We start from the raw sequence: 113809 nt of genomic DNA, 5'->3' as shown, positions 1-113809 counted from the left end.
GTGCGCGAGCCGCCGGTGGGAGTCCAGCAGGGCGTCCCGGTCGTACGTGCTGGTGGTCACCAGGACCTCCTGCGCACCGGTCTCCTGAAGCAGCGTCTCCAGCCCGGCGGCGACCTGCTCCTCCGTCCCGGCGAGATGGCCGCCGAGACCGGCCTCGTAGAGTCCGCGCTCCTTGGCGGTCATCGCGCGGGCCCCGACCCGCTCGGCGGGAGGCAGCGGCGGGAAGGAGCCGTGGGTGCGGGAGTGCGCCGTCGACCAGGCCTCCGGCACCAGCAGCCGCCGGGCCGCCGCCGGTGTCTCCGCCACGGCCACGGTGCCGGAGACCACCACATAGGGCTCGCTCGCCCAGCGGGAGGGGCGGAAGCCGTCGCGGTAGCGGTCGATGCCGCGGCGCATCCGGTCCCGGTCGCGCAGGTCACCGATGACCATCGGCAGCCCGGCCCGTGCGGCGACGGCCGCGCCCTCGCCCATGGCCAGGACGAACGGCGGGACGGCCAGACCCTCGGCGGGACGCGCGTGCACACCGGTGGGGGAGGTGCCCTCGAACCAGCCGAGCAGCTCCGTCAGCTGCTCCTCGAAGCGGTCGGCCCGGTCCCGGTCCCGGCCCAGCGCCCGGCGCACCCCGTCGGTGAACCCCACCGAGCGGCCCAGGCCCATGTCGATCCGCCCCGGGTGCAGCGACTCCAGCACGCCGAACTGCTCGGCCACGACGAGCGGCTGGTGGTTGGGCAGCATCACCCCGCCGGTGCCCACCCGGATGGTGCGGGTCGCCCCGGCCACCGCGGCGGCCAGCACGGTCGGCGCCGAGCCGGCCACTCCGGGCACGCCGTGGTGCTCGGCCACCCAGAACCGGTGGTAGCCGAGCCGCTCCGCCTCCCGCGCCAGCCGCACGGTGTCGCGCAGCGCCTCGGCGGGCGGCCGCCCCTCGCGGATGCGGGAGCGGTCCAGGAGCGAGAAGCGGGTCCGGGCGGTCAAGGAGGTCACACGGAGTTCAACGCCGCACGGCCCACCGCATTCCCGCCCGCTCCCGCCCGGCGGTCCGGCCGGCCGGACCGCCGGGGCGCGGCGGGGTGCTCCTAGGGTGGGGGGTGTGACCGAGAGCAGCAAGCGTCCGCTGGCCGTGTTCGACCTGGACAACACCCTCGCCGGCACCGCGCACCGGCAGCGGTTCCTGGAGCGCCGGCCCCGCGACTGGGCCGGGTTCTTCGCCGCCGCGCCGCATGACCCGCCGCTCGCCGCGGGGGTCGCGCTGGTCCGTGAGAGCGCGGAGGAGTGCGAGGTCGTGTATCTGACCGGGCGGCCCGAGCGCTGCCGGTCCGACACGCTGGACTGGCTGGCCGCGCACGGTCTGCCCGAGGGGCGGGTGTACATGCGGCGCGACACCGACCGCAGGCCGGCCCGGCGCACCAAACTGGAGATCCTCGGCCGGCTCGCCCGTACGCGTGAGATACGGGTCCTGGTGGACGACGACGAACTGGTCTGCGAGGACGCCGAGCGGGCGGGATTCACCGTCGTACGGGCGCGCTGGGCGGCGCCGTCGGCGGAGCTGACGGCCGCGCAGGAGCGCGAGGGGCGGACCTGACCCCGCGGGCCGGAGCAGGGCCGCCGTCCCGGCCGGACGGCGGGCCTCAGGCCCCGTTCTCCAGACGGAAGCCGACCTTCAGGCCCACCTGCCAGTGGGCGATCCGGCCCTCCTCGATCTGGCCGCGCACCTGCGTCACCTCGAACCAGTCCAGGTTGCGCAGGGTCTGCGAGGCGCGGGAGATGCCGTTGCGCACGGCCTGGTCCACGCCGTCGGGCGAGCTGCCGACGATCTCCGTGACCCGGTAGGTGTGGTTCGACATGCGGGTGCTCCTCTCCGCGGGGCGACGGCGCCGTATGTGGTGCACGTCACTCCACGGTGCCCCAACCTGGGCCGCCGCGCGAGATGTCGGGACAACGGCACGGCGACCCTTGACCTCTGCATTGGTCCATACCAAAATCCAGACACCCGTACGAGCCATCCGCTCGTCCCCCCACGTCGGGCTCCCCCTGCCTGTGCGCGCACACCCTGGCCGCGCCACGCCCTGTCCGCCAGACAGCCAGACAGAAGGACCCCTCGTGAGACGTCGCCGCCTGCTCGCCCTTGCCTGTGTGTCCGCCTCCGTGCTCAGCGGCTGCGGCCTGGTGCCGCAGGACGGGGGCTCCGAACGGCACGCCGTCACCGTGTGGCTGATGAAGGACAGCGCCTCGCGGGAGTTCCTGGACCGCTTCACCGAGGAGTTCGAGCGCACCCACCCCGGCCTCGAACTCGACATCCGCATCCAGCAGTGGACCGGCATCGGCGAGAAGGTGCACGCCGCACTGGAGGCGGACGGCGCGGGTGCCGGACCCGATGTCATCGAGGTCGGCAACACCCAGGTCTCCCAGTATGCCGAGGGCGGCCGGCTGCTCGACCTGACGCTGGAGTCGATGCGGGACTGGGGCATCCGCGACTGGCTGCCCGGCCTCGCCGAACCGGGGGAGTACCTGTCCCAGCAGTTCGGCATCCCCTGGTACGCCGCCAGCCGCGTCGTCATCTACCGCAAGGACCTGTTCGCACAGGCCGGGATCACCGAACCGCCGGCCACCCGGGAGGAATGGCTGGAGATCACCGAGAAACTCGACTCGGGCGGCAACCAGGGCATCTATCTGGCCGGTCAGGACTGGTACACACTCGCCGGCTTCGTCTGGGACGAGGGCGGCGACCTGGCCGCCCAGCGCGGCGCCGCCTGGGAGGGCGCCCTGCACACCCCGGCCGCGCTGCGCGGCATGGAGTTCTACCGCAGCCTCCAGGCGCTGGGCGACGGTCCGGTCGACGCCGACGAGGAGACCCCGCCGCAGGCCGGGGTGTTCGCCGGAGGGCGGGTCGCGCAGCTCGTGGCGGTGCCGGGCCTGGCCCAGGCCATCATCGGGCAGAACCCCGGACTGAAGGACAGGCTCGGCTTCTTCCCCGTGCCCGGCAAGAGCGCCGACCGCCCGGGCGCCGTCTTCACGGGCGGCTCCGACCTGGTGATCCCGAGGAACACCGACGACCGGGAGGCCGCCGTCGCCGTCATCGAGGCGCTCACCGGCGAGAAGTGGAACACCGAGCTGGCCCGCACCATGAACTACGTGCCCAACAAGAAGTCGCTCGCGGGCGCGGTGGCGGGTGAGGAAGGGGCCGCGGCGATGGCGGCCGGGGCCGCGCAGGGCCGGGCGACCCCGGCCACCCCCGAGTGGGGCAGGGTCGAGGCGGACAACCCGATCAAGGCGTACATGACCGAGGTGCTCACCGGGGCCGACCCCCGGGCCGCGGCCCGCCGCGCCTCCGACCGCCTCACCCGGCTCCTCGACCCCGACGGGCGCTGAGCCCGGCGGGCGCCGAGCCCGGCGGGCCGGCGCTCGGCACCCTTCGGGCAGGCTCAGCGTGCCACGCTCAGCGAGAGCGCGAACCGGTCCTCGGTGTCGGTCCACCAGTGGGCCGGCCGCAGCCCCGCCGCGGACAGTTCGGCCGCCACCCCGTCCCTGCGGAACTTCGCCGACACCTCGGTGCGCAGCTCCTCGCCCGCCGCGAAGTCCACGGCCAGCTCCAGCGCCGGGATCTTCACCGTCTGCGCGCCGCGGGAGCGCAGCCGCATCTCGATCCACTCCCGCTGCGGGTCCCACCGCGCCACATGGTCGAACGCCGCGGGATCGAAGTCGGCGCCCAGCTCGCGGTTGATCACCGTCAGCACGTTCTTGTTGAACGCGGCCGTCACCCCGGCTGCGTCGTCGTACGCCCGGACCAGCACTCCCTCGTCCTTGACCAGGTCGGTGCCGAGCAGCAGGGCGTCGCCCGGAGCGAGCACGGACCGGACCGAGGCGAGGAACGCGGTGCGCTCGGCGGGCAGCAGGTTGCCGACGGTGCCGCCGAGGAACGCCACCAGCCTGGGGCCCGGCATGTCCGGCAGGGTCAGTGCGGCGGTGAAGTCGGCGATCAGCGCGTGCACGTCGAGGCCGGGCCGCTCGGCGACCAGGGCCCGCCCGGCCCGGGTCAGGGCGCTCTCGCTGACGTCGACCGGCACATAGCCGCGCAGGTGCGTCAGCTCGTCCAGCAGGTGCCGGGTCTTCTCCGAGGAGCCGGAGCCCAGTTCGACCAGGGTGCGGGCGCCGGTCGCCGCGGCGATGTCACCGGCGCGGGCGAGCAGGATCTCCCGCTCGGCGCGGGTCGGGTAGTACTCGGGCAGCCCGGTGATCTCGTCGAACAGTTCGCTGCCCCGCGCGTCGTAGAACCACTTCGGCGGCAGTGTCTTGGGGGTGCCGGTCAGGCCCGCCAGGACATCGGCGCGCAGGGCGGCGTCCGTGGTGTCCTCGGGCAGGGTGCGGGTGATGCGGAACGGGCTCACGGACGGTGCTCCTCGGCTGGTGCAGGGACGGGGACGAACGGGTCGGCGGGCGCGGGCGGGCCGGAGGACGCGGGGGGATCGCCCGCCGCGGGCGGGGCGCCGGGCGCGGCGTCCCGCAGCGGCGTGAGCCGTACGGCCGCGCGGCTCGCCACGAGCAGGGTGCGGTCGGGCACCTCCCGCCACTCGGGAGCGTCGTCGTACGGCTCGGAGGCGACGACGGTGCCGCCGTCCGGCCGGGCGAGGTACCACAGAGTGTCGCCCCAGGCGGTGGCGGCGACCGTCGCGCCGTCGGTGAGCAGCAGGTTGAGCCGGGAGGCGGGCGCCGCCGAGGCGACCTCCAGGACGGTGTCCGCCAGGGCCCGGCCCTCGGCGTGCCCGGCCCGCAGCCGGTTCAGCACCAGCGCCCACACGAACGCCGAGTCGTTGCGGGCCTCCAGCGTCAGCAGGTCCTCCGCGGGCAGCGAACGCACCGACCCGGACAGCGAGCCGGGCCACCCGGCCACCGCCCCGTTGTGACTGAACAGCCAGGTCCCCGCCGCGAACGGCGCCGCCGCGGCCTCCGCGTCCGGACCCGCCAGGGTGGCGTCACGCACCGCCGCGAGCAGCGCCCGGGTCCGTACCACCCGGGCCAGGTCGGCGAAGGACTGGTCGGCCCAGATCGGCCCGGCCCTGCGGTACCGGGCCGGCACCGGGTCCCCGGCGGCGTACCAGCCCACGCCGAAACCGTCGGCGTTGACCGTGCCGTACCGCTGCCGCCGGGGCGCCCAGGACTGGCGGTGGAGGCCGTGCGGGGGCGCCACCAGCAGCCGGCCCAGCGGCTCCTCGGGCCCCACGTAGGCGAGATGACGGCACATCAGGGGGCCTCCGAACGGGCCGTGCGGAAACCGGAGAAGATCTGCCGCCGGATCGGATGGTCCCAGTTGCGGAACGTGCCCCGGCAGGCGACCGCGTCCACCGCGAACGAACCGCCACGCAGCACCTTGTACCCGGGCCCGAAGAACACCTCCGAGTACTCCCGGTACGGGAACGCCCGGAACCCCGGGTACGGCAGGAAGTCGCTCGCCGTCCACTCCCACACGTCGCCGATCAGCTGCCGTACCCCGAGCGGCGACTCGCCCGCCGGAGAGCTGCCGGCCGGCCCGGGGCGCAGATGCCGCTGGCCCAGGTTGGCGTGCTCGGGCGCCGGATCGGCGTCACCCCACGGGTAGCGCATCGAGCGGTCCCCGGCCGGGTCGTAGCGGGCCGCCTTCTCCCACTCGGCCTCGGTGGGCAGCCGCCGCCCCGCCCAGCGGGCGTAGGCGTCCGCCTCGTACCAGGACACGTGCATCACCGGCTCGTGCGGCGGCACCGCCTCGATGACCCCGAACCGGCGCCGCAGCCACTGCCGGCCGTCCCGGCGCCAGAACAGGGGCGCGGTGACGGAGTGCCGGCGTATGTGCTCGAAGCCCTCCGGCGCCCACCAGCGCGGGTCGTCGTAGCCGCCGTCCTCGACGAACGCCAGGTACGCGCCGTTGGTCACCGGTGTGGTGTCGATGAAGAACGGCGGCACCTCGCGGCGGTGCGCGGGACGCTCGTTGTCCAGCGCCCACGGCTCGTCGGAGGTGCCCATGGTGAACGGGCCGCCCGGCACCAGGACCTCTGCCGGTCCGGTGAACAGCGGCACCGGATCGGGATCCGGGGCGGTCAGGGCCTGCGGGCCCCGGCGCAGCTGATGGGTGATCAGCATGGTCTCGTCGTGCTGCTGTTCGTGCTGCGCGATCATCCCGAACGCGAACCCGGCCTCCGTCAGCCGGGTGCCGTCGAACGCGGTGCTCTCCAGCACGTCCAGCGCCCGGCCGCGCACCTCGGCCGCGTAGCGGCGGGCCTCTCCGGGCGGCAGCAGCGGCAGCTTGGGGCGGTCGGCGCGCGGATGCTCGAAGGCGTCGTACAGGCTGTCGATCTCGGGGCGTATCGCCTCCTGCCCGGCGACGGCCCGCAGCAGCCACTGCTCCTCCTGGTTGCCGATGTGCGCCAGGTCCCACACCAGCGGCGACATCAGCGGCGAGTGCTGCGCGGTCAGGTCGGGGTCCGCCACACAGCTCGTCAGCAGCGTGGTGCGGTCGCGGGCGGTCACCAGCGTGGTCAGCGCCCGCTCGCGCAGGGCGCCGGCGTCGTGCGCGGTCTCGGTCATGAACGGAAGTCCTTCCCCTGCGGGCCGTGGGTCCCCCCGCTCGGGCGGAGCCGGGAATGCGGGAGGCCGGCGCCGTCCGGCCGGTCCAGCAGATCGTCGGCGGGGCAGCGGCCCCGGGCGGTGTAGCGCTCCAGGTACGCCGCGACGGCGGCGGTCACCTCGGTGGCGGCACCGAGCCGGGGCAGCGCCCCGAGGGCCGACTCGAAGCAGAGGACGGCGGCCTCGTGCAGCTCGGGGTCGGCGAGCCCGAGCCGGGCCGCGTCCCGCCACAGCGGGTTGTGCGGCGCGGGCAGCCCCACGGCGCGCTCCGCCAGCGGCTTCACCGTGCGGTAGGCGGTCTCGGCCGCCTCCGGGTCGTCGAACAGGGCCGCGGTCACCGCGAGCGGCACCATCCAGCCGTCGTCCCCGGGCTGCGCGTCGATCATGCGCAGCTCCAGATGGCCGCGGGGCCGGACCGGCGGGAACAGGGTGGTGAGGTGGTAGTCGAGATCGTCCCGGTCGGGTGCTCTGGGCGCCCGCGAGCGGGTCCACTCCCGGAAGGTCAGCCCTTCCGGGACGTCCCAGGGCCCGTCGTCGTCGCGTCGCACGCACATCACCGGGGCGTCCAGCACATGCCGGGCCCAGGTGCCGCGCGGGTCGGCGTCCAGCGGCGGACCGCCCGCGCGGGCGGTGCCGATCTGGGTCCAGCGCAGCTGCCGGGTGGAGAGCCAGCCGGTGGGCCGGCGGCCGGCCAGCGGCGAGTTGGCGAACGCGGCCACCAGGACGGCGCCCAGCTGGTGGGCCAGCCACCAGCGGCGCACATGGCCGAGCGGGCCGGGCTCCTCGTGGCCGGCGTCCAGGCAGACCTGGACCGAGGCCGAGGCACACATCATGGCGCGGCCGGCCGGGCCGGTGCGGTCGAGGCAGGCCTCCATGGCGTCGTAGCGCGGCCGGCGCAGAAAGCGCCGGGGCGAGTGCCAGGGGTCGTGGCCGAGGCCGACCAGGGCGAGTCCGTCGCCGCGCAGGACCGCGCGGACAGCCTCGAGGTCGGCGGAGACGGTACCGATGCACTCCATCAGCGAGTCGGCGGGCGGCGAGCTCAGCTCCAGCTGGCCGCCGGGCTCCACGGTGAGCGCCGATCTCAGAGGCACGGTCCGCAGTGCGGCGTAGGCCGCGTCGAGTCGTCGGGGAGTCATGGGGAGCTGCGGCTCGCGCAGCTCGTGGACGAGCCATTCCACTTCGACGCCGATGCGGCGGGGAGGGCCGGTCTTGAAGCAGATGCCGCGGACCAGGGCCTCGACCTCTGCTTCGGTGAGTGCGGTACGCGGCCGGCTGGGGCTGCCAGCCGCGGCAGTGGACGTATATGACATGTCGGGATCCTCCTGAGATTCCACCATGCCGCCGACCCGTGACCGGTCGGCCCCGGTCGGCACACTCGTCCCACCCAAGCCCCTGGTGCCTGTCGACACAAGGGCGCATACCGGGACGTTACGGTCCGGTCATCCCGCGCGTCCCGGGGGTTTCCGGGGGCTTCTCCGGACGGTTCCGCGTCCGGAAAACCCTTTGCACGGCATGACCAGCATCGCTCACGATGCGTGCATGAGCACCACGGGGGACGTCGCGGAGCGTGCGACCGCGGTGAACACGGGGGTGGGGGCGCCGTGAGCGCCCGACTGCGCGGCATCGCCCTGCAGACGGAGCAGATCGTCGCCGCCGGGGGGTATCGCGTGCCCGACGGCCGCGACGTCCCGCTCGCGGCGGCCGTCCAGGAGGCCCGGGACGCCACCCGGATCCACGGACCGGAGCCCGTCGCGATCCCCTCGCCCGCCCCGGCGGCGACGGAGTTCGAGGTCACCGGCGAGAGCAGTCTGCAGGCGGCCCGCCGCCTCGGCGGCGACGTGGCCGTACTGAACTTCGCCTCGGCGCACAATCCCGGCGGCGGTTTCCTGCGCGGGGCCCAGGCACAGGAGGAGGCCCTGTGCCGCGCCTCCGCGCTGTACACCTGCCTGCTGCGGGCCCGGGAGTTCTACGACCACCACCGCGCCCGCCGCGACCCCTTCTACACCGACCGGGTGATCCACTCGCCCGCCGTGCCCGTCTTCCGCGACGACCGCGGCGAGCTGCTGGGCCGGCCCTACCGGGCCGCCTTCCTCACCGCCGCCGCACCCAACGCGGGCGTGGTGCTGCGCACGGCACCCGACCGCGCCCCGGAGCTGCCGCGCGCACTGGCCGTACGCGCCGAGCGGGTGCTGGAGACGGCCGCCGCCCACGGCCACCGGCGGCTGGTCCTGGGAGCCTGGGGCTGCGGTGTGTTCCGCAACGACCCGGCCCAGGTCGCGGGCGCCTTCAGAGCCCTGCTGGGCCCCGCCGGCCGGTTCGCCTCGGCCTTCGACCGCGTGACCTTCGGCATTCTCGACCGCACGCCGGGCGGCACCGTCCGGCAGGCGTTCTCGCGGGCCTTCCCGGAGGCACGGCCCGATCCCGGTGCCGGTGCCGGGGCTCCGGCGCGGGGGAGCGGGCGGGGGTGAGCCGGCGCGTCCCGGGCGGTGGTGGTCCGTCGGGCGGGCCGTTCGTTCCGCAGTGATCGGGTGGTGATCGGGGGCTGTGGTCCTTGCTCGGGCCCGGGGTGCCGGTGCGCGTCGGTCTCTCGGCCGGCGGCAGGGTCCGGCAGGCGTTCGCGGGGGCGCTCCCGGCCGTCCTGTCGCAGTCCGGCGCCCCAGCTTCGGCGGGAGCGGCGCCGGGGGCCGCGCGGGCCGCCGGGGCGACGGGACGCCGGGGGGTGCTCGGGCGGATTCCCCGGGGGCGGTCCGGAATTCGCCCGCCCAGGGAAACCCGGGCTGGGGGGGCGGGATCCAGCCGTACTGCTCCCGCGGCCGATGGCGTACCAGGCGCGACGCGCATCCGGTCCCGGGTGAACGGTCCCCGGCGGTACCTCCCCTTGTGCGGCCACCCCCCGTTTTGTGCGGCCCCCCCCCGGGACCCGTCTCGACCGGTCCCGGGGCACGCTGCCGATCCACCCGGCACCCCGCTCGCCGTCGTGCCGCCGGCCGGAGGGCTGCTCCGCAGGCCGTGTGCCCACGGCCTTCCCGGCGGCGGCCGGCACCAGCCGGTCCTCGCCCCGGCCGCAGTTCTCCTCCCGGGGCACCCACGCCCAGGCGGTCGGTCCCGCCGGGTCGGGATCGCAGTTGTGGCCGGGGGTGGCGCTCGTCGGCGACGACGCGCCCGTACTGCAGGGGAGTACCCGCTCACGCCGCCGGGACGTCCGCCGCCGGCTCCCGGCCCTGCGGCGGCCACGCCTCGTGCCAGCGCAGCTCCGCCTCCAACTGCGCGGCCAGCCCGATCAGCAGCGGCTCGCTGCCCGCGGGCCCGAGCAGCTGCGCGCCGACCGGCAGGCCGCCGGTGACGAACCCGGCGGGCACGCCGACGCCGGGCCAGCCCAGCACGTTCCACGGCCAGGCGTACGGGCAGGCGGCGATCATCGCCCGGTCGGTGGCCAGACCGTTCAGCTCGGCCATCGCGCCGATCCGCGGCGGCGGCGCCGCGGTCGTCGGCGCCAGGATCACGTCGTACGTCTCGAAGAGAGCGCCGATCCTGCGGTGCAGCGCCGACTCGGCACGCCGGGCCGCCCGCAGCGGCGCGCCGCCGAGCAGCCGGCCCAGCCGGGCCGCCTCCCGGGTGCGCCGGTCCAGCAGCGCGGGGTGCGGTGCCTCGCCCACCCACTCGGCTATCCCGGCGGTGGCGCGGGGCAGGAAGGCCAGCCCGATCTGCCCGTAGCGCGGATCGGCCTCCTCCACGGTGTGGCCCAGATCCGCGACCCGGCCGGCGAGCTCGACGACCCGGGCGCGCACCTCCGGCCTGAGCCGGGCGGGCAGCCCGGTGAACGGCGGCTTCAGCGACAGCGCGATGCGCAGCCGGCCCGGGGTGCGGCTCACCGCCGCCGAGGCGTCGATCGCCGGCGGGCGGTGCGGATCCCGCTCGTGGTTGCCGCTCGCCGCGTCCAGCAGCAGGGCCGCGTCGGCGACCGTACGGGCCAGGGTGCCGTTGACCGTGATGCCGTGGAAGGACTCGCCGCGCGGCCAGGTGGAGATCCGGCCGCGCTGCGGCTTGATGCCGACCAGATGCGTCCAGGAGGCCGGTATGCGCACCGACCCGGCGCCGTCCGAGCCGAGTGCGGCGGGCACCAGTCCGGCCGCGACCGCGGCGGCCGACCCGCCGGACGAACCGCCCGGGGTGTGCTCGCTGCTCCACGGATTGCGGGTCGACCCGAACGCGGGCCCCTCGGTGAACGGCCACTGCCCGAACTCACAGGTGTTGGTCTTGCCGACGATCACCGCCCCCGCCGCGCGCAGCCGCCGTACCGCCTCGCCGTCCGCCGCGACCGGCGGATGCTCCCCGGCACAGCCGAAGGCGGTGGGCTCGCCCGCCACGTCCATGTCGTCCTTCACGGCCACGGGCACGCCCAGCAGCGGCTTGCGGGTTCCGGCCGCCAACTCCCGGTCGGCCGCCTCGGCCTCCGCGAGCGCGGCCTGGGCGCGCACGATCCGGAAGGCGTTGAGCGAGCCCTCGCCCTGCGTCGCCGCGATCCGCGCCAGCGCCTGCTCCACGAGCGAACGGGACGTCACCTCCCCCGCGGCGAGAGCGCGGGCGGACTCCGCCAGGCCTGCGGCACGGTCGAACGTCATGCGGACACCTCCGTCGGGCACGTTGTCTACCGAACGGTAACCTCCGGTGTGCCAGGACGGAACGCGCAGGGCGGAAACGGGACTTGGGTGTGCCGTGCAGGCGTTCCCCGGGGGCGGTCCCGGCCGGGTGGCGGCGGGTCCGAGCCCGATGTCCGGTCCGGGATGGCAGGCTGATACCCGGTCACCAGCCTTGCGAGATCCCCGAGATCAGGGAGCCGACGTCATGACCGACCAGCTCACCGTGTGCGTCCTGGGCACCGGCATCATGGGCGCCGCGATGGCCCGCAACACCGCCCGCGCCGGACACGAGGTCCGGGTGTGGAACCGCAGCCGCGGCAGGGCCGAGCCGCTCGCCGCGGACGGCGCGCACGTCGCCGGCACCCCGGCGGAGGCGGTACGGGACGCCGACGTGGTCCTCACCATGCTGTACGACGGCCCGGCCGTGCTGGACGTCATGCGCCGGGCCGCGCCCGGCCTGCGGCCCGGCACGGCCTGGGTGCAGTCCACCACCGCCGGCCTGGACGCGCTCGGCGACCTGGCCGCCTTCGCCCGCGAACACCGCCTCGTCCTCTTCGACGCACCGGTGCTCGGCACCCGGCAGCCCGCGGAGGCCGGACAGCTGCTGGTGCTGGCCGCCGGGCCGCCCGACGCACGGGACGCGGTGAAGCCCGTCCTCGACGCCGTGGGCTCCCGCACGGTGTGGACCGGCGAGGACGCCGCAGCGGGCAGCGCCACCCGGCTGAAGCTGGTCGCCAACAGCTGGGTCATCGCCGCCACCAACGCAGCCGGAGAGGTCCTGGCGCTCGCCGAGGCGCTGGGCGTGGACCCGGCCGGGTTCTTCGACGCCATCTCCGGCGGCCCGCTCGACATGGGCTACCTGCACACCAAGACCGCGCTGATCCGGGAGGGCCGGCTGACCCCGCCTCAGTTCGCCGTCGCCACCGCGGCCAAGGACGCCCGGCTGATCGTCCGGGCCGGCGAGCGGCACGGCATCCGCCTCGACCTGGCGGACGCAGGCGTCCGACGGCTGGAGCGCGCCGCCGCACAGGGGCACGGCGACGAGGACATGGCCGCGGCGTACTACGCCAGCTACGACGAGAAACCGGCCGGCTGAGCGATCCTGGACACGTCCCGACCTGACGACGACGCCTGCGTGCCCTGAACGACGACCCGTGGAGGCCCCGATGTCCAAGCCGCCGCTGCCCGCCGAGGCCGTGACCCTGCTCGGCCGCCCCAACCCGTGCGTGATGGCCACGGTCCGGTCCGACGGCACGCCCGTCTCCACCCCCACCTGGTACCTGTGGGACGACGGCCGTGCGCTGATCAGCCTCGACGAGGGCCGGGTCCGGCTGAAGCACCTGCGCGCCGACCCGCGCGTCACCCTCACCGTGCTGGCCGAGGACGACTGGTACACGCACGTCACCCTCATCGGCCGGGTGACCGGGATGCGCGACGACGAGGGGCTCGCGGACATCGACCGCATCTCCCGGCACTACACCGGCCGCCCTTATCCGAACCGGGTCCGGTCCCGGGTCAGCGCCTGGATCGAGGTCGAGCGCTGGCACGGCTGGGGCGCGCTGAAGGACAGCGACCAGGCGGGCGCCTGACCCCGCCCGGCCCCCGAGCCCCGCCGGCCCCGGCGCCGTCCTCCCCTAGTCCTTGCGCCCGGTCACGGCGACGGTGACACCGAGCCCGATCATGGCCAGGCCGCCGGCGCCACCGACCAGGGACATGCGCCGCGGCGAGGTGGCGAACCAGCCCCGGGCGGTCGCCGCGAGCAGCCCCCAGCCGCTGTCGCAGGCGAGAGCGACGGCGTTGAAGACCAGGCCGAGCAGCAGCATCTGCGCGGCGACCCCGCCCTGTGCACGGTCGGCGAACTGCGGCAGCACGGCGGCGAAGAACACCAGCGTCTTGGGGTTGCTGACCCCGACCGCGAACCCCTCCCAGAGGGTACGGAGCCCGCCGTGCCCTGCCCCGCCCCCGGTGAACACGGCGGCGGGGGAGCGGCGTTCACGCCACGCCCGGACACCGAGAAACACCAGGTAGGCGGCGCCCGCGAGCTTGAGCACCGTGAAGACGGCGGCCGAGCGTGCCACGACCGACCCGATGCCCAGGGCGACGGCGACGACCAGGACACAGCCGCCGAGCGTGTTGCCCACCACCGTGGTGAGCGCGGCGCGGCGGCCCTGGGCCAGCGCCCGGCCGATCACGAACAACACACTCGGGCCGGGGACCACGATGATCAGGAACGACAGGGCCGCGAAGGCCGCCAGACGGTCGGGGGACAGCATGCAGGCATGCAAACACGCGCTGGGACCGGCGTTCCAGCGATATTCCTCCGTGCCCCGGCGGGGTGGGAGGGACTAGTGTCGGTGGCACGGCATCGCGTGTCGGTCACCGTCCGGGTGAGGCATGGAGGTGCCGCGGAGATGCCCGTGGAGGCATTCACCCGTGTCAGTCGAGTTCAACCACACCATCGTCCTCTCCCGCGACCGGGAGCGGTCCGCCCGATTCATCGCCGATGTCCTGGGGCTGGAGGTCGGCCGTCCGGCCGGGATGTTCCTGCCCGTGACGACCGCCAACGGCGTCACCCTGGACTTCGCCACCGTCGACATCGACATCCCTGTACAGCACTACGCGTTCCTCGTCGCGGAGGACGAGTTCGACGCCGCCCTCGCCCGGCTCGTCGAGGCCCGGGTCCCGATCCAGGCCGACCCGCACGGCCGGCAGCCACGCCGGATCAACCGCAACGACGGCGGGCGCGGCGTCTACTTCACGGATCCCGCCGGACACGGCCTGGAGATCATCACCCGCCCGTACGGCAGCGACCCGTCCTCACCGCTCAACGGCGTCACCGAGGAAGTCGCCGGGGCCTGCTGAGGCGGGGCGGCGGGCCCGTCACCGGCGCCCGGGCCCGCCGCGGAGCGGCAGCGGTGTCGCCGGCGGCAGCACACCGGCGACCGCGCGCCCCGTACGGGGGCGGGTGACGGCGCCGAGCAGCCCCCCCGCGGCACGGCCGCGCCGCGGTAGTCGGCTTCCCGGTGGCCGACCACCCGGACAGCGTCCGGGCGCCCCGGTCGGCCCCGCACCGGGGCCGGAGGCGTCCGCCGAGGTGCCCCCGCTCCGCGCGGCTGCTGCGGGGCGGGGCGGCTGGGCTGCGCCGTGTGCGGGGCGAGGCACGAAGGGGCGTGTCGTCGGCCGTCCTGCCGTCGACCGCCTCGAGTACGGTCCGGTTCCGCGGCCGGGCGGCGGAAGGCGGTCACCCGGGTGCCGGGAGCGGCGGTGCCGCTGTCTCCGGTCGGCGGGGGGCGGCCCGCCTCGCCGGACGATGGGCGGCCATGCCGGCCCGGGCCCCTGCTCGACGCCGCACGGTTGGCGCATGGAGGGGCGGGATGCCGCAAGGGTGCTGCATGCGCGCCGGACCGGTGCCGTCGGCCGCCGGCGCCGGCCACCGGAGGCGTCACCCCGGGCCCGGCAAGGCCGCACGCGCGCACCCGGGCGCGCAGCAGGGCTGCCGGGAAGCCGATGTCGGAGCACCCGGTGGCGGACGTCGGTTTACGCGCCCCGTTCCGGGCTACGCGGCGGACACGGAGCATGCGGGCGTGCGCCCATCCGGCTCCGTACCGACGCAGCATCCGGAGGTGCCCATGACCCGGCGGATACGGGACGTGATGTCGCCCGCGACGGCGGCGGTCGAGCCCATGACCACGGTGACGCGGGCCGCACGGCTGATGCGCGAGCGGGACGTCGGGGACGTCCTGGTGGCCTACGACTCCGACCTGTTCGGTGTGCTCACCGACCGCGACATCGTCCTGCGGGCCGTCGCCGACGGCCGCGACCCCGACGACACGCCGGTCGGCTCGGTGTGCACACCGCCTCCCGTGGTGACCCTCGGTCCCGAGGACACCACCGACCGGGCGGTCGAGCTGATGCGGCAGCACGCCGTCCGCCGGATCCCCGTCGTCGAACACGGTGGCTGCCCCGTCGGCGTCGTCAGCCTCGGCGACCTCGCCGTGCTGGAGGACCCGGACTCACCCCTGGCGGACATCAGCAGGGCCGCCCCCGACCACTGAGAGAGGAACCGCATGCCCGGCCGTCTCCCGCGGGGGCCGGAGCCGCCCGTGCCCCGCTCCCGGTCCGGCGCGTTCGGCCGCCGCTTCCCGCGCACCGGCACCGAACCGGTCACCGCCCAGAGTCCGCTGCGGCTGCGCCTGCTGCTGTCGGCGGTGTTCCTGCCGTCGTTCATCGCGGGCGCGGCCTACTTCGGCGTGTGGGCCGCACACTCGGATCCCGGCGACAGCCCCGGCCGCAGCGCCCTGGTCGCCGTCGCCGCGATCTGCGCCGCCGTGGCCCTGCTGGCGGTGACCGACCTGGCGACGGTGATCAGTCGTCTGCGCCGGGAGCGCGGCACGGAACCACCCGGTCACCGACCCTCGGACCGCGCGGCGGGAGACCGGACGGGACCACGGGGCGAGACGAACGGGACGGGGGGCTGAGTGACGAAGACGGGGGCTGAGGGACGGAAGGGCCGGAGCGACGAAAGGGCCCGAGGGACGAAGGGACCCGAGGGACGAAGGGACGACGAGACGGAGGAACTCCCCATGTCTCCCCCGGCAGGAACCACCGCGGCCGACGCCCGCGAGGACCGCCGCGCCGCCACCCGCACCGCACGGCTGCGCACCCGCATCCCCGAGCCCGACGAGGAACCCGACCTGCTCGGCCAGTACCTGGCGCAGATCGGCGCCACCCCGCTGCTGACCGCCGACGACGAGGTACGGCTCGCCCGGCGCATCGAGGCCGGACTCGCCGCACAGCAGGAGCTCGAGCAGGCCGACACCGGAGAACCCGCCCCGTCGCCCGGCCGGCGCCGGGAACTGGCCGAGGCCGTACGCGACGGACAGGCCGCCAAGGACCACATGGTCCGCGCCAACCTGCGGCTGGTGGTGTCCATGGCCAAGCGGCACGCCCACCGCGGACTGCCCCTCCTGGACGTCATCCAGGAGGGGAACCTCGGCCTGATCCGGGCCGTGGAGAAGTTCGACCACACCAAGGGGTTCAAGTTCTCCACGTACGCCACCTGGTGGATCCGCCAGGCCATCGAACGGGGCCTGGCGACGCACGCGCGCACGGTCCGGCTGCCGCTGCACGTCGTGGAACAGCTGCAGAAGCTCGCCAAGGTCGAGCGCAGGCTGCGGCACGGCCTCGACCGGGAGCCCACCGTCGAGGAGGTCGCCGACGCCGGCGGCCTCGCCGCGGACAAGGTCGTCTGGCTGCGCCGGGTGGGACGGGACGCGGTCAGCCTCGACACCCCCGTCGACGCCACCGGCGAGACGGTGGTCGGCGACCTCATCGCCGACACCGAGGTGCTCCAGGCCCCCGAGGTCGCCGAGTACCAGGCGCTCGCCGCGGAGCTCCGGGAGGCCGTCGGCACGCTGGCGCCCCGCGAGGCGCTGATCCTCAGCCTCCGCTACGGCCTGCACGACGGCCGCCCGCGCACCCTGCAGCAGGTGGCCCGGCACGTCGGCCTGACCCGGGAGCGGGTGCGCCAGCTGGAGAAGGCCTCACTGGCCCACCTCCGCGCCCCGGAGACCCGCGACCGGCTGCTCGACTGGGCGAGCTGACCGGGCACACCGGTCAGCGGACCGGCGCCGGCAGGGATTCGGTGCGCAGCCGTGCACCCTGGCGCAGCAGCTCCCGCTGCACCAGCCGGTAGGGCAGTCCGCGCGGGCCGTGCCCGTGCCGCACCGTCAGCGCTGCGCACACCCCGGCCGCCTGCCCGGTCGCCATGGCGATCGGCATGACCCGGTACGACGAGTGCGCCACATGCGTGCCCGAGATACAGCGGCCGGCCACCAGCAGCCGCTCGGTGTCCCGGGGGATCAGACAGCGCAGCGGGATGTCGTAGAAGCTGCCCCGCGGCACCCGCTTGAGGACCGTGCCGGAACCGCGCGGATTGTGGATGTCCACCGGATAGGCACCGTGCGCCACCGCATCCGGGAAGGCGCGGGCGGCCAGGATGTCGTGCCCGGTGAGCTGGTAGTCGCCCAGCACCCGCCGGGTCTCCCGGACGCCGACCTGGATACCGCTCTGCACCACGTACGACGTCCCGAACCCCGGCACCCGGGAGCGCAGGAACCGGTCGATCCGGTCCAGCTGGCGGCGGGCGGTGTACTCCGCCCGGGTCAGGTCCCAGACGTCGGTGCCCAGCACCCGCGTGACCCGCGTGCTGTTGACGGCGACCTCCCGCGGATGCGGGGTCTCGAAGAACAGCATGTCCTCCCGCGGCAGCCGCAGCTCCCCGGCCGCCCGCGCCTCCTCGACCAGGTCCCACAGCCCGTGCACCCCGCGCCACTGGTCGGGGTGCTCGCGGACGTACTCGGAGAACCCGGGCCGGTCGAAGTCGGCGACCCGGAACATCAGCGTCATCGGCTGTACCAGACCGTCCTCCGGCCGCCCGATCTCGTACGGCGCCCCGCAGGCCGCCGCGACGTCCCCGTCCCCGGTGCCGTCCACCACCACCGCGGCGTCGATCACCACGGGACCCGACTTGGACTCGAACACCACCCGCCAGCCGTCGTCCAGCGGCAGCGCGGCGGAGGCGAAGGCGTGGAACAGCAGCCGGACCCCGGCCTCGTCCAGCAGGTCCAGCAGGACCAGCTTGAAGGCCTCCGGGTCGAAGGGCACCGTGTAGCCGGTCCCGGTACCGGGCGGGATGCAGCCGCCGCGGGCGGTGAGCCGCTCCAGCAGCTGCCACAGCACGCCCGCGACCACCGGCTCGCCCTCGCCGTGATCGGTGGGCAGCAGCCGGGACTCCGCGCCGGACTCGGTGAACGCGGCCTGCCTGTGCTCGTTGTGGAACGACATCAGGGGCATCACCAGCGCCACGGTCGCGTTCCCGCCGAGGAACCCGTACCGCTCCACCAGCACGACGTCCGCGCCGGTGGCCGCCGCCCCGAGTGCGGCGGCGAATCCGGCCGGGCCGCCGCCGACCACCAGCACGTCGCAGCGCCCCCCGTGCCGGGCCGACCGCGGCGGCAGGGTGACCGTGGCGGACTCACCGGGTTCCGTCAGGATCGGCATCGGGGCTCCCTCACGGGGTCATCCGGGCAGGTTCGGCGGTAGGGCGCCGGTCCCGCTCCGGCTCCGGCACGCCGCATGCGATCTCGTCCAGCAGCGAGCCGCAGCGCACGCAGGTCTCCCGCGCGGCCGTGGTCAGCTCCCGCATCCGGTCCCGCAGGTCCTCCCGCCGCTGCGGATACTCGTCCCACAGCCGGTCCGCCTCCGCCAGCAGCAGCCCCGCCTGCTCCCGGGCCACGCCGACCAGGGCCGGCGCACCCAGCCGCCGCGCGAAGTCGAAGACCTTGCCGGAGTACGGCAGCGGCAGCACCGGCACACCGGACAGCGCCGCGAAGATCACGAAGTGCAGCCGCATGCCGACGGCCAGGTCCAGATGGCGCATCAGGCCGAGCAGCTGGCCGGGGCTGTAGTCGCCGTGCAGGATCCGGCCCCGGTCCGGTGCGGTCATGTGGGACAGCACGGAGTGCGCGTGCCGGACGTCGTACCGCTCCATCGGCAGGAACACCACATGAGCGTCCAGCCGCCGCACCAGGAAGTCGGCCACGTCGGCGAGCAGCGCGTGGTAGTCGCCCTCGTCCAGCTTCTCCGCGGCCCGGCCCGGCTCCCGGACCGACATCCCCACCAGCCGGGTCCCGGTGGGCACGCCCTCGTCACGCATCATCCCTTCGGTGAACGGCTCCGGCCGCAGCAGCAGCGCCGGGTCGGCGGTGACGGTGACGTCCCGCTCCAGGCCGACCTCCTCCAGCACCAGCGCGGACTCCTCGTCCCGCACCACCACGTCCGCCATGTCCGCCAGCACGGTGCGCACCGCCTCCCGGTCCTCCGCCTCTCGCAGCGGGCCGGCGCCGACCGCGTACGCGAAGGTGGGGACGCCCCGGTCCTGTGCGGCGCGCACGAGCCGGAGATAGCGGCGCGCCTCGCCGTCGTAGAGGATGCCGCCGCCGCCCAGCACCAGCAGATCGAGCCGGCGCAGCACGCCCAGGACACGGCTGCGGCTGACGCCCTCCCAGTCCACCACCTCGTCGGCCTCGCGGTGATGGGCGCGGGTGTGCTCGGCGTTCCGGCTGAACACGACCAGGTGCGCGTCGGGGCGCCGGCCGCGCAGACAGCCCAGGACGCAGGCCAGGATCGCCTCGTCGCCGATGTTGAAACCACCGTACGAGCCGAGCACGCCGATGCGGGCACCCGGCCGTGCGGGCCTGGGCCGGGAAGGGGCCGTGGTCATCCGGGGACTCCCGTCGGGTTCGGGGTGGGCGGATGCCGGGTTGCCCCGCGCGTCGTCCGGAAACCCGGGTTGCTCCGTCCGGGGGACCGCAGGTGAGCCGCCGGACCGCGGAATCGCCGTCGGTTCCGGGCCGGCCGAATCGGAGGCGGCGGGGCGGGTACGCGGGTGCGGGGGAGCGCACACGGCACGAAGGAGGCGCGCCCACCATGCGGTTCCACGACCGCCGGCAGGCCGGACAGGCGCTGGCCGGAGAACTGCGGGCCCTGCGGGACGGCGGCGGGCTGCCGGAGCCGATCGTGGTCCTGGCCCTGCCCCGCGGTGGTGCCGCCGTGGCCCGGGAGGTCGCCCGGGAGCTCGACGCCCCGCTCGACGTGCTCGTCGTACGGAAGATCGGCGCGCCGTTCCACGAGGAGTACGGCATCGGCGCGATCGCCGGGGACGACGAACCCCTCTTCGACCATCGTGCCCTGGCCGGGCTGGGCCTCGACGAGGCCGACCTCGCGGCCACGGTGACCCGCGAGCGTGCCGAGGTCCGCCGCCGCGAGCAGCGCTACCGCCAGGGCCGCCCCGCCCCCGAGCTGCACGGGCGCACCGTGATCGTGGTCGACGACGGACTGGCGACCGGGTCGACCGCCCGGGCGGCGCTGCGTGCGCTGCGCCGCCGGCAGCCGGGGCGGCTGGTGCTGGCCGTGCCGGTCGGCGCCCCCGACTCGGTGGAGCTGATGCGGGCCGAGGCGGACGAGGTGCTCTGTCTGTACGCACCGGCCGCCTTCACCGCCGTGGGGCTCTGGTACGAGGAGTTCGACCAGCTCACCGACGACGATGTGCTGCGCGCCCTGCACACCGGCCGCACGGTGCCCGGAGGGCCGGGCGGATAGCCGCGCGGCGCGCGCGTCCCGCGCGGCTCCGCGGGACGCCGCCCGCTCAGACGACCTCGTCCGCGCGCAGCGCCTCGATGTCGGCGGGCGAGTGACCCAGTTCGGTGAGGATCGCGTCGGTGTGCTCGCCGACCGCCGGGACGGGGTCCATCCGCGCCGGGACGCCCATCAGGTCGGCCGGCGGCAGCAGCGCCTCCACGCGGGCCCCGCCGGGTACCGCCACCTCCCGCCAGCGGTCGCGGCCCGCCAGCACCGGATGGTCCAGGAACGCGGCGACGTCGTTGACCCCGGCGCAGGCCACGCCGATGTCCCGCAGGTCCGCCAGGAGCTCGGCGCTGCCGGAGCGGGCGCAGCGCTCGGCGACGATCGCGTCCAGCTCCGCCCGGTGCGCGACCCGGTCCGTTCCGGTGGCGAACCGCGGGTCGCCGGTCAGCTCGGGCCGCCGCAGGAACAGCTCGCACAGGGCGGCCCACTCGCGCTCGTTCTGGACGGAGAACAGCACCTCCCGGCCGTCGGCGGCCCGGAAGGCGCCGTAGGGCGCGATGGTGGCGTGCCGGGTGCCCAGCCGCGGGGGCTGGCTGCCGCCGTAGCGGGTGTAGTAGGCGGGCTGGCCCATCCACTCCGCCAGCGCCTCGAACAGGGACACCTCCACCGGGTGCGCCGTGCCGGTGGTGGCGCGGGTGTACAGCGCGGTGAGGATGCCGCTGTAGGCGTACATCCCGGCGGCGATGTCGGCGACGGAGATCCCGGCACGGGCGGTCTCCTCGGGCGTTCCGGTGAGCGAGACGAGACCCGTCTGGCACTGCACCAGCAGGTCGTACGCCTTGCGGTCGGCCCACGGACCGCTGGTGCCGTAGCCGGAGACGGTGCACGGGATCAGCCTCGGCAGCCGCCCGGCGAGTCCGGCGGCGCTGAGGCCCAGCCGGTCGGCGGCGCCGGGCGCGAGGTTCTGCACCAGCACGTCGGCACCGTCCAGCAGCCGGTGCAGGATCTCCCTGCCCCGGGGGTCCTTCAGATCGAGCGTGAGGGACTCCTTGGACCGGTTCAGCCACACGAAATAGCTGGACTGGCCGTGGACCGTGGTGTCGTAGCGGCGGGCGAAGTCCCCGCCGCCCGGGCGCTCCACCTTGATGACGCGGGCGCCGAGGTCCGCCAGCTGCCGGGTGGCGTACGGCGCCGCCACCGCCTGCTCCAGGCTGACCACCGTGACCCCCGTCAGGGGAAGACGCTGCACGCCGATGTCTCCTGCCGTCCGGCGGGCCCGTGCGGGCACGCCTGGTGAACCAGCTCTCTCCGGTCAGCTTTCTACGGGCCGTCCCCGCCTCCCGTCAACAGCTCCGCCCCTGCCGCTCACCTGCACCTTCGAACGAGGATCGGCGGTGTCGGCGGTGTCGGCGGGGGCCGTCCGGGTCACCGCACCGGCTGTGCCGGGGCGGGGCGGCTGCGGGAGACCACCCGGCTGCCGCGGCGTCGGCGACCCGCATCCGAGGGGCCGGAGTCCTGTGGACTCCGGCCCCGGTCGGCGGAACGCGGTGCTCAGGCCGCGGCGGCCTCACCCGCGCGGCGGTGCAGCAGGGCGACGATCTCGGTCAGCTGCGCGGCGACCTCGGTGTCGTCGGCGGGATGCGTCGAGCCGAAGCGGCCGGCCGAGCCCGGGATGGACAGCTTGACGTCCTCGACCACCGTGCCGCCGGCGATCCCCACGGACTTGCGGGTCTCGTCGTGCGCCCACACCCCGCCGTACTGGCCGAGGGCGGTACCGGCCACGGCGACCGGCTTGCCGCCGATGGCCCCGGCGCCGTACGGCCGGGACAGCCAGTCGATGGCGTTCTTCAGCACGGCCGGGATGGTGCCGTTGTACTCCGGCGTGAAGATCAGCAGGGCGTCGGCGGCACCGGCGGCCTCGCGCAGCCGGCCGGCGGCGGCCGGGAGGGTGCCCTCGGCGTCGATGTCCTCGTTGTAGAACGGGATCTCGGCGAGCCCCTCGAAGAGCTGCACCTCCGTGCCCTCCGGGGCGAGCTTGACGGCGGCCTCGGCGAGCTGGCGGTTGTGCGAGCCGGCGCGAACGCTGCCGACGAGGGCGAGGATGCGGACGGACATGGGAACTCCTGGGAATCGGGCCTGACGGCGAAGAATGATCCGGACCGGGGTCCGCTTATCTGTACCACCTTAACCGGACCGCGGTCCAGTTTCATTCCCCGATGCTCTACGCTGTCCTCATGTCCGCCGCACCACCGCCCGCCCCGGAGTCCCGGGAGGCCGCCGTCCCGCCGGAGCTGTTGCAGCTCGGCGCCGTCGGCGACCAGGACGAGACCTGTCTGCGCGCCGACGCCGCCCGCAACCGGGCCCGGCTGCTGGACGCCGCCGCCCGGCTGGTGGCGGAGCACGGAGCGGCCGGCGTCACCATGGAGGCGGTGGCCGCCGCGGCCTCGGTCGGCAAGGGCACGGTCTTCCGTCGTTTCGGCGACCGCACCGGCCTGCTGATGGCTCTGCTGGACCACTCCGAGAAGAAGTTCCAGGCCGCCTTCCTGAGCGGTCCGCCGCCGCTCGGCCCGGGCGCTGCGCCCGTCGACCGGCTGCGCGCCTTCGGCTGCGCCCTGCTGCGCCGCACCGGGGACGAACTCGAACTGCAGCTGGCCGCCGACCCCGGCCCGGAGCGCCGCTACGGCAGCCCGCCCCGCCAGTTCCTGCGCGGCCACGTGGCCCTGCTGCTGCGCCAGGCCCTCCCGGGCGAGGAGGCCGAACTCCTCTCGTACACGCTCATGGCGTATCTCGACCCGGCCCAGATCCACCACCTCACCCGGCAGCGCGGGATGCCTCTGGCCCGCCTGGAGGAGGGCTGGCTGGACCTGGTGGCCCGGCTGACCCGCACCCGATCCCCGCACTGACCGGCCGGGGCTCCGCTGCGGACCGGGCGGCGGTCCCGGCGACGGGCCCGTGCCGGCCGGGCGGGAGCCCGCGCGGGCCGGGCGGCCCCCGGTACTGCCCGGGCGGCCCCCGGTACTGCCCGGGCGGCCCCCGGTACTGCCCGGGCGGCCCCCGGTACTGCCCGGGCGGCCCCCGGTACTGCCCGGGCGGGATCCGCGCGCTGACCCGGGCGGGCCGTGACCCTCGGCCGCCGCCCCGCCTCGCGCCGCCCACGCCCGGGCCTGCCCGGCTTTCGTCCGATCCGGACGACAGTGCCCCACCGGACGCCGCGCCGCCGGCTTCTGCCAAGATGCCGTACGTCATGGTGCAGATACCAAGAACGCCCGCCTCCGTGCCCTCTCCCGCACCGCGCGCCGTCCCCACGAGCGCCGATGTGGCCCGCCTGGCCGGCGTCTCGCGCGCGACCGTCTCCTACGTCCTCAACAACGCCAGCGCCGTCCGGATCAGCGAGCCCACCCGCCGCCGGGTCCGCGAGGCGGCCGAGGAACTCGGCTACGTGCCGCACGCCGCCGCCCGCAGTCTGCGCGCCGGACACAGCCGCATGGTCGTGATGCCCGCGCCGACCTTCCCCGTCGGCCCGCTGTACCACCGGTTCCTCGGCGAACTGCAGGGGGCGCTCGGCCGGCTCGACTACACCGTCGTCCAGTACGGCACCGTGGGCCTGCCCGGCGACGAGGCCGCCCGCGTCTGGGCCGAACTGCGCCCGGTCGCCGTACTGGTGCCCGGGCCGGGTCTGGGACCGCAGGGGGTGCAGGTGCTCAAGCGCTCCGGCGCCCGCGCCGTGGTCACCCTGGGCACCGAGCCCGTGGAGGGCGCGCACGCCCTGCTCATGGACCATGAGGCCGTCGGCGACTGCGCGGGCCGTCACCTCTACGACCGCGGGCGCCGCCGGATCGGGGTCGTGGTCCCGCGGGAACCCGGCCTGGGACTGTTCTCGGCACCCCGCGTACGCGGCGTCCGCCGCGCCGTGCACGACTCCGACGCCACCGTGACCGAACTGCCCCTCGGCTACGACGAGCGGGACGCCGAGCGGCTCGCCGCCCGCTGGGACACCCTCGGCCTGGACGCGGTCTTCGCCTACAACGACGAGTACGCCATGCTGCTGTGCCGCGCCCTGCAGGACGCGGGCGTGGCCGTCCCCGGAGGGACGGCCGTGGTGGGCGCCGACGACCTGATGCTCGGGCGACTGCTCCGCCCGCGGCTGAGCACCGTGCACATCGAGCTGCCCTCGGCTCGCGATCTCGCCGAACTGGTCGACCGCGCGGTGCGCGACCCGGGTGCCGCGCCCGAGCGGCACAAGGTGCTGGGCGCGACGCTGGTGCACCGCGAGTCGAGCTGAGCTCCGGACGGCCGGTGCCGCCCGGAGCTCGGCCGACCACCGAGGCCGCCGGCTCCGGGAGGCGCACCGGCTTCCGGAGCCGCCCGGCCTACTGGGCGCCTTCGCGGCCCTCCTGGCCCTCCGCGGCCTGCTGCTCGGCGACCGCCTTGCGGACCTCGTCCATGTCCAGCTTCCGGGCCTGTCCGATGACGTCCGCCAGGGCGGCCTCGGGCAGGGCACCGGGCTGCGCGAACACGGCCACCTGGTCCCGGACGATCATCAGTGTCGGGATCGACTGGATACCGAAGGCCGCGGCCAGTTCCGGCTGCGCCTCGGTGTCCACCTTGCCGAAGACCAGGTCCGGGTTCTCCTCGGCCGCCTTCTCGTACACGGGAGCGAACTGCCGGCACGGCCCGCACCACTCCGCCCAGAAGTCGATCAGGACGAACTCGTTGTCCGTGACCGTCTGGTCGAAGTTCTCCTTGGTGAGCTCCATGGTGCTCATTGGCGTGTTCCCTCTTCCTGAACTCGGGGGCGGGAGCCGTCGGCGCAAACACGGCCGCGCGGCCGGGTATTCCGAGGACGTACCCGTGCTGTCCGGCGCGCGTACCCATGTGGCGAGCGCCGCACACCACCCACCAGACTGACCTCATGACGGAATCGGAATCCCGGACGGACTCCCCGACGGACCCCCTCGCGTACGACGTCGTGGTGGTCGGCGCCGGCCCGGTCGGCGAGAACGTCGCCGACCGCACCCGTGCGGCCGGTCTCACCACCGCGGTCGTGGAGAGCGAACTGGTCGGCGGTGAGTGCTCCTACTGGGCGTGCGTGCCCAGCAAGGCCCTGCTGCGCCCGGTCATCACCCGCGCGGACGCCCGCGGCGTCCCCGGTGTGCGTCAGGCGGTGCAGGGCCCCCTCGACGCGCCCGCCGTCCTCGCCCACCGGGACGAGTACGCCTCCCACTGGAAGGACGACGGCCAGGTCCGGTGGATCGAGGGCACCGGCGCCGACCTGTACCGCGGCCGGGGCAGACTCGCCGGCCCGCGCACGGTGGAGGTGACCGGGCCCGACGGTGAGCGGCGCGTGCTGACCGCCCGGCACGCCGTCGCCCTCTGCACCGGCAGCCGTGCCGCCCTGCCCGGCCTGCCGGGGCTCGCCGACGTACAGCCCTGGACCAGCCGCGAGGCGACCAGCGCCGGGGCCGTGCCCGGCCGGCTGATCGTGGTCGGCGGCGGCGTCGTCGCCGTCGAGATGGCCACCGCCTGGCAGGCCCTCGGCGCCCAGGTCACCCTCCTGGTCCGCGGCGAGGGCCTGCTGCCTCGCATGGAGCCGTTCGCCGGCGAGCTGGTCGCCGAGGCGCTCACCGAGGCCGGCGCCGACCTCCGCACCGGCACCTCGGTCACGTCCGTCCGCCGCGAGAACGGCACGGTCGTCGTCGTCACCGACACCGGCGACCGCTTCGAGGCCGACGAGATCCTCTTCGCCACCGGTCGTGCCCCGCGCACCGACGACGTCGGTCTGGAGACCGTCGGCCTGGAACCCGGCTCCTGGCTGCAGGTCGACGACAGCCTCCGGGTGGACGGCCACGACTGGCTCTACGCGGTCGGTGACGTCAACCACCGCGCACTCCTCACCCACCAGGGCAAGTACCAGGCCCGTATCGCCGGAGCCGCCATCGCCACCCGGGCCACCGGGCAGCCGCTCACCGCCGGGGCCTGGAGCCCGCACACCGCCGGCGCCGACCACGGAGCCGTCCCCCAGGTGGTCTTCAGCGACCCGGAGGCGGCCGCCGTGGGCCTGTCGCTGGCCGAGGCCGAACGGGCCGGCCACCGCGTCCGCGCCGTCGACGTGGACTTCTCCGCCGTGGCCGGCGCCTCCCTGTACAGCGACGGCTACAAGGGCCGGGCCCGCATGGTGGTCGACCTGGAGGACGAGATCCTGCGCGGCGTCACCTTCGTCGGCCCCGGCGTCGGCGAACTCGTCCACTCGGCGACGGTCGCGGTCGTCGGCCAGGTCCCGCTGAGCCGCCTGTGGCACGCGGTCCCCTCGTACCCGACGATCAGCGAGGTGTGGCTGCGGCTGCTCGAGGCGTACCGGGACAGCTGACCGGGCGCGACGCGGACGTCGGCAGGCCGGGCCCGGGACCGCGGCGACCCGCGCCACGCCACTCACCGGGATCCGGGCGCGCGAGGTGATCCTCGGCGAGATCGCCCGCCAGCGTGGCCGGCGGGCGTACCAGGGTGGTGGCACGGCAGCACGGGCCGGCACCCGGAGGGCCCCCCGACGCGGCCGGTGCCCGGCCCCGGGAGGAACCGGGCATCACCACGGGTCCATCGCCGTCCGGATCTCGAGCTCCGGGAAGTCACCCGCCAGCGCGCCCGCGATCCGCAGATGGCTCTGCGCCTCCTGCTGCCGCCCCTGCCTCTGCAGGGTGCGGCCCAGCATCAGCCGGGCGTACTGCTCCACCGGGTCGCGCTCGACGAGTACCCGCAGCTCCGCCTCCGCGCGACGCAGCTGGGCGGAGTGGTAGTAGGCGCGGGCCAGCAGCAGCCGCGGCCCGGTCTGCTCCGGCACCTCCTCGACCAGTCCGGCGAGGACGCTTGCCGCGGCGGCGTGGTCCCGGGCGTCGAAGAACATCTGCGCGCGCTCCCAGCGCTCCGCGGGTGTTCCGTGGCCGTAGTAGGCCGTGGTCGTGGCGCTCGTCGTGGTCATGGGAGACCTCCTTCGGTGGTCCCAACCGGCGCCGACGGTTGAACATTCCACGACATCACCCGGGTGCCGTGCCCGGCCCGGGCCGGATCAGGGTGTGAGGGCGGCGAGTTCGGCGTCGGCGCGCTCGGTCACCACCGCCAGCACCCGGCCGGCCGCCGCGAGGTCCTCCGCGGGGATGCCGGCGTAGATCCGGGCGGAGATCGCGGCCGTCTCGGCCGCCGTGCGCTCCTGCAGGTCGCGGCCGGATTCCGTGGCCGTCAGGTGGGACGCGTCGTCCGCGACCAGCCCGCGGGCGATCAGTTCCGCGACGACCTCCCGGATGTCCTCCGGGCCGGACTTGAGGGCGTCGGCGACCTGGGCGACGAGCGCGCCGCGCTCGACCGGGGCGTCGGCGACGGCGACCAGACGGAGGGCGACGAGCTGCTGGAACGTCGCGCCGTAGCGGCGCAGCACGGTCTCCAGGACGGCTCGGGAGGCGTAGTGGGCGAGGCCGATGGTGCGGCCGTCGGCGATGGGTGCGGAGGTGGTCATGACTGCTCCTTCACGTGCGCGGGCGGATCCAGGGGCGCGTCGAGCAGCGCGGTCAGATCGCGGGTGAACTCCCGCGTCCGCGGCCCGTCGAGACCGCCGAGCGGCTCCAGGAGCTGCTCCAGCAGACCGTGGACCACCTCGATCGCCCGGAGGGTGACCTCGGTGCCCTGCTCGGTGAGCGCCAGCTTCATGGCGCGGGGATCGCGGGGATCCCGGGTGCGCTCCACCAGGCCGGCGGCCTCCAGGGAGCGGGCGAGCTTCGAGACGTAGAGCGGTTCGAGCCCGGTGTGGTCCGCCAGGCGGCGCTGGCTGGGCTGCTCGCCGGTGTGCTGCATCCCGTACAGGGACGCCACCAGCGAGTACTGCGCGTGGGTCAGCCCTAGGGGGGCGACCGCGCGGTCCACCGCGACGCGCCACTTCATCGACAGCCGCCAGACCAGAAAGCCGGGGGTCGGCCCCCCTCGTACCGGACGTGTACTCATGCCCATAGAGTACATGGTTATTATGTCCATGGCTATTATTTTCCTCGTGTACGCGGAGTGCAGGCATGGCGACGTACTGACGCGAGGGACCCGTTCGGGGCTAGGTTGGGCGCCATGAGCAATCTCGATCGCCAGGCGGTCCCCGCCGTGTGCGGCGGCCGGGGCTTCGTCGTGGCGGAGCCCGTGCGGGAACTCCTCAGCCCGCGCCGCGTCCAGCTCGGCGAGTCCACCGAGGTCCGCAGGCTGCTGCCCAACCTGGGCCGCCGTATGGTCGGCGCCTGGTGCTTCGTCGACCACTACGGCCCCGACGACATCGCCGACGAGCCCGGGATGCAGGTGCCTCCGCATCCGCACATGGGCCTGCAGACGGTGAGCTGGCTGCACGACGGCGAGGTCCTGCACCGCGACTCCACCGGCAGTCTGCAGACGATCCGCGCCCGCGAACTCGGCCTGATGACCTCCGGCCGGGCGATCAGCCACTCCGAGGAGAGCCCGCGCCCGCACGCCCGCCTCCTGCACGGCGCCCAGCTGTGGGTCGCTCTCCCGGACGCCCACCGTCACACCGAACCGCACTTCGAGTACCACCCCGACCTGCCGGTCGTCACCGCCCCCGGCCTGACGGCCACGGTCGTCCTCGGCACCCTCGACGGCACGGCCTCGCCCGGCACCACCTACACCCCCCTGACCGGCGCCGACCTCACCCTCACCCACGGTGCGGACGTCCGCCTGCCCCTCGACGCCGACTTCGAGTACGCCGTGCTGTCCATGTCGGGCGAGGCCCGCGTGGACGGCGTCCCGGTGCTGCCGGGCTCCATGCTCTACCTCGGCTGCGGACGCACCGAACTCCCGCTGCGCGCCGAGACGGACGCGGGCCTGATGCTCCTGGGCGGCGAGCCGTTCGAGGAGGAGCTGATCATGTTCTGGAACTGGATCGGCCGTACCCAGCAGGAGATCGAGCAGGCCCGCCGGGACTGGATGGAAGGGACGCGGTTCGGCGAGGTGAAGGGGTACGACGGGGACCCGCTCCCGGCCCCCGGGCTGCCGCGGACACCGCTGAAACCACGGGGGAGGGTCCGTTGAACCCGCAGAGACGACCGGTTCGCCGGTGACGGGCCGGCGACCGGCAACGCGCCTGTGGCTCGGGCCGGTCGCGGCCCTCGCCGCGCTGGTGGTCGTCGTGCTCGGGGGCCTGTATTCCGGCGAGAGCAAGCCGGGCGCGGCGGACGCGCGGATCTGGGCGGCCGTCCACGGCGTGGCCCCGCCGTGGCGGCACCTCGCTCTGGCCACGGACTTCCTGGGGGAGCCCGCGGGAGCGGCGACGCTGGTCGTGGCCACCGTCACCGGCTGCCTGCTGCTCCGGGCTCCTCGCGCAGCGGTGCTCACCGTGGTCGGCACCGGCGCGACCGTGGGGGCGACGACGCTGCTCAAGCCCCTGACGGGACGCACCATCCACGACGGGCACCTGTCCTACCCGAGCGGGCACACCGCCTTCCTCACCGCACTCGCCCTGGTGGTGGCGCTGCTCGTGACCGGCCGGCTCGGCCTCGGCGGGACGGCCGGCACAACACTCGTGCTCGCCGCGGCGCTGGCCGCCGGCGCCGTCATGGGCTGGGCGCAGGTCGCCCTGGGCGCGCACTACCCGACCGACGTGCTCGGCGGCTGGTGCACCGCGCTGGTCGTGATGCCGGCGACCGCGTGGCTGGTCGACCGGATGGCCGACGCCGGTCGGAGCAAACCCCGTTGACGTCACGTCAGTCATGTCATGTCAGTCATGTCGCCTCACGTCACGTCAGTCACGCCCAGCGCCGGAACACGGGCTTCACCGGTCGTCCGGCCAGCCAGGGGGTGGGATCACCGGCGTCCAGAGCCTTCCGGTACACCGCACAGGCCTGGGCCACCACGTCCACGGTGTGATCGATGTCGGCGTCGTCGAGCGCGCTGCTCACCACGAACGACGGGGCCAGCACCCCGCCCGCGAGGAGCCTGCGCAGGAACAGCGTCCGGTACCGCTGCGACGGCCGACGGTTCTCGTCCAGGGTGGCGAAGACCAGGTTGCTGGCCCGGCCCCGGACCACGAGGTGGTCGCCGACGCCCATGGCGGCGGCGGCGTCGCGGACACCGGCGGCCAACCGTTCGCCGAGGGTGTGCAGGCGCGCGGTGACGCCCTCCTCGACGTAGGTGGCGAGCACCGCCATTGCGGCCGCCAGGGAGTGCGTTTCCGCACCGTGCGTGGTGGACAGCAGGAACACCCGGTCGCCGGAGTGACGCAGCCCGCCCCGCTCCATCAGGTCGCGCCGCCCGGCCAGCGCGGAGACGGCGAACCCGTTGCCCAGCGCCTTGCCGAACGTGGAGAGGTCGGGGACGACGCCGTACAGACCCTGCGCACCCGCCTCGGACCACCGGAACCCGGTGATCATCTCGTCGAAGACCAGCACACAGCCGTGCCGGTCGGCCAGTTCACGCAGACCGGTGAGGTACCCGGGCGGCGGCTCGGTGTGGGTGGCGGGTTCGAGGACCAGGCAGGCGACCTCGTCCCGGTACCGGGTGAGCAGCTCCTCCGTGGCGGCCAGGTCCCCGTAGGGGAACCCCACGGTGAGCTCCTCGGTCGCCGCCGGAACACCGGCGGACATCGGCGTGGTGCCGATGAACCAGTCGTCGACGGAGAAGAACGGATGGTCGGCGCAGAGGGCCACCCGCGGGCGCCCGGTGGCGGCGCGGGCGAGGCGCACCGCGGCGGTGGTGGCGTCGGAGCCGTTCTTCGCGAACTTCACCATCTCGGCGGTCGGCACCGTGGCCAGGAAGCGCTCCGCGGCCTCGACCTCCACGACGGACGGCCGGACGAAGTTGCTGCCGCGGCCGAGCTCCCGCCGCACCGCCTCGATCACCCGCGGGTGGGCGTGGCCGAGGCTGACCGACCGCAGGCCGGAGCCGTACTCCACATAGCGGTTGCCGTCGATGTCCCAGACGTGGGCGCCGTGGCCGTGGCTGATGACCGGGGCCAGGTTCTCGGGGTACTGGTCGTCGCCCTTGGCGTACGTGTGCGCGCCCCCGGGGATCAGGGCGTGCAGCCGCTCGTTGGCCTGCCGCGACCGGGGCATGCGGAAATCCTCGCCTGAGTCGTCCACGCCGACTTCACCTCTCCAACAGTTTCAGGACCTCGGCGAGGCCCGGCGCCTCCCGGTCCCGCCGGGACATCGATGTGACCGGCAGCGGCCACGGAACGGCGAGCTCCGGGTCGTCGAACGCGATCGTCACGTCCTCTGCCGGATCGTGCGGGCGGTCGATCCGGTACGAGGTGTCGGCGGTCCCGGTCAGCGCCTGGAAGCCGTGCGCGCAGCCCGCCGGGATGTACAGGGTCGCCTGCGTCTCGTCGGACAGCTCGAAGAAGGCCCGGCCGCGGTACGTCGGCGAGCCCGGCCGCAGGTCCACGACGACGTCGAAGATCTGCCCGTACGAGCACCGCACCAGCTTGGCCTCGCCTGCGCCGGAGCGAAGGTGCAGGCCGCGCAGCACGCCCCGGGCCGAGCGGGACACGCTGTCCTGGACGAAGGCGCCCGGGTCCAGGCCCACCGAGCGGATCACGTCGGCGTCGAAGGTGCGGCAGAAGAAGCCGCGCTCGTCGGTGTACGGCGTCGGCTCGAAGAGGAACGCGCCCGCGATCTGCGGGACTTCGGTCGCTTTCACCGGGCCTCCTGCCGGGTACGGGTGCGGGGGTGTCCGGTCGCCGGAAACAGGGCCGCGGTCAAGGCGGTGAACTGGCCCTGGAGTTGCCGGGCGACGACCAGGTTCCGTTCGGCCAGGGTCCGCCGCAGGCCGGCCGATCCCCGCTCCAGCGCCCGGAACTGCTCGAGGAGCCGGTCGGCGTCGACCTTGCGAGCCGGGTGGCAGTAGGCGTCCAGGCCCATCCGGGCCATGAGCGCGTCGCTCTTCTCCGAATAACTGAGTGCGAGCGTCGGCGTGCCGACCCTCAGCGCACAGATCAGGTTGTGGTACCGGGTCGCCACCACGGTGTCGGCCGCCGCCGTCTCTCTCATAAGGTCGGCCAGCGAGGTCGCCTCGGCGGCGGTGACCAGCGGCGAGTCCACCGCGTCGAGGATCGCGTCGACCACCGGCGCGTCGAGCTCGTCGCCGGTGAGCAGCCGGACCGGCCTGCCGTCCTCGACCAGCGTGCGCACGAAACGGGTCGTCCCGTCGAGGTAGCGCCGGTGGATCTCCTCGGCCCGGGCGCGGTCGTCGTTGCTCCCGTGGAAGTCCATGACGCCGACGCAGACCAGGCCCGGCGGGCCCGGGTGTCCGCTCGGCGGCGGCGTCGGCAGGGCGAACACGAGGTCCGAGTAGACCTCGTCGCGCGCCGTGTCCACGCCCATGGCCCGCATCGCGTCCCGGGACAGGGTGTCCCGGTACGACCGGTACGCGGCCAGCCGTGCCGACCAGCGCACCAGGGCCCGGGTCGGCCGGCTGCCGATGGCCGCGGCGCCCACACCGGCCAGCGCGACCCGGGTGCCGAACAGCCGGCCGGTCGCGCAGAGCAGGAACAGCGAGTACGGGAAGCCCCACGGCCGCAGCGGCAGCGTGGCCTCCAGGGCACCCGTGCCCGGCACGATCACCACGTCGTGCCGGCGCACCCAGGCGGCGGTGCGGACGGCGTCGACGAGTTTGCCCAGACCCTTGGCCGCGATCGCGCCCGCACGTGACGCGGTCCGGTACTCCCCGCGGTACCAGTGCATCCGCGTCGCGGGGATCCGGAACCGGGCGGTGACGGCCTCTGGTCCGCCGCACAACGCGTCCACGACCGCCTCCGGGTGCTCGGCGCGGAGGTACCCGAGCAGGGCCTCGAGGGACCCGTCGTTGCCGAGGTTGCCGGAGCCGAGCAGGCCGAACACCCCCACGCGCACCGGAGTTTCGTCGGCGGCCGTCATGCCTGCCTCCCCTCACGGCCGGCGACGACGGCGTCGACGGAGACGGTGAGCCGGTCCGGGCCGACCGGGGTGCGGTCCTCGACCCGCTCGCCGGCGCCCGGCCGGACCCGGCCGGCCATCCACGCGGCCAGGTGGCGGAAGCAGGCGCGCCGGTCGGCAGGGGACAGCGGCGCCCGCCGGATCGCCGCGGCGAAGCCCCAGACGTACTCGGCGAGCAGCCGGGGCGTCGGGTGCAGCACGCCTGCCCGGCGCGGGTCGAGATTGACGCACCGGGCGCGCTTGGAAGGGTTCGCCCGCTCGGCGCGGGCGGGATGGTCACGGCGGAAGTACAGCAGTTCGGGCACCTGGTGGAAGGGCCCGTGCAGGGTGATCTCGGCGACGAACGTGCGGTCCGCGTGGTGGTAGCTGTCGTGCGGCTTCACCCGGCGCAGCACGTCGGCCCGCATCACCCCGTAGAAATCGTCGCCGCCGGGCTCGAACAGCAGGCTGCGGAAGCGCTCCGGCGCGTACGGCGAGCCGGTGGCGAGCCCGTACTCGTAGGGGACCTTCACCCGGCCGGCACCGTCGACGACCGCCTGGTCGCTGTGCGCGAGGATCACGTCCGGCTGCCCGTCCAGCGCCTCGACGCAGCGCCGCAGCAGGTCCCGGGCGTACAGGTCGTCGTGCGAGGCCCACTTGAACAGCTCGCCGCGGCACTCGGCGAACACGTGGTTGTGGTTCGGCGCGGCGCCGATGTTCCGGGGCAGCCGGAGGTACCGGATGCGCGAGTCCCGTGCGGCGTACCGGCGGCAGATGTCGCGGGTACCGTCGGTCGAGGCGTTGTCGGAGATGACCAGCTCGAAGTCCTCGTAGGTCTGGCCGAGCAGCGCGTCGAGCGCCTCGGCCAGGTACTCCTCGCCGTTGTACACGGGCAGGCCGATGCTCAGCCGGGGTGGGGCGGTCATGGTGTCCTCACTTCGGGAATGGGTTGGGGGGCTGCCTGAGCGGTCTCCGCGGCGGCGCGACGCCCGGTGCGCGGCCCCGAGCTCCCGGCTCCGCCCGGGCGGGGCGGCACGCGCTTCGCCGTACCGGCACCAGGGCCCCGGTAGGGCCGGTGCGCGGCCGTCCGGCCGGCACGCCGGGAGCACGCACCGGCTGCGGTCCCCGGCCGCAGTGCGGCGGGCGTTCCTTCTCCCGGAACATCCATCAGGCACCCCCTCGACGGCGCTCGCGCAGGGCGGAGCGCAGATGCAGCCACCACACGGCCGAGCCGCAGGTGGACGCGGCGGCGACTCCCCAGGCCGAGCCGATCGTGCCGGCGACGACCGCTCCGCCGATCCCGCCGCCGGCATAGCAGGCGGAGGCGAACAGCTGGCAGCGCAGGCTGAGCCGGGCCGCGCCGAGCGCGCGCAGTCCGGCGGCAGCGCCGGTACCGAGGCCGGCGCCCGCGACGCTGAGCGTGGCCGGCACGATCAGCTCCGAGGCGGAGCGCCAGACGTCGCCGAGTACGAACGCCCCCGCCCGGTCCGGCATCAGCAGCAGCGCCGCGCCCCACAGCAGCGCGGCGGCCGCCTGCCCGCCGCCCAGCAGGAGGCAGAACCTGCCCAGCCGGTGCGGGGCCCGCCGCAGCACCCGCGCCGCCTCCGCGACGGTGACCAGCGAAAGGCCCATCAGCACGGCGAGGAACGGACCGAGCAGCAATTCGGCGCCCCGGACCACACCCACCGCGCCGACCCCGACGATCGCGCCCAGCCCGTACGCCCGCAGCTGGCTCGCACCGCTGACGGAGGTGTTCTCGACCAAGTACCGGTAGCCCAGGTCGCGATGCGTGCGGAGCCACTCGCGCGCTCCGGCCGGCCGGGGCCGGATGCCGGACTGCAGGCAGCCGTACGCCGCGGCCACCGCGGCGGACGCGCCCCAGGCGAGCACGAAGGCGGCGACGCTGCCCACGCGGGCCGCCACCACCATGGCCGGGATGAGCGCGACGCCCCAGACGAGGTCGTTGACGAACGCCTTGCGACCGGTGCCCGCGGCGAAGAAGGAGTACCGCCAGGCGTCCTGCAGCAGCAGCCCCGGCAGCATGGCGCCGAGGCACGCGAACGCGAGCCCGACCTGGCCGCCGAGAACCGTCCCGGCCACCAGGCAGCCCGCGCCGACGGCGGCACCGACGCCGAGCGCGGTACCCGACGACCGGGCCACCGCCCCGCGCCAGGAGGCCTCCGGCACGCCGCTGAAACGCACCACCAGCGGGTCGGTGGCCAGCCCGCGCGAGACGCTGAGCACCACGCCGTAGGTCACCCAGGCCAGGCTGAACACGCCGAACGCGGCCAGCCCGAGCGAGCGCGCCACGTAGATCCCCACCGCGAAGTTGGTCAGGCTGGAGGCCGCCTGGTCGGCCAGCCCCCAGGACAGCCGCCCGACCACGGCCCGCCTGGTGGTCCGCCGGGTCTCGCCGCCCGGTGCCGCCGGTGCCGCCGCCTTCTCCCTCTCGGTGGTCATCGGCGTCACGCCTTGATCAGCCCGGCGCCGTGCAGGGCGCCGGCCGCGGCGGCGACGGTCTCGAACGGCAGCCCGGACCGCTCGGCGACGTCCAGCAGACCGTGCGCGCCGTCGGAGAGGCTGAGCACCCAGAGCATGGCCAGCTGGGCCTGCTTCGCGTCACTGCGGCCGCCGAGCGAGTCGTACAGCCCGCGTCTGCCCAGCTGCGGCTCGCCGTAGGGGCTGAGGTTGACGTACCGACGGTTGGCGTCCAGCACCGCGAACGCCTCGCGGCACAGGGCGAGAGTGTCCGCCATCGCCTCCGGGGAGACGAACTCCAGGTCGTCCGCCGAGGTGTGGTACTCGGGGTAGCCGGCGTACGGGGTGCGGCAGAGCGAACCCACGCCGAGATCGAAGCCGGGTGAGCAGAACTGCCGCTCGTCGTAGCCGTACGGAGTGAACTCGGCGACGCGGTGCGGACGTCCGGACGCGTCCAGCACATGCCGCATCACCCGGTCGATCTCCGCGTCGCCGCGTCTGCTCTGCTTGTACGTCAGCCGGCCCCGGTCGCCGGCGCAGGCCAGAACCAGCCCGTGCCTGACCCGTGCCACCCGTTCCGCGTTGCGGGCCAGCCAGGTGATCGCCCCGATGGTGCCGGGCGCGAACAGGAACCGGTAGGTGTACCACGGCGTCCGCTCCGCCAGCGCCCGGGCCAGGAACGCCGCCACCGCGATGCCGGCGAGGTTGTCGTTGGCCAGCGACGGGTGGCAGACGTGGCAGGAGACGATCACCTCGTCGGCGACCTGCCCGGGGACCACATGCTCGGCGTAGGTGAGGTGGCCGTCGGTGAGCGACGAGTCGATACGCACCTCGTACTCGCCGTCCGGCAGCGCGTCCAGGGTCTCCTGGGCCAGGCAGAACCCCCAGTCCGGCGTGTAGTAGCTGGTGCGGTACGGCACCCAGGCCGGATGGTCCGGCAGGGTGTGCAGGTGCCCGCGCAGCTCGGCCAGCGGCATGGTCGCCGAGACCGGCACGCTGTAGCCCAGCACGTGCAGGTTGGATGCGGCGAAGTCGACGACGCGGCGCCCGGCGGCGTCGGCGATGTAGGCGTCCCGGATGTTCCACTCCTGCGGCACCGTCCAGTCGAGCACCTGCGTCCCGGTCGGCACCTCGTGCACCTGCAGCGGGACGTACTCGCCGACGATGTCCAACGTGGCGCGCACACCGTCGCCGGTGATGCTCCGGCACAGCGGGTACAACCGCTCCACCAGCGCGTACATCTCCTCGCCCGCCGTGTTCACCGGCGCCGCCGCAGGGTGGCGTCGACGGTGCCGGCGTCGGAGGCCGCGCGCAGCACGGCCAGCCGGGTGAAGCGCCGCTCGAAGTCCTCCCGGGTCAGCCCGTGCGTCCGGTAGGCGTCGGCGAGTTCGAGCGCGCCCTGCTTGACCGTCCACTCGCAGTCGAACCCGGGCACCGCGGCGCGGAACCGCGAGAAGTCCACCCGGTACGACCGCGGGTCGGCACCGGTCTCGCCGGTGATCACCACCCGCGAGCCGGGCACGGCCGCCGCCACCTGTTCGGCGATCTCGGCGACCGTGACGTTGTTGGTCTCGCTGCCGATGTTGAACGCCCGGTCGTGCACCGCCTCCCGCGGCGCGGTCAGCGCGGCCGTGAAGGCCCGCGCGATGTCGGCGGCGTGCACCAGCGGGCGCCAGGGGGTGCCGTCGGAGAGCACCAGCACCTCACCGGACAGCAGGGCGTGGCCCACCAGGTTGTTCAGCACGATGTCGGCGCGCAGCCGGGGCGAGTGGCCGAAGGCGGTGGCGTTGCGCATGAACACCGGGCTGAAGTCGCCGTCGGACAGCGCGTGCAGATCGTCCTCCACCCGCACCTTGGACTCCGCGTACGGCGTCACCGGGCGCAGCGGGGCGTCCTCGGCCACCAGTCCGCCACCGCCGGCGGCGCCGTAGACCGAGCAGGTCGACGCGTACAGGAAGCGCCGGACCCCGGCGTCGCGGGCCAGCCGGGCCAGTCGCACGGACGCGTGGTGGTTGATGTCGTAGGTGAGCTCCGGCGCCAGCGCGCCCAGCGGGTCGTTGGACAGAGCGGCCAGGTGGATCACGGCGTCCACCCCGGCCACGTGCTCGGCCGTGACGTCGCGCAGGTCCACCCGCGTCCCCGGCGGATCCGCGGGCGCCGGGCCCAGCACGCAGTCGGCGAACAGGCCGGCGTCCAGCCCGACGACCTCGTGCCCGGCTGCCGCGAGCACCGGGGCCATCACGGTGCCCAGGTAGCCCTGGTGTCCGGTCAGCAGTACGCGCAAGGTTCATTCCCCCAGGTCGAGAGTGAGTTTGGTGACGTCGAACGCCTCGGCGTAGCGGGCGTGGCATTCGATGCCGCGGATCCGCGCGAGCCCGAGGAAGGCCTCCCGGTCGTACCAGGGCCGGTGCTGCTGCGAGGGGTAGTGCTCCTGCAGCAGCCGCACCTTCCGCTCGGCGACCTCCGGCGGCAGCGGCTGGTACGCCGCCGGACGGCCGAGATCGCCGTCCCACTTGACGATCTCGTAGCCGAGGACCAGGTGGTCCCGGTACGCGGTGGACACCAGCTTCGCCAGGCCGCGGTGGTCCTGGTGCGCGTCATCGGTGCGCGGGGCCAGCACGAGATCCGGCTCGGTCTGCCCGCGCAGCTCCTCGACCCCGGCCTTGGCCTCGTCCCAGTGCGCGGGCAGCCGGCCGTCAGGCAGCTTGAGCACGGTCAGTCGCAGGTCGGCGCCCGGGCAGAAGGCGGTGAGCGCTGCCTGCTCCTCCCGCTCCCGTTCGCTGCCGCCGCCGGAGAGCACCAGCGCGTCGACGCGGACTCCGGGCCGTGCGAGGCACATCGCCAGCAGTGTGCCGCCGGCGCCGATGGCGATGTCGTCGCAGTGCGCGCCCAGCGCGACGATCCGGTCCAGGCGCCCCGCCCCGAGCCGGATCACGCGGCCCCCGTTCCGGCGCCGTCCCCGCCGCCGGTCGCGTCCGCCGCGGCGGCGCCGTCCCGTTCCCACAGGGCCCACGGGCGGTCGCCCCGGGCGTATGCGGCGTCGAGCGCGGCCCGCTCCTTCACGGTGTCGGTCGGCTTCCAGAAACCGCGGTGCCGGTGCGCCACCAGCCGGCCGCGCTTGGCCAGCCGGGTGCACCCGTCGGCGACCAGGTCCCCGTTCTCCGGGATGTGGTCGAAGACCTCCTGGCGGAGCACGAAGTAGCCGCCGTTCTCCCACAGCGGCAGCTCGGCCACCGGAGTGATGCCCCCCACCAGACCGTCCTCGCCCAGGTCCACGCAGTGGAACGAGGACTGGGGCGGCACCACCATCATCGACGCACCGGCGTCGCGCCGCGCGAACCGGTCGATCATCTCCGGCAGGGGGGCGTCGGTGAGCACATCGGCGTAGTTGGCGAGGAACATCTCGTCGCCGTCCAGGTGGTCCCGCACCCGGCGCAGCCGCTCCCCGATCGGCGACTCGATGCCGGTCTGCACGAACGTGATCGTCCAGGAGGCGATGTCGGTGGACAGCAGCTCGGTCCGCCCGCCCCGCAGCACGAAGTCGTTGGACGTCGTCTCCTCGTAGTTGAGGAAGAAGTCCTTGATGTGGTGAGCCCCGTACCCGAGGCACAGGATGAACTCGGTGTGCCCGAAGTACGCGTAGTAGCGCATGACGTGCCAGATCAGTGGCCGCGGGCCGACCATCGCCATCGGCTTGGGCAGGTCGTCCGAGGCTCCGTTGCGCATCCGCAGCCCGTAACCGCCGCAGAACAGTACGACCTTCATGCTGTGCCCTTTCACGACGCGACCTCGACAATGCTCAGTTCCGGAATGGGAAAGACCAGCCGGCCGCCCCAGCCGTGCACGAAGGAGAGCTGCTCGACCAGCTCGGCCCGCAGGTTCCAGGGGAGGACGAGCACGTAGTCCGGTCGGTCGGCGGCTATCCGCTCGGGCGGCAGGACCGGGATGCGGGTGCCCGGGGTGAACCTGCCGTGCTTGTACGGGTTGCGGTCGACCGTGTAGGGGAGCAGGTCGGGCCGGACGCCGCAGTGGTTGAGCAGGGTGTTGCCCTTGCCCGGGGCGCCGTAGCCGACCACCGTCTCGCCCCGCTCGGCCGCCTCGATGAGGAACCGCAGCAGGTCCCGGCGCACCTTCGCCACCCGGGCGGAGAACTCGGCGTACCCGGACAGCTCCTGCAGCCCGGCGGCCTTCTCCCGGTCCAGCACCTCGGCCACCCGCCGCATCGGCTCGCCGGCCGACTCGGCCGGCCGGGCCCACAGCCGGATCGACCCGCCGTGCGTGGGCAGCAGTTCCACGTCCACGAGCGTGAGTCCGCCGCTCGCCAGGGCTCGCATCGCGGAGGCGACCGTGTAGTACTGGAAGTGCTCGTGGTAGATCGTGTCGTACTGGTTCTCCTCGATCAGGGTCAGCAGGTGCTGCACCTCGATGCAGACCCAGCCGTCGTCGGCGACCAGGGCGCGCAGCCCCCGGGTGAACCCGACCACGTCGGGGATGTGCGCGTACACGTTGTTGGCGACCACTAGGTCGGCCGCGCCGTGCTCGGCACGGACGGCGGCACCGGTGGCCGGGTCCAGGAACTCCGTGAGCGTGGGTACACCGGCGTCCCGCGCCGCGGCACCGACGTTCACCGACGGCTCGATGCCGAGGCAGCGGATGCCGCGGTCCACCACGGACTTCAGCAGGTACCCGTCGTTGCTCGCGACCTCGACCACGAACGCGTCGGTGCCCAGATCCAGCCGCTGTACGGCGTCGGCGACGAAGGTGCGCGCGTGCTCCACCCAGGAGGTCGAGTACGAGGAGAAGTACGCGTACTGCGTGAACGTCTCCTCCGGCGTGATCAGCGGCGGGATCTGCGCCAGCCAGCAGTCGGTGCAGACCCGCAGGTGCAGCGGGTACGCCGGTTCCGGCCGGTCCAGTTGGTCCGCGGCGAGAAAGCTCTCGCACGGCGGGGTCGCCCCGAGGTCGACGACGCTCGCCAGCGCCGCCGATCCGCAGAGTCGGCATCGTGTCATCTGCTGCCCCCATCCCGCTCGCGCGGGTGTCCCCGCCGCGAGCCAGTGCTTGTGTCCCCTGCCGGCGGCGGGCGGTCCCCGCCGCCGGGCCGCCCCGCGATCGCGCCGCGGTACCCGGCCACCAGGCGCTCCAGCCCGACGGCCGGGCTGAAGTCCCGCACGTAGCGGCGCCGGGCCGCCTCGCCCATCTCCCGGTTGCGGTCCGGGTCGGCCGTGATCCGGCGCAGGCAGGACGCGAGCGAGGCGGGCTCGCCCGGCCGGTGCAGCAGCCCGGTCACCCCGTCCTCGACGAGTTCGACGAAGGCGCCGTGCCCGGCCGCGACGGCCGGGACCCCCGCCGCCATCGCCTCCACGACCACCAGTCCGAACGTCTCCAGCCATGTGGACGGGGCCACCACCGCGACCGCACGCGCGACGGCCTGCCGGCACTGCGCCGGGTCGTACAGGCCGACGTACTGCACGTCGTCCCGGCCCGCCGCCCAGGCGGCCACCTCCCGCTCCAGCGGCCCCGCTCCGGCGATCACGAGCGGCACGCCGACACCGCCGCCGGCGGCCATCTCGTCCCACGCGGCCATGAGCAGCCGCACGCCCTTGGTCTCCGCGAGCCGCCCCAGGTGGAGCAGATGCTCGCCGCGACCCGTCCGGCGGGCGCCCGGGTCGGGCACGAAGTTGTGCTTGACCGCCAGCCGCTCGGCCGGCATGCCGGCCCGCACCAGGACGTCACGCTGCGCCGCGGAGATGCAGAAGAACCGCTCCACGCCGGACCACCACCGCCGCCGGTTGACCGACAGGCTGACCGCGAGCGGTACCGTCGCCAGCCGGGAGTTCCGGTAGCAGCCGTGCCGGACGGCGGGCAGCGGCGACGCCCCGACGCACTCGGTGCACGGCCGGCCGTCCCGCTGCAGCGTGCCGGGCGGGCAGACCTGGGTGTAGTTGTGCAGCGTGGCGACGGCGGGCACCCCGGCGTCGGCGCAGGCGGCCAGCACCGCCGGCGACAGGAGCGGGAAGACGTTGTGGACGTGCACCACGTCCGGCCGCTCGGCGCGGAGCCGGGCGGCGAGCTCCGCGCGGACCGCCGGGTTCCACGGCACCAGCAGCGGCAGCGCGGCCTTGCCCGGAAGGGAGCGCGCGGCGATGTCGTCGCTGCGCCGCTCGAACACCCCGACCCGGTGGCCGGCCCCGCGCAGCAGCGCCACCTCCTGGTCGACGACCTTGTTCTCCCCGCTCGGCTGCGCCGATGCGTAGCGGTTGTGTACTACCAGAACGTGAATGCCGTGCATGCTCAGGTCACCTCCGATCTCCGGGCCGGTCGCGGGACCCGCCTTCGTGCGACTTGGGGGGCCGCGAGGGGATCGGCCGCGGCAGGCGCCGCCAGCAGCGAGGCGGCCACGGCCAGATGCAGCAGATACGGCGAGGCGTCGCCCAGCCCGGCCTCGGTGTACGACGCGATCGCGCAGTAGCTGATCAGGAAGATCGCGCAGGCCCTCGACAGCGACGGCGGGCGCAGCAGCGCGACGCCGCCCAGCACGACGACGATCGCCGCCACCAGGGCGACGCCGGTCATCCCCTGCTCGTGGTAGACGGCCAGCCAGCTGTTGTCGATCGGCAGCCCGCCGAACGACTTGTCGCCCAGGCCCGCGCCGAACAGATACTCCGAGGTCGTCCGGGGCGCGGCCAGCAGGGCGTCCCAGACCTTGGCCCGACCGGTGAGGCTGGTGAAGTTCTCCTGGCTCTGGCCGCGCAGGAACCACGCCTGCAGCGCCGAGCCGAACCCCACCGCGGCCACGGCGGCGCACAGCACCGCCCCGACGAAGAACCGGCGGGCCGCGGCGCTGGTCAGGACGAGCGAGCCGATCGCCAGTGCCAGCCCGGCGAGCAGGCCGAGCGTGGCGGTCCGGGTATGGGTGAGCGCGAGCAGGGCGAGCGCCGGCACGATGACGACCGCCGCGCTGCCCCTGTCGGTCCGGCGGCCCAGTACGAGCAGCACCGAAAGCCCGGTGATCACCGCTGCGTACTGTCCGATCTGCGGCGGGGTGAGCGGCCACAACACGCCGACCAGCCGCCCGCCGTAGAGCTCGGGCATGGCCGCTCCCGGGGAGACGACCGCACCGGCAGCCACCGTCCCGAGGACCGCGAAGTACATCCGGATGTGGTGCCGGACGAAGGTCGGGCTGCCGTCCCACCAGCGGCTGAGCAGCCACAGCGTGCCCACGAAGAGAGCCAGCCGGGCACAGCGGAACAGGGCGCCGAAGCCCGACTCCAGGCTCGCGCTGGAGATCACGCTCGGCACCAGCAGAAGGGTGAGCAGGAACAGGAAGGCACCGGCCCGGATGCGCACCCGGAGATTGCCGACCAGCGCCAGCGCGAACGCGGCGACCAGCGCGCCCATGGTGACCATCTGGATGAGGGAGCGGGGCAGCGGGACGATGGTCCTCGCCCCCGCGGAGCCGAGCGTGTTGAGGACCAGCAGTCCCCAGGCCGTCCCGACGAACTTCGGCGCGTGGCCGGTGGCGTTCGGACTCATCTCAGCCACCGTCCCGCGCACGGAAGGTGCTGCCCGCGTCCTGCCGGTACGGAGCGCTCTGCCACTGCCCGAGGCCGAGTGTCCGGCTCGGGTCGTGGGCGACGAAACTCCACGGTCCGACGTAGACGTTGTCGCGCCAGCGGTTGTGCTGCTCGCGGGTGATCGCCTCGGCCACCCGCTCGCCCTGGTACGGCGACCAGTCCGGATAGGTGCCGTAGTTGGACAGCACCGCCATGCGGTCGCACTGCACCGTGCAGCCGACGACGGACTTGTCCAGCACGAAGCGGTTGTCGTGGATGTCCACCCGCTGGGTCTTCCACCGGCAGTCGGCGTAGAGCGGTTCGGTGGCGATCGCCGGCTGTGCGCAGCGATCGGTGTCCCGGACCAGCAGCGTGCAGTCACCGGAGGAGGTGTTGGCCGGGCTGTTGCAGAACCGGTCGGCGTTCTCCCACAGGGTGATCCCGGACCAGTTGTTCTCCAGCAGGTTCCGGTAGATCTCGATCTTGTCGGTGCGGGCGGGGACTCGCGGTTCGCCGCCGGACTCGGACAGGTAGACGGTCGCGAACGGGAAGGTGTCGCCGCGGTCGGCGTGCCTGCGGCCCTCGACCCAGTTGTTCCGCCGGATGGTGTTCTTCCGGACGACCGCGTTGTAGCTGGTCTCGTAGATCAGTGCGGCGCCGTCGTTGGCCTCCAGCACGTTGTCCTCGATGCGGAAGTCGTTGTTGTTGGTGTCCGCCCACAACCCGGTTCCGCGGTTGTCGTGCACCCAGTTGCCGCGCACGTCGGCCCCGTCGACGGCCCAGAACTTGACGCCTCCGGTGCAGCCGCAGCCCGGCCGCCGGCGCTCCCAGTCGCCGGTGTTGTTGCCCGTGATCTCGTTGCCCTCGACGACCAGACCGCTGATCCGGCCGGTGGCCTTGTACGCGTTCATGCCGTACTGGCCGTTGCCGCGCAGGCAGCTGGCGCGCACCCGCTGGCGGGCACCGGCCATCAGCCCGGCCCCGGAGTTGTGCTGGATCGTCGCGTGCTCGATCACCCACCCGTCGGCCGAGTCGTGGTTGACCACGCCCTCGTTGTGCGGAGCGACGAAACCCTGCACGGTCAGGTGGCGGATGGTGACGTCGGGGGCGGCGCCGCCGAACGCGTACTGATTGGTCCTCCGGCCGTCGAGCACGGCGCCCGGTGCACCGAGGTAGCTGTTGCCCTTCTTGGGGACGACCTGGGCGTAGCGGTCCGGCTGGAGCCGGTGTTCGCCCGGCCGCAGCCAGAACGTGGTGTTCGGTGGGCTGCTCCTGGTCTTCGCAGCCAGGTCACCGGGGACCGCGGGGTCGACCGTCACCGCGCCGGCCGGCGCCTTCACCGGTCCGGCCGCCGGCTCGGCGCACACCCGGGCCACGGACCCGGACGACGCGCCCGTCGGGGCCGGCCGCGCGTCCGGCGCGCCGTCACAACCGGTCGCCGCCAGCAGGGCCAGCGCCAGGGGTGCCGCCGGCGAGGCCCGGTGCCGCCACTTGATCCGCACGCGTCCTCCCTAGCCGCGGAACCCGAGAACGGTGGTGAACTCCTCCACGCCGTCGGCGAGACCGGTGCCGACGAGTGTGGTGGAGGGTTCCTTGCGCCCGAAGCCGGCGGAGTACCAGCCCAGTGGCGGGTCGCTCTCGCCGCGGTGCGCCCGCCAGGTCAGCTGCCCGGGCAGGTCGAGCGTCGCGGAGCGGTCCTCGCCGTCCCGGGTCCAGGTGAGCGAGGCCCGGTTCCCCACCAGGTCCGCGGCGATCGCCGGGCCGAGGTGGAACGCCAGGCGCACGGCCCGGGGCGGGCGGTGCCGGCCGCGGACCTCGTCGACCACCCGCAGCTCCCGGTCGCCCGTCAGCTCCACCCGGCGGCGGTGCACCGCGCCCCGGTAGCCGTCGTGCTCGGCGCACCAGCGGGCCGTGCCCCCGCCACGGGCGCCGGAGGCGTCCGCGACCAGGACCCTGCTGCGGGCATGCCGGGTCCACAGGAACGGGCCGCCGGAGACGGACTGGTCGGCGCCGTCCAGCTGCAGGGTGTTGTGGCCGAGGGTCGACCGGAAGTACCGCCGCCACTCCGGCTGCCCGTGATAGCAGAACGTCCCCGGGTCGGCGAGCACATCGACCCCGTCGTGCCGGACCTCCACGGACAGCGCGTCCGCGTGGGCGTGCGCGGCGATGGACAGGAATCCGTGCGGGCCGCCGTCGCAGCGGCACCAGACGTCCGCCGGACCCCGCAGGACGGTCATGCCCGCGTCGGCGAAGTGGGCCGGCCGGCCCGCCGGGCGGGACACCGCCGGTACGGTGCCGTCGGGGGAGTACGGCCGGATGAGCGCGGCCAGCAGCGGGGTGCGCACATCGGTGCCGGTCACCTCCGGCCACCAGGCGAGCCGCCCGAACACGGCGTCCCCGGTGGCCAGCAGCGAGCCCCAGCGGTCGGTGCCGGAGCCGTCCACGACCAGACCGTGCCCGTCGTCCGCGTCCCCCTGGCGCGGCGGACGCAGCCGGCCGTCCACGACCGCCGCGAGCGCGTCGGTCATCCGCAGCAGCACCGGCCGGATCGACGCCGGGACCGGTACGCCCGCGGCATCCGCTTCGGCCACCGCGGCCAGCCCGAGCTCCAGCACCAGCCCGTGGTACTCGGTGGCCAGCTCGCGATTGAGGCCGGAGGCGAAGGTGTTGCCGCGCAGCTGCCGCTCCAGCGACCGCAGCGCGTCGGCTCGCCAGCGCGCCGAGGCGGGGAACCACCCGAACGCGCAGGCCGCGGCGAGCTGCCCGGCGGCCTCGGCGATGACGTGGTTGTTCGCCGAGGATCCCCGGCTGGGGAAGGCGGCCAGCCAGCGCTGGTGGTGCCAGATCTGGTGCAGCGCCACCGGGTTGCCCTCGAACAGCCCGGCCGCACCCGGCCAGCCGTCGAGCAGCCGGCGGATCCACACCCAGGACAGCAGCCGGATCCCCAGTTCGATGCCGCTGGTCCAGTGCACTCCGCGCAGCGGCGCGTTGGCCGCCCACCAGGACCGCAGGTGCCCGGCCACGCGCTCGGCGTACCGCTCGTCCCGGGTGATCGCGTAGGCCGCGGCGAGCACGGTGAGGTACTGGTGCCGGGACAGCTCCCAGATCTGCTTGATGTCCCCGACCACGTCCTCGTTCCGGTACGGCACGTCGAAGGCGTGACCCCACGGGGCCCGGCGCCCGGTCCTCGGGTCGTACCACCAGTCCGGGTCGGCCAGGTCGTCGCGGTCCACCCCGAAGTACTCGGCATGCCCGGCCATCAGCCGGTCCGCCTCGGCGACCAGACGTTTCGCGGCGTCCGGCGGCACCGCGTCGAGCGTCCCGGCGGGCAGTACCGCGGTGAAACCGGCGCCGGCCACGCTCGGGCTCTCCGGCCGCACCGAGCGCCACCGCCGCCTGCGCACCGAGTCGCCCACCCGGCCGCCGACCTCCCGCGGTCCCATCCGGGACAGCCGCCGCAGGTACCAGCGCGGGCTCCCCGCGTGGACCGTCACCGCGCCCCCGCCAGTGTCACCGGCGCTCCGCCGGCCAGGCCGGCCTGCACGGCGAGGGTGGCCGCCGTGGTGGCGACCAGCGAATCCAGCGGCACCGGCATCGGCCCGCCGGTCCGCACGGCCTTGACGAACGCGGCCAGTTCGGCGTTCTGGCCCTTGTCCCGGGCCCTGGGCAGCCGCGAACCCACCCACTGCTTGCGGCGGCCGTCGTAGACAGCGGCACGGACGAAGTCGTCGAGCCGCAGCACCCTGCCGTCCGCGACCATGTCCAGCGTCTCCTTGGGGAAGCCGGGCGCGCCCGTGGTGACGTAGCTGACGGTGGCGGTGGACCCGTCCGGATAGCGCAGCACGACCTGGAGATCCTCGTTGCCCGAGGTACCGACCGCGTACACCGAGACCGGGTCGGCCTCCAGCAGCCAGCTCGCCGTGTCGATGAAGTGCCCGCCCTCGCCGGCGAACCGCGAGCCCTCGGTGCCCTGCCGGAGGTACCAGCTGCCGTGCTCCAGCCGGCCCGCGTTGACCAGGTAGCGCAGGCTCGCCGGCCCGGTCCGGGCGCCGAACCGCCTTCTCGCCTCCTGCAGCAGCGGTGCGAACCGGCGGTTGAAGCCCACCTGCAGCCGGTCGTTGCCGGACTCCTCCACCGCCGCCAGCACACCGGTCAGTTCGTCCTCGGTGAGGGCCAGCGGCTTCTCCACGAACACCGCCTTGCCGGCCAGCAGCGCCCTCCGGGTCAGTTCGGCGTGCGAGCTGTGCCGGGTGACCACGAACACCGCGTCCACGGACTTGTCGCCGAGCACGGCGTCGAGATCCGTGGTCGCCCCGGCGAAGCCGAACTTCCGCTGGGCGTTGGCCGCGGACAGCGCCGTCGTGGTGACGACCGTGGACAGTTCGACGCCGTCGCGCTGCGCCAGGTGCGGCAGCAGCATCGACGTCGCGTAGTTCCCCGCGCCGACGAACGCCAGCCGCACCGGCGCCTCGGCGGACCGGGCCGGGGCGGACGCCCGGCCGCTGCTCCGCTCGACCGCGGGCACCGCCACTGCCGGGGCGGTCCGTGCCCCGGCCGGGGCCTCCGGCTGTTCCGGATACCGGAACAGCACGGCCACGGCCTTGAGTTCGCCGTCCTTCAGACGCTGGTACGTCTCCACGGCGTCGTCGAAGTCGGCGATGCGGGAGACCAGCGGCTCCACGTCGACATGGCCGCGGGCGAGGAGATCGAGGAAACACGCCAGGTTGCGGCGCTCGGTCCAGCGCACGTAGCCGATCGGGTAGTCCCGCCCCTCCAGCTCGTACCCCGGGTCGTAGCGCCCGGGACCGTAGCTGCGGGAGAACCGGACGTCGAGCTCCTTCTCGTAGTACGCGTTCCACGGCAGGTCCAGGCGGCACTTGCCGATGTCGACGACCCGGCCGCGGTCCCGGCTCAACCGGGCGGCCAGCTCGACGGGCTGGTTGCTGCCGCCGCCGGCGGCCAGGTACACCTGGTCCACGCCGTGCCCGTCGGTGACTTCGGCGACGTGGTTCTCCACCGCGGCGGAGCCGGGCTCGCCGCAGGCCGCGGCGCCCAGACGCCCGGCGAGCTCGCAGCGCTCCGGGTCGGGGTCGACCCCGACGACGCGAACCCCGGAGGCCGCCAGCAGCTGCACCACCAGCTGCCCGATCAGCCCGAGGCCGATGACCAGCGCCACGTCGCCGAGCTGCGGCTCGCCCTGGCGGACGCCCTGCAGCGCGATCGACCCGACGGTGCCGAAGGCCGCGTGCCGCGGCGCGAGGCCGTCCGGCACCCGGGCGAAGAGGTTCTTCGGCACCCAGTTCAGCTCGGCGTGCAGCGCGTGCTCGTTGCCGGCGCACGCCACCAGGTCGCCGACCGCCACGTCGTCGATCCCGGTGCCGACCTGCTCGACCACCCCGCACAGCGAATAGCCCAGCGGCGTGTAGGAGTCCAGCTTGCCCATCACCTTGCGGTAGGTGGCGGGCACCCCGTTGGTGGCCACGCTCTGCACCACCTTGGCCACCTGGTCCGGCCGGGAGCGGGCCTTGCCCAGCATCGACATGCCGGCCTCGGACACCTTCATCAGCTCGGTGCCGGTCGATATCAGCGAGTAGGCACTCCTGACCAGCACACCGCCCGGCTTGCACCCCGGCACCGGCACGTCGAGCAGCGCCAGTTCGCCGCTCTTGTAGTTCTGCACAACCTGTTTCACCAAGGTCCCCTTGCTTCTACGCCGTCAGGCCGCCTGCCTCCGGCCGGAGCCGGAGGTCGCGCCGCGATACCAGTACTCGAGGGTCAGCACATGCCACAGATGCTTGGAGAAGTCCCGGTGCCCGGCGGCGTCCTCGGCGGCGAGCCGCTCGAGCGCGTCGCGACGCAGGAACCCGGAGCGGACGAGTTCGCCGTCGTTGATCACCTCGCGCACCAGCGGTGCCAGGTCCCGGCTCATCCAGGCCCGCAGCGGGGCGCTGAACAGGCCCTTGGGCCGGTACACGATCTCCCGGGGAAGGACCGAGGCCGCCGCCTCCTTGAGGACCGCCTTGCCCTGCCGTCCGACGATCTTGCGATCACCGGGCACGGCGAACGCGGCCCTGACCACCTCGACGTCCACGTACGGCACCCGCACCTCGGTCGACGCGGCCATGCTCGACCGGTCCGTGTAGGCGAGGTTCAGGCCCGGCAGGAACATCCGGGCGTCGCCCAGGCACATGCGGTTGACGAAGTCGTCGAGGTCGTTGTCCCGGTAGACGTCCGCATGCTCGGTCAGCACGTCCTCCACCGTCCCGGCCAGGTCCGGATCGACCAGGGAGAGCAGCTCCTCCCGGTCGTACATGGTGTAGCTGCGCCGGAACGCGGTCTCCTCCGGCAGATCGGCGAAGGAGAGGAAACGCTTCGCGAAGCGCACCGACCGGTACCCCCGGCGGGCCGTGGCGACCGGCAGCCGGTCCACGGCCCCGGACAGGCCGCGCCGCAGCGGCCGCGGCACGCGCTGATAGCGCAGCGCCAGCAGGTTGGCCAGGTGCTTGCGGTAGCCGGCGAACAGCTCGTCGGCCCCCATCCCCGACAGCATCACCTTCACCCCGGCCTCCCGGGCGGCCGAGCAGATCAGGAAGGTGTTGATCGCGGCGGGGTCGCCGATCGGCTCGTCCAGGTGGTACGTCATCCGCGGCAGCAGATCGAGCACGTTCGGGGCGATCTCGATCTCCCGCAGGTCGACGCCGAACCGCTCGGCCACCTGCCGGGCGTACCGGAGGTCGTCGGGCATCGCCTCGAACCTGGCGTCCTCGGCGCGGAACCCGATCGTGTAAGCGGAGATCCCGGGCCGGTCGCGGGCCGCCAGCGCGGTCAGGTAGCTGGAGTCCAGCCCGCCGGAGAGGAAGGTCGCCACGGGGACGTCGGAGAGCAGATGGCGCCGGGCCGACTCCTCGACGACGGCGGCGACATCCGGCTGCTCGCCGTCCCGGGCCCGCTCCCGGCCCTCGGCGGCGACGTCCCTCAGGTGCCAGAACCGGCCGCGCTGCACCCGGCCGTCGGGCCGGCACCTCAGCCAGCTCCCCGGCGGCAGCTTCTCCGCCTCGCGGAACGCGCACCGGGAGTCCGGCACCCAGTAGTACAGCAGCGAGGCCACCAGCGCCGCATGGTCCACCTGCAGCGACCCTCCGGTCACGGCGGCGAGCGCCTTGAGCTCGGAGGCGAACACCAGACCCCCGCCGCGCCGGAGCAGGAACAGCGGCTTGATGCCGAGCTGGTCGCGGGCGAGCACCAGGTCACCGGTCCGCTCGTCGAACACCCCGAACGCGAACATGCCGCGCAGCCGGTGCAGGCAGTCCGTGCCCCAGCGGCGCCAGGCCTCCAGCAGCACCTCGGTGTCGGAGGTTCCGCGGAAGCGCACGCCGGCGGCCGCCAGTTCGGCACGGAGCTCGGGGGCGTTGTACAGCTCGCCGTTGTACGTCAGGGCGAGGCCGTCGGAGACCATCGGCTGGGCGCCGGTCCCGGACAGGTCGATGACGGCCAGCCGGCGGTGCCCGAGGTGGACCTCGCCGTCACCGGTGCGGTGGCTGTACCGGCCCGCCCCGTCCGGACCGCGGTGGGCGAGGGTGTCGGTGAGCCGGTCGGTCACGGCCTTCCCGTCCGGCCACCGGTACGTGCCTGCGATGCCACACATGTCCTACCGTGCCTCCTGGTCGCTGTCCGGGACCCGTGCCGCCCACGTCGGCAGCCGCTGCGGTGGTGGCCGGCCCTCCCTCACCGCCTGAACGGCGTGGGAGGTACTCCCACCGTTCCGCCGGGCCGGGGGCTCGCTCCGGCCGCGCAGCGCGGTGTGCAGTCCGTCCCACAGCGTGCCGTCGGTCCGGTCCCGCGGATCGGGGTCGACCAGCACCACGCCGATCACCGGAATGCGCTGGTCCGCTAGCTGCCGCGCCACGGTGTGCAGCCATGCGGCGCTGCTGTGCCCGGCGCGCACGACGAGCACGGTCCGAGTGCCGAGGTGGCGGAGATCGGTCCACGGCGTGCCGGGCGCCACCGAGCCGACGCCGAGCAGGCGCCCCTGATGCGGCCCGTCCGTGGCACGCTCGCCGCCGACCACGGTCGGATCCCCCGGCTCCGGCCGACGGTCGGCGAGCTGCGCTCCGGGCAGACCGTCGGCGACGACCACCGGCCCCTCCGCCGCCATCGCCCTGGCGAGGTCCAGGGCGATCGCACCCGTCGTGCGCGCGCAGCCCAGTTCCAGCAGCGACACCGGTTCCGCGGAGCCGCGGACGGTGCGGGCCAGCGACGCGGTGAGCCTCGTCCGTGCCGCCCGGATCCGCCGGCGCCGCCACAGCCCGCCCGGCCGGCCGGGCAGTTCCGCGATGACCGAGGCGCCGAGGTTCCCGGCGATGTCCCGGCGCAGCACGGGGCGGTCCGCCACCACCGTGCCGACCGTGGCGACCGCGAGCCCGAGGACGAGCCCGAGGGCGAGCCCGATCGCGGCGTTGGTGGCAGCTGCCCCGGGCAGGGACTGCTGTACGGCGCGCGGTGCGTCCACGATCTGTGTGCCGGCGACGAGCCTGGGCGTGCCGATCCGGGCCTCCGCGGCGCGCTGGCCGAAATCGGCGATCCGCGAGGTGAGTTCGGCGCGGCGGGCGAAGAGCGACTCCAGGTTCGCCGACGCCTCCGGCCCGCTCTCCGGCGATCCGTCCTCGATCGCCTTGTTGACCCGGGCGAGTTCGTCCTGCATCCGGTCACGCTGATCGAGCAGGGCCTCGGCGTCGGCGTCCGCGGCCTCCTGCAGCCGCCTGACATGGTCCGCGACGAACGCGTCGGCCAGGGCCCCGGCTCGGGCCACCGCTTCCGCGTCGCTGTCGCCCGTCACGGTGATCTGCAGCAGGTTGTTGGTCAGGCCGGCACCGCTGTAGTCCGGCATGAAGTCCTCCGGCTTCTCCGCGGAGCCGAGGGACTCCAGGGCCGCAGCGGCGATCCGCGTGGTCTGCAGCAGCGCGGCATCGGTGCGGATCAGCGTTCCGGGGTCGTTCGGCTGGTCCTCCTGGTGCGCGACCAGCACCTTGGCCACCGCGGTCGGCGGTGGCGGCAGCAGCAGGGCCACCGCCACGCCGGCGAGCAGTCCGAGCAGTGCCGCGGAGCACCAGAGGCGGCGTCGTCTGCGCACGGCAACGACCAGCGCCTGCAGGTCCAGCAGTGGAGCGGCGGGGGACGACTCCGACGTCGTGCTCGTCGTCACCCGGAACCTCCCGTCGCGTCGCCGCCGACCGCGAGCGCCTGCGGGCCGTGCTCCGGGGGACGGCGGGCGGACCGTGCCGGTGGGGCCGGGACCGGGTCGGCGACGACGATGCCGACGACCCGGTGCCCGGCGTCCCCGCAGGCCTCGGCAATGCCGCCGAGCTCGTCCGCGGTCCGACTGCCCGCGCCGAACACGACCAGGGCCCCGGACTCGGCGTCGCGGTCCGGCACCACCGGCCGGGACGCCGCAACTCCCACCACCCGCAGCTGCGGGTCGCTCCCGGCCTCGGCGACGAGCTGTCCGGCGGCCCGGCGGGCGGTCTCGTCGCCCTCCGGGACGACGACCAGCAGTTCCCCGGAGGCCGGCAGCTCCTCCCGGAGACGAGCGCACACCCGCCGGTACCGGATCCTCCGGCCGGCCTCGTCGCCGGACGCCTGCGGAGCGGGCAGGTCCCACCGGACGTCGGCGCCCAGCAGCCGGCGGATCCGGGCTCGCGAGCCACGGACTCCCGGCCGGTGCGCGGGCCGTTCGGCCGGTACGTCGACGGTACCCAGCAGCGGGGAGCCCGCCGCCGCGGTGATCTCTCGTTCGGTGCGCAGCCGGCGGCTCGTCCGGGCGGCGGTGAGATGGCCGACGACCGCGAGCAGGAAGAACAGCAGGGCCCCGCCGGCGGTGAGCTGCGTCGTCGTCGGCGGTGTCTCGCCGGACGGCCGGGCGGCCGGACCCATGACGATCATGTCGGCCCCGGCGGCGGCCGGGTCGGCCTCGTCCAGCTTGTCCATGGCCTCCTGCAGCGTGGTGCGCAGCTTCGCGAGCTCGGTGCGGGCCTGCACGCTCTCCACGGTCCGTCCCGGATCGGCCGCATCGGCCAGGTCGGTGATGCGGCGGCTGGCCTGCACCACCATCTTCCGCAGCTCCTCGGGCCGCGCCGCCGCCCCGGAGCCGGTGTCGTCGCCCGCGATCCCCGCGGCGAAGGTGACGAACTGCTGGGCCACCTGGTCGGCGAGCTGCTGCGCGCGCTCCGGGGTGCCGGCCGTGCCCGAGATCTCGATGATGTTCCCGTCGGCGGCCCGGGCGTTCACCCGGTCCCGCAGTTCGGCGCCGCTCACCCCGCTCCAGCCGAGCGTCGCCGCCGCGCGGTCGACCACCACCGAACTGGTCGCGATCTCCTTCTGGGTCAGCAGCTCGCGCTCCCCCCACGCTCCCGGCAGCAGTACCGACGCCGACGTCGTGTAGCGCGGCGGGAACAGCAGGGAGGTGCCGTAGCCGAGGAGCGCGCCCAGCACGGCGACGACGGCGAGCAGCCGCCGGCGCCGACGGACGATCCGTCCGATCGTGGCCAGGCGTATCGTGTCGTCGCTCAACGGCGCGGCCACCTTCCCGCCCGGTCCGGTGCGTCGGCCGGCACCGGAGCGCGGTCACGGCAGGCAGCGGCGTAGGCGGCGAGCAGCGACGCCTGCGAGTTCCGCCAGGACAGCGGCCCGCTGATCCGCTCCCGGCCGACCCTGCCCATCCGGGCCCGTTTCTCCGGATCGTCCAGCAGCCGCGCGATGAGCCCGGCGAACTCGGTCTCGTCGTTCGCGGACGCGTAGACGGCGGCGTCACCGGCGGAGACCCGCGCCTCGCGGAGGTCGAAGGAGACGACGGGCCGGCCCATCACCATGTACTCCAGGACCTTGTTCATGGTCGACACGTCGTTGAGCGGATTGTGCGGGTCGGGGGCGAGGCACACGTCCGCGGTGGACAGGTAGCGCACCAGGTCGGCGTCCGGGATGCGGCCGGTGAACTGCACCTGCTCCGAGAGCCCGAGCCGCCGGGACAGCTCCACCATGGCGTCGAAGGTGTCACCGGCGCCCACGAACACCGCGTGCCAGTCGGTCCGCCCCTGCTCGTCGCGCAGCTTCGCGAGGGCGCGCAAGGCGTAGTCGACCCCGTCCTGCGGGCCCATGACGCCGAGGTAGCACAGCAGATGGGGCTTGCCGCGCTTCAGCTCCGGCTCGGGCGGTACGGGGTGGAACCGGTCGACGTCGGGCGCGCTGCGCACCACGAAGACGTCCGCCGGCCGCCGGCCGCCCCGGCGCACCGCGACGTCCCGGTAGCTCTCGTTGGTGGCGAGCACGACGTCCGCGGCCCGGTAGGTCAGCCGCTCCAGCGCGCACACGGCGCGGTAGAGCAGGTCCCGGCCGCGGCCGAACCGGGAGAGGTACAGCTCGGGCACCAGGTCGTGCTGGTCGAAGACGAACCGCGCGCCGCGCCGCTTCAGCCACAGCGCCGGCAGGAACAGCAGGTCGGGCGGGTTGCAGGCGTGGACCACGTCGACCGGGCCGACCTTGCGGGCCAGCCGGACCGTGTGCCACAGCGCCGATCCGTACTCCCGCAGATAGCCGGCCGGCCCTCCGGTGGCCGCGCGCAGCGGGTAGCGGTGGATCCGTACCCCGTCGATCTCCGCCTCCGGCTCCGTGTCCCGTCTGCTCCCCCGGGGGCAGATGACGTGCACCGTCCAGCCCGCGTCGCGCAGCGTCGTGCACTCCTGCCACACCCGCCGGTCGAAGGGCACCGACAGGTTCTCGACCAGGATCAGTGCGCGCCGGCCCGGCCGGTCGCCGCCGGCCGTGTCACCGGACGGAGTGTCAGCAGACGATGTGCTGCCGGACGACGTGCTGCCGGACGATGTGTCACCAAGCAAGGCCCAGATATCCCGGTTCGGCCCGGCGCGCCTCGGCGTCGGGAAGGCGGACGAGGTCGACGATCACCGGACCGTCGCCATGGGGCAGCGCCGACAGCACGGCCGGATCCCTGGTCCCGACCAGGCACACCTCCGCGTGCTCGAGCACCTCGTCGACGGAGTCCGCGAGCAGTTGCGCGAGGTGCGGCAGCCGGGTCTCGATGTAGTCGCGGTTCGCGCCGAGCAGCCGGGACAGGCTCACGTTGGCGTCGTAGATCCTGAGGTCGTAGCCCTTGCCGAAGAGCCTCTCCGCCAGCTCGACGAGCGGGCTCTCGCGGAGGTCGTCGGTGCCGGGCTTGAAGGACAGCCCGAACAGGCCCGCCCGGCGCTTGCCGGTGCGTTCGACCAGCTCCACCGCGCGCTGCAGATGGTCGGAGTTGGAGGGCAGCACATGGGAGAGGATGGGCACCGAGACGTCGGCCCGCTGCGCCGCGTGGACCAGGCTGCGCAGGTCCTTGGGCAGGCAGGAACCGCCGAAGGCGAAGCCGGGACGCAGGTAGGCGGGGCTGATGTTCAGCTTGCGGTCGGCCAGGAACACGTCCATCACCTGGTGCGAGTCCACCCCGAGCGCCTGGCACACCGCGCCCAGCTCGTTCGCGAAGCCGATCTTGAGCCCGTGGAACGCGTTGTCCGCGTACTTGATCGCCTCGGCCGTCGGGACCGGCACCCGGAACACCTCGCCGGGCACTCCGTCGTACAGCGCCGCCACCACGTCGCCGCTCGCCGCGTCGAGCTCGCCGATGACGGTCTTCGGCGGGTCGAAGAAGTCCCGCACGCTCGTGCCCTCGCGCAGGAACTCCGGGTTGACCGCGACCCCGACGTCCACCCCGGCCGTGCCGCCGACGTACTTCTCCAGGATCGGCACCAGCAGGTTCAGGCAGGTGCCCGGGAGCATGGTGCTGCGGAACACGACGGTGTGCCGCCCGCCGCGTCCCTCGCGGTCCGCCAGTGCGGCGCCGATCTGCTCGGTGACCCTTTCCAAGTACGTGGTGCACAGGCTGCCGTTGGGCTCCGACGGCGTGCCCACGCAGACCAGCGACACCTCGCTGCCCAGGACCGCCTCGCGGACGTCGCCGGTGGCGCGTAACGCCCCGGTCCGCACGACCTCGGCGACGAGCTCGCCGATCCGCTCCTCGACCACCGGGGCCTTGCCGTCGTTGACCAGGTCGACCTTCACCTGGTTCACGTCCACCCCGATGACCTCGTGACCCATGCCGGCCAGGCACGCGGCCGACACGCAGCCCACGTAGCCGAGTCCGAAAACGCTGACCCTCATGACCCGTTCCTCCCCCCAGGCAGGCCCTCCCGGCCTGCGGTCCGTACGCCGGCGGGACCGCCGGGCAGCGGCTCCCCGCGCATCAGTAGGCCCCCTGCCCGTGGAGCACCGCACGCAGCGTCTTCCACAAGATCACCGTGTCCAGGGCGAGTGACCAGTCCTCCACGTACCGCAGGTCCAGCCGGACCGCCTCCTCCCACGACAGGTCGCTGCGTCCGCTGATCTGCCACAGGCCGGTGAGTCCGGGCTTGACCAGCAGCCGCCGCCGGATGTCCGGGCCGTAGGCGGCGCACTCCTCCGGTAACGGAGGCCGTGGCCCGACGAGCGACATCGATCCGGTGAGCACGTTGAAGAGCTGCGGGAGCTCGTCGATCGAGTACCGGCGCAGCACCGCTCCCACCCGGGTCACCCGCGGATCCCGGCGGAGCTTGAACAGCAGCCCGGCCCCCTCGTTGCGGTGCGCCAGTTCGGCGCGTGCCCGGTCGGCCCCGGCGACCATGGTGCGGAACTTGAGAATGGTGAACTCGCGGCCGTCCTTGCCGACCCTGCGCTGGCGGTAGAACGCCCCGCCCCGGCTGTCCATCAGCACCAGCAGCCCGACGACCACCATGAGCGGCGCGAACAGCATCAGCAGGACCGCCGCACCCATCCGGTCGACGACCTCCTTGACCGCCCGGCGGCCCCCGGTGAAGGCCGGCATGCTGACCCGCAGCAGCGGGATCCCGAGCACCGCGTCGACGTGCAGCCGGGGGCCGGCCACCTCCATCAGCACGGGGGCCACCACCATCTCGGCGTCGCTGCCCTCGAGGTTCCAGGCCAGCCGCTGCAGGCGGTCCGGTGACCAGTGCGGATCAGGAGTGACCGCGACGACCCGGTAGCCGTCGCGGCGGACGTGCTGGGCGACGTCGGTCAGCCGGCCGACGACCGGCACTCCGTCCACATGGTCACCGCCGGGTTCGTGGACCTCCGTCGTGCACACCGCTTCCACCCGCCAGCCGAGATGCGGGTACCTGCGGGTCCGGGAGATCAGGTCGCGCAGCGTGGCAGGACTCCCGGCGGCGAGCACCGGTCGCAGGCACCGTCCTTCCTTGCGCTGTCTGTGCAGCCAGAGGCGCAGCAGATAGCGCTCGGTCATGGTGACCAGCGCGATCGCCGGGATCGCGACGAAGATCCAGAGTTTGATATTGCTCGAGGTGAGGGCGATCCCGCCGAGCGCCAGGACGACGACCGCCATGAACAGTGCGCGTCCGAGCCGGCGGAATTCCTCCGCACCCTGACCGAGCACGCCCGGAGCCCATGACCGGCTCACCGCGAGCGCCGCCAGCACCAACAACTCGGTGCCGAAGGCGAGAATTCCCCACTTCTCGTGCCAGTTGGCCGCGTCCCGCGTTCCGAAGAAGTTTCCGATCGCCGCCACCACGAAGGCGGTGGCCGCGGTATCGCTGATGACCACGGTACGGCGGTACCGCTGTTCCCAGTCGATCGCGGGCCGGCCGATCACCCCGTTCGGCAGACGCCCGCGCGTGGACGGAAACGGCCCGACTAATCCCCCTTGCCGCACAGAACCCCCCAGGTCCCACTGGTTCGACGTGCTCGCCCAACACTGTTCCTCCCCCCGGGAGGCCCCCGCCCCCGGAACTGTCCCTCCCCTTCCGGAAGCCCGCCGCGCATGACGAACCGGCTGTTTCGGAGATGCTGGAACCATCCACCCCGGCTGTGGCGGACTCGCATGTCCTGCCGGACTCTCGTGGTGCGCGGGAACCCTGCGAAAACCCGGGTGCTCCCCGCACCCAGGGCCCTCTTCCTTCGGGCTCCGAGAAATCGATCACCCCGACGCCTGTCGCCGGGGACGCGACTGCTGGCTTTCCGTGGCGCCGGACCTAGAGATCATTAATGGTCGCTTCGTGTTCGACCATGTGAAGCACGGGTCAATCTAGACCATCGGGGCCAGAATGAAGAGAGGATGTGTGGAATTTGTGCGCAAGCTTTGAGACGAGATCGACCGACCGGTTACCGCCTGCGGGTGACTCGATGTCACCGCACTCCCGGCAGCTCGTCCGGCCCCGGGCGCGGCTCTGCTCGGCGTGGCCGATGAGCCCCAACGGGCGGTCCACCGTGCCCGGTTCGGCCTCGCCCTCCCGCTGTCCGTGCACTACGGAGTGCCGCCGGATGCCGTGGCGGCGGGGCGACCGACCCGGTGGGCGGAGCGCCGGAGGCCGCGGTGGCCGATGCGTCGCGCAGGTCTCCGGGGGGTGTGGTCCGGCGGCGCGGACGCCTCTCTCCTCGAGTGGTGAGCAGCCGGCGGGTAGCCGAATCTCGTTCCTCCCGGCTCTCCGGCGTCCCGCCCGGGGATCACCCTGGTCGCCGGCAGCCGCGGGCGGTTCCTCACGCACGGCCCTCCGGAGGCGTGGCGGCTGCCCGCCGGTCCGGGTCGGGCAGGCGCTGCTCGGTCCAGATCACCTTGCCGCCCGCCGTGTATCTGGTCCCCCAGCGTTCGGTGGTCTGGGACACCAGGAACAGCCCGCGCCCGCCCTCGTCGGTGGTGGCCGCCTGCCGCAGGTGCGGGGCGGTGCTGCTGCCGTCGGACACCTCGCAGACGAGGGTGCTGTTGTACAGCAGCCGGACGTGGATCGGCTCGGATCCGTGGCGGATCGCATTGGTGAGGAGTTCGCTGAGCATCAGTTCGGTGGTGAAGCCGAGGTCCTCCTCCAGTTCCCACGCCCGCAGTTGCCTCAGACACGCGGCCCGGAGGTCGGCGACGGCCGCGGGGTCGGCGGGCACGTCCCAGTCGGCGACCCGGGAGGGATCCAGCCGGTGGGTGCGGACCGTCATGAGCGCGACGTCGTCTCTGCGGTGCGGGGGCAGCAGGGCATCGATCAGGGCCTGGCAGGTCTCGTCCGGCGTCCGGTCCCCGTGGCCGGAGAGAGTGTCGCGCAGCAGACGGAGCCCGGTGCCGAGGTCACGGTCACGGTGTTCGACCAGGCCGTCCGTGTACAGGACGAGTTGGCTTCCCGCGGGCAGCTCCAGCTCGAAGGTCTCGATGGGCAGGCCGCCGAGCCCGAGCGGCGGTGCGGGCGGCACGTCGGGGGAGTACACCGTCCCGTCGGGCAGGAGCACCGTCGGGGCGAGATGCCCGGCCCGGGACATGGTGCAGCGCCCGGAGACCGGGTCGTAGACCGCGTAGAGGCAGGTGGCCCCGGTGATGCCCGGGCCGTCCGAGTCCCCTTCCCGGGCCTCGTCGTGGTCGGTGCGGGTGACCAGCTCGTCGAGGTGCCACAGGAGTTCGTCGGGCGGCAGGTCGAGGTTGGAGAAGTTGTGCACGGCGGTGCGCAGGCGGCCCATGGTGGCGGCGGCGTGCAGCCCGTGGCCGACGACGTCACCGACGACCAGGGCGACGCGGGCCCCGGGCAGCCGGATGACGTCGAACCAGTCCCCGCCCACTCCGGCCTGTGCGGGCAGGTAGCGGTAGGCGGTGTCCACCGCGCTCTGTTCGGGCAGTGCGCGGGGCAGCAGACTGCGCTGCAGTGCCACGGCCATGGTGTGTTCCCGGGTGAACCGACGGGCGTTGTCGATGGCGACGGCGGCCCGTGCGGTCAGCTCGTCGGCGAAGGAGAGGTCCTCCTCGTCGAACGGATCATGCCGTTCCTGCCGCCAGAAGTTGGCCATCCCCAGGACGACGCCACGCGCCTGCAGGGGGGCCGCGATCAGCGAGTGGATACCGTACGCCAGGGCCATGCGCGCGCCCTCGGGATCCTGTGCGCGCCAGCTGTGAGCGACGGTCAGATCCGGCTCCAGCACCGCGTGGCCGCGGTCCAGAGCCGCCGCCATCGGTGTGCTGGGGTCGGTGAATCTGATCAGATCGCCCGTCGGCTGGAGAGGCGGGTCCGCACGGGTGCCGCTCACCGCCACGCGGCGCATCTCGGTGTGGGAGCCCGTGGGCTCCTCGCCGTGCAGTACCGGGTCCAGCAGCTCCACCGTGACGAAGTCCGCGAAGCGGGGGACCGCGACCTGCGACAGTTCCTTCGCCGTCTGCGCCACGTCCAGTGTGGTGCCGACCTGACCTCCGGCGTCGTACAGCATCCGCAGGCGTTCCCTGGCCGCTTCGGCGGTCCCGGACAGCGCCCGCAGGTCGGTGGTGTCCCGAACGGTCGCGACGGTGCCCACGGGGCCGCCGTGGGGAGCGGTGGGCCGTGTGTTGACGGCCAGCAGAAGATCCCCGGCCATGTGCACCTCGTCGGTCACGGTGCGCGCCGCGGCCAGCAGCTCGGCGAGGTCCGCGTCCATACCGAGATCCCTGACGTGGCGTCCCTCCGCGTCCGCCGGGAGTCCGAGCAGCCGGCGCGCCTCGTCGTTGGCCAGCATCAGCCGGCCTTCGCCCGAGATGATGAGCACACCCTCGCGGACGGCGTGCAGTACCGCGTGATGGTGCTCGTACATCCTGGTCATCTCGGCCGGTCCGAGCCCGTGCGTCTGCTGCCGCAGCCGCCTGCTCACCAGCGCGGAGCTGCCGGTGGCGAGGGCCAGCGCGATGGCGCCGGAGCCCAGGAGGACCGGCAGCCGGCCGGTCACCTCGTCCCCCACGCTCGCGATCCGCAGCCCGGCCCCGACGAGTCCCACCACCGTACCCCCGGCGTCGGTGACCGGGACGACCGCTCGCGCCGCGTCGTTCGGCTCCCCCGTGAAGATCTCGGTGAAGGACTCACCGGCGGCTGCCCGTTCCACGTCCTCGGCGGTCTCCCCGATCAGCGCGGGATCGGTGTCGGCGGCCCGGGTCCCGTCCGGCTCCATGACGCTGACGAAATCCACCCCCGCCCGCTGCCCCGCCTCCCGCACGTACGGCTGCAGCGCGGCGGTCGGATCGTCCGACCTCAGTGCGGACACGGTGCCGGGAGCGTTCGCGAAGGACGCCGCGGCGGCGAGCGACCGTTCACGGGCGGAGCTCTCGCCGGTGGACCTCGCCTGGAACGTCAGCGCGGTCACCGCGGCGGCGACCAGCAGCGCCGCCACCACGAACTGCAACAGGAACACCTGACCGGCGACGGTACGCGCCCCCGCCGGGAGACGAGACCTCCGCCCCGGCGGACGTGGTGACCCGCGCCCGGGAACTCCGTTCATGCACCATTCCTAGCGTCGGCACACCCTGACCGAGCAGCGGCGTGCCGGACCACCCGGCGCCCCGCCCCGAACGGAGGGAACGAGCGCCGACACGGGTGCCGGACGGGCGCGGGGCATCCCGCCGGACCGGCGATCGGCACTCCGGCGTCGCAGGCCGACCGGGTGCGCGGCACGAGGGGCATGCTGCCCGTGCCGCCGCGCCGACGCGTTCCCGTACCGCACCGAGGGCGTACCGGCAGTGGTGCCGGTACCGGCTCCGGTGGTCCCCGCACCTCCCGGGTCCGTGGCCGGCGGGCCCGCGCCGTCCGGCGCCCGGCCGGCCTGCCTGGCGGCGGGCTCCGACCTGTAAGAAGCTGGAGGAGAGGGGCGACGGCGACCGAGGGCCAGCTCATGAGCGGACAGGACTCACCGCACGCGAGCGGTCCGCGTCCGCCCCGCGAACCGCACGGACAGCGCGGGCCGAACCCGCTCAGGCGCCCGTCCGACAGGTTCGAGGAGTGGTTCCGCCGCGCCCTGTACCTCGTCCTCGTCCTCGGCCTGCCCGCCGCCGCGCTCGGCGCGGGGCAGAACGCGTACGAGTCGTCGATGCGCACCGCGCAGTCCCAGGCGGCGGAGCGGCAGGAGGTCACCGCGCGGCTGACCTCCCAAGCCGGGGACGGCGGCAGAGGGGCGCAGCAGCCCGCGGAGGTCCGCTGGACCGACGCGCACGGAACCGTGCGGACCGGTACCGCCGTGGTGGAGGCGGGAACGGACAAGGGCGCCTCCGTGCAGGTGTGGGTGGACCGGCAGGGCACGGTGACCGGCCCGCCGATGACCGCCTCGGAGGCGCGGACCGCCGGCTGGTTCACGGGCGGGATGGCTGCGATCGGCGTGGTCGCCGGGGTGCACGCGGCGCGCTCGGGCGTGCGTCTGGTGCTCGACCGGAGGCGGTACGCGCAGTGGGAGGCCGAATGGGACCGGGTGGAGCCGCTGTGGTCCGCGCGTTTCGGCCGGTGACCGGGGGGACACCAGCGCTCACCGGGTGAGGGGCCCGGGCACGACAGTCCCGGCCCATGACACCGGCACGACCGGCGAGGCGCTCCTGCTCACCCGCCCGTTCGCCGAGGGCGTGCGCGTCCGGCGGTGCCCGCCCGCCCCGCAGACGGGGCGGCGGCGCCCCGGCCGCTACCGGACGAGGCCGTGATCGCCGCACTGCACGACGAAGCGCCCGACGCCGCGGAGACCGGCCGGCCGCAGGTCTTCGCCCGGTACGACGGCCTCGTAGCCCTCACCGGCAGCCCGGTGCGCCAAGACCCCGCCGCCGTGCTCGGGCCGCCGCCGCGGCCGGCCGTCTCCTCGGCGCCGCCGGGCTGCGTGAGACCGACCGGTTGCGTGCCGCGCCGGCGAGCAGGTGGTACGCCCTCCGCGGCCATCCGCAGGCGCTCGACGGTGACCTCGTGGCCGCCGCCCCGGCGTACGCGGAGGCCGCCCGCCGTGCCACGGGGCCGCCGCGCGCGACCACCTGGTCCGCCAGTCCGTGCGGGCGCGGGCCGGTGACTGATTCACCGCCGGCGGAGGCCGCGCGTCCGGGGTGCCCGCCGACGCGCCGTCACCGGGTTCCGCAGCCAGAATGGAGCCAGAGCAGACCGGGGTGCGGTCCGGGACCGCAGGACCCGGAGTGAGGAGGGCAGCGATGTCCCACACGGCCGAGTGGAAGCTCCGGCTCCAGTTCTTCGAGGACGACGACGGAACGACCCGGGCACAGGTGGTCCTGGACACCGGGGACACCGCGCTCACCGGCCGCGGGACGGCGCACTGCCATCCCGCCGACACGAACGTGCCCGAGATCGGTGACGAACTGGCGGCCGGGCGGGCCATGGACAACCTGGCCCGGCAACTCCTGGACGCCGCCGAGCGCGACATCGAGGGCATGGGAGCGACCCGGCCCGCCGCCCGCCGGGGCGCGCGTCAGGTCGAGGGCTGGCCGGGGTGACCGACGGCGCCCCGCCGCCCCGGCGGGGCGTCAGCCTTCCGCCGGGCCCGTCAGCATGACGATGTCGTCGGCCGCCACGTCGTGCAGCCGGATGGCGAGATCCTCCAGCGCCCGGCTCACGGCCAGTTCGTCACCGATCTCCGGCACCGGCCGGTCGATCGGGTTGCGCCGGGCCAGCCCCCGGCCCGTCAGCGTCGACGTGTCCCGGGTCGAGAGCACGGCCTGTGCACGCGTGTCGTCTCCGTCCTCGCTGATGTAGATCTGCACCGTCCACTGCTTGGTGTCCATGACCCTCACTTCCCTTGCGGGGCTCCCCGGGTGACGTGCGCAGCCGCGGGACGAGCCGGACGGCGGCCGGTCAGGCCGGATCGTAGGTGAGGCAGTCGATCTCGTTCTGCTGGTAACCGACAGTGATCGCCGGGGCGTGGCACTCGAGGCCGGTGTTGTGCCGGCAGTCGGCCATCTTGCAGGCGCCGACACGACCGGCGTCGGGTGCCTCGCCCCCCTTGGTGTCGGCGCCCATGTAGGTGTCGCAGATCGCGCTGTGGATGTCACCGACCGTGATGGCCACGGCGTGGCAGGTGTGTTCCTGGTTGTAGGCGCAACTGTCGGCCGAGCATTCGCTGATGACGGGCAGTTGCATGACCGGTGCACTCGACATGGCCGTCCTTCCTCCGCGGAGCGAGTGGTGCACGGCTGCGATGCGTCCCGGTGGCCGCACGGCAGCACATCCCCGTTCCCCCGCGATTCCAGGGTCCGCGAGGTCGGCCCCCGGCGCATCTCCGGCGGCCCGGGGCGGTGCGTGCGGGCCCGTGCGGCCCCGGTGCGCGGCTCAGGGCGGCGTCGTCCCGGGCGGCGGCGCGCCGGGGTCCCGATCCGGACCAGCGGCTGATCACCGGACCGGCCACGGCGAGCAGCAGGCCGGGCCTGGCCGGGGACCGGCGAGGGGTCCGTCCGACCACCGCGGACGATCGAAATGATCGAGGCGCCTGACCGCCGGGTCGGAAGACCCGGTCGGTCGCGGTGACGAAGGCGCGGCGTCCCGCGGCCCACTCCGGGGCCGTGCGGTGCTCGCGCTCGGAGAAGTCGGCCACCGCGTCGGCGACGACGAACGCCCGGACGCCCCGCATCCGGGCGTCGCACGCCGTCATGGGCACCCCGATGTGCGCGCATGCGCCGCCGGCCACGAGTTGGTGGCGTCCTGGTGCCCGCAGCCGCTCCAGCAGGTCGGTGCACACGAGGGGCCCTGTACCCACTGCGTCCCCAGAGTGTCCCCGGGGTGTGGGCCGGCGGCGTCGGCGATGGCCGCCGCGTGCTCGTCCGCGGGCACGGGCGGGCCCTGCGGCATCGGGGCCCGCGCCGGGCGGCCCCGGCTCCCGTGGCGCTCCGGTCGTACCCCGGCCCGGCGACTGTCCGGCCGGCGGTCCGGCGGCCTTCCTCCTTGGTTCCCCGGGGCCCACGGGGTCGTCCGTCGGCCTTTCTCCGGGCTCTTGTCGCCAGCGTTCCGTGGGTGCGCGCACCGCCGGGACGTTCCGGGTACCCGGCCACTGTCACCGCTCCGGGGGCGTGCGGGCAGACCGTCGGGCGCTGTGGCGGCCGGACACACTCCATGCATACCCCCGGGGGTAAGTGCTAGGGTTCGCATATATACCCCAGGGGGTAATTCACCGGTGAGAGGAGTGTCCCCGTGTTCTTCGTCGACACCGTCGAGCTCGAAGGGCTCGGCAACCGCAGCTACCTGGCCGGCGGCGAGCGCACCGCGGTGGCCGTGGACCCGCCCCGCGACATCGACCGGGTGCTGGCCACGGCCGCCCGGCGCGGGGTGCGGATCTCCCACGTGGTGGAGACGCACCTGCACAACGACTACGTCTCCGGCGGGCTGGAGCTGGCGCGGATCACCGGCGCCGCCTACCTGGTGCCGGCCGGTGCGCGGGTCGCGTTCACGCGGGTTCCGGTGTCCGACGGAGACACCGTCGGCATCGACGCCGGACTGACGCTGGAGGCGATGGCGACACCGGGCCACACACCGCACCACACGTCGTACGTGCTGCACGACGGCGGCCGACCCGTCGCGGCGTTCACCGGCGGGTCGCTCCTGATCGGCACGGTCGGCCGGCCGGACCTGGTCGAGCCGCGGCTCACCGGGCGGCTGGCGCGCGCCCAGCACGCCTCGGCGCACCGGCTGGCGTCCGTGCTGCCGGACGACACCGCGGTGCTGCCCACCCACGGCTTCGGCAGCTTCTGCTCCTCGGCGCAGGCCGACGCGGACGCCAGCACCATCGGCAAGGAGAAGTCGGCCAACACCGCCCTCACCCTGGACGCGGAGGACTTCGTCGCCGACCTGCTGGCCGGACTGGACGACGTGCCCGCCTACTACGCGCACATGGGCCCGGCCAACGCCGCCGGCCCCGAACCCGTCGACCTCACGCCCCCCGAGGTCGCCGACGCCCGGGAGATCGCCGCGCGGCTCGCGGCCGGCGAGTGGGTGGTGGACCTGCGCAACCGGGTGGCCTTCGCCGAGGGGCATGTGGCGGGTTCGGTCAACTTCGAGGCCGACGGCAAGCTCGCCACCTACCTGGCCTGGCTGATCCCGTGGGGCAAGCCCGTCACGCTGCTCGCGGAATCCGCCGACCAACTCGCCGCCGCGCAGCGGGAGCTGGTCCGGGTCGGCATCGACCGCCCGGCCGCCGCGGCGACCGGCGGCCCCGACCGGTGGCTGCCCGAGGGCGTGAGCCCGGCGTCGTTCCCGCGGTCGGCCTTCGCCGGCCTGGCCGGGCAGGCCCCGGGCTCGGTCGTCGTGCTGGACGTGCGCCGCGACTCCGAGCGGGCGGCCGGCTGGATCGAGGGTTCCGTGCACATCCCCGTCCACGAGCTGCACGGCCGCCTCGGCGAGGTCCCCGACGGCACGGTCTGGGTGCACTGCGCGAGCGGCATGCGCGCCGCCGTCGCCGCCTCGCTGCTGGACGCCGCCGGCCGCGACGTCGTCGCCGTGGACGACGGCTTCGACGCGGCCCAGGACGCCGGTCTGCGCCTCGTCTCCCGCTGACCCGAACCCCGAAGCGCTGTGTCCGCCTTCCGGACGCAGTGTCAGAACCCTCGCACGAAGGGACGACGCACCATGTTTCTGTCACGTGGAGACGCACCGCGCCTCACGGTCGCGCAGGCACACGCCCGCACACGCCGGGGCGGGGGCGACGCCGTCCTGCTGGACGTACGGGAGGAGCCGGAGTGGCGGGCCGGTCACGCACCGGACGCCGTGCACGTCCCGCTGTCGGCGCTCGCCGCCGGCGGCGGCCTGCCGCGAGCCGCGCAGGACCGGCCCCTGGTGGTGATCTGCCGGAGCGGACGCCGCTCGCAGCAGGCGGCGAGGCTCCTCACGGCGCGCGGAGCGGACGCCGTGGACGTCGAGGGGGGCATGAACGCCTGGGCCGCCGCGGGACACCCGGTCGTCGTCGAGCACGGGAACAGCGGTCCGGGGACGTGACCGCGCTCGTCCTGGCCCTCGTCGCCGGAGGCGCCGTCGGCCTCGCGCTCGGCGCGCTCGGTGGCGGCGGCAGTGTCCTCGCCGTTCCGGCACTGATCTACCTGCTCGGCTTCACACCCGTGGCGGCCACCACCGCGAGTCTGGTCATCGTCGCGGCCACCTCCGCCACCGCCCTGTACGCGCACAGCCGGGACGGCAACGTGGCCTGGGGGACCGGGGCGCTCTTCGCCGCCGCCGGCATCGTCCCGGCCTTCCTCGCCGGGGCCGCCGCCGGGCACCTTCCCGCGGCGCTGCTCACCGCGGCGTTCGCGCTCGTCGCCGCCCTCGCGGCCCTGCGCATGCTGCGGCCCGCCGGCGCCGAACCGGCGGAGCGGGCCAAGCCCGTCGAGGCGGCCGGCGCGGGCGCCGGGCTCGGCGCGGTGACCGGATTCCTCGGCGTGGGCGGCGGTTTCCTCGCCGTCCCCGCCCTGGTGAACGTCCTGGGGCTGCGGATGCGCAGGGCCGTGGGCACGAGCCTGCTCGTGATCACGGTGAACTCGCTGGCCGCGCTGGCCGCCCGTACGGGAACCGGCGGCGACCTCCACTGGGCGCTCGTCGCACCCTTCACCGGCGCCGCGGTGCTGGGTGCCTGGGACGGCAGACGCCTGGCCGCGAGGATCTCCGGGGCCGCGCTGCAGCGGCTCTTCGCGGGCGTACTGCTGGTGGTGGCCGCCGCCATGCTCATCGACGTGATCGCGTGAGCGCTCGGCGGCTGACGGGGCGAGCCGGGGAGCCCGGGCCGGGCGGGAGACCCGGGACGGCCCAGGGGCTCAGGCCAGGGAGAGGAAGAGCTTCTCCAGGCGACCGCGCATCTCCTCGCGGTCCTCGCCGGAACCGCGGCCGTCCTCGACGTCGGTCAGGCACTGCTGCAGCCCGGTCGCGATGATCGCGAAACCCGCCCGGTCCAGCGCCCGGGACGCGGCGGCGAGCTGGGTGACCACCTCCTCGCAGTCCCGGCCCTCCTCGATCATCCGGATCACCCCGGAGATCTGCCCCTGCGCGCGGCGCAGCCGGTTCAGGACCGCCTTCAGCTCGGCTCCCGCCAGATCAAGCTCCACCGCAACTCCTTCCGGAATACCCCCAGGGGTACTATACCGCCCGGTTGGGGGACACCGTCGACACCCAAGGATGACGTCGGACATGACCGACCCCACGGCACTCGGAACCGACGAGGCACACAGCCGCCTGCACGAGCTCACCGTCGTCGACGTGCGCACACCCGGGGAGTACGCCGCGGGCCACCTCCCCGGCGCGCTCAACATCCCGCTCGACCGGATCCGCCGCGCCCTGCCGGACATCCGCCACGCCGCCGACCGCGGCGGCGTCCTGGTCGTCTGCGCCTCGGGAGCCCGCTCGGACAGCGCCTGCCGGCTCCTCGCCGAGAACGGCATCGCCGCCGCCACCCTCTCCGGCGGCACCGGCGCCTGGGCGGCCGACGGCCACGTACTGCACCGGCCGCGGGGCGCCGTCCGCACCGGCTGGGGAACGGAGCGCCAGGTGCGCTTCACCGCGGGCGCGATCGTCCTGCTCGGGCTGCTGCTCGGCGCCCAGGTGCATCCGGCTCTCCGACTGCTGTCCGCCGCCATCGCCGCCGGCCTGGTTCTCTCGGCGGTGACCGGCACGTGCGGCATGGCAGCCGTCCTCGCCCGGCTGCCCCGCAACCGGCCGACGGCCGCCGACCTCGACGAAACGCTCGCCGCACTGCGCGGCCGCTGACGGACAGCCACGCGGAAACAGGGCCGACCGGCCCTGGTCCTTGGTCCCGGTCGAGGGAAGACTGCCGGCAAGGGCACAGACACACACCGGACGCCTCCTGGGGAGCGAGCGATGGCGGACAGCGAGCACGCCGGTCCCGAGACCGTGACCATGACCGTGACCAGGGTCTTCCTCCTGGACGACCACGCGGTCGTCCGGCGCGGGGTCCACGACCTGCTGGACGACGAGCCGGACATCACCGTGGTCGGCGAGGCGGCCACCGCGGAGCAGGCCCTGGTACGCGTCCCCGCCCTGCGCCCGGACGTGGCGGTACTGGACGTACGGCTGCCGGACGGCGACGGCGTGACCGTGTGCCGGGAGCTGCGCGGCCGGATGCCCGAGCTGGCCTGCCTGATGCTCACCTCGTTCGACGACGAGGAGGCACTGCTCGACTCGATCATGGCCGGCGCGGCCGGCTACGTGCTGAAGCAGATCGAGGGCTCGGATCTGGTCTCGGCCGTGCGCACGGTGGCCCGCGGACAGTCGCTGCTCGACCCGAGCGCCACGGCGAAGCTGATGGCGCGGCTGCGCGGCGGCCCGCCGGAGGAGGAAGCGGGTGCCCTGCCCGGTCTGACCCCGCGGGAGAGGGACATCCTCGCCCTGATCGGCGAGGGCCTCACCAACCGCCAGATCGGTCAGCGGCTCTACCTCGCGGAGAAGACGGTGAAGAACCACATCTCCCGACTGCTGGCCAAACTGGGCGTGGAACGGCGCGTCCAGGCCGCCGTCGTCGCCACCCGGGCACAGGACCGGACGCGCTCCACCGGGCACTGAGCTCGCGGGCGCCGCCGCGCCCTCCCCGCGCCCCTTCAGGGCGCTGCCGAACCGCAGCGGACTTCGCCCGACCTGCTCAGCCGATACCGTGACAACAGCGCGGCACGGCCGTCGGACGGTCCGCGGGGCAGGGAGGATCAGCGGTGGCAAGCTCCGAAGGGGCCAGGGCGGCCAGGGAGGCCAGGGAGGCCCGGGTGCGCCTCCCGCAGCTGCGGCTCGACGAGCTGCTGGAGGAGCTCCAGGCCCGCCTGGACGCGGCGCGCGGGACCCGGGACCGGGTGCACAGCCTGCTGGAGGCTGTGCTGTCGGTCGGCCGCGAGCTCGATCTCGAGCAGGCACTGCGCAGCATCGTGGAGGCCGCGGCGGCCCTGGTCGACGCGGAGTACGCCGCGCTCGGCGTGATCGGCCCGGACGGCGGACGACTGTCCGCCTTCCACACGGTGGGCGTCGACGAGCGGCAGATCGCACGCATCGGCCACCTCCCCGAGGGCCACGGCATCCTCGGCGAACTGATCCGCAACCCCGAGCCGTTGCGGCTGGCGAAGCTCTCCGACCATCCCTCCTCGTACGGCTTCCCGGCCCACCACCCGCCGATGCACACCTTCCTCGGCGTCCCCATCCGGGTGCGCGACCAGGTCTTCGGCAATCTGTACCTGACCGAGAAGCGCGGCGGGCAGCAGTTCGACGAGGACGACGAGTCGGTGCTGGCGACGCTGGCCGTCGCGGCCGGAGTGGCGATCGACAACGCCCGGCTGTACGAGGAGTCCCGGCTGCGCGAGCGCTGGCTGCAGGTCGACGCGGAGATCACCCACACCCTGATGTCCGGCGCCGCACAGGGCGACGTACTGCGGCTGATCGCCGAGCGGGCCCGGGAGATCACGGCCGCGGCTCTCGGCGTGGTGGCCCTGCCGGTGCGGGGCACCGACACGCTCGCGCTGGACCTGGCGATCGGCCGGGAGGCCGAGAGGCTGCGCGGCACGGTCCTGCCCGTCGAGGGGACCCTCGTCGGCCAGGCGTACGCCCGCGGGGAGCCGGTGGGCAGCCCGGACGTGTCCCGCGACGAACGGATCCCGGCCGGCCCGCCCCGCTTCGCCGGCCTCGGACCGGCCGTCGCCTTCCCGATCGGTGCGGGCGACCGGGTCCGCGGCGTGGTCCTGCTGGTCCGCGAGGCGGGCCACAGCGCGTTCACCGGGCAGGAGACGGAGTCCCTGCAGGTCTTCGCCGCGCAGGCCGCGGTCGCCCTGGAGCTGGCGGAACGCCGTCAGGACGCCGAGCAGATCGCTCTGCTGGAGGACCGCGACCGGATCGCCCGGGACCTGCACGACCTGGCGATCCAGCGGCTGTTCGCCACGGGGATGACGCTCCGGAGCGCCGGCCGCTTCATCGACCACGAGGGGGCCGGGGAGCGGGTGCAGCGGGCGGTGGGGGACCTCGACGAGACCATCAGGATCATCAGGTCGACGATCTTCGGCCTGCGCTCCCGGGACGACGACGCGGCTCCCGGGCTGCGGTCCCGGGCGGTGCGGACGATCGGCGAGGCCGCGCCCGTCCTGGGCTTCGCACCGGGCGTCCGGATGGAAGGGCTGCTCGACACGTACGTGCCCGGGGAGACCGTCGACCACGTGACGGCCGTGCTGTCCGAGTCGCTCACCAACGTCGCGCGGCACGCCCGCGCCGACCGCGCCGAGGTGGTCCTCGAGACCGACGGCAGGGAGGTGCGTCTCACGGTCACCGACAACGGCGTGGGTATCGCGCCCGGGGGCCGCCGCAGCGGCCTGCGCAATCTCCGGGAACGCGCCCGCACGCTCGGCGGGGACATGGAACTGCAGCACCCCGAGGGCGGCGGCACCCGTCTGGTGTGGTGGGCGCCGGTGGGGCGGACCGAGGGCGCGGGCGGGACGGTGAACTCACCGTAGGCTCCCGCTGCCGTAGGGGGCGTACAGGTCCAGCAGCCGGATCCGGGCCACATGCAGCCGATGGGCGACCACGCTCCCGACCCAGACCCCCACGGCACGGCCGAACTCCGCGTTCTGCGCACACATGTCCCGCACCACGTCCGCGTCGAACTCCCAGGCACGGACCGGGCTCATCGCCTCGGCGCCCAGATGCCACAGGTGGGGCGGGAAGTGCCAGGACCAGCCGACCAGTTCGCCGGGGCCGAGCGACTCGATGACCGGGGCCCGACGGCCCGGCACCCGCAGGTCGAGGATGACGGTGCCGGTGCGGACGATCCAGAACCGGTCGGCCCTCCGGTCCTCTTCGAACAGCCGTGCTCCGCCGTCGAAGGACACCTCGCGGGCGGCCTTCATCAGACGCTCGCGGTGAGCGGGCGGAAGCCCCGCGGCCAGCGTGGTGGTGGACGTCATCTCAAGCTCCTTCCGTGTCTCCGGGGCACCGCCCGGCGAGTCCGGCCGGCCCGGTGGTGCGTGCCGTTGCGGTCTCCAGTCCTCGAGGACCGCTGATCTCACCCTGAAGCCGTGCGCCACGGCACACCACGGGCCACTCGGCCCCGTCCGTGGCCCGACCGGCCCTGCCGGCGCGGCCCGGCACCCGGACGCCCCGACCGGCGGGCGGGTGCCAGTGGCGGGTGCCACGCTGGGACGGACAGGATCTGCGAAGGGAATCGCCGTGATCACCACTGATTTCGCCCCCGGCTCGCCCTGCTGGCTCGACCTCGGCGCCCCGGACGTCCGGGCGGCCGCCGACTTCTACGGCACGGTGCTCGGCTGGGAGTTCGAGCCCATGGGGGAGGGGGACGCCCCGGAGGGGGGAATGTTCCGGAAGGACGGGAAGATCGTCGCCGGACTGGGCAAGCTCACGGAGGAGGGCGCCCGCTCGGCCTGGATGGTCTACTACACCGTCACCGACGCGGACGCCACGACCCGGAGCGTGCAGCGCGGGGGCGGCACGGTGCGGGTCGCGCCGAGAGATCTGGACGACTGGGGGCGGATGGCCCAGTACAGCGATCCGCTCGGGGGCCAGTTCGCGGTGTGGCAGCCGGGGAGGACCAACGGCTTCGAACTGGCCGACCAGCCAGGTTCGCTGAGCTGGACCGAGTTGATGACCACCGACGCCGCGGCGGCGAAGGAGTTCTACGGCTCGGTCTTCGGCTGGCAGTACAGCGACATGGAGATGCCGGGCGGCGAGGGCACCTACACTCTCGTCACGCCCGCCGGTCTGCCCGAGGAGCGGATGCACGGCGGCATGATGGGGATGCGCCCGGAGGACCTCGCGCTGACCGACGGACGGCCCTACTGGCATCCGGTCTTCGCCGTCACCGACTGCGACGCCGCGGTCGCCAGGGCCGGCGAGAAGGGCGGCACCGTCCAGATGGGGCCGGAGGACATGGAGGGCGTCGGCCGGCTCGCCGTCTGCGTCGACCCCGCCGGGGCGGACTTCGTGGTGCTCAAGCCCAGTCCGAACTGAGCCCCGGCAGAGCCGGACTCCTCCCGGGGATCCGGCAGGGCGCCGCACGGCCCCTGTGCCGTCCGCCGCGCACCCGGTCCCGCGGCGGCCTGCGGATCGGGGCGGTCACACAGCGCCCGACAGGGCCGCCACCGGATGCAGCGCCGCGTACTCCAGGGGTGCCGACGGGTCGACCGGCAGTTCGAGCGGTGCGGGCCCGGCGCCCGCGCGTACGAGCAGGTCGCCGACGGCCGCGCGTACGAGCAGGTCGCCGACGGCCGCGATCATGGCGCCGTTGTCGGTGCACAGCCGTGGCGGGGGAACGCGCAGGACGATCCCCGCGGCCCGGCACCGCTGCTCGGCCAGCGCACGTACCCGGGAGTTGGCCGCCACCCCGCCGACCACGACCAGCGTGCCGACGCCGTGCTCCCGGCGGGCGGCCACCGCCTTGCGGGTCAGCACGTCGGCGGTCGCCTCCTGCAGCGACGCGGCGCCGTCTGCCACCGGCAGGTCCGCGCCGGAGTGCCCTTCCGCCCAGCGCGCGGCGGCCGTCTTCAGCCCGGAGAACGAGAAGTCGTACGACCCGGCGGCCAGTCGCACTCGTGGGTGCGGCCGACCAGCCGCGCGGACAGGCCGAGCTCGGCGGCGATGTCGGTCGCGGCGGGCAGCAGGGAGACGACGCGCATGCCGCGACTCCAGGACCGCCCGCCGACACCCGGCACCGGACCGCCACCGCAGCCGCCACCGGACCCGCCGACAGGGATGTGCAGCCCGGGGTAAGCCGAAGCCGGGGCCGGAGACCCGGCCGGCGAGGACCAGCACGAGCGGACCACCTTCCGGCGCGCCGCCTGCCGCGCCCGCTTCCGCGCCCCGGTGCGCTCCGCCGCGCCGCGCGCACCGCGGACGCCCGAGCCGGTGGGGCGGCGGCCGACTCCGGGCCCCTGCCGGGTCCGGGTCCGGGTCCGAGTCCGGGTGCGAGGGGCCGGCGACCCCGCGACCGCCGGGGCTGGATTTACTAGGACGTCCAACTATATAGTCGTGGCCAAGGCCCGCGGTGCAGGGAAGCCGGTGTGAATCCGGCACGGTCCCGCCACTGTGACCGGGGAGTACGCCGTCGAGCAGCACGCCACTGACCAGATGGAAGGTCGGGAAGGCGGACGGCGCGCGCAGATCCGGAAGTCAGGATACCGGCCGCGGGATCGTTCCGTGTTGTCCACGAGGATGGAGCTGACACGCATGGCACCGGTGCGCATCCACGACCCCGTCCGGCCCGTGACCCGGCCCGCGCCCCACCCGGACGTCCGTCCGCACCCGGCCGTCACGACCTGACGGCACCCCGCCGTACGCGATCTCGCGCAGCCCCCCGCCCGCGCACGCACCCATGTCACCGCGTGCGCCGGGTCCGGCCGCGCGCCGTCCCCGGATCACCTGACGAGAGCAGGCACCCATGGCCCGCGAGTCCGACCGCGCCACCGTGCGCGAACTCACCCACTTCGTCGGCGGCAAGCACACCCCGGGAACCTCGGGGTCCTTCGGCGACGTCCACGACCCCAACACCGGCGAGGTCCAGGCCCGCGTCCCGCTGGCGAGCCGCGCCGAGACCGAGGCGGCGATCGCCGACGCCGAGCATGCCCAGCCCGCCTGGGCCGACTTCAACCCGCAGCGCCGCGCCCGGGTCCTCATGCGCTTCCTGCACCTCGTCGAGCAGGAGAAGGACACGCTGGCCCGGCTGCTCTCCGCCGAGCACGGCAAGACCGTCGCCGACGCCCACGGGGACATCCAGCGGGGCCTGGAGGTGGTGGAGTTCGCCGCCGGCATCCCGCATCTGCTCAAGGGCGAGTTCACCGACAACGCCGGCACCGGCATCGACGTGCACTCGCTGCGCGCACCGCTCGGCGTGGTGGCCGGCATCACCCCCTTCAACTTCCCCGCGATGATCCCCCTCTGGAAGGCCGCCCCGGCACTCGCCTGCGGAAACGCCTTCGTCCTCAAGCCTTCGGAGCGCGACCCGTCGGTTCCGCTGCGGCTCGCCGAACTCTTCCTGGAGGCCGGGCTGCCCCCGGGCGTCCTCAACGTCGTCCACGGTGACCGGGAGGCCGTCGACACCCTGCTGGAGGACCCCCGTGTCGCCGCCCTCGGCTTCGTCGGCTCCACCCCCGTGGCCGCGCACGTCTACGCCACCGCCGCCGCCCACGGCAAGCGCGCCCAGTGCTTCGGCGGCGCCAAGAACCACATGATCGTGATGCCGGACGCCGATCTCGACCAGGCCGCGGACGCCCTGATCGGCGCGGGCTACGGCTCCGCCGGCGAGCGCTGCATGGCGATCTCGGTGGCCGTCCCGGTCGGCGAGCAGACCGCCGACGCCCTGGTGGCCCGCCTGAAGGAGCGCATCGCCGGGCTGCGGATCGGCCGCAGTGACGACCCCGAGGCCGACTTCGGACCGCTGGTCGGCCGGGACGCGCTCGACCGGGTCCGCTCCTACGTCGGCCTCGGCGTCGCGGAGGGCGCCGAACTCGTCGTCGACGGCCGGGACTTCACCCTGCCCGGCCACGAGGGCGGCTTCTTCGCCGGAGCCAGCCTCTTCGACCGGGTCACCCCGGCGATGCGCATCTACCGGGAGGAGATCTTCGGGCCCGTGCTGTCGGTGGTCCGCGCAGCCGACTACGAGGAGGCCCTGCGCCTGCCCAGCGAGCACCTCTACGGCAACGGCGTGGCGATCTTCACCCGCGACGGCGACACCGCCCGCGACTTCACCCGGCGGGTGAACACCGGCATGGTCGGCGTCAACGTGCCCATCCCGGTGCCGGTCGCCTACCACACCTTCGGCGGCTGGAAGCGCTCCGGCTTCGGCGACCTCAACCAGCACGGACCCGACGCGATCCGCTTCTACACCCGGACGAAGACCGTCACCTCACGCTGGCCGGCGGGCCAGCGCGAGGGCGCCAGCTTCACGATCCCCACCATGCGGTGACGCCATGACCAGCACCCTGCTCACCGAGGACCAGCAGGCCCTCGTCGAGACCACCCTCGACTTCGCCCAGGACCACCTCGCCCCGCACGCCCTCGACTGGGACCGCGACAAGCACTTCCCCGTCGACGTGCTGCGCAAGGCCGCGGGACTCGGCCTCGGCGGCGTCTACGTCCGCGAGGAGTCCGGCGGTTCGGGGCTGACCCGCGCCGACGGCGTCCTCGTCTTCGAGACCCTCGCCTCCGGCTGCCCGTCCATCGCCGGCTACCTCTCCATCCACAACATGGTCGCCTGGATGATCGACCACTACGGCGACGCGCAGCAGCGTGAGCGCCGGCTGCCGCGGCTGTGCGCGATGGAGGACCTCGCCAGCTACTGCCTGACCGAACCGGGTGCCGGCTCCGACGCCGCCGCCCTGACCACCCGCGCGGTCCGCGACGGGGACGGCTGGCGGCTCACCGGCGTCAAGCAGTTCATCTCCGGCGCGGGCGCCTCCCAGCTGTACGTGGTGATGGCCCGCACCGGCGCCGAGGGCGCCGACGGCGTCTCCGCGTTCGTCGTCGAGAAGGACGACCCCGGCGTCTCGTTCGGCCCGAACGAGCGGAAGATGGGCTGGAACGCCCAGCCCACCCGGCAGGTCTTCCTGGAGGACGTCCCGCTCTCCGCCGACCGGCTCCTCGGCCGCGAGGGCCAGGGCTTCCGCATCGCCATGAACGGGCTGAACGGCGGCCGGCTCGGCATCGCCGCCTGCTCCCTCGGCGGCGCCCGCAGCGCCCTGGACCGCAGTCTCGCCCACCTCGCCGACCGGGAGGCCTTCGGCCGCCGGCTGCTGGACGCCGAGGCGCTGCGCTTCCGTCTCGCCGACATGGCGACCGAACTGGCCGCCGCCCGCGCCCTGGTCCGGCAGGCGGCACGGGCGCTGGACGCCGGGGATCCGCAGGCGCCGTACCTGTGCGCGATGGCGAAACGGTTCGCCACCGACACCGGGTACGCCGTGGCCGACCGGGCGCTGCAGCTCCACGGCGGCTACGGCTATCTCAGCGAGTACGGCATCGAGAAGATCGTCCGCGACCTGCGGGTCCATCAGATCCTGGAAGGAACCAACGAGATCATGCGCGTCATCGTGGCCCGCGGCCTGACGGAGGCGTTCGGATGACCCCCGCCGACGACCCTGTGCTGGTGCGCACCGAGGGGCGCGCCGGACACCTCGTCCTCAACCGCCCGAAGGCCCTCAACGCCCTCACCCACCCCATGGTCCGCCGCATCGACGAGGCGCTCACCGCCTGGGAGCACGACCCGGCCGTCGAGACCGTCGTCCTCACCGGCGCGGGGGAGCGGGGCCTGTGCGCGGGCGGCGACATCCGCACCATCCACGACGACACCCGCGACGGCGACGGCACGGCCTCGGCCGCCTTCTGGCGCGACGAGTACCACCTCAACGCCCGCATCGCCCGCTACCCCAAGCCCTACGTCGCCGTCATGGACGGCATCGTGATGGGCGGCGGCGTGGGCGTCTCCGCGCACGGCAGCGTCCGCATCGTCACCGAGCGCTCCCGGATCGCCATGCCCGAGACCGGCATCGGCTTCGTCCCGGACGTCGGCGGCACCTACCTGCTCGCCCTCGCCCCCGGCGAACTCGGCACCCACCTCGCCCTGACGGGGACGCAGGCCGGGGCCGGGGACGCCCTGCTGTGCGGACTGGCCGACCACCATGTGCCGTCCGCCGTGCTGGGGGAGCTGGTGGCGGACCTCGCCCGGCTTCCGGTACGGGACGTGCTCGCCCGCCATGTGCAGCCGCCGCCCCCGGGCGAACTGGCCGGGCGGCGGGAGTGGATCGACGCCTGCTACGCCGCCGACACGGTCGAGGAGATCGTGCAGCGGCTGCTCGCCCACGGCGACCCGGCCGCCAAAGAGGCCGCCGAGACCCTGCTCGCCAAGTCGCCGACCGCGCTCAAGGTCACCCTGGCCGCGCTGCGCCGGGCCCGCCGACTCGGCCCGCTGGAGCGGGTGCTCGATCAGGAGTACCGGGTCTCCTGCGCCACCCTGACCACCCCCGACCTGGTGGAGGGCATCCGCGCCCAGGTCATCGACAAGGACCGTTCCCCGCGCTGGTCGCCCGCCACTCTCGTGGAGGTCACCGACACCGACGTCGAGCGCTTCTTCTCCCCCCTCGGCGAGCGTGAACTCGGGCTCGCCGCCGGACCCGACACCGCCGCGGAGGTGGCCTGGTGAGCAGGACCGTCGCGTTCATCGGACTCGGACACATGGGCGGCCCCATGGCCGCGAACCTGGTCAGGGCCGGCCATCGCGTCCTCGGCCACGACCTGGTCGAATCCGCCGTGGGGACGGCCGCCGAGGCCGGGGTGGAACCCGCGGCCTCCGCGGCCGCGGCCGTCGCCGGGGCCGGCCTGGTGGTGACCATGCTGCCCGCCGGGCACCATGTCCTCGGCCTGTACGACGAGATCCTCGCCGCCGCCCGTCCCGGCACCCTCTTCGTCGACTGCTCCACCATCGACGTCGCCGACGCCCGCACCGCCCACGAGCGGGCGGCCACCGCCGGGATGCGCGCCCTGGACGCCCCCGTCTCCGGCGGGGTGGTCGGCGCCGAGGCCGCCACGCTGACCTTCATGGCGGGCGGGGGAGAGGCGGAGTACGCCGAGGCCCGCCCGCTGCTGGAGGCCATGGGAAAGAAGGCCGTCCACTGCGGCGGGGCGGGCGCCGGTCAGGCCGCCAAGATCTGCAACAACATGATCCTCGGCGTCTCCATGATCGCCGTCAGCGAGGCGTTCGTCCTCGGTGAGCGCCTCGGTCTGTCCCACCAGGCCCTCTACGACGTGGCCTCGACGGCGTCCGGCCAGTGCTGGGCGCTCAGCGTCAACTGCCCCGTCCCCGGACCGGTGCCGGCCAGCCCCGCCAACCGCGACTACCGCCCGGGGTTCGCCGCCTCCCTCATGGCCAAGGACCTGGGGCTGGCCGCCAACGCGCTCCGCGAGGGCGGCGTCCATGCGGAACTCGGCCTGCGCGCCGCCGAGCTGTACGCGGCCTATGCCGAACGCGCCGGTGACACGGAGGACTTCTCCGGCATCGTACGGACCATCAGGGACGCGAACGGAGACCGGACATGACCACGGAACCGAACGGCGCGTACGAGACGATCCGCGTCGAGCGCAAGGGCCGCACCGCCCTGGTCACCCTCGACCGGCCCAGGGCGCTCAACGCGCTGAACCTCACGGTCATGCACGAGGTCGTGGCCGCCACGGAGGCCCTCGACCGGGACCCGGAGTGCGGCTGCATCGTGATCACGGGCTCGGAGAAGGCGTTCGCGGCCGGGGCCGACATCAGGGAGATGCGACCCCACGACTACATGGACATGTACCTCGCCGACTGGTTCGCGGCCTGGGACCGGCTCGGGCAGCTGCGCACCCCGACCGTCGCGGCCGTCTCCGGCTACGCGCTCGGCGGCGGCTGCGAACTGGCCATGCTCTGCGACATCCTGCTCGCCTCCGACACCGCTGTCTTCGGCCAGCCGGAGATCAAGCTCGGTGTCATCCCCGGCATCGGCGGCTCCCAGCGGCTGACCCGGGCGGTCGGCAAGGCCAAGGCCATGGAGCTGTGCCTGACCGGGCGCACCATGGACGCCGCCGAGGCCGAGCGCGCCGGACTGGTCTCCCGGGTGGTACCGGCGGACGAGCTGCTCGGGGAGGCGCTGGCCGTGGCCGACACGGTCGCCGGTATGTCGCTGCCGGTGGCGATGATGGCCAAGGAGGCCGTCGGCCGGGCGTTCGAGACCACGCTCGCCGAGGGCGTCCGCTTCGAACGCCGTCTGTTCCACGCGGTGTTCGCCACCACGGACCAGAAGGAGGGCATGGGCGCCTTCGTCGACAAGCGCGCGCCGGAGTTCCGGCACCGCTGACGCGACGGACGGTGCACGGACGGTGCGAGGGCGGCCCGCGGAACCATCCGGCCGCCCTCGCACGTTCTGTGGAGGACACCCGGACGGCGAGCGGAGGACCGAGTGGCCGGACACCCCCAGCCGCGGCGCATCACCTTAGGGGGCCGGGAGGCGGTCGCCCTGACGGTCGCGGAGTACGAGCAACTGGTCGCGAGCCGCCGCCAGACAGGCGGTCAGAGCGCCCGGGTGCGGATCCTGTCCGAGCGGATGCGCCGGACCGAGCGGCTGCTGCGCGACCTGGAGGACCTGGTCGCGGCTCCCGCGGACGCCCGCCCCGGGCAGTCCGCGGGCGCGGAGCGCACGGAGGGTCCCGCACCGGAGGCCGGTGGCGCGGCTGCGGTGGGGGAGAGAGACGCGGACTCCCTGCGCCGGGCGATAGCGGTGCTGCTGCGCCGCCACCGCGAGCAGGCCCCCTGACCGCCTGCCGCCCTGACCGGCCGTCGCCCTCCACCCCGGTCGCGGCCCTGGCTGGCCGTTGCCCTCCACCCCGGTCGCGGCCCTGGCTGGCTGTGGCTCTCCACTCGCTGCCCTGGCCGTCGCCCTCAACCCGCTGCCCTGGGACCGCCCGTCGCCCCGACCGACCGCTGTCGTCACCGGCCGCCGCTCTCCACCGGGTACGGCACATGGGTGCGCCGGTCCGGGTCGATCGCCAGCCGCCCGCCCGCCGGGGGCCGGGCCCGCTGGGCGCAGTCGCGCCGCTCGCAGATCCGGCAGCCCAGCCCGATCGGTGTCGCCGCGCGCGGATCGTCCAGTGCGACGCCCTCCGCGTAGACCAGCCGGTGCGCATGCCGCAGCTCGCAGCCGAGCGCGACGGCGAACTCGGCGCGCGGGGCGTGCCGCCCGTAGCCGCCCCGGGTGATGGTGCGCGCGATCCAGAAGTACCGCTTGCCGTCCGGCATCTCGGCCACCTGCGTCAGGATCCGCCCCGGCGCGGAGAACGCCTCGTACACCGTCCACAGCGGGCAGGTGCCGCCCAGCCGGGAGAAGTGGAAGTCGGTCGCCGACTGCCGCTTCGAGATGTTCCCGGCCCGGTCGACCCGCAGGAAGGAGAAGGGCACGCCGCGGCGTCCGGTGCGCTGCAGGGTGCTCAGCCGGTGGCAGACCGTCTCGAAGCCGACGCCGAACCGCGCGGACAGCAGCTCGATGTCGTAGCGCACCTCCTCGGCCGCCGCATGGAAGGCGGTGTACGGCATCAGCACCGCGCCCGCGAAGTAGTTCGCGAGGCCGATGCGGGCCAGGGCCCGCGACTCCGGTGACGTCAGTTCCGTGGCGCCGTCGGAGAGCGTGTCGAGCAGCGGGCCGTGCTCCAGCAGGCCCAGCTGGGTGGCGAGCTGGAAGGCCCGCCGGCCGTCGCCGAGCCAGGGGGAGAGGAACAGCAGCCCGGTGTCGGCGTCGTACCGCCGGGCGTCGGCGGCCCGGCCCGGCGCGGCCTGCACCACCCGCACCCCGTGCCGCTCGGCGAGCCGGGCCACCAGCGGGTCGGCGGCCCGGCCCGGCCGCAGCCCCAGCGCCCCGGCCGTGTGCTCGGCCTCGGTGTCCAGCGGCTCGAAGTGGTTGTGGTGGGCGTAGAAGAAGTCCCGTACCTCGTCGTGCGGCTCTCCCGGGGGCAGCAGCCCGCCGCCGGTGGCCGGTGAGCCGAGGGCGGCGGCCTGCTCGGCGGCGTCGCGGTAGCGGCGGTGCAGCGCCACCAGCGCGCGGGCCACCTCCGGATGGTCGCGGGCGGCCTCGGCGATCTCCTCCCCGGCGGGCAGCGGCACCCCGCAGGCCTCGTCCGCGAGCGCGGCCCGCAGATCGGCCGCGAGCCGGTCCTCGTCCGCCTCCGAGAAGAACTCCGCGTCGACGCCGAACACCTCGGCGATCCGCAGCAGCACCGGAGCCGTCAGCGGACGCAGACTCTGCTCGATCTGGTTGGCGTAGCTGGTGGAGATGCCGAGGGCGCGGGCCATGTCGACCTGGTTCATCCCGTGCTCGCGGCGCAGCCTGCGCAGCCTGGCATGGGCGTAGATCTTGCGGGCCGCCGCTCGCCGGGCCATGTCCCACCTCCTCGTGAGCCGTGCCGCGCACGCAGTGACCGCGACGGCGACACACTTGCGAAAATATCATCCGCAGAATTCGCAGCTTTCGCAGATTCGCCGCTCGGGGCTGTACCGATTCCGCACCGGGGAGCGCTGGCCCGGCGGCCGGAGCAAGGGCAGTCTCGATCACGCCAGCACCGCCAGGACCCGCCGACACCGCACCGAGGAGTCCCGTGATCGAGCACCACGTCCGTGTCCACCCCAGCGCCGACCGGCTTCCGCGCGAGGACCAGCTCGCCTGGAAGCTGGCGTCCGTGGCCACCGCCACCGAGGAACTGGACGCCGACAGCGCCGCGATGGCCGTCAACCGCGTCATCGACAACGCCTCCGTCGCCGTCGCCTCCCTGCTGCGCCGCCCGGTCGCCGTCGCCCGCGCCCAGGCCACCGCCCACCGCGCGGCGGGTCCCGGTGCCTCGGTCTTCGGCGCCCACGCCCGGGTCTCCCCCGAGTGGGCCGCCTGGGCCAACGGCACCGCGGTACGCGAGCTGGACTTCCACGACACCTATCTCGCCGCCGACTACTCCCACCCCGGTGACAACATCCCGCCGCTGCTCGCGGTGGCCCAGCACACCGGCCGCACGGGCGCCGACCTGCTGCGCGGCATCGTCGCCGGCTACGAGATCCACGTCGCCCTGGTCAAGGGCATCTGCCTGCACGCGCACCGCATCGACCACGTGGCCCATCTGAGCGCCGCCGCCGCCGGCGGCCTGGGCGCGCTGCTGCGGCTGCCGACGGAGACCGTGTACCAGGCGATCCAGCAGGCCGTGCACACCACCACCGCCACCCGCCAGTCCCGCAAGGGCGAGATCTCCAGCTGGAAGGCGTACGCCCCCGCCTTCGCCGGGAAGGCGGCGATCGAGGCGGTGGACCGGGCCATGCGCGGCGAGACCTCCCCGTCGCCGATCTACGAGGGCGAGGACGGCTTCCTGGCCTGGATGCTCGACGGCCCCGGGTCCGACTACACGGTCCGGCTCCCCGGGCCCGGCGAGCCGCGCCGCGCGATCCTCGACACCTACACCAAGGAACACTCCGCCGAGTACCAGGCCCAGGCGATCATCGACCTGGCCCGGCGGCTGCGCGAGAAGGCCGGCCCGCTGCAGGGTGTCCGCTCGATCGTCCTGCACACCAGCCACCACACCCACCACGTCATCGGCTCCGGCGCCAACGACCCGCAGAAGTACGACCCCACGGCCAGCCGCGAGACCCTCGACCACTCGGTGCCGTACATCTTCGCGGTCGCCCTGGAGGACGGAACCTGGCACCACGAGCGGTCCTACGCCCCCGAGCGCGCCCGCCGCCCGGAGACCGTGGAGCTGTGGCGGAAGATCAGCACGGTCGAGGACCCGGCCTGGACCCGCCGCTACCACGACCCCGACCCCGAGCGCCGGGCCTTCGGCGGACGGGCGGTGATCACCCTGGACGACGGTTCGGTGATCGAGGACGAGCTGGCCGTCGCCGACGCCCACCCGGCGGGCGCCCGCCCCTTCGACCGCCCCGCCTACGCGGCCAAGTTCCGCACCCTCGCCGAGGACGTCGTCGCCCCGGCCGAACAGGACCGGTTCCTGGCCGCCGCCGAGCATCTCGCCGAGCTGACCGGCGCCGATCTGGACGGACTGTTCCCGGCCACCGACAGCGAGGCCGCCGCCGCGTACGACGCGCGCCTGCCGAAGGGCCTGTTCTGATGCTGCACACCCGCACCACACCGTCCCAGCGCCGCCGGGCCCTGCGGGAACGGCTCGCGGAGAGCCGTCTGCTCACCATGCCCGGCGCCCTCAACCCGCTGTCGGCCCGGCTGATCCAGGACACCGGCTTCGAGGCCGCCTACCTCTCCGGCGCGGTCCTCGCCGCCGACCTGGGCCTGCCCGACATCGGTCTGACCACGTCCACCGAGATCGCCGCCCGCGCCCAGCAGACCGCCCGGGTCACCGATCTGCCGGTCCTCGTCGACGCCGACACCGGATTCGGCGAACCGATGAACGCCGCCCGGACCGTCCAGCTGATGGAGGACGCGGGCCTGGCCGGCCTGCACCTGGAGGACCAGGTCAACCCCAAGCGCTGCGGCCACCTGGACGGCAAGGCGGTCGTGCCGCGCGAGGAGATGACCCGCCGGGTACGGGCCGCCGTGGACGCCCGCCGCGACCCGGACTTCCTGCTGACGGCCCGCACCGACGCCCGCGCGGTCGAGGGCCTGGCCGCCGCGATCGACCGGGCGAAGGCGTACGTCGACGCGGGCGCCGACGCGGTCTTCCCCGAGGCCCTCGCCGACGAGGCCGAGTTCGAGGCGTTCCGCAAGGCCGTGCCCGTCCCGCTGCTCGCCAACATGACCGAGTTCGGCAAGGGCCCCCTGCTCGACGCCCGCGCGCTGGAGAACCTCGGCTACGACATCGCCCTGTACCCGGTAACCCTGCTCCGCCTGGCCATGGGCGCGGTCGAGGACGGCCTGCGCACCCTCGCCGCCGACGGCACCCAGGCAGCCCTGCTGCCCCGCATGCAGACCCGCTCCCGGCTCTACGAGCTCCTCGGCTACGCGGACTACACGGCCTTCGACTCGGCCGTCCACGACTTCACCCTCCCGCCCGGCACCTGACCCACCGAAGGCAGGCACCCATGACCACCACCGCACCCGAGGTCCACCGCGGCCTCGCCGGTGTCGTCGCCGACACCACCCGCATCTCCACCGTCATCCAGGAGACCAACTCCCTCACCTACCGCGGCTATCCGGTGCAGGACCTGGCCGCCCGCCGCTCCTTCGAGGAGGTCGCCCACCTCCTCTGGTACGGCGAACTCCCCGACCCGGCCCGGCTTCGCGACTTCCGCGCCCGCGAACGCGCCCTGCGCCCCCTGGACCGCACCACCTCCGAACTGCTGGCCCGGCTCCCCGAGACCTGCCACCCCATGGACGTGCTGCGCACCGCCGTCAGCCTCTTCGGCGCCGAGGACCCCACCGAGGACGACGGCAGCCCCGCCGCCCACCGCGCCAAGTCGCTGACCCTGCTGGCCAGACTGCCCACCGTCGTCGCCGCCGACCAGCGCCGCCGCCGCGGCCTCGCCCCGATCCCGCCCGACCCCGGCCTGGGCTACGCCGAGAACTTCTTCCACATGTGCTTCGGCAGCGTCCCGGACCCGGAGACGGTCCGCTGCTTCGAGATCTCCCTCGTGCTCTACGCCGAGCACAGCTTCAACGCCTCGACGTTCACCGCGCGCGTGGTCACCTCCACCCTCTCCGACCTCTACAGCGCGGTCACCGCCGCCGTCGGCGCCCTCAAGGGCCCCCTGCACGGCGGCGCGAACGAAGCGGTGATGCACATGCTGGACGAGATCGGCGACCCCGGCCGGGCCGAGGAGTGGCTGGACGGGGCGCTGGCCGCCAAGCGGAAGATCATGGGTTTCGGCCACCGCGTCTACCGGCACGGCGACTCTCGTGTCCCGATCATGCAGGACGCCCTGGACCGCCTGGTGGCCCGCGCCGCCGACCCCGGGGTGACCCGCAAGGCGACGCTCCACGCAGCCCTGCGCGAGGCGATGCTGAACCGCAAGGGCATCCACCCGAACCTGGACTATCCGGCGGGCCTCGCCTACCACCTGATGGGCTTCGACACGCCCGCCTTCACACCGCTGTTCGTGATGAGCCGCATCACCGGCTGGACCGCCCACATCACCGAGCAGCTCGCGCACAACGCCCTGATCCGTCCGCTGGCCTCCTACGACGGCCCGCGGCAGCGACCGGTGCCGGCACCCGAGTAGTGCTCACCTCACCCCGGCAGGCGGCACCGCGCACTCCGCGGCTGTCGCCGCCGGGACCTCGGCCTCGTCCCCGGGGTGCATCACCTGGACCTTGTCCAGCAGCGCCGTGATCACCTCGTCCAGGTCGAGGCGCTTCTCCACCGCCTGCAGATGCGGCAGCCCGGCGCGGGTGGAGACCCGCGGCGGGGCCAGCAGCTGACAGCAGTCCTCGTCCGGCAGCACCGAGATGTCCGCCGTGCCGATCCGCCGCGCCTCGTCGATGATCTCCTGCTTCTCCCAGCCGATCAGCGGGCGCAGCACCGGCAGCGCGGACGCCTCGTCGACGGCGGCGATGTTGGCCAGTGTCTGGCTCGCCACCTGCCCCAGGCTGTCGCCCGTCACCAGCGCCTCCGCACCCGTCCGGGCCGCCAGCACGGAGGCCGCACGGACCATCAGCCGCCGCTGCGCCACCACCTGCAGCCGCCCCGCGCCCGCCACCGCGAGCTGCTTCTGCGCCCGGCCCAGCGCGATCACATGGAGCGCGCCCGGCGGCTGGTACCGGTTGAGCTCCCGGGCCAGCGCATACGCCTTGTACACCGACGAGGGGTTGGTGTACGGGGCGCCGTTGAAGTGCACGAAGTCGCAGGCCAGGCCGCGCCGCATGGCCCGGTGGGCGGCCACCGGCGAGTCGTAGCCGCCGGACAGCAGCACCAGCGCCCGCCCGCTCGACCCGGTCGGCAGCCCGCTCAGCCCCGGCAGCCGGTCCCAGGACAGATACGTCTCCCTGCGGTCGATCTCCACGGCCAGGGTCACATCGGGGGAGCCGAGGTCCACGCGAAGCCCCGGCACGGCCGCAAGGATCCGCGCCCCGAGGCGCACCTCCATCGCCGACGACTTCAGCGGGAACTGCTTGTCGCGGCGCTTCACCCGGACGGCGAACCCGCACCCCGGCCGTTCGGCCGCCACCGAGCGCAGCGCCTCCACGGCCGCGCGGGTGATCTCGTCCAGAGTGCTGGGCACCCGGACGGCGGGCTCCACGGAGTTGAAGCCGATCACCCGGCGGGCCCGGTCCACCAGCACCTCCTGCGGAACCTGCCCGCCCAGCACGGTGACGTTCTGGGCGGTCTTGATCCAGGTCGAGCCGCCGACCCCGCGCAGGGCGACGCGCAGATTGTCGTGCAGGCGCTCGGTGAACCGGCTGCGGTTGCGCCCCTTGAGGAACACCTCGCCGTGCTTGAGCAGCACACAGGGGGCGCCGGTGGTGGTGTCGGTCATGTGAACCCTCCCAGGTCCGTCAGCTCCCCGTCGGCGTGGGCTGCGCCCCTGCGGCGCCGGCCGCACCCAGCCGCTCGGTCGGCCCGGCGAAGGCCAGGAACACCCGGCGCACGGCCATCCGCCACTCACCGTCGACCTTGCGGAACGCAGCCGTGTAGTGCCGTAGCGCTCCACCTGCACCGGGGGCCTCGGCGGCACCATGCCGCCGGTATGACGGTCCACGCGGTACGTGGTGAAGCAGGTGACGGCCCGCGCGGCCGACGCCGAAGTGACAGTGACCAGGATATTCGAGCAGACACGACGCGAGAGCCGGTCCGCGGGCCGCGCCCCGGAGTACTCCCGCAGCGCGTCCCGCCCCTCGATCCGTCGGCCGCCCCCGGGCCACTCCCAGACCCCGTCCCGGGGGGCGGGCCGGAGCCGGCGGGGCGGGCCGGGACGCTCATGGCGTCCCGGCCCGGTCCCGCACGGGCGGTCAGGAGGCGGGCAGCTCCCCGCGGACCGTGCGGGCCGCGGTGACCAGGTTCTCCAGGGAGGCCCGGGTCTCCGGCCAGGCGCGGGTCTTCAGACCGCAGTCCGGGTTGACCCACAGCCGCTCGGCGGGGATCGCCCTCAGGCCGGTGCGCAGCAGCTCGGCGGCCTCCTCGGCGCTCGGGACGCGCGGGGAGTGGATGTCGTACACGCCGGGGCCGGCCTCGCGCGGGTAGCCGTGGGCGGCCAGCTCGCGGGCGACCTGCATATGGGAACGGGCCGCCTCCAGGCTGATCACATCGGCGTCCAGGTCGTCGATGGCCTGCACGATGTCGCCGAACTCGGCGTAGCACATGTGCGTGTGGATCTGGGTGTCGGGGCGGACCCCGGCCGTGGTGAGCCGGAACGCCTCCGTCGCCCACGTCAGGTACGCCGGCCGGTCCGCGGCGCGCAGCGGCAGGGTCTCGCGCAGGGCCGGCTCGTCGACCTGGATGACCGAGGTGCCGGCCTCCTCCAGATCGCCGACCTCGTCGCGCAGGGCGAGGGCGACCTGGCGTGCGGTGTCCCCGAGCGGCTGGTCGTCGCGGACGAAGGACCAGGCGAGCATGGTGACCGGGCCGGTCAGCATGCCCTTGACCGGACGGTCGGACAGCGACTGGGCGTACCTCGTCCAGCGCACCGTCATCGGCTCGGGGCGGGAGATGTCACCGGCCAGGATCGGCGGGCGGACGTAGCGGGTGCCGTAGGACTGCACCCAGCCGTGCTGGGTGGCCAGATAGCCGGTGAGCTGCTCGGCGAAGTACTGCACCATGTCGTTGCGCTCGGGCTCGCCGTGCACCAGGACGTCCAGGCCGGCCTTCTCCTGGAAGGAGATCACCTCCTGGATCTCGGCCCTGATCCGCTCCTCGTAGCCGGCCGCGTCGATACGGCCGGTGCGCAGGTCCGCCCGGGCGGTGCGCAGTTCGCCGGTCTGCGGGAAGGAGCCGATCGTGGTGGTCGGCAGCAGCGGCAGCCCGAGGTGGGCGCGCTGGGCGGCGGTGCGCTCCGCGTACGGCTGGGAGCGGCGGGCGTCGGCCTCGGTGACGGCGGCGGTGCGGGCGCGCACGGCGGGGTCGTGGGTGATCGGGGAGCTGGCCCGGGAGGCCAGGTCGGCCCGGTTGGCGGCGAGTTCGGCGCCGATGGCGTCGGTGCCGCGGGCCAGGCCCTTGGCGAGGGTGACGATCTCGGCGGTCTTCTGCCGGGCGAAGGCCAGCCAGCGCAGGATCTGCGGCTCGATGTCCCGTTCCGTCGCGGCGTCGAGCGGGACGTGCAGAAGCGAGCAGGACGCCGACACGTCCACCCGGTCGGCCAGCCCCAGCAGGGTGCCCAGCGTGGTCAGGGACGCGCCCAGGTCGTTGACCCAGATGTTGCGGCCGTTGACGACACCGGCGACCAGCCGCTTGCCCGGCAGCCCGCCGACCGCGGCGAGCGCGTCCAGGTTGGCGGCGGCGGCCTCGGTGAAGTCCAGCGCGAGCCCGTCCACCGGCGCCTTGGCGAGCACCGGCAGCGCATCGCCGAGCCGGTCGAAGTAGGAGGCGACCAGCAGCTTCGGCCGGTCGGTGAGCCGGCCGAGGTCGCGGTAGGCGCGCTCGGCGGCGTTGAGCTCGGCCGGGGTGCGGTCCTGGACCAGGGCGGGCTCGTCCAGCTGCACCCACTCGGCGCCGGCCGCGCGGAGGTCGGCGAGCACCTCCGCGTACACCGGGAGCAGCCGGTCCAGCAGGGTCAGCGGGTCGAAGTCCGCGGCCACGCCGGGCGCGGGCTTGGCCAGCAGGAGATAGGTGACGGGTCCGACGAGGACCGGGCGGGCCGTCAGGCCGAGTGCCAGGGCCTCCTTCAGCTCGGCGACCTGCTTGGCCGGGTCCGCCGTGAACACCGTGTCCGGGCCCAGTTCCGGGACGAGGTAGTGGTAGTTGGTGTCGAACCACTTCGTCATCTCCAGCGGCGCCACGTCCTGGGTGCCGCGGGCCATGGCGAAGTACCCGTCCAGGGCGTCCGCCTCGACGGCGGCCCGGTGCCGCTCGGGGATCGCGCCGACCATCACGCTGGTGTCGAGGACATGGTCGTAGTACGAGAAGTCGCCGGTCGGGACCTCGTCGAGGCCGGCCCCGGCGAGCTGCTGCCAGTTGGTGCGGCGCAGTTCGGCGGCGGTGGCGTGCAGGTCGGAGGCGGCGGTCCGGCCCTTCCAGTAGCCCTCGACCGCCTTCTTCAGTTCCCGGTTCCGGCCCTGGCGGGGGTAGCCGTACACGGTGGCCCGTGCTGCCGCGGCTGCGGACTTCGCTGTCACGGAGATCTCCTTCGCGAGATGAATCCCTGAGATCCCGGGGACGGGACGAGAGCGCGAAGGGACGACGGACCCGGCGGGACGACCGTGCGCGGCAAGCGCGCTCCTCCGCCTGGTGTGTTCGCCGACCCGCCCTCGAGGTCACCGGGATGTCCGCGCCCGAGTGGTTCGCGCGCGGGCAGATGGCAGGTCTTCGGACTCGCGGGCACGTCAGCGCCGTCCATCGACGCGAACACCTACTGGCCGTCGCTTCCCAGGCCCCGTACCTCGGGCCCAGTGCGTATGACGGCGGTCGTTCCCGCTCACCGCTGCGGGGCAGTCCCGGATTCCCACCGGGTTCCCTCTTGCGACGCATCCCGCCTGGCGGACGGGGCGAACCAGCTGCACCGCACAGACTACGGGCAGTTCCGCCGGCGCGCCGGACCGCGTCCAGAATCCGGAAGGCGAAGTGGGACACCGCCGGCCGGGAACCCATCGCCCTTCCGCCCCGACTGCTCTCATCAGACGAACGGGAGGTGTGATGAACGGGCTGGAAGTCCGGATGCGCGACGTCGCCTGCCGGCACGGCCGGGTCGAGGCCGTCCGCGGAGTGGACCTGGACGTCACCGCGGGCGAGCGGGTGGCGCTGACCGGCACCAACGGATCGGGCAAGACCACGCTCGTCCGCGCCGTGCTGGGCCTGCACCGCCGGGCCGGCGGACAGATCCTGGTCGGCGGCCGGGGCACCGCGACACCGGCCGAGTGGGCGTGGCGGCGCCGGGCCTGCGCCTGGATCCCGCAGAAGCCCGCCGCGGGCCGGTTCCCGCTGCTCGCGAGCGAGCTGCTGGCCAGCTCCGGCGCTTCCGCACCGGCCGTGGAGGCCGCGGACCGGCTCGGCGTCGGTTCCCTGACCGGGCGTCCGCTGCACACCCTGTCCGGCGGGCAGCTGCAGCGCATGTACCTGGCCCGTGCGGTCGGCTGCGTCGCCGCCGGGGCGGGGGTGCTGCTGGCCGACGAGCCCACGGCCGCGCTCGACTTCGCCGGGCAGGAGGAGGCCGCCGACGTGCTGCTGTCCCTTCCGGTGACGGTGGTCGTCGTCACCCACGACCGGGCGCTCGCCGACCGCTGCGACCGGGTGCTGGAGATGGCAGCCGGACGGATCAGGGAGGCGCGGTGACCGTCCACCTCGCCGCCGACGTCGCGGAGCTCCTCCAGCTCCTGCCCGTGCAGCGGGCCGGGGCCGCCCTGCTGCTGGCCGCGGTCGGACTGCCCGTCGTCGGAGTGGTGATCGTCGGGCTGGACATCATGCCGGTGCGGTTCGCGATGATGCACGTCGCGCTGCTGGGCATCGCCGTCGGGCTGCTGACCGGCCTGGACCCGATGCTGTGCGCCCTGGTCGCCTGTGCCCTCGCGGGCGCCGGCGTGGCGCCGCTGGCCCGCACCCCGGACGGCCTGTCCGGCGCGATGGGCCTGCTGATGAGTCTGGCGATCGCCGCCGCCCTGCTGGTGCTGGCGGTGTCCGGCGTCAACGCACAGGGCGCGTTCGCCCTGCTCTGGGGCTCCATCCTGTCCGTCGGCACGGCCGACCTGTGGCTGCTGGGCGCGCTCGCCGTCGTCGTACCGGGGCTGTTCTGGTGGCGGCGCCGGGACCTGGGCCTGCTGCTGCACGACCGCGAGGTCGCCCTCGCCTCCGGGGTCCGCGTCGACCTGCTCACCCTGCTCCTGCTGGTCCTGGTCGCGGTGTCCGTGGCCGGGGCCATCAAACTGACCGGCGCGCTGCTCGTCGACGCGCTGACCCTGCTGCCCGCGCTGGCCGCCCGCCGGCTCGGCACCTCCCTGAAGTCCATCACCGCCTGGGCCGTCGGCATCGGCGTCGTCGTGAACCTCACCGGGTTCCTCGTCGCGCTGAAGCTCGACTGGCCCCCCGGACCCGTGCTCGTCCTGACGGCCGGGGCCGTGGTCCTGGCCGTCCATCTCGTCCCCGAACGGAGAATCAGCTCATGGCGCGCATCCGCGTCCGCACCGTCCGTGTCCCTGCCCTCGTCGCACTGAGCGCGGCGCTCGCCCTCACCGCCACCGCCTGCGGCTCGGACGAGCCCGCGACCGAGGACAAGGGCGCGGCCGGCCCGAAGCGCGGCGACGCCCCGGTCGTCGTCGCCACCACCACCTGGGAGGGTGCCTTCGCCAAGGCAGCCGGTGCCGAGGACGTGACCGTCATCGTCCCGTCCTCCGCCCAGCACGCCCCGGACTACGACCCCAAGCCCTCCGACCTCGCCGCGGTCGCCGAGGCCGACTTCGTGCTCTACGCGCCCTTCGAGCCGTATGCCGCGAAGATCAAGGAGGCCGCCGGGTCGGACGCCGAACTGGTCGAGGTCGACCTCGACAACGCCGCCGGCAGGGCGAGCGCCGAGGTCACCCGCCTGGGCGGGCTGTTCGGCACCGAGGACGCCGCCGCACGGTGGAACGCGTCCTTCGAGAGCGAGTACGCAACCCTCCAGAAGGACCTGAAGCAGGCCTGGCCCGGCGGCACGGCACCGGCGGTGGTCGCCCAGGTGTTCTCCGTCTGGTCGGCCGAGATGGCCGGTGCCGAGGTGCGCGGCACCTACGGACCCGAGGCCGTCACCGCCGAGCAGCTGTCCGAACTGGCCAAGAAGAAGCCCGCCTTCGTCCTCGACAACGTGCACATGTCCACCGGGAAGGTGCTGCCCGACTCCGGTGCCGAGCAGGTCGGCATCGTCAACTACCCCGACGAGGACCTGGATCTGATGGGCGTCTACCAGGACGCGGCGGACGCCATCACCAAGGCCCTGGCCTCCTGACCCGAACCGCCGCGCCAGTTGCCGAGGGGCCAGTTGCCGAGGGGCCGCCGGGAGTCTCCCGGCGGCCCCTCGGCCGTACCGGTGGGTGCGGCTCCGGGCCGCACCCACCCGCCGCCTCACACGGCCTGCGCCAGCGGATCCGGCGCCGGCGCCGCGGCGCACCGCTCCCGCAGCAGCGCCCGGTCCGGCTTGCCCGCCGGGGTCAGCGGGAACTCCGCGACCACCAGCAGCCGTTCCGGATGCTTGCGCCGCTCCAGGCCGCGCGCCTCCAGATGGGCGCACAGCTCCCGAAGCGCCGGAGCCGCGGTACCCCGCGGCACCACACAGGCGGCGAGCCGCTCGCCCATCAGCGCGTCCGGCACCCCGACGCACACCACGTCCCGCACCAGCGGATGCGCGGCCAGCTCGATCTCCACCTCGGCCGGGCTGATGTTGGCCCCGCCGCGGATCACCACGTCCTTGAGCCGGCCCACGATGCGCAGCGTGCCGTCCTCGCCGATGACGCCGAGATCGCCGGTGCGCACCCAGCCGTCGGCGGTGCGGTAGCGGGCGTCGAGGTCGGGGGCGGCGACGTAGCACAGCGGGGTCATCGGCCCGCGGGCGACGATCTCGCCGACCCGGCCGCGCGGCGCCTCCCGCAGCTCGGGGGCGCCCGTTTCGGCGATCCGGATGTCGGCGACGCGCGGGTCCGGGTGGCCGGCCGGGATGCCGGGGCCGTCGCCGCGCAGCGGCTCGTCGGACAGCCCGGTGTGGCAGTTGACGCCGTCGGCTGAGCCGTAGAGGTTCACCACCGGACAGCCGAACACCCGCCGGGCCTCCGCGGCCGTGGCCTCGTCCAGCGGCGATCCGCCGACGACCACCGCCCGCGGGGGAGCGAACCGGGGCCGGTGGCCCTCCGCCCACCGGTCCAGCAGCATCCGCACCATGGTCGGCACGCCCAGCACATGGGTGGGCTCGTGCGCGGCGAGCGCGTCCAGGGCGGCCTCCGGCGTGAAGTGGTCCAGCACCACGAGAGTGCCGCCGTGCCGGGCGAGCGTCACGGCGGTGCCGTTGCTGCCGAACGCGGAGGCGAGCGGCACCAGGAACAGGCACCGCGGCGGCTGCCCGTCGGGCATCAGCGAGGCGAGGAAGTTGCCGCGCCCGCCGGCCAGTGCGTTGTGCGAGTACGCCACCATCTTCGGCTCGGCCTCGGAGCCGGAGGAGACGAGTATCCGGGCGGCGGAGTCGGGGTCGGGGCGGGCCGGGACGAAGGCCGCGGGGCCGGTGCGCAGCAGGGCGCTCAGGGCGACGGTGCCCTCGGGCGCCGGGCCCGGCCCGGCGGCGACCACGGTGCGCAGCGCGGGCAGTTCGGCGGCGAGTTCCAGCAGGTCGGCGGCGTGCCGGTGGCCCCGGTGCTCGGTGGCGGCGACGACGGCCACCGCCTCCGCCCGGCGCAGCAGCGACGCCGCCTCGGCCCGGCCGCGGCCGACCGGGAAGGGCAGCGCGACCGCGCCGAGGGCGGCCAGCGCGAGATCGGCGATGACGGCGTCGCGGCCGTTGGGCAGCTGGGTGCCGACCACGTCGCCCGCGCGTATGCCGAGCCCGGACAGCCCGGCGGCCAGACATCGCACCTTGCGGTCCAGGGCGGTGTAGCAGAGCTTCCCCTTGGCGTCGACGACCGCGGTGCGGTGCGGGTCGGCGATCTGCCGAGCCCGGTAGAGGCTGTACAGGTCGAGGTCGGGGCAGGTGCCGTCGACCGCCCAGGCGCGGCGCAGCTCGGCGGGCAGCAGGTCGTTGAGGGCCACGGTCATGCGAAGCTCCAGGGGTTCGGAACGACGGGGGCGCCGTGCGCGTCGCGGCCGATCGGGCCGGTCGACAGCAGGTCGGCGAGGTCGGTGACGACGGGGACGGCGGTCAGGCCGCGGTCGCGCAGCCCGCGCAGGGCCTCCGCGGTGGTCCGGTCGCGGACGTCGTACGCGAGCGAGCAGTGGTCGGCGAGGGCGATCCAGCCGTCGGCGGTGCGCAGCGGTCGCCGGAATCCGGCCGGGTGCCGAGGGCTGAGGCCCTGCGCGGCCCGGGAGCGGGCGGGCGCGGTGAGCACGTCGGCGGCGCCGAGCAGCGAGGAGTCGACGCGTACGCCGTGGCCGGTGCGCTCGCGCAGCAGCAGTCCGGCGAGGACCGCCTCGGTGCCGAGCAGCCCGCCGAGCACGTCCAGGAGGGTCATCAGGGACGGCGCCGGCGGCTCGTCGGCGGGCCGCGCCGCCTCGCCCACCCCGGTGCGGGCCTGCACCATGAAGTCGGTGCCCATGGGGGCGTCCGGCAGCCGGTCCGCCCAGCCGCTGGTGTACGCGTACACCAGTGCGGGGTTGGCCGCGGCCAGCTGCTCGTGGTCCAGGCCGAGCTGCGCCGCCTTGCCCGGCGCCCAGTTGTGCAGGAACACGTCGGCGTCGGCGGCCAGCTCCCGCAACCGCTCCCGGTCGCCCGGGGACTTGATGTCCACCTCGACGGCCTTCTTGTCCCGGTTCAGCGCCAGCCAGCGGGCCGACACCCCCGAGCAGGCGGGCGGCATCCCGCGCAGCGGATCGCCGCCCGGCGGCTCGATCCGGATCACCTCGGCGCCGAGCAGCCCGAGGAGACGGGCGGCGAGCGGCGCCTGGATCCGGCGGCCGGCCTCCAGCACGGTGAACCCGGCCAGCGGCAGCTCGCCCGCCGTCCGCGCGGGGGTGTACGAGGCGTCGTGCGGGGTCAGCGCCCAGGGGGCGGCGCCGTCGTGCTCGGCGGCCCGGCCGGCCAGCGAGACCAGGGGGCACACGTCCGCACCCGAGGAGTGGGCGGCCCGGCGGACCTGCTCCCAGGAACACGCCCGCGCCGCCGTGTGCAGGGCCTGCGGGAAGGGGGCGCAGGCGGTGGCGTAGCGGAACTGGAAGGGGCGCCACCCCCGGCGAATCGATTCCTCAGGGGCGTCCAGCGCCCGCCAGAACGCCGCCCACATCCCGGGGTCGAGCGTCTCCAGCTCGAACAGGGTCCCGTCCGACGAGGTGAACGGCGGCCCGCCCGGGGCGAGTTCGGCCGCCTCGCCCTCCTCGGCGCCGACGGCGGCCAGGTACTGGGAGACCGTCAGCAGACCGGCCCGTTCCGCGTCCACGTCGACATCGGCGGCGCGCCCGTTCCCGCGGGCCCGCGCCAGCAGCGCCGCCAGCAGGCCCTGCACGGCAAGGACGCCGGTGGCGGTGGCGGCGTGGTCCACGGCGAGGCCGCGCGGGGCGCCGTCGCGCCGGCCGTGCACCGCCATGATGCCGGTGACCGCCTGCGCGGTGGCCTCGTCGGAGGCGTCCGGGCCCCACCCGGTACGGACCGTGACGCTGCCGGGGCCGCCACCGGTGACGGTCGTCCGGCCGCCCGTCCCGCGGCCCGGTGCGGCACCGAGCAGTCTCAGATGCTCCGCGACCAGTCCCTCTCCCGGCCCCGGCGGTCCGGTGTGCTCCACCCGGAGTCCGTCGAGGGGACCGGCCGTCCGCGCGACGGCCGGTGCGGCTGGAGTTGCCATGCCTCTCCTTTCCTCACGCGCGGGAACCCGGGGGCGGTCGCCCCCGACCAGTTCCACGGAAGAGGGAGTCGGACGGCCGACGGCCCGGGTTCCCGCCACCGCCGGGAGAAGTGGGGAAAAGAGTTGACGGAGATCACCGGCGCCCCCGTGTGCCCGCCCGCCGTCACGGAGTTGAGAGACCGCGTCGCGGCGTTCGTGCGGGAGAGGGTGATGCCGGGCGAGCCGGTGCTGGACGCCGGCGGGCCCGAGGCCGCGACGCTGCTGCGCTCCCTGCAGCGGGAGGCCAGGGCCGAGGGGCTGTGGGCGCTGCCGCTCCCCGCCGAACTGGGCGGCCAGGACCTTCCGCTGGCGTCGTACGCCCATGTGGCCGAGGCCGAGGGCGCCAGTGACCACGGGCCGGCCGCCCTCGGCTCGGCGCCGCTGCTGGACGCGCTGATGCTGTGGCGGCACGGCACCCCCGCCGTCCGCGACCGCTACCCCGCCCGCCTGGCCGCCGGCGACCTGCGTGCCTGCTACGCGATGACCGAACCCGGAGTGCCCGGTACCGACCCCTTCCTGACCGCCACCCGCGCGGTACCGCGGGACGGCGGGGGCTGGCGGGTGAGCGGGCGCAAGTGGTTCACCAGCGCGGCGGCGGACGCCGACCTGGTCACGGTGCTCGCCCGCACCGACGGCGAGGCACCGGACCGCGAGGGGCTGTCGCTGCTGCTGGTGCCCGCCCGGACGCCGGGCTTCCGGGTGGTCCGCGAGCTGCCGGTGCTCGGCGCGGGCGGACAGTGGGAGATAGCGCTCGACGACGTAGCCGTCGACGCCGCCCACCTCGTCGGCGAGCGCGGCGAGGCACTGGCCGTCGCGGGCGAACGGCTGCAGCTCGGCCGCACCCTGCGCTGTCTGCGCTGGCTGGGTCAGGCCCGGCGCGCGTTCGACCTGATGCGGGAGCGGGCGGCCACCCGCACCGGCTCCCGCGGCCCGCTCGGCGACCTCCAGCTGATCCAGCGCCACGTCTTCGAGTCACTGCTCGCCCTGCGCACCACCCGCCCGCTGGTGTACGAGGCCGTGGCCCGGCTGGACGCGGGCCTGGACGCCCGGGTGGAGGTGGGCCTGGCCAAGGTGGCCGCCGCCCGCACCCTGCAGCAGGTCGCCGACGCCGCCATCCAGGTGCACGGCGCGGAGGGGCTCGGCCCCGACACCCCACTGCCCGCGCTGTTCCGCACCGGCCGGGCCGCCCGGATCCTCGACGGCCCCGACGAGCTCCACATCGCCTCGGTCGCGCGCCGCGCCCTGCGCATGCCGTAGCAGCCGCCCCGGCCTGTCCCGTCCCACCCCCACCCGTTCGGGACACGGTTCGGACGGGCGGTGATCCCGCGGCGGGGACACCCCGCGAGATCGCCCGCGGCGGCACCGGGCGGTACTCGTCCGGTGAGGTGGTTCGAGCAGGCCGAGGCCGCGTAGCGGCGCGGGAGCGGGACGCGGCCGTCGCCGTGGTCAGTGCCCGCGCCGCGTGCGTCTCCGCCGGTCTCCAGCGGCACGACGACCACCTGAGGCACCATGACCACCTGTGGCACAGGGATCTGCTCGTCGGTGCCGGACGGCTCGCGGAGCCGGCCGGCCGTGTCCGCACGGATGTCCACGCACGCCGTCGGCTCGACTCCGCGCTGCGCGAACGGGGGACGGCAGCGGAGCTGCGCGATCGCGCCGAACGGGGACCGCGGTGCCCGGTACGCCCTCGTCCGGCTGCCGGGCGGGACGGGGCGGGCGGACGAGGCTCGTCGGACGGTTCGGGAGCTCGGGCCGGAGGACCAGTACGCGCACGAGAACGCCGGTCGCCTCGACCGCCGTGGGGCGGGGCCGGTTCGCTACGCCTCGTGGAGGCCGACCAGACCCGTCAGCGTCGCCAGGGCGTACGCCAGGAAGAAGTCGCCCCAGATCAGCTCGTGCCGGGGCGCGGTGCCGGCGGCCAGGTCGTAACAGCCGTCCAGGAGGCGGCCGTCGGTGGTGAGGTGGGTGCGGGTCAACTCCTCCAGGAGGGTCTCGGCCTGGTCGCGGTGGCCGAGGCCGAGCAACGCCAGGGCTGTGATCGCGGCGGCGGAGGTGTCCCGTGGGCCCTCCGGGCGGGATTCGTCCGCCGGGGGGACCCGCGGGGCCTCGCGCAGATGCTCCGCCTCGGGCGCGAGGTCCGCGGCGTCGAGGCGGTGCGCCGCGTCCGCGAGCGCCAGCAGCAGCCAGGCCCGGCCCCGGCTCCAGCCCGGGGGCGGGTCGTCGCAGCGGGTCCAGCCCGTGGGCGGCTCGTGGCGCCAGCACCAGCCGCCCACGCGCGCCCGCAGTTCCAGGTGGCGGCGGAGGTGGGACTCGGCGGCCCGGGGAGCCGACGCCGCCAGCAGAGGCACCATGCCCGGTACGCCGTCCGCGCGGGCCAGCAGCCGTGGGCCGCCGAACGCCGCACCCCACGGCACCAGGCCGAGCGCGGGGTCGTACGCCTCCCGGCAGGCCCGGGCCGCCCGGTCGCGCAGGTCGGTCGCCGCCGAACCCTCGGCCAGCGCCGTGCCGTACCAGAGGATCAGCCCGCGCGTGGCGGTGTCGGCGCCGGCCCACGGCGCGAGCCGCTCCGTGCACCGCAGTGCCGCCGCACGGTCGGCCGCGTTCCGGGTGTGCCGGTAGCGCAGCCAGAGCAGCCCGGCCCAGAAGCCGCCGGTCCACGAACCCCGGCCGGTCGTCGTCCACCGGCCGGACCCGGGATCGGCGTACAGCGGAAACCGGTCACCGGCCTCGGTCCGGGTGACCGCGACCCGGTCGAGGAGGGACTCCAGCGCCGGGCCCGCCCACGCCGGCGCCACCCCCGCCGCTCCGTTCCTCGCCGTACCGCTCACGTCCGTACTGCTCATGCCCCTGCCGCCGCACGACGCTCCCGTACCGCCCACACCAGCGCCACCGCCGCCGCGCCCGCGAACTCGGCCGCGACCAGCAGCCACCCGGTCCCGTACCGCCCGGCCGCCGCCAGCAGCCCGAACAGCGGTGGGCCGACCGCGAAACCGGCGAAGAAGCCTGCCGAGACCAGCGCCGAGTCCTGGCCCGCGCGGCCCGGCGCCGCGCGCTGCATCACCAGCACCATCGAGACCGCGTTCGCGGCCACCGCGAAGACCCCCACCGCCACCGCGGCCGGCCACGCCAGCGCACCCGCGTACGCCGACGCCGCGAGCAGCAGCGCCGCACACACCGAGCCGGCGGCCAGACCACCCGGCAGCCACCCGGCGAGCCCCGGCCGTCCCGCCAGCTTGGACCAGCCCACCCGGCCCGCGATCCCGGCCACGCCCAGCACCGCCACCAGGGCCCCGGCCGCCGTCGGTCCGAAACCGAGCTCCCGGACCCCGTACAGCGTCAGATAGGTGTTCACCGAGGCGATGCCGCAGCCCAGCAGCAGCGAGAACGCCGCGAGCCACGCGATGGTGCCGCGCGGAACCCAGGCGGCCGGTACGGACTTCGGCGGCGGGTCGGCGGGCAGGACGCGCGCCGCCCACACGGCCGCCGCCACGGCCGCCGCGGACGCCGTCCACACCGCGCCCCGCCACCCCGTGACGGCTGCCAGCGCGGCCAGCGGCAGCCCCGCGGCGAACGCCCCGAGCTGCACCCCCGACTGCTTCATGCCGGTCACCGCGCCCCGCCGCTCGGCGGGCACGGCCGACAGGATCGCCTTGTTGGTCGCCGGGTTGGCCAGTGCCTGCGGGAGCCCGCCCAGCGCCACCGCCGCCAGCAGGAACCCCGTACCCGGCGCCCAGCCGATCGCCACCAGTGCCGCCGCCGACAGCAGGAGCAGCACCACCAGACAACGGCGCGGCCCGATCCGGTCCACCACCCGCCCACCGACCGGGGACAGCAGCGCCGCCGCGCCGAAGCCGACGGTCGTGGTCAGGCCCAGCACCGTCGGCGAGACGTCCAGATCGTCCACGATCCGCGGCCCCAGCGCGCCGAGCAGGAACAGTTGCAGCATCGAGAAGGCCATCGCACAGGTCAGGAGTGCGGTCGTGCCCCCGGTCGCCGGCCTCGCGGTCGGCTCCCGCACGTCACGGACCTCGCTCTGCTCCGCCGCCACCCGTTCCCCTCCTCCATCGTGCCCCGACACGACCCGGAGCCTGCCCAGAAGTCGGAGAGGGCGCACTCCCGGTTCCCGTGCATCAAATGTGATGCGTATCACGTGAGTTGGATTGAGTCGGGCGCCGGGACAATGTCCGTACCCTCCCGTGACCCGTGAGACCCGGATGCGAGGATGAGGCAGCCATGACTGCTGGGTGGTGTTCTCGCACGGTACGGGCCGCGGTGTTCGCGGCCGTCTGTGTGCTGCTCGCCGCCATGGGGCACGCCATGATGTCGGGGACCTCGGTGCCCTGGTGGGCGTTGGCCGCCGGAGCGGCCGCCACGGGCGGTGTGGCCTGGCGGCTCGCCGGACGGGAACGGGGCCTGCTGCTCGTCGGCTCCGCCACGGTGGGCGCCCAGGCCGCACTCCACTCCGCGTTCTCGCTCGCCCAGGCGGTGACCGGACCCGGGGCGCGCAGCGGGGGCTCCCTCGGCCGGCGCTGGCTGGAGCATCTGCTGTGCCTGCCGCCCGCGGGAGCGGGCGGCGCGCACGGCACCGGGGCGGGGGCCGGGCACGTCATGGACCACGGCGCCACGGCCGCCGGGCACTCCGCGCACGCGATGCACTCCCTGCACGCCGCGCACGCCGCGCCGTCCGGGTCCTCCGTGGGCCACCTCGACGGCATCGGCACCATGGCGCACATGGACCACGGCATGGGCGGCATGTCCCCGGCCGGCATGCTCGCCGCGCACCTGCTCGCCGCGCTGCTGTGCGGCCTGTGGCTCGCGTACGGCGAGCGCGCCGCGTTCCGGATCCTGCGCGCGCTGGCCGGCTGGCTCTTCGCACCGCTGCGTCCGCTGCTGCGGCAGCCCGCCGCACCCCACCGTCCGCGTCCGTGGACCGGCCGACCCGACTCCTGCGTCGCACTGCGCCGGCTGCTGCTCACCCATGCCATCACTTCTCGGGGTCCGCCCACCGGGGTCGCTGTCGTCTGACGACAGCTGGTTCCCCGGGGCACCGGCCGGCCCACGAGCCGCCGAGTCCCGCCCCGGGCACCGGCCGAGGCCCCTCCGTGCCCGGCCGTCACCCCACACCGGCACCTCCCGTGCCGCGCTCGCAGCGCCGCCCGTCGGCCCCGCCTGCGCCGGCACGGTGGCTCGCCGGTCCCGGATCCCCGAGAAGGACAGACCCAGGTGACCACTGCTGCCCTGCTGCCCGAACGCACAGAGCCAAGAGAACGCAATCAGCCGAAGGCACGCGCCCGGTCGACGGAACGCACCCGGGCGAGAGAGGAATCGATCACCGCCCTGGCGCTCGCCGCGCGTGGCGGCGACACCGAGGCGGGCGAGGCCTTCGTCCGCGCGCTGCACCGCGACGTCCGTCACTACGTGACGTTCCTCGGCGCGGACCCGCAGAGCGCCGACGATCTGGCCCAGGACACCTTCCTGCGGGCCCTCGGCAGCCTGCACCGGTTCGAGGGCCGCTCCTCGGCCCGCACCTGGCTGCTCGCGATCGCCCGGCGCGCCGTGATCGACAGCATCCGCTACAGCTCCTGCCGCCCGCGGCTGTCGGACACGGAGGACTGGGAGGCTGCGGCCGAACGCAGCCAGCCGCGCGACGTGCCCGGCTTCGACGACGGCATCGCCCTCGCCGAGCTGCTCGACACGCTCCCTGCAGACCGGCGGGAGGCCTTCGTCCTCACCCAGCTGCTGGGGCTGCCCTACGCGGAGGCGGCGGCGGTCAGCGACTGCCCCGTCGGCACGGTGCGTTCGCGTGTCTCGCGCGCCCGCACCTCGCTGATCCAGTGGCTGGACGAGGCCGAGGCCGAGGACGCGTCGCCGGCCGCCTGACGAACACCGCCGCTGCCCGCCCGGCCCGTCGCCCGGGCGGCAGCACGGGCGCGGTACCCGGTTCGTCCTCGGCGGGCGCCGGGCGACCGCCGAGCGCCTCGGCCGGCCCTGTCGCCCAGGACGTCGATCGTCTTGGGAGGACGCCGATCGTCCCGGCAGGGCCCGACCGCCCCGCTCCGACGCCGATCGGCCCCGGCCGGCGCACGGTGTCAGGCGTAGGGGCCCTCTTCCGCCCGTCCCAGATCGCCGTAGCGTGGCGTCCCGCGGTCCGTGTGGCGTCGGAACCAGTCGGCGGCGGCCTCGGACACCTGCTCCAGTGCGCCGGGCTCGGGGAAGAGATGGGTCGCGCCGGGCACCACATGGAGCTCGTGCGGCCCGGGAAGCTGCTCGGCGGCCCGGCGGTTCAGGTCGAGCACCGTCTCGTCATGACCGCCGACGATCAGCAGGACCGGGGCCCGGACCCGGGTGAGCGCATCGCCGGCCAGGTCCGGCCGGCCGCCCCGGGACACCACCGCCGAGACCCGCGCGGGGCGCTCGCCGGCCGTGATCAGGGCGGCCGCCGCGCCCGTGCTCGCCCCGAACAGGCCCACCGGAAGGTCCGCGGTGTCCGGGCGCCGCGTCAGCCAGTCGACGGCGTCCGCCAGCCGCCCGGCCAGCATGCCGATGTCGAAACGGAGCCAACCCGTCACCTCGTCCTCGCGCGCCTCCGCCTCCGTCAGCAGATCCAGCAGCAGCGTGGCGAATCCGGCCCGCTGCAGCTCGGCGGCGACCGCGCGGTTGCGCGGGCTCAGCCGCGAGCTGCCGCTGCCGTGCGCGAACAGTACCGCCCCCCGGGGCCCGGCCGGGATCACCAGATCCGCGGAGAGCCGTGCCTGGCCCGAGGGGGATGCCACTGTCACCGTCGCGGAGACCATGCGTCCTCATCTCCCGGTGGCCGTGTGCTGGGCTGCCCGGGTACCCGGCCGGGCGCCCTCACACCCGCGGCTCAGGCCGGTTCGGGTGCCCGGCCGGGCGTGGCCGGGGGTGCGGGCGCGCCGTGGCCCGCGTCGCCGTCGCCGCGGTCGCCCCGCCCGTCCCGGTCGTCCAGGCCGCCCGGGTCGGCGTCGGTGCGGCGGGAGAGCCGGCCCGGCCACCAGAAGCGGCGGCCCAGGTCCAGAGCGAGCGCGGGCACCAGCACCGTACGGACGAGGAAGGTGTCCAGCAGGACGCCGATGCCGACGAGCACGCCAAGCTGGGCCAGCGTCACCAGCGGCAGCCCCGCGAACACGGCGAAGGTGGCGGCGAGCACGACGCCCGCGGAGGTGATGACACCGCCGGTACTGGTCAGGCCCTCCAGTACACCGCGGGTGTGGCCGATGCGGGCCGCCTCCTCCTTCACCCGGTGCATCAGGAAGATGTTGTAGTCGATGCCCAGGGCGACCAGGAACACGAAGCCCATCAGCGGGATCGACCAGTCGACGCCCGCATGACCCAGTACCTGCTCGAAGACCAGGTTGGAGGCCCCCAGCGCGGCGGCGTACGACAGCACCACGGTGGCCAGCAGGAGAACCGGTGCGACCAGCGCGCGCAGCAGCCGGACCAGGACGCCGAGGACCACCAGCAGGACGACCGGGATGACGGTCCGCAGATCGCGGTCGGCCGCGCGCTGGGTGTCCAGCGCCTCCGCGGTGGTGCCGCCGACCAGGGCGTCCATCGGGTTCACGGCTTCGCGCAGGCCGTCCACCGCGTCCTTGGCGGCCCTGCTGTCCGGGGCGTCGTCCAGCACCACGGACAGGGCGGCGAGTGTTCCGTCCGGGGTGCGGTCGCCGCCGGGCTCCACCCGGGCGACGCCGTCCACGGCGGACGCGGCGTCCCGGACCTCGGCGACCCGGCCGCCGGGGGCGACGATCGTCGCGGGGTCGGAGGCGCCCGACGGGTAGTGGGCGGAGATCCGCTCCTGCGCCACCACGGACTCCGGTTCGTCCTGGAACATCTCGGCCTGCGTCAGGCCCATGCCGATCCCGGTCGCGCTCAGCGCGAGGACCCCGGTCGCGGCGACGGACATCATCCACGACCAGCGCGGGCGCCGGGCCACGGCGATCCCGATGCGGGACCAGACCGTGTGCGCCCTGCGGGCAGGCGTACCGTGTTCCGGCACGAACGGCCAGAACACCCAGCGGCCGGCGACGACGAGCAGCGCAGGCAGCACGGTGACCATGGCGAGGAAGCCGCAGACGACACCGACGGCCCCCACCAGCCCCAGCGAGCGCGAGGAGTTGACGTCGGCGAGGGCCAGACAGGCCAGGCCCAGGGCGATGGTGCCGGCCGAGGCGAGGATCGCCGGGCCGGAGCGGGCGAGCGCGATCCGCATCGCCGTGTGCCGGTCGGCGTGGCGGTGCAGCTCCTCTCGGTAGCGGGCGATGAGCAGCAGGGCGTAGTCGGTGCCGACGCCGAAGACGAGCACCATCAGCACGCCCGCGCTCTGCGGGTCGACCGGCAGCCCCGCGTGCCGGGCCAGCAGATACGTGCTGACCTGGGTGAGGATCGCGGCGAAGCCCACGGACAGCAGCGGCAGCAGCCACAGCACGGGGCTGCGGTAGGTGATCAGCAGCAGGACCGCCACGACCAGGCCGGTGGCGAGCATCAGGGTGGTGTCGAGGTCGTCGAAGACGGCCACCGAGTCGGTGAGGGACCCTGCGGGGCCGCCGATCTCGGCGTCCACGCCGGGCGGGGCATGGGCGTCCGCGATCTCCCGCAGCTGTTCGATCGTCCCGGTGATGTCGTCCTCGCTGTCCAGCGGGACCACCGTCATCAGGGCCTCGCCGTCCTCGGACGGGATCGGCGGCGGGACCTGCTCGCCCGCGGGCACGTACCGGGCGAAGGCCTCCCGGTCGGCGGCGGCCTTCCGCTCGGCGCCGTCGCCCGTGTAGATCACCACCGCGGGCATGACGGTGTCGGTGCGGAACCTCTCCAGTTCCGTGTTGACACGGGCGGACTCGGCACCGCGCGGAAGAAACGCGTTCGGGCTCGTGTCCTCGACCTCGCCCAGTTTTCCGGCCAGCGGGCCGAGCGCGACGGCCAGGATCAGCCAGGCCGCGAGGATCAGCCACTTGCCGCGGCGACCGGCGGGCGCACGGGTCACATGCTGCAGCAGCGCACGCATGAGTACTCTCCTTCATAGGGAGCGCGCGGCCGGTCGGTGACCGGCTCGGGGCGCACGGGGCCCGCACCACGGCGCACCAGGTGTGACGACCTGCCGTGGTGTTACGGGTGTGTGGATGTGTGTCCGGGCGTGTTCCGCCTCGGTACGGCCGGGAGTTGCCGCTCCCGGCCGTACACGGGTGACGCCGGCCCGCGACGCCGGCGCACGGGGCTGTCCGCCGGCCCTACTCGATCTCGCGCATCATCTTCTCCATCGAGCCCACCGCCAGCCGGGTCTGCGTCAGTTCGTCGAGCGTCTGCCGCTGCTCCTCGGCCGTGCGCCGCTGCAGCTCCACGGTGTCCTCCAGGAGCTGCGCGTACCGCGCGGCGAGTTCCTTGTACTGCTCCTCGCGCGCCGCCAGCATGCGGGCCCGCCAGGTGGCGGCGACCTGCCAGACGATCACGATCAGCAGGGCGAAGAACCCGGCCGCGCCGACGGCGCCGACCAGGATCCCCAGCTCTTCCTCCCCGGCGGCGAGCGTCACCAGTTCCCCATTCACTTCGCTTCCTCTTTCGCGGTGCGGTCGGCCCGATCCGCGTCGCGGTCGCCGGTTCCGGTGACCGTCGCGGCGGCGCGGGCGATGACGCGGGGCGTCAGCTCGTAGCAGAACGGGGCGACTTCGTAGTACTTCATCGCCTTGCCGTCCTCCCCGACCTCGAGTGTGCCGACGACCAGTCCGGCCGCCTCCAGACGCTGGAGATGCATGTGCAGCAGCGGCCGGCCGATGCCGATCTCGCGGGCCAGCGCGCTGACGTAGTTCCGGCTCTCCAGGAGCGCCGCGACGATCCGCATGCGATGCGGATTGCCGAGCGCGGAGAACACCTTGAGCAACTCGTCGCCCGTCGGTGCCGCAGCCGGGACCTCGGGCATCAGCGGCCCCTTTCCGTCGTACCTGTCAGAAAAGGCTGACAGTCGCCGCGGACACCTGTCAAAGATTCCTGACACATCTGGGGGTGAGATCCGGGAGAGGTCGGGGATGCGTGGGGGAGGACATGGGGGGCGCCTCAGGGTCGACCCTGAGGCGCGGATCGGTCAGCCCTCCTCCTCGTCGCCCTCGAAGAAGTCGCCGATCTCATCGACGACCTCGGCCGCGACCATGCCGCCGACCACTCCCGCGGCGAGTCCGGCGGCGCCCGCGGCGACGGCGGTGCCCATGCCGGGACCCGAGTGGTGGTGCGCGCCGTGGCCGTGGGCCGTGCCGCGCTCGGCGAGCTGCCGCACCCAGCCGTCGACCTCGGCGGTCCAGTCCCGCACCTCGTCCAGGCCGACGGTGAAGAGGGTCAGCGCGTCATGGCCGGAGGAGAGCAGGCCACCGCGCCGGTCGGCCTCCAGCACCACGTCCATGCCGTCCGGCGCGGCCAGGAAGGTGACCTCGAGCTGCCGGAGCCGGTCCGCGTACTGCGGGGCAGGCGTCAGCTCGATCTCCTGGTAGAAGGGCAGCCGCTGCCCGGTCCCCCCGATCCGGCCGTACTCCAGGTCGGCGGACCGGAAGCCGAACCCGAGCTGCCCCAGGGCCTCCAGGACCGCCTCCTGGGCGGGCAGCGGAGCCACGGCCAGCGGGTCCAGGTCGCCCTTGTCCCGTGCGCCGGCCACCGCCAGTTCGGTGCGCACCCCGAGCCCGATGCCCAGCGGCTGCCCGTGCAGTTCGGTGACCGGCGTCTCCCAGGGCAGCGGCAGCCCGAACGGCACGCTGCGCTCCTCACCCGGGCCGAGCCGGAAGCCGCCGCCGACGTGCACCCGGTCGAAGACGACGACCCCCTCGCTCTCCCCGCCCTCGTGCTCCGCCTCGACGCGCGCCACCAGCTCCAGGGTGATCTGCTCGATGTCGAAGTCGGCGTCGCCGCCCCGGAGATGGACCTGCCCCGACAGGACCCCGCCGGGCCGGGCGGCGCCCGGGTCGAGGACCGTGTCCACCGTGGGCCCGCCCACCCCGAGCGCACCGAGCAGCCGTTTGAACACCATCGTTGCGTTCGCTCCTCGTCTACTGTTTCCGTTGTGACCTTGTCTGCTGTGACCTGCGAAAACGTTCTCTACAGGCACGTAGAAGAATAGAGGTCGCAAGGGCCGGGCAGCGATGTGAACCGCACACTGGCCTGATTCCCTCTCAGCTGCCGCCCATCTTCCAGGTCAGAGCCACGTGTCCTGGTCATCGGTCCAGTCAGTGACGGGGTGTCCTGCAGCGTCCGCTCACGCATCTCTTGACGCGGCCGCTGCCGCCGAACCGCGGCTTCTCGGTGCTCACGGATCCGCGCGCCAAGGGGGGAGCCGGACGCGCTGAGGGCGGCCCGGCGCCTGTTGGGCGAGCGCGCTGTTCGGACTCGAGATGAGAGCAGCTCGTTCGGAGGGAGGCCATGCTCATGGTCTGGTGCAGCCATGAGGAAATGGCTCGCATGGTCCGGACCAGGAGCGTTGGGGGCCTTGACCGTGACGATCGGAAGATCCGAGAGACCTGGTTCGACGCGGATGTGATGCACTCTCGGTGCGCTATGACGAGGCGTACGACTACGACTCGAAGTACCGAACCTGGATCGAGAACCCGAGGCACCGACTGGAGGCCGGCAGCCGGGTGTTGGACCTGGGATGCGTCAGCGGTGTCCCCGGTCGTGTGTGCTCTGGCCCAGGCGGGACACCGCGACACCGGGGTCGACATCAGCGAGATGCAGATCCGTCGAGCCCGGGAACTGGTGCCCGGGGGCCGACTTCATCAGGGCCGATGCCAACTCGGTGGACTTCCCCGCCGAGTCCTTCGATGCCCGTGGTCTCCCTCTATGCCCTGATTCACATCCCGTTGCAGGAGCAGCGTCCACTGCTCGCGAAGGTTGCCTCATGGCTTCGCCTGGGCGGATGGTTTCTGTGCAGCACAGGGCAGCACGCGTGGACCGGCACGGACGAGGGCTGGCTAGGCGGCGGGGTGGCCATGGGGTGGAGCATCGCAGTTGGGGGATCCGCCGCTACTGGGCACGGCTCGCGCCGTCGCCGCACGCCATCGTGGTGGCCGGGTGAATTCGCCATATCCGTCAGCGGGTGTCGCGGATCATCACTGTGAGCATCGGCGAGGCCGGCGACGGCTGGCTCTGTCCGATGTCCTCGTACCCCCACGACCTGTAGAGCGCATGGACCTTTCCCTCCCCGGCCGCCGGGTTGACCATGAGGGTGACGAACGGTTCATCGCGTGTGGCCAGAAGGGCATCGTGGATGCGGCGGGCGGTGCCGCTCTTCCGCCAAATCGGCCGGACGCCGATCTCCTTCAGAGCCACGGCCGGACGCTCGGTGTACCTCTCCGCCGGCGTCGGGCTGGTGCGCTGCCAGTAGCGGTCGCCGTGCTCGATGGTATTGCCGTAGGCGTAGCCGACCGGATGTCCGTCGGCGTATGCGAGGACGGCTGTGAACCCTGGCTCGGTGCCGTGCCGGTCCAGGCGTTCGCCGAATGCGGTGACCGCGTAGTTCGGCAGGTGGAGGAGTGGGGCGCGCACGTCGGCGTACACGTCTAGGAGGTCGCCGCGGGCGGTGTCGAGGGTGGTGAAGGTGCGTAGTTCGATGGCGGGTGCCGTGGTCATGCGGCCATCCTCCAGGTGGCGGTGTGTTCGGTCCAGGTCTGCGCGGTGGAGCTGCTCGGCGCGGTGGCGCGTAGTGCGGCACCGAACTCCTGCAGCATGCATGTGACCCGGGCGTGCCGGGTGGCGGCTTCGGCGGGGACCTTCATCGCGGTGGCTGTGGCGGCGTCGGGGGCGCCCTGGGCGAGCTGAGCGTGTGCGAGCCGGGTGGTGGTGATTGCGCGGGAGCGGATCATGTGGGGGCGGAGGGCGGACAGGCAGCGGTGGGCGTGGTACTCGGCGGTCGAGTAGTCGCCGAGTGCCAAGTGCGCGGAGAGGGCCAGGGAGTCCAGTTCGGCTTGGTCGTAGAAGGCGAGCATCCACACGGGGCGGTAGTCGGCGGGGTCGGCGCGCAGCATGGCGTCCTGCGCCTGCTCGAACGCGCGGCGGGTGCCAGTGCGGTCCTGTGCCGTGCCGTGGATGGCGCCCTGGCGGGCCAGGCCGAGGGACGCGAACAGAGGGTCACGGCGGGTGAGGTGCAGATTGCGGGCGACATCGTTGGCGGCGAACGCGTCCGCCGGTCGGCCCATGTGGCGGTACATGGTCCCCGCGTGGCTCCAGATCCGGAACTTGATCGCCTGGTCGCCGGACATCTCGGCGAGGGCCTGGGCCTCGCGCATGTGCGCCTTGGCTACGTCGTAGCGCCGGCCGTCGATGGCGGCCCACATCGCGGAGGAGCGGAAGGCGGCTGCGGAGGCGTAGAGGTTGCTGCGTACCCGCTGGGTGGCGCTGCCGGCGTTCTGGAGGTTGAGTGCCTCGTCGGCGAGGGCGGCGGCCCGCTGTTCGATGCCGAGTTGTCCGCCGTGGCGGTGGTCGCTGGCGATGATCTCGGCGAAGCGCTTGTTGAGGCGGTTGACGTCGCTCATGCCGATACGGTGCGGCGAAGCGGTGCCGGGTGCGGCTGCTGCTGCGGCAGCTGCCGCGATGCTGCCGACGAGGGTACGGCGCTTCATGTCGGGGTCCTCCTGCTGCGGTGGGGCCGGGGTGGACGAAGGCCGGCCCCGTGGCACGAACCCTAAAGCGACGGCGGGTAGTCCGGTGACGTCCTCAAGTGCCTTGCGGGCGGCTGCCTTTGGCCACGTGACCCGGCCCGCTTTCCATGCCCGGACCGACGAGCCGTCGAGTCCTCCAGGGCGCCCGGTCAACCGTTCAATGGCCCTGTTCACGGCCTCGGCGAGGCTGTTGGAGCTGTAGCCGTGTTCGGTCATCCACGCCTCAAGAACGGTGTTGCGGGTGGTGTCCATGCGGGCACGGTAGTCCGCGCGATCCCTCCCCACCAGGTAAAGGGAAGGTCAAAACGCCCTAGGCGGGTCCGTCGACTGAATGCCTGAACGTCCTAACCAGCTTGCTGGAAGAGGGAGTTGTCTGGGTGCTGGTCGCCCGCCGAGCCCCGCCGTGCGGGCGGCTGTTGACGGCCCGGCCCGCCCCTGAGGTTCCCCCGCGGGGGCGGGCCGGGCGCCGAGACGACACGAAGGCTCCACCCCAATGACGAGTCTGAGAACACCAGTTGAGGCCCTCTCCGTCGGCCACCCCACGTACAGCCAGACCTTCCCGTGTGAGCCGTCCACGGCCGAGCTCGGCCGCGAACTCGTCCGAGACGTCCTCGGTGTGTGGCACCTCGATGCCCTCGCCGACCGTGCCGCGCTGATCGTCACGGAGCTGATCGCGAACGCCTCCAGGCACACTCTGTGTCCCGAGATCCGCCTCACGGTCGGGCGGCCGAGCGCGACACGACTGCGTGTCGGGGTTGTGGACCGGGAACCAGCGCGTCTGCCCATACTCAGCCAGGTGGCTGACGACGACGAGTCGGGGCGCGGGCTGCTCCTCGTCGATGCTGTCGCCGACCGCTGGGGCTACGACCTGCACGGTTCGGTCAGACGCCCTTGGGGCAAAGAGGTCTGGGCGGAACTCCGCACCGAGGGCGGCAAGTGAGCAGCCCGGCCACGGCACCCCCGCCTCTTCCGGACCTCTCCCGACTCCGGCCCCGCCAGCAGATGGCCATGGACTACGCCCTCTGCGCCCGGCCGCTGGGAGCGAGCGGTCGACGGCTGGGCGAGATACGCCACCGGGGCCTGCCGTTCCAGCTCTGGGCCTGCGCTCCCCACTGCCAGGCCGCCAGATCGACTATCCCGACCAGCTGAGAAAGGGGACGTCCTTCCATGGAGTGGCCGTGGATCACCGGTGATTGCTGGCTCGGCTGCGGATGTACCGGAATCCTGGTGATCTGGCTCGGCCCGGTGCAGTGGGACGGGCAGCACGCACCCTTCTACGCGTGCGAGCCGTGCCTCGACCGCCTCAAGGCCCAGGCGCTCGCCTACTTCATGGAGCGGCGGCCGGCATCCGCTTGATCAGACTCACGGCACACGACTTCCCGGCGTGAGGCAGGCAGCCCGCGAGGACTTCCTAACGCGGAGCACGTCCCCTCGTGCCGGGCGGCCATGAGCCGTCCGGGGAGCAGCCGTCCGGCAACGCTCCCGCGGCGGCACCTGGTGGGCGCTCCAGCCCAGTAACACCACAACGATTACGAGGAGTTGAAGCATGACGCGCAGCACCGTAGTTCCCAGCCGCACCGAAGTACGCCCGCAGATCCCGGGGGCATCGGACGGCTTCGACCTGGACGTCTCCCTCGTCGAGATCGCCGACCCGGCGGGCCTGGTCAACCTGACCGACGACAACTGCGGGTCCACCTGCGGCGCCTGCACCACCAACGTCGCCTGATCCGGCCCCAAGCCATCCCGGTCTGGTGCCGCCGCGTCTCCACGCGGCGGCACCAGCCGCCCGCCCCCTCACCCACGGAGGTACTTGGTGGTTGCTCCGCCCGCAGCGTTCCGCACCGGTTCCACTGCTCTCGTGCGTGCCGTGGCCCGGCCTTCGCTGCCGTTTCCTCCATGCCCTGACCTCGATGACCGCTCGCCCAGTGGTTTGTCTGCCCGCGTGGCGTGGCTACGCGCGGTCTGGGCGGACAAGGACGTCGCCGAGGCACTCCAGCACTCCAGCCCGGTCCTGACCGCGCAGGTAGGCGCCCTGTGCACGTCCGAGCACCCCGCCCACCGGGATGTGCAGCGCGCGGCGCTGTCCGTGGCCCGCTACCTGCTGCGGGCCCAGCACCGGGCGACACCCTTCGGCCTGTTCGCCGGCGTGGCCACCGCGGAGTTCGGCCCGCAGACGCGGGCCGACTGGGGCGAGGAACACGTGGCCGTCGGCCGCGCGGGGGCAGAGTGGCTAGCTGCCGTGGTCGCACGGTTGGAGTCATGCCCGGACCTCCTCGAACGGCTGCCCGTCGTCATCAACAACACCGTGACGTACCGGGGAGACCGGCTCATCGTGCCGTTCCAGCCCGACGTCCAGGACGACCGGACTCGCGCGGTCGAGGCGTCTCTGGCCCTGACCGGCCCAGTGCGCGCGGTCCTTGCCGCGACCCGACTGCCGATCCGGTTCGGCACCCTCGTGGACAAGCTCCAGGCGGAGTTCCCCGAGGCCGGTCCCGAGAAGGCGCGTCAACTGCTGACGGAGCTGATCCGGCGACGGGTACTGATCACGAGCCTGCACGCACCAAGCACCGAGACCGACGCCCTCGGGTATTTGCTGGGCCAACTCGACGCGATCGACGTCCGAAGCCTCGCCCCGGTCGCGGAGACCGTACGCGAACTCCACGCGGTCCGGGCGTGCCTGGCAGAGTGCGCCACATACAGCGGCCGGGACAGCGTCACGGCGCGGATGCGAGACCTCGTCCCCGGCCTGCGCCACCACCCCGTCGCGCTCGACCTCCGCCTGGACGCGCAGATCGTTCTGCCCGAAGCGGTCGCACGCGAGATCGAACGGGCCGCTCTCATCCTGACCCGCTTGAGCAGCCGCCCGTACGGGACCGCTGCCTGGAACGAGTACCACCAGCGGTTCTACGAGCGGTACGGCATCGGCACGATGGTGCCGCTCGCGGAGGTCGTGGCGGACAGCGGCACCGGCTATCCCGACGACTACCCAGGCGCTCCGGCCGGCGCACGCAGGCCCCGCGTCTCCGCTCGGGACGATGCCCTCGTTCGGCTGGCTCAGGCCGCGGCGCTCGACGGCCGTGACGAAGCGATCCTCACGGACGAACAGATTGAGGCCCTGGACGTGGGTCCCGACGAGCCTCGGCTGCCGCCGCACTTGGAGATCGGGGTGCGGGTGCATGCAGCCGGCCTGGAGGAGTTGCAGCGTGGGCGGTTCCGGCTGGAGGTCATGAGCGTGTCCCGAGGCGCCGGCGTCACCACGGGCCGGTTCCTCAGCGTGCTGGCCCCCGCCGAGCAGAAGGCCCTGGCCGCCGAGCTTGCCGACCTCCCAGCCGCAGACGGCAACACCATGCCCGCGCAGCTCTCTTTCCCGCCCCTGCTCCCCGCGAGTGCCCATGTCGCCCGCTCCCCACAGGTCCTCCCCACCGTGATCAGCCTTCAGGAGCACCGCGCCCCGCAGGACACCGTCCTCACCCCGGAGGACTTAGCTGTGGGGTGCGACGGCCGCCGCATGTACCTCGCCGTCCCCGAGCGCGGACATCGCGTCGAGGCCATCGGGATGCACGCACTGAACCTCCACACCCACACCCCGCCGCTGGTGCGGTTCCTCACTGAGTTGTCCCGTGCCCAGTGCGCGCAGGTCACCGTCTTCGACTGGGGCGCCGCAGCGGCGATGCCATTCCTTCCACGTCTGCGGTACGGCCGGACCGTGCTGGCCCCGGCACGCTGGCGGCTGGAAACATCCGAACTGCCCGGCCACATCCGCCCTCGGGAGGAGTGGGATGCTGCGCTCGCCGACTGGCGTGCCCGGCGGAGGCTGCCGCGCCGCGTTCATCTCGTTGAGGACGACCGACATCTCTTCCTCGACCTCGACGAGGCCGGCCACCGGATGCTCCTGCGCCAGCACCTCGACCGCACGCGCCTGGCCGTGCTGGTC

General features: G+C 74.2%; 100 protein-coding genes, 2 pseudogenes and 2 riboswitches (2 of these 104 only partly in view). Of the genes and pseudogenes, 43 read left to right on the top strand and 59 right to left on the bottom strand.

Going from position 1 to position 113809, the window contains the following annotated elements; genetic code table 11:
• Positions 1–984 carry the 5' portion of an LLM class flavin-dependent oxidoreductase gene (locus V5O46_RS09690; protein WP_332884074.1) on the bottom strand. It extends 48 nt beyond the left edge of the window, so only the first 984 of its 1032 coding nucleotides appear in the window; it begins with the start codon at positions 982–984; the stop codon falls past the left edge of the window.
• 106 nt (positions 985–1090) lie between these two features.
• Here V5O46_RS09690 and V5O46_RS09685 point away from each other — a divergent pair, with 106 nt between their 5' ends.
• Positions 1091–1582 carry a phosphatase domain-containing protein gene (locus V5O46_RS09685; protein ID WP_332884073.1) on the top strand — a complete coding sequence of 164 codons (492 nt, stop codon included), beginning with the start codon at positions 1091–1093 and terminating at the stop codon, positions 1580–1582.
• Positions 1583–1628: 46 nt separating this feature from the next.
• Here the strand turns inward: V5O46_RS09685 and V5O46_RS09680 are convergent, their stop codons facing one another.
• Complete coding sequence (locus V5O46_RS09680) at positions 1629–1844, bottom strand: dodecin (RefSeq protein ID WP_332884072.1); 216 nt, start codon at positions 1842–1844, stop codon at positions 1629–1631.
• A gap of 256 nt (positions 1845–2100) precedes the next feature.
• Between V5O46_RS09680 and V5O46_RS09675 the strand changes: the two genes are divergently transcribed.
• A complete protein-coding gene (locus tag V5O46_RS09675) occupies positions 2101–3369 on the top strand; it encodes an extracellular solute-binding protein (protein WP_332884071.1) in 1269 nt (422 codons plus the stop codon).
• Between the two features lie 53 nt (positions 3370–3422).
• Here V5O46_RS09675 and egtD read toward each other — a convergent pair whose 3' ends face one another.
• The 4 genes from egtD to egtA are packed head-to-tail and all read right to left on the bottom strand — an operon-like array spanning position 3423 to position 7904.
• A complete protein-coding gene (gene egtD, locus V5O46_RS09670) occupies positions 3423–4385 on the bottom strand; it encodes an L-histidine N(alpha)-methyltransferase (RefSeq protein ID WP_332884070.1) in 963 nt (320 codons plus the stop codon).
• A complete protein-coding gene (egtC, locus tag V5O46_RS09665) occupies positions 4382–5239 on the bottom strand; it encodes an ergothioneine biosynthesis protein EgtC (protein ID WP_332884069.1) in 858 nt (285 codons plus the stop codon). The genes egtD and egtC overlap by 4 nt, the downstream gene beginning before the upstream one ends.
• Complete coding sequence (egtB, locus tag V5O46_RS09660; RefSeq protein ID WP_332884068.1) at positions 5239–6555, bottom strand: ergothioneine biosynthesis protein EgtB; 1317 nt, start codon at positions 6553–6555, stop codon at positions 5239–5241. The genes egtC and egtB overlap by 1 nt, the downstream gene beginning before the upstream one ends.
• Positions 6552–7904, bottom strand: coding sequence for an ergothioneine biosynthesis glutamate--cysteine ligase EgtA (gene egtA, locus V5O46_RS09655; RefSeq protein ID WP_332884067.1), 1353 nt, complete (start codon positions 7902–7904; stop codon positions 6552–6554). The genes egtB and egtA overlap by 4 nt, the downstream gene beginning before the upstream one ends.
• 291 nt (positions 7905–8195) lie before the next feature.
• Here egtA and V5O46_RS09650 point away from each other — a divergent pair, with 291 nt between their 5' ends.
• Entirely contained in the window at positions 8196–9062 is an 867-nt protein-coding gene (locus V5O46_RS09650) for a TIGR02452 family protein (protein ID WP_332884066.1), read from the top strand.
• A 717-nt stretch (positions 9063–9779) separates the two neighbouring features.
• On the opposite strand, the gene V5O46_RS09645 is transcribed toward V5O46_RS09650, so the two are convergent.
• The gene (locus V5O46_RS09645; RefSeq protein ID WP_332884065.1) at positions 9780–11216 is read right to left on the bottom strand and encodes an amidase; all 1437 of its coding nucleotides are present in this window, start codon (positions 11214–11216) and stop codon (positions 9780–9782) included.
• A 223-nt stretch (positions 11217–11439) separates the two neighbouring features.
• Between V5O46_RS09645 and V5O46_RS09640 the strand changes: the two genes are divergently transcribed.
• Together V5O46_RS09640 and V5O46_RS09635 are read left to right on the top strand one after the other, a co-directional pair.
• A complete protein-coding gene (locus tag V5O46_RS09640; protein ID WP_332884064.1) occupies positions 11440–12330 on the top strand; it encodes an NAD(P)-dependent oxidoreductase in 891 nt (296 codons plus the stop codon).
• Positions 12331–12400: 70 nt separating this feature from the next.
• Positions 12401–12823 (top strand): PPOX class F420-dependent oxidoreductase, encoded by a 423-nt coding sequence (locus V5O46_RS09635; protein WP_332884063.1) that lies wholly within the window; start codon positions 12401–12403, stop codon positions 12821–12823.
• Between the two features lie 45 nt (positions 12824–12868).
• On the opposite strand, the gene V5O46_RS09630 is transcribed toward V5O46_RS09635, so the two are convergent.
• Positions 12869–13507 (bottom strand): LysE family translocator, encoded by a 639-nt coding sequence (locus tag V5O46_RS09630; protein WP_332884062.1) that lies wholly within the window; start codon positions 13505–13507, stop codon positions 12869–12871.
• A 160-nt stretch (positions 13508–13667) separates the two neighbouring features.
• Between V5O46_RS09630 and V5O46_RS09625 the strand changes: the two genes are divergently transcribed.
• From V5O46_RS09625 to V5O46_RS09610, 4 genes are all read left to right on the top strand, one after another.
• The gene (locus tag V5O46_RS09625; protein ID WP_332884061.1) at positions 13668–14096 is read left to right on the top strand and encodes a VOC family protein; all 429 of its coding nucleotides are present in this window, start codon (positions 13668–13670) and stop codon (positions 14094–14096) included.
• A gap of 767 nt (positions 14097–14863) precedes the next feature.
• Positions 14864–15289 (top strand): CBS domain-containing protein, encoded by a 426-nt coding sequence (locus tag V5O46_RS09620; protein ID WP_332884060.1) that lies wholly within the window; start codon positions 14864–14866, stop codon positions 15287–15289.
• Positions 15290–15337: 48 nt separating this feature from the next.
• Entirely contained in the window at positions 15338–15712 is a 375-nt protein-coding gene (locus V5O46_RS09615) for a DUF6343 family protein (RefSeq protein WP_332884059.1), read from the top strand.
• A gap of 105 nt (positions 15713–15817) precedes the next feature.
• Entirely contained in the window at positions 15818–16837 is a 1020-nt protein-coding gene (locus V5O46_RS09610) for a sigma-70 family RNA polymerase sigma factor (protein WP_332884058.1), read from the top strand.
• Between the two features lie 13 nt (positions 16838–16850).
• On the opposite strand, the gene V5O46_RS09605 is transcribed toward V5O46_RS09610, so the two are convergent.
• On the bottom strand, positions 16851–18296 hold the full coding sequence (locus V5O46_RS09605; protein WP_332884057.1) for an FAD-dependent oxidoreductase: 1446 nt from the start codon (positions 18294–18296) through the stop codon (positions 16851–16853).
• 10 nt (positions 18297–18306) lie between these two features.
• Entirely contained in the window at positions 18307–19518 is a 1212-nt protein-coding gene (locus V5O46_RS09600; protein WP_332884056.1) for a polysaccharide pyruvyl transferase family protein, read from the bottom strand.
• Between the two features lie 206 nt (positions 19519–19724).
• Here V5O46_RS09600 and V5O46_RS09595 point away from each other — a divergent pair, with 206 nt between their 5' ends.
• The gene (locus tag V5O46_RS09595; RefSeq protein WP_332884055.1) at positions 19725–20396 is read left to right on the top strand and encodes a phosphoribosyltransferase; all 672 of its coding nucleotides are present in this window, start codon (positions 19725–19727) and stop codon (positions 20394–20396) included.
• Positions 20397–20442: 46 nt separating this feature from the next.
• Here V5O46_RS09595 and V5O46_RS09590 read toward each other — a convergent pair whose 3' ends face one another.
• Positions 20443–21636 (bottom strand): CaiB/BaiF CoA transferase family protein, encoded by a 1194-nt coding sequence (locus tag V5O46_RS09590; protein WP_332884136.1) that lies wholly within the window; start codon positions 21634–21636, stop codon positions 20443–20445.
• Between the two features lie 296 nt (positions 21637–21932).
• The gene (locus V5O46_RS09585; RefSeq protein ID WP_332884054.1) at positions 21933–22496 is read right to left on the bottom strand and encodes an NADPH-dependent FMN reductase; all 564 of its coding nucleotides are present in this window, start codon (positions 22494–22496) and stop codon (positions 21933–21935) included.
• A gap of 119 nt (positions 22497–22615) precedes the next feature.
• On the opposite strand from V5O46_RS09585, the gene V5O46_RS09580 reads away from it, so the two are divergent.
• Positions 22616–23284, top strand: coding sequence for a TetR/AcrR family transcriptional regulator (locus tag V5O46_RS09580; RefSeq protein ID WP_332884053.1), 669 nt, complete (start codon positions 22616–22618; stop codon positions 23282–23284).
• A 341-nt stretch (positions 23285–23625) separates the two neighbouring features.
• Positions 23626–24663 (top strand): LacI family DNA-binding transcriptional regulator, encoded by a 1038-nt coding sequence (locus V5O46_RS09575; protein WP_332884052.1) that lies wholly within the window; start codon positions 23626–23628, stop codon positions 24661–24663.
• Between the two features lie 88 nt (positions 24664–24751).
• On the opposite strand, the gene trxA is transcribed toward V5O46_RS09575, so the two are convergent.
• Positions 24752–25147: a thioredoxin gene (gene trxA, locus V5O46_RS09570; RefSeq protein ID WP_332884051.1), complete on the bottom strand. Its 396-nt coding sequence runs from the start codon at positions 25145–25147 to the stop codon at positions 24752–24754.
• A 146-nt stretch (positions 25148–25293) separates the two neighbouring features.
• Here trxA and V5O46_RS09565 point away from each other — a divergent pair, with 146 nt between their 5' ends.
• Positions 25294–26748 (top strand): dihydrolipoyl dehydrogenase family protein, encoded by a 1455-nt coding sequence (locus V5O46_RS09565; protein WP_332884050.1) that lies wholly within the window; start codon positions 25294–25296, stop codon positions 26746–26748.
• A 213-nt stretch (positions 26749–26961) separates the two neighbouring features.
• On the opposite strand, the gene V5O46_RS09560 is transcribed toward V5O46_RS09565, so the two are convergent.
• The 3 genes from V5O46_RS09560 to V5O46_RS09550 form a co-directional block, all read right to left on the bottom strand.
• Positions 26962–27354 carry a tetratricopeptide repeat protein gene (locus V5O46_RS09560; protein WP_332884049.1) on the bottom strand — a complete coding sequence of 131 codons (393 nt, stop codon included), beginning with the start codon at positions 27352–27354 and terminating at the stop codon, positions 26962–26964.
• Positions 27355–27441: 87 nt separating this feature from the next.
• Positions 27442–27885, bottom strand: a complete 444-nt coding sequence (locus V5O46_RS09555; RefSeq protein WP_332884048.1) for a MarR family transcriptional regulator — start codon at positions 27883–27885, stop codon at positions 27442–27444.
• The gene (locus V5O46_RS09550) at positions 27882–28367 is read right to left on the bottom strand and encodes a MarR family winged helix-turn-helix transcriptional regulator (protein ID WP_332884047.1); all 486 of its coding nucleotides are present in this window, start codon (positions 28365–28367) and stop codon (positions 27882–27884) included. The genes V5O46_RS09555 and V5O46_RS09550 overlap by 4 nt, the downstream gene beginning before the upstream one ends.
• A 114-nt stretch (positions 28368–28481) precedes the next feature.
• On the opposite strand from V5O46_RS09550, the gene V5O46_RS09545 reads away from it, so the two are divergent.
• Both V5O46_RS09545 and V5O46_RS09540 read left to right on the top strand, forming a co-directional pair.
• Positions 28482–29447: a pirin family protein gene (locus tag V5O46_RS09545; RefSeq protein ID WP_332884046.1), complete on the top strand. Its 966-nt coding sequence runs from the start codon at positions 28482–28484 to the stop codon at positions 29445–29447.
• Positions 29448–29472: 25 nt separating this feature from the next.
• Complete coding sequence (locus tag V5O46_RS09540; RefSeq protein WP_332884045.1) at positions 29473–30111, top strand: phosphatase PAP2 family protein; 639 nt, start codon at positions 29473–29475, stop codon at positions 30109–30111.
• 49 nt (positions 30112–30160) lie between these two features.
• Here the strand turns inward: V5O46_RS09540 and V5O46_RS09535 are convergent, their stop codons facing one another.
• From V5O46_RS09535 to V5O46_RS09430, 22 genes are all read right to left on the bottom strand, one after another.
• Positions 30161–31465 (bottom strand): glutamate-1-semialdehyde 2,1-aminomutase, encoded by a 1305-nt coding sequence (locus tag V5O46_RS09535; RefSeq protein ID WP_332884044.1) that lies wholly within the window; start codon positions 31463–31465, stop codon positions 30161–30163.
• A gap of 34 nt (positions 31466–31499) precedes the next feature.
• Positions 31500–32051, bottom strand: coding sequence for a dTDP-4-dehydrorhamnose 3,5-epimerase family protein (locus V5O46_RS09530; protein WP_332884043.1), 552 nt, complete (start codon positions 32049–32051; stop codon positions 31500–31502).
• A complete protein-coding gene (locus tag V5O46_RS09525) occupies positions 32048–33286 on the bottom strand; it encodes a polysaccharide pyruvyl transferase family protein (RefSeq protein ID WP_332884042.1) in 1239 nt (412 codons plus the stop codon). The genes V5O46_RS09530 and V5O46_RS09525 overlap by 4 nt, the downstream gene beginning before the upstream one ends.
• The gene (locus V5O46_RS09520) at positions 33283–34230 is read right to left on the bottom strand and encodes a glycosyltransferase family 2 protein (protein WP_332884041.1); all 948 of its coding nucleotides are present in this window, start codon (positions 34228–34230) and stop codon (positions 33283–33285) included. Before V5O46_RS09520 ends, V5O46_RS09525 begins: the two co-directional genes overlap by 4 nt.
• Positions 34231–34471: 241 nt before the next feature.
• On the bottom strand, positions 34472–35764 hold the full coding sequence (locus V5O46_RS09515; RefSeq protein ID WP_332884040.1) for an MATE family efflux transporter: 1293 nt from the start codon (positions 35762–35764) through the stop codon (positions 34472–34474).
• Positions 35765–35769: 5 nt separating this feature from the next.
• Positions 35770–37023 (bottom strand): DUF4910 domain-containing protein, encoded by a 1254-nt coding sequence (locus V5O46_RS09510; protein WP_332884135.1) that lies wholly within the window; start codon positions 37021–37023, stop codon positions 35770–35772.
• 17 nt (positions 37024–37040) lie between these two features.
• Positions 37041–38066, bottom strand: coding sequence for an NAD-dependent epimerase/dehydratase family protein (locus V5O46_RS09505; protein ID WP_332884039.1), 1026 nt, complete (start codon positions 38064–38066; stop codon positions 37041–37043).
• Between the two features lie 3 nt (positions 38067–38069).
• Positions 38070–38717: a PIG-L deacetylase family protein gene (locus tag V5O46_RS09500; RefSeq protein WP_332884038.1), complete on the bottom strand. Its 648-nt coding sequence runs from the start codon at positions 38715–38717 to the stop codon at positions 38070–38072.
• Positions 38714–39547, bottom strand: coding sequence for a glycosyltransferase family protein (locus V5O46_RS09495; RefSeq protein ID WP_332884037.1), 834 nt, complete (start codon positions 39545–39547; stop codon positions 38714–38716). The genes V5O46_RS09500 and V5O46_RS09495 overlap by 4 nt, the downstream gene beginning before the upstream one ends.
• A gap of 11 nt (positions 39548–39558) precedes the next feature.
• Positions 39559–40794, bottom strand: a complete 1236-nt coding sequence (locus V5O46_RS09490; protein WP_332884036.1) for a class I SAM-dependent methyltransferase — start codon at positions 40792–40794, stop codon at positions 39559–39561.
• Positions 40791–42065, bottom strand: coding sequence for a glycosyltransferase (locus tag V5O46_RS09485; protein WP_332884134.1), 1275 nt, complete (start codon positions 42063–42065; stop codon positions 40791–40793). The genes V5O46_RS09490 and V5O46_RS09485 overlap by 4 nt, the downstream gene beginning before the upstream one ends.
• An 11-nt stretch (positions 42066–42076) precedes the next feature.
• The gene (locus V5O46_RS09480; protein WP_332884035.1) at positions 42077–43318 is read right to left on the bottom strand and encodes an O-antigen ligase domain-containing protein; all 1242 of its coding nucleotides are present in this window, start codon (positions 43316–43318) and stop codon (positions 42077–42079) included.
• A 1-nt stretch (position 43319) separates the two neighbouring features.
• Positions 43320–44840 carry a right-handed parallel beta-helix repeat-containing protein gene (locus V5O46_RS09475; RefSeq protein WP_332884034.1) on the bottom strand — a complete coding sequence of 507 codons (1521 nt, stop codon included), beginning with the start codon at positions 44838–44840 and terminating at the stop codon, positions 43320–43322.
• Between the two features lie 9 nt (positions 44841–44849).
• Entirely contained in the window at positions 44850–46781 is a 1932-nt protein-coding gene (locus tag V5O46_RS09470; RefSeq protein WP_408648954.1) for an alginate lyase family protein, read from the bottom strand.
• A 47-nt stretch (positions 46782–46828) separates the two neighbouring features.
• Positions 46829–49030: a bi-domain-containing oxidoreductase gene (locus V5O46_RS09465; RefSeq protein WP_332884032.1), complete on the bottom strand. Its 2202-nt coding sequence runs from the start codon at positions 49028–49030 to the stop codon at positions 46829–46831.
• 24 nt (positions 49031–49054) lie between these two features.
• Positions 49055–50983, bottom strand: coding sequence for an asparagine synthase (glutamine-hydrolyzing) (gene asnB / locus V5O46_RS09460; protein WP_332884031.1), 1929 nt, complete (start codon positions 50981–50983; stop codon positions 49055–49057).
• A gap of 3 nt (positions 50984–50986) precedes the next feature.
• Positions 50987–52540, bottom strand: coding sequence for a Wzz/FepE/Etk N-terminal domain-containing protein (locus V5O46_RS09455; protein WP_332884030.1), 1554 nt, complete (start codon positions 52538–52540; stop codon positions 50987–50989).
• Positions 52537–53904, bottom strand: coding sequence for a Wzz/FepE/Etk N-terminal domain-containing protein (locus tag V5O46_RS09450; RefSeq protein WP_332884029.1), 1368 nt, complete (start codon positions 53902–53904; stop codon positions 52537–52539). The genes V5O46_RS09455 and V5O46_RS09450 overlap by 4 nt, the downstream gene beginning before the upstream one ends.
• Entirely contained in the window at positions 53901–55226 is a 1326-nt protein-coding gene (locus tag V5O46_RS09445; RefSeq protein WP_408648949.1) for a glycosyltransferase family 4 protein, read from the bottom strand. Before V5O46_RS09445 ends, V5O46_RS09450 begins: the two co-directional genes overlap by 4 nt.
• Complete coding sequence (locus V5O46_RS09440) at positions 55216–56541, bottom strand: nucleotide sugar dehydrogenase (RefSeq protein ID WP_332884028.1); 1326 nt, start codon at positions 56539–56541, stop codon at positions 55216–55218. Before V5O46_RS09440 ends, V5O46_RS09445 begins: the two co-directional genes overlap by 11 nt.
• An 82-nt stretch (positions 56542–56623) precedes the next feature.
• Complete coding sequence (locus tag V5O46_RS09435; protein WP_332884027.1) at positions 56624–58102, bottom strand: sugar transferase; 1479 nt, start codon at positions 58100–58102, stop codon at positions 56624–56626.
• Between the two features lie 824 nt (positions 58103–58926).
• Entirely contained in the window at positions 58927–61656 is a 2730-nt protein-coding gene (locus tag V5O46_RS09430; RefSeq protein WP_408648948.1) for a SpoIIE family protein phosphatase, read from the bottom strand.
• A 390-nt stretch (positions 61657–62046) separates the two neighbouring features.
• Between V5O46_RS09430 and V5O46_RS09425 the strand changes: the two genes are divergently transcribed.
• Both V5O46_RS09425 and V5O46_RS09420 read left to right on the top strand, forming a co-directional pair.
• Complete coding sequence (locus V5O46_RS09425) at positions 62047–62652, top strand: Rv1733c family protein (RefSeq protein ID WP_332884025.1); 606 nt, start codon at positions 62047–62049, stop codon at positions 62650–62652.
• 676 nt (positions 62653–63328) lie between these two features.
• On the top strand, positions 63329–63628 hold the full coding sequence (locus V5O46_RS09420) for a DUF1876 domain-containing protein (RefSeq protein WP_332884024.1): 300 nt from the start codon (positions 63329–63331) through the stop codon (positions 63626–63628).
• 30 nt (positions 63629–63658) lie between these two features.
• Here V5O46_RS09420 and V5O46_RS09415 read toward each other — a convergent pair whose 3' ends face one another.
• The 3 genes from V5O46_RS09415 to V5O46_RS09405 all read right to left on the bottom strand — a co-directional run bounded on the left by V5O46_RS09415 (position 63659) and on the right by V5O46_RS09405 (position 64815).
• A complete protein-coding gene (locus V5O46_RS09415) occupies positions 63659–63916 on the bottom strand; it encodes a DUF1876 domain-containing protein (protein WP_332884023.1) in 258 nt (85 codons plus the stop codon).
• A 70-nt stretch (positions 63917–63986) separates the two neighbouring features.
• Positions 63987–64289 (bottom strand): DUF1540 domain-containing protein, encoded by a 303-nt coding sequence (locus tag V5O46_RS09410; RefSeq protein ID WP_332884022.1) that lies wholly within the window; start codon positions 64287–64289, stop codon positions 63987–63989.
• A complete protein-coding gene (locus V5O46_RS09405) occupies positions 64180–64815 on the bottom strand; it encodes an isochorismatase family protein (RefSeq protein WP_332884132.1) in 636 nt (211 codons plus the stop codon). The genes V5O46_RS09410 and V5O46_RS09405 overlap by 110 nt, the downstream gene beginning before the upstream one ends.
• A gap of 500 nt (positions 64816–65315) precedes the next feature.
• Between V5O46_RS09405 and V5O46_RS09400 the strand changes: the two genes are divergently transcribed.
• From V5O46_RS09400 to V5O46_RS09390, 3 genes are all read left to right on the top strand, one after another.
• Positions 65316–66674: an MBL fold metallo-hydrolase gene (locus V5O46_RS09400; protein ID WP_332884021.1), complete on the top strand. Its 1359-nt coding sequence runs from the start codon at positions 65316–65318 to the stop codon at positions 66672–66674.
• Between the two features lie 72 nt (positions 66675–66746).
• A complete protein-coding gene (locus V5O46_RS09395) occupies positions 66747–67112 on the top strand; it encodes a rhodanese-like domain-containing protein (protein ID WP_332884020.1) in 366 nt (121 codons plus the stop codon).
• Positions 67109–67852, top strand: a complete 744-nt coding sequence (locus V5O46_RS09390; protein WP_332884019.1) for a sulfite exporter TauE/SafE family protein — start codon at positions 67109–67111, stop codon at positions 67850–67852. The genes V5O46_RS09395 and V5O46_RS09390 overlap by 4 nt, the downstream gene beginning before the upstream one ends.
• 69 nt (positions 67853–67921) lie before the next feature.
• On the opposite strand, the gene V5O46_RS09385 is transcribed toward V5O46_RS09390, so the two are convergent.
• On the bottom strand, positions 67922–68209 hold the full coding sequence (locus V5O46_RS09385; protein ID WP_332884018.1) for a metal-sensitive transcriptional regulator: 288 nt from the start codon (positions 68207–68209) through the stop codon (positions 67922–67924).
• An 82-nt stretch (positions 68210–68291) separates the two neighbouring features.
• On the opposite strand from V5O46_RS09385, the gene V5O46_RS09380 reads away from it, so the two are divergent.
• The 3 genes from V5O46_RS09380 to V5O46_RS09370 all read left to right on the top strand — a co-directional run bounded on the left by V5O46_RS09380 (position 68292) and on the right by V5O46_RS09370 (position 71596).
• A complete protein-coding gene (locus tag V5O46_RS09380; RefSeq protein ID WP_332884017.1) occupies positions 68292–68867 on the top strand; it encodes a rhodanese-like domain-containing protein in 576 nt (191 codons plus the stop codon).
• 111 nt (positions 68868–68978) lie between these two features.
• On the top strand, positions 68979–69680 hold the full coding sequence (locus V5O46_RS09375; protein WP_332884016.1) for a response regulator transcription factor: 702 nt from the start codon (positions 68979–68981) through the stop codon (positions 69678–69680).
• Between the two features lie 143 nt (positions 69681–69823).
• Positions 69824–71596, top strand: coding sequence for a sensor histidine kinase (locus tag V5O46_RS09370; protein ID WP_332884015.1), 1773 nt, complete (start codon positions 69824–69826; stop codon positions 71594–71596).
• On the opposite strand, the gene V5O46_RS09365 is transcribed toward V5O46_RS09370, so the two are convergent.
• On the bottom strand, positions 71588–72046 hold the full coding sequence (locus V5O46_RS09365; RefSeq protein WP_332884014.1) for a cyclic nucleotide-binding domain-containing protein: 459 nt from the start codon (positions 72044–72046) through the stop codon (positions 71588–71590). The genes V5O46_RS09370 and V5O46_RS09365 overlap by 9 nt on opposite strands.
• 262 nt (positions 72047–72308) lie before the next feature.
• Between V5O46_RS09365 and V5O46_RS09360 the strand changes: the two genes are divergently transcribed.
• Complete coding sequence (locus tag V5O46_RS09360; protein WP_332884013.1) at positions 72309–73106, top strand: VOC family protein; 798 nt, start codon at positions 72309–72311, stop codon at positions 73104–73106.
• 105 nt (positions 73107–73211) lie between these two features.
• Here V5O46_RS09360 and V5O46_RS09355 read toward each other — a convergent pair.
• Positions 73212–73742, bottom strand: a pseudogene (locus V5O46_RS09355) (tRNA (adenosine(37)-N6)-threonylcarbamoyltransferase complex transferase subunit TsaD); the annotation flags it as partial.
• Positions 73743–74113: 371 nt separating this feature from the next.
• A riboswitch (cobalamin riboswitch) is annotated at positions 74114–74295 on the top strand.
• Positions 74296–74532: 237 nt separating this feature from the next.
• Here V5O46_RS09355 and V5O46_RS09345 point away from each other — a divergent pair.
• The 6 genes from V5O46_RS09345 (at position 74533) to V5O46_RS09320 (ending at position 80422) form a co-directional block, all read left to right on the top strand.
• Positions 74533–76056: a CoA-acylating methylmalonate-semialdehyde dehydrogenase gene (locus V5O46_RS09345; protein ID WP_332884011.1), complete on the top strand. Its 1524-nt coding sequence runs from the start codon at positions 74533–74535 to the stop codon at positions 76054–76056.
• A gap of 4 nt (positions 76057–76060) precedes the next feature.
• Positions 76061–77209, top strand: coding sequence for an acyl-CoA dehydrogenase family protein (locus V5O46_RS09340; protein WP_332884010.1), 1149 nt, complete (start codon positions 76061–76063; stop codon positions 77207–77209).
• Positions 77206–78285 carry an enoyl-CoA hydratase/isomerase family protein gene (locus V5O46_RS09335; RefSeq protein ID WP_332884009.1) on the top strand — a complete coding sequence of 360 codons (1080 nt, stop codon included), beginning with the start codon at positions 77206–77208 and terminating at the stop codon, positions 78283–78285. The genes V5O46_RS09340 and V5O46_RS09335 overlap by 4 nt, the downstream gene beginning before the upstream one ends.
• Positions 78282–79178, top strand: coding sequence for a 3-hydroxyisobutyrate dehydrogenase (gene mmsB, locus V5O46_RS09330; protein ID WP_332884008.1), 897 nt, complete (start codon positions 78282–78284; stop codon positions 79176–79178). Before V5O46_RS09335 ends, mmsB begins: the two co-directional genes overlap by 4 nt.
• The gene (locus tag V5O46_RS09325) at positions 79175–79966 is read left to right on the top strand and encodes an enoyl-CoA hydratase (protein ID WP_332884007.1); all 792 of its coding nucleotides are present in this window, start codon (positions 79175–79177) and stop codon (positions 79964–79966) included. Before mmsB ends, V5O46_RS09325 begins: the two co-directional genes overlap by 4 nt.
• Positions 79967–80068: 102 nt before the next feature.
• Positions 80069–80422 (top strand): hypothetical protein, encoded by a 354-nt coding sequence (locus tag V5O46_RS09320; protein WP_332884006.1) that lies wholly within the window; start codon positions 80069–80071, stop codon positions 80420–80422.
• Positions 80423–80595: 173 nt separating this feature from the next.
• Here the strand turns inward: V5O46_RS09320 and V5O46_RS09315 are convergent, their stop codons facing one another.
• The gene (locus tag V5O46_RS09315) at positions 80596–82038 is read right to left on the bottom strand and encodes a short-chain fatty acyl-CoA regulator family protein (RefSeq protein WP_332884005.1); all 1443 of its coding nucleotides are present in this window, start codon (positions 82036–82038) and stop codon (positions 80596–80598) included.
• Positions 82039–82253: 215 nt separating this feature from the next.
• Here V5O46_RS09315 and V5O46_RS09310 point away from each other — a divergent pair, with 215 nt between their 5' ends.
• From V5O46_RS09310 to V5O46_RS09300, 3 genes are read left to right on the top strand one after another with little or no spacing between them, the layout of a single operon-like run.
• Complete coding sequence (locus V5O46_RS09310; protein ID WP_332884004.1) at positions 82254–83762, top strand: MmgE/PrpD family protein; 1509 nt, start codon at positions 82254–82256, stop codon at positions 83760–83762.
• On the top strand, positions 83762–84667 hold the full coding sequence (gene prpB, locus V5O46_RS09305) for a methylisocitrate lyase (protein WP_332884003.1): 906 nt from the start codon (positions 83762–83764) through the stop codon (positions 84665–84667). Before V5O46_RS09310 ends, prpB begins: the two co-directional genes overlap by 1 nt.
• A gap of 20 nt (positions 84668–84687) precedes the next feature.
• A complete protein-coding gene (locus V5O46_RS09300) occupies positions 84688–85824 on the top strand; it encodes a bifunctional 2-methylcitrate synthase/citrate synthase (protein ID WP_332884002.1) in 1137 nt (378 codons plus the stop codon).
• A 3-nt stretch (positions 85825–85827) separates the two neighbouring features.
• On the opposite strand, the gene thiI is transcribed toward V5O46_RS09300, so the two are convergent.
• The 3 genes and pseudogenes from thiI to metE form a co-directional block, all read right to left on the bottom strand.
• On the bottom strand, positions 85828–87078 hold the full coding sequence (gene thiI, locus V5O46_RS09295; RefSeq protein ID WP_332884001.1) for a tRNA uracil 4-sulfurtransferase ThiI: 1251 nt from the start codon (positions 87076–87078) through the stop codon (positions 85828–85830).
• A gap of 19 nt (positions 87079–87097) precedes the next feature.
• A pseudogene (locus V5O46_RS09290) lies at positions 87098–87477 on the bottom strand (nuclear transport factor 2 family protein); the annotation flags it as partial.
• Positions 87478–87550: 73 nt separating this feature from the next.
• Positions 87551–89869: a 5-methyltetrahydropteroyltriglutamate--homocysteine S-methyltransferase gene (gene metE / locus V5O46_RS09285; RefSeq protein ID WP_332884000.1), complete on the bottom strand. Its 2319-nt coding sequence runs from the start codon at positions 89867–89869 to the stop codon at positions 87551–87553.
• A 164-nt stretch (positions 89870–90033) separates the two neighbouring features.
• A riboswitch (cobalamin riboswitch) is annotated at positions 90034–90263 on the bottom strand.
• Positions 90264–90386: 123 nt separating this feature from the next.
• On the opposite strand from metE, the gene V5O46_RS09280 reads away from it, so the two are divergent.
• The 3 genes from V5O46_RS09280 to V5O46_RS09270 are packed head-to-tail and all read left to right on the top strand — an operon-like array spanning position 90387 to position 92664.
• Positions 90387–91022, top strand: a complete 636-nt coding sequence (locus V5O46_RS09280; RefSeq protein WP_332883999.1) for a metal ABC transporter ATP-binding protein — start codon at positions 90387–90389, stop codon at positions 91020–91022.
• Positions 91019–91897: a metal ABC transporter permease gene (locus tag V5O46_RS09275; protein ID WP_332883998.1), complete on the top strand. Its 879-nt coding sequence runs from the start codon at positions 91019–91021 to the stop codon at positions 91895–91897. The genes V5O46_RS09280 and V5O46_RS09275 overlap by 4 nt, the downstream gene beginning before the upstream one ends.
• Positions 91846–92664, top strand: a complete 819-nt coding sequence (locus V5O46_RS09270) for a metal ABC transporter solute-binding protein, Zn/Mn family (protein ID WP_332883997.1) — start codon at positions 91846–91848, stop codon at positions 92662–92664. Before V5O46_RS09275 ends, V5O46_RS09270 begins: the two co-directional genes overlap by 52 nt.
• Before the next feature lie 116 nt (positions 92665–92780).
• Here the strand turns inward: V5O46_RS09270 and V5O46_RS09265 are convergent, their stop codons facing one another.
• Entirely contained in the window at positions 92781–94454 is a 1674-nt protein-coding gene (locus V5O46_RS09265; protein WP_332883996.1) for a class I adenylate-forming enzyme family protein, read from the bottom strand.
• A complete protein-coding gene (locus tag V5O46_RS09260) occupies positions 94451–96190 on the bottom strand; it encodes a CoA transferase (protein ID WP_332883995.1) in 1740 nt (579 codons plus the stop codon). Before V5O46_RS09260 ends, V5O46_RS09265 begins: the two co-directional genes overlap by 4 nt.
• A gap of 123 nt (positions 96191–96313) precedes the next feature.
• On the opposite strand from V5O46_RS09260, the gene V5O46_RS09255 reads away from it, so the two are divergent.
• Complete coding sequence (locus V5O46_RS09255) at positions 96314–97486, top strand: acyl-CoA dehydrogenase family protein (RefSeq protein ID WP_332883994.1); 1173 nt, start codon at positions 96314–96316, stop codon at positions 97484–97486.
• Positions 97487–98046: 560 nt separating this feature from the next.
• Here V5O46_RS09255 and V5O46_RS09250 read toward each other — a convergent pair.
• Together V5O46_RS09250 and V5O46_RS09245 are read right to left on the bottom strand one after the other, a co-directional pair.
• Positions 98047–99072, bottom strand: coding sequence for a sugar ABC transporter permease (locus V5O46_RS09250; protein WP_332883993.1), 1026 nt, complete (start codon positions 99070–99072; stop codon positions 98047–98049).
• Complete coding sequence (locus V5O46_RS09245) at positions 99069–100187, bottom strand: MFS transporter (protein ID WP_332884131.1); 1119 nt, start codon at positions 100185–100187, stop codon at positions 99069–99071. The genes V5O46_RS09250 and V5O46_RS09245 overlap by 4 nt, the downstream gene beginning before the upstream one ends.
• 275 nt (positions 100188–100462) lie before the next feature.
• On the opposite strand from V5O46_RS09245, the gene V5O46_RS09240 reads away from it, so the two are divergent.
• A complete protein-coding gene (locus tag V5O46_RS09240; RefSeq protein WP_332883992.1) occupies positions 100463–101254 on the top strand; it encodes a hypothetical protein in 792 nt (263 codons plus the stop codon).
• A gap of 303 nt (positions 101255–101557) precedes the next feature.
• Positions 101558–102109: a sigma-70 family RNA polymerase sigma factor gene (locus tag V5O46_RS09235; protein WP_332884130.1), complete on the top strand. Its 552-nt coding sequence runs from the start codon at positions 101558–101560 to the stop codon at positions 102107–102109.
• A 209-nt stretch (positions 102110–102318) separates the two neighbouring features.
• Here the strand turns inward: V5O46_RS09235 and V5O46_RS09230 are convergent, their stop codons facing one another.
• From V5O46_RS09230 to V5O46_RS09200, 7 genes are all read right to left on the bottom strand, one after another.
• On the bottom strand, positions 102319–103023 hold the full coding sequence (locus V5O46_RS09230) for a dienelactone hydrolase family protein (protein ID WP_332883991.1): 705 nt from the start codon (positions 103021–103023) through the stop codon (positions 102319–102321).
• A 71-nt stretch (positions 103024–103094) separates the two neighbouring features.
• Positions 103095–105251, bottom strand: coding sequence for an MMPL family transporter (locus V5O46_RS09225; RefSeq protein ID WP_332883990.1), 2157 nt, complete (start codon positions 105249–105251; stop codon positions 103095–103097).
• A 223-nt stretch (positions 105252–105474) separates the two neighbouring features.
• Positions 105475–105789, bottom strand: coding sequence for a hypothetical protein (locus tag V5O46_RS09220; protein WP_332883989.1), 315 nt, complete (start codon positions 105787–105789; stop codon positions 105475–105477).
• Positions 105786–106160 carry an ArsR/SmtB family transcription factor gene (locus V5O46_RS09215; protein WP_332883988.1) on the bottom strand — a complete coding sequence of 125 codons (375 nt, stop codon included), beginning with the start codon at positions 106158–106160 and terminating at the stop codon, positions 105786–105788. The genes V5O46_RS09220 and V5O46_RS09215 overlap by 4 nt, the downstream gene beginning before the upstream one ends.
• Positions 106161–106322: 162 nt before the next feature.
• Complete coding sequence (locus V5O46_RS09210; RefSeq protein ID WP_332883987.1) at positions 106323–107252, bottom strand: sporulation protein; 930 nt, start codon at positions 107250–107252, stop codon at positions 106323–106325.
• Between the two features lie 1055 nt (positions 107253–108307).
• The gene (locus V5O46_RS09205; RefSeq protein WP_332883986.1) at positions 108308–108847 is read right to left on the bottom strand and encodes a GNAT family N-acetyltransferase; all 540 of its coding nucleotides are present in this window, start codon (positions 108845–108847) and stop codon (positions 108308–108310) included.
• Complete coding sequence (locus tag V5O46_RS09200; RefSeq protein ID WP_332883985.1) at positions 108844–110127, bottom strand: XRE family transcriptional regulator; 1284 nt, start codon at positions 110125–110127, stop codon at positions 108844–108846. Before V5O46_RS09200 ends, V5O46_RS09205 begins: the two co-directional genes overlap by 4 nt.
• Before the next feature lie 241 nt (positions 110128–110368).
• Between V5O46_RS09200 and V5O46_RS09195 the strand changes: the two genes are divergently transcribed.
• The 4 genes from V5O46_RS09195 to V5O46_RS09180 form a co-directional block, all read left to right on the top strand.
• Positions 110369–110815 carry an ATP-binding protein gene (locus V5O46_RS09195; RefSeq protein ID WP_332883984.1) on the top strand — a complete coding sequence of 149 codons (447 nt, stop codon included), beginning with the start codon at positions 110369–110371 and terminating at the stop codon, positions 110813–110815.
• A 227-nt stretch (positions 110816–111042) separates the two neighbouring features.
• On the top strand, positions 111043–111231 hold the full coding sequence (locus tag V5O46_RS09190; RefSeq protein ID WP_332883983.1) for a hypothetical protein: 189 nt from the start codon (positions 111043–111045) through the stop codon (positions 111229–111231).
• A gap of 190 nt (positions 111232–111421) precedes the next feature.
• The gene (locus V5O46_RS09185) at positions 111422–111601 is read left to right on the top strand and encodes an FxLD family lanthipeptide (RefSeq protein ID WP_016825826.1); all 180 of its coding nucleotides are present in this window, start codon (positions 111422–111424) and stop codon (positions 111599–111601) included.
• 216 nt (positions 111602–111817) lie between these two features.
• A protein-coding gene (locus V5O46_RS09180; RefSeq protein WP_332883982.1) for a lantibiotic dehydratase crosses the window boundary here: on the top strand, positions 111818–113809 show its 5' portion. The gene runs 963 nt beyond the window's last position; only the first 1992 of its 2955 coding nucleotides appear in the window; it begins with the start codon at positions 111818–111820; the stop codon falls past the right edge of the window.

It is taken from the genome of Streptomyces poriticola, from assembly GCF_036689765.1.
Classification (GTDB): domain Bacteria; phylum Actinomycetota; class Actinomycetes; order Streptomycetales; family Streptomycetaceae; genus Streptomyces; species Streptomyces poriticola.
Note: the sequence above shows the minus strand (reverse complement) of the source record. Positions and strands in the feature narration are given on the sequence as shown.

Bases quoted from the DNA above. Each gene is read 5' to 3' on its own strand.
- V5O46_RS09680 (WP_332884072.1), bottom strand. From the start codon at position 1,844: ATGTCGAACCACACCTACCGGGTCACGGAGATCGTCGGCAGCTCGCCC.
- egtC (WP_332884069.1), bottom strand. From the start codon at position 5,239: ATGTGCCGTCATCTCGCCTACGTGGGGCCCGAGGAGCCGCTGGGCCGG.
- egtB (WP_332884068.1), bottom strand. From the start codon at position 6,555: ATGACCGAGACCGCGCACGACGCCGGCGCCCTGCGCGAGCGGGCGCTG.
- egtA (WP_332884067.1), bottom strand. From the start codon at position 7,904: ATGTCATATACGTCCACTGCCGCGGCTGGCAGCCCCAGCCGGCCGCGT.
- V5O46_RS09645 (WP_332884065.1), bottom strand. From the start codon at position 11,216: ATGACGTTCGACCGTGCCGCAGGCCTGGCGGAGTCCGCCCGCGCTCTC.
- V5O46_RS09640 (WP_332884064.1), top strand. From the start codon at position 11,440: ATGACCGACCAGCTCACCGTGTGCGTCCTGGGCACCGGCATCATGGGC.
- V5O46_RS09635 (WP_332884063.1), top strand. From the start codon at position 12,401: ATGTCCAAGCCGCCGCTGCCCGCCGAGGCCGTGACCCTGCTCGGCCGC.
- V5O46_RS09630 (WP_332884062.1), bottom strand. From the start codon at position 13,507: ATGCTGTCCCCCGACCGTCTGGCGGCCTTCGCGGCCCTGTCGTTCCTG.
- V5O46_RS09620 (WP_332884060.1), top strand. From the start codon at position 14,864: ATGACCCGGCGGATACGGGACGTGATGTCGCCCGCGACGGCGGCGGTC.
- V5O46_RS09610 (WP_332884058.1), top strand. From the start codon at position 15,818: ATGTCTCCCCCGGCAGGAACCACCGCGGCCGACGCCCGCGAGGACCGC.
- V5O46_RS09605 (WP_332884057.1), bottom strand. From the start codon at position 18,296: ATGCCGATCCTGACGGAACCCGGTGAGTCCGCCACGGTCACCCTGCCG.
- V5O46_RS09600 (WP_332884056.1), bottom strand. From the start codon at position 19,518: ATGACCACGGCCCCTTCCCGGCCCAGGCCCGCACGGCCGGGTGCCCGC.
- V5O46_RS09595 (WP_332884055.1), top strand. From the start codon at position 19,725: ATGCGGTTCCACGACCGCCGGCAGGCCGGACAGGCGCTGGCCGGAGAA.
- V5O46_RS09585 (WP_332884054.1), bottom strand. From the start codon at position 22,496: ATGTCCGTCCGCATCCTCGCCCTCGTCGGCAGCGTTCGCGCCGGCTCG.
- V5O46_RS09580 (WP_332884053.1), top strand. From the start codon at position 22,616: ATGTCCGCCGCACCACCGCCCGCCCCGGAGTCCCGGGAGGCCGCCGTC.
- V5O46_RS09575 (WP_332884052.1), top strand. From the start codon at position 23,626: ATGGTGCAGATACCAAGAACGCCCGCCTCCGTGCCCTCTCCCGCACCG.
- trxA (WP_332884051.1), bottom strand. From the start codon at position 25,147: ATGAGCACCATGGAGCTCACCAAGGAGAACTTCGACCAGACGGTCACG.
- V5O46_RS09565 (WP_332884050.1), top strand. From the start codon at position 25,294: ATGACGGAATCGGAATCCCGGACGGACTCCCCGACGGACCCCCTCGCG.
- V5O46_RS09560 (WP_332884049.1), bottom strand. From the start codon at position 27,354: ATGACCACGACGAGCGCCACGACCACGGCCTACTACGGCCACGGAACA.
- V5O46_RS09555 (WP_332884048.1), bottom strand. From the start codon at position 27,885: ATGACCACCTCCGCACCCATCGCCGACGGCCGCACCATCGGCCTCGCC.
- V5O46_RS09550 (WP_332884047.1), bottom strand. From the start codon at position 28,367: ATGAGTACACGTCCGGTACGAGGGGGGCCGACCCCCGGCTTTCTGGTC.
- V5O46_RS09545 (WP_332884046.1), top strand. From the start codon at position 28,482: ATGAGCAATCTCGATCGCCAGGCGGTCCCCGCCGTGTGCGGCGGCCGG.
- V5O46_RS09535 (WP_332884044.1), bottom strand. From the start codon at position 31,465: ATGCCCCGGTCGCGGCAGGCCAACGAGCGGCTGCACGCCCTGATCCCC.
- V5O46_RS09525 (WP_332884042.1), bottom strand. From the start codon at position 33,286: ATGACGGCCGCCGACGAAACTCCGGTGCGCGTGGGGGTGTTCGGCCTG.
- V5O46_RS09520 (WP_332884041.1), bottom strand. From the start codon at position 34,230: ATGACCGCCCCACCCCGGCTGAGCATCGGCCTGCCCGTGTACAACGGC.
- V5O46_RS09515 (WP_332884040.1), bottom strand. From the start codon at position 35,764: ATGACCACCGAGAGGGAGAAGGCGGCGGCACCGGCGGCACCGGGCGGC.
- V5O46_RS09510 (WP_332884135.1), bottom strand. From the start codon at position 37,023: ATGTACGCGCTGGTGGAGCGGTTGTACCCGCTGTGCCGGAGCATCACC.
- V5O46_RS09495 (WP_332884037.1), bottom strand. From the start codon at position 39,547: ATGAAGGTCGTACTGTTCTGCGGCGGTTACGGGCTGCGGATGCGCAAC.
- V5O46_RS09490 (WP_332884036.1), bottom strand. From the start codon at position 40,794: ATGACACGATGCCGACTCTGCGGATCGGCGGCGCTGGCGAGCGTCGTC.
- V5O46_RS09480 (WP_332884035.1), bottom strand. From the start codon at position 43,318: ATGAGTCCGAACGCCACCGGCCACGCGCCGAAGTTCGTCGGGACGGCC.
- V5O46_RS09470 (WP_408648954.1), bottom strand. From the start codon at position 46,781: ATGGGACCGCGGGAGGTCGGCGGCCGGGTGGGCGACTCGGTGCGCAGG.
- asnB (WP_332884031.1), bottom strand. From the start codon at position 50,983: ATGTGTGGCATCGCAGGCACGTACCGGTGGCCGGACGGGAAGGCCGTG.
- V5O46_RS09440 (WP_332884028.1), bottom strand. From the start codon at position 56,541: ATGAGGGTCAGCGTTTTCGGACTCGGCTACGTGGGCTGCGTGTCGGCC.
- V5O46_RS09430 (WP_408648948.1), bottom strand. From the start codon at position 61,656: ATGAACGGAGTTCCCGGGCGCGGGTCACCACGTCCGCCGGGGCGGAGG.
- V5O46_RS09425 (WP_332884025.1), top strand. From the start codon at position 62,047: ATGAGCGGACAGGACTCACCGCACGCGAGCGGTCCGCGTCCGCCCCGC.
- V5O46_RS09420 (WP_332884024.1), top strand. From the start codon at position 63,329: ATGTCCCACACGGCCGAGTGGAAGCTCCGGCTCCAGTTCTTCGAGGAC.
- V5O46_RS09415 (WP_332884023.1), bottom strand. From the start codon at position 63,916: ATGGACACCAAGCAGTGGACGGTGCAGATCTACATCAGCGAGGACGGA.
- V5O46_RS09410 (WP_332884022.1), bottom strand. From the start codon at position 64,289: ATGTCGAGTGCACCGGTCATGCAACTGCCCGTCATCAGCGAATGCTCG.
- V5O46_RS09395 (WP_332884020.1), top strand. From the start codon at position 66,747: ATGTTTCTGTCACGTGGAGACGCACCGCGCCTCACGGTCGCGCAGGCA.
- V5O46_RS09380 (WP_332884017.1), top strand. From the start codon at position 68,292: ATGACCGACCCCACGGCACTCGGAACCGACGAGGCACACAGCCGCCTG.
- V5O46_RS09375 (WP_332884016.1), top strand. From the start codon at position 68,979: ATGGCGGACAGCGAGCACGCCGGTCCCGAGACCGTGACCATGACCGTG.
- V5O46_RS09365 (WP_332884014.1), bottom strand. From the start codon at position 72,046: ATGACGTCCACCACCACGCTGGCCGCGGGGCTTCCGCCCGCTCACCGC.
- V5O46_RS09345 (WP_332884011.1), top strand. From the start codon at position 74,533: ATGGCCCGCGAGTCCGACCGCGCCACCGTGCGCGAACTCACCCACTTC.
- V5O46_RS09340 (WP_332884010.1), top strand. From the start codon at position 76,061: ATGACCAGCACCCTGCTCACCGAGGACCAGCAGGCCCTCGTCGAGACC.
- V5O46_RS09335 (WP_332884009.1), top strand. From the start codon at position 77,206: ATGACCCCCGCCGACGACCCTGTGCTGGTGCGCACCGAGGGGCGCGCC.
- V5O46_RS09325 (WP_332884007.1), top strand. From the start codon at position 79,175: ATGACCACGGAACCGAACGGCGCGTACGAGACGATCCGCGTCGAGCGC.
- V5O46_RS09315 (WP_332884005.1), bottom strand. From the start codon at position 82,038: ATGGCCCGGCGAGCGGCGGCCCGCAAGATCTACGCCCATGCCAGGCTG.
- prpB (WP_332884003.1), top strand. From the start codon at position 83,762: ATGCTGCACACCCGCACCACACCGTCCCAGCGCCGCCGGGCCCTGCGG.
- V5O46_RS09300 (WP_332884002.1), top strand. From the start codon at position 84,688: ATGACCACCACCGCACCCGAGGTCCACCGCGGCCTCGCCGGTGTCGTC.
- thiI (WP_332884001.1), bottom strand. From the start codon at position 87,078: ATGACCGACACCACCACCGGCGCCCCCTGTGTGCTGCTCAAGCACGGC.
- V5O46_RS09280 (WP_332883999.1), top strand. From the start codon at position 90,387: ATGAACGGGCTGGAAGTCCGGATGCGCGACGTCGCCTGCCGGCACGGC.
- V5O46_RS09270 (WP_332883997.1), top strand. From the start codon at position 91,846: ATGGCGCGCATCCGCGTCCGCACCGTCCGTGTCCCTGCCCTCGTCGCA.
- V5O46_RS09265 (WP_332883996.1), bottom strand. From the start codon at position 94,454: ATGACCGTGGCCCTCAACGACCTGCTGCCCGCCGAGCTGCGCCGCGCC.
- V5O46_RS09260 (WP_332883995.1), bottom strand. From the start codon at position 96,190: ATGGCAACTCCAGCCGCACCGGCCGTCGCGCGGACGGCCGGTCCCCTC.
- V5O46_RS09250 (WP_332883993.1), bottom strand. From the start codon at position 99,072: ATGAGCAGTACGGACGTGAGCGGTACGGCGAGGAACGGAGCGGCGGGG.
- V5O46_RS09245 (WP_332884131.1), bottom strand. From the start codon at position 100,187: ATGGCCTTCTCGATGCTGCAACTGTTCCTGCTCGGCGCGCTGGGGCCG.
- V5O46_RS09240 (WP_332883992.1), top strand. From the start codon at position 100,463: ATGACTGCTGGGTGGTGTTCTCGCACGGTACGGGCCGCGGTGTTCGCG.
- V5O46_RS09230 (WP_332883991.1), bottom strand. From the start codon at position 103,023: ATGGTCTCCGCGACGGTGACAGTGGCATCCCCCTCGGGCCAGGCACGG.
- V5O46_RS09225 (WP_332883990.1), bottom strand. From the start codon at position 105,251: ATGCGTGCGCTGCTGCAGCATGTGACCCGTGCGCCCGCCGGTCGCCGC.
- V5O46_RS09215 (WP_332883988.1), bottom strand. From the start codon at position 106,160: ATGCCCGAGGTCCCGGCTGCGGCACCGACGGGCGACGAGTTGCTCAAG.
- V5O46_RS09210 (WP_332883987.1), bottom strand. From the start codon at position 107,252: ATGGTGTTCAAACGGCTGCTCGGTGCGCTCGGGGTGGGCGGGCCCACG.
- V5O46_RS09205 (WP_332883986.1), bottom strand. From the start codon at position 108,847: ATGACCACGGCACCCGCCATCGAACTACGCACCTTCACCACCCTCGAC.
- V5O46_RS09200 (WP_332883985.1), bottom strand. From the start codon at position 110,127: ATGGACACCACCCGCAACACCGTTCTTGAGGCGTGGATGACCGAACAC.
- V5O46_RS09195 (WP_332883984.1), top strand. From the start codon at position 110,369: ATGACGAGTCTGAGAACACCAGTTGAGGCCCTCTCCGTCGGCCACCCC.
- V5O46_RS09190 (WP_332883983.1), top strand. From the start codon at position 111,043: ATGGAGTGGCCGTGGATCACCGGTGATTGCTGGCTCGGCTGCGGATGT.
- V5O46_RS09185 (WP_016825826.1), top strand. From the start codon at position 111,422: ATGACGCGCAGCACCGTAGTTCCCAGCCGCACCGAAGTACGCCCGCAG.